Consider the following 115,343-nt stretch of genomic DNA (forward strand, 5'->3'; position numbering starts at 1 on the left):
TCTTTAAATGGCTTTGCCCCTTTATCAAAGGCCTCTTGATAGCTGATTTGCTCATCTAAATATGGCTTTATCCCCTGTTCATAACTCTGCTTAGCCACTGGTTCCATAATAAAAAATGTAAGTATCAAAGCTATAGATATAAGCACACTTGTAGGTGGCATCTGCTGAGTACCCATAGCTTGACGCAAAAATGAAAATACAATAACCAATCGCAAAAAACTAGTCATTATAAATATCAAAGATGGCGCCAAGGCTAATATAGTTAAGACTACTAAAACATTTAAGCTAGTTACTAGTTGTTGTGGTGTATCTGGTGCGCTCAAATTAAGATTCATAGTAGGCACAGTAACCGTATCAGCACCAAAAGCAGAAGCAAAAATCAAAAATATCAAAGCCAAATATCTCAAAAAATCCCCTTTAAATAAGGATAATTCTACATTAAATTTAATTAAAGGCTAATAAAATATATTAAATTATCATTATAAATCATAGCTAACATATTGGTTTTAAGAGCCTAAAATGACTCTTAAAATAAAATAGTTTAATACTATCCTTGATAATTAGCCAACCTAAAAACCACTGACTTTTTATTGTATTTATACTTTACATACTTAACTTCGTATAAGCAATATTTATTTGACTAAAGCAACTTTTAAAACTTCAGTAATATCTTCAACGCCAATTATCTCCATATTATCTCTTACTTGTTGTGGGATATCTTTTAAGTCTCGGTCATAATTTTTAAGCGGTATTATTGCTTTTTTTACCCCAGCTTTATATGCAGCAATTAGTTTCTCTTTTAAGCCGCCAATTGGTAATACCTTGCCACTTAGTGTAATCTCACCAGTCATTGCTACATCGCTATAGATTGGCGTATCGCTTAAAATTGAAGCAATTACAGTAGTCATTGTTATTCCAGCACTTGGTCCATCCTTTGGCGTAGCACCCTCTGGAACATGAATATGCAAATCATAACTATCATAAACTGCCATATCTATGCCATCTTTATCTTTTTGAATTAAATTTTTTGAAATACAAATTTCACCCTTATCTATAAGGCTTTTTACAAGGCTAAAAGCTATTGTAGCAGACTCTTTCATTACATCGCCAAGCTGACCTGTAATTTGCATAGCGCCCTTGCCTTTTATCTTTAATGCTTCAATTTTTAACACATCTCCGCCAACTGCTGTCCAGGCTAATCCATTTGCGATACCAATCTCATTTTTGCCACTTATAACTGTGATTTCAAAAACCTTTTTATCTAGATAATTTTCTAAATTTTTAGTAGTTATAGATATCTTTTTTGTCTGTTCGCTCAATATTTCAAGCGCGGATTTACGCAAAATATCAGCTATTCTATGGCGTAAATTTCTTACCCCGCTCTCTCTAGTATAATCGCTAATTAGTAGATTTAAAGCATCCTTTTTAATTACTACCTCGCTACTTTTTAATCCATGTTTTTTAAGCTCATTAGGCCATAAATATCGCTTTGCTATCTCAAATTTTTCTTGTGGCGTATAGCTATTTAGCCAGATAAATTCCATTCTATCACGAAGTGGAGCCGGTATAGCACTAGCATCATTTGCTGTTGCTATAAATATTACCTTACTTAAATCTATATGAAAATTTAGATAATAATCTCTAAATTTACTATTTTGTTCAGGATCTAATATCTCAAGTAATACAGCAGTTGGATCACCCTTATATGAGCGTGCTACCTTGTCAATCTCATCTAATACCACCACTGGATTCATACTTTTGGCTTCGATTAAACCCTGAACAATTCGCCCAGGCATTGCCCCTATATATGTTCTGCGATGACCTCTTAACTCATTAACATCTTCAAGCCCACCAAGTGCAATTCGCACTAATTCCCTTTTTAAAGCATTTGAGATTGAGTTTGCTAAGCTTGTCTTACCAATTCCAGGAGGTCCTACAAAACATAAAATTGCTCCTTTATTATCTTCAAGTCCCCTACTATGCAAAAGCTCCTTAAGTCCAAAATACTCCACAATTCTACTTTTTGGCTTTTCAAGTCCAAAATGGTCGCTATCTAACTCTTTTTGAACATCTTTTACCGTGAGTTTTTTGGTACTAAATTTACCAAATGGCATATCAAGCGCCCAGTCTAAATAGCTACTAGTCATACTAGATTCTGCACTATCAGTATGCATTTTGCTTAGTTTTGAGATATTTTTTTCTATCTCTTTATAAGCATCATCACTCATAAATTTACGCCCAGCCTCAAGCTTATTTCTATACTGTGTTATTTGAGCCTCTTTATCTAAATCCATTCCTAGCTCACGCTGAATTTCTTTTAATTGCTCTTTTAAGAAATACTCTTTATTTGCCCTATCTAGCTTGGAGCTTACCTTGCTTTTTATCTCTTTTTGAAGTTTATTTGTTTCAATTTGCGCATTTAAATATTCTATGATATCTAGTATTTTTTGTTCTAAATTTAGCTGGGTAAAAAACCCATATGCTATATCCTTTTTAAGATGCAATGCACTACAAACCAAATCACAAACCCTACTAGCTTCATTGCTATCATCAATAGCACGAAGTAGATCAGGTGGAAAGAAGTGATTTAGCAAGCTTAAGCTTTTTACGCTCTCTTTTAACACATTTAGACCTGCTTCGATTTTACTTGATTCAAACTCTTCTAATCCAACGCTTTGGACTTGAGCAATTAGCGGATCGCTACTTATAGGTTGTGTAATCTTGCCACGGCTTAATCCTTGAAATAAAATTTTCACTCTGCCATCAGGCATCGCCACACGACGCATTACATTGCCAATTACTCCATATTCATAAATAGATTCAAAATCTCTCTCTCCAGAATGTGCGAGCTTAGAACACACTACCATAACCGCACTACTATCATTAATTGCCATATCTAACGCTTTTATATTTTTTTCATCACTTAAAAATATTGGCGTAATCATAAATGGGTATAAAAATAGCTCATCTTCAACTATAATAGGTAAATTTGCCAAACTCATACTCTCTCCTACTCAAATGGCGTCATATACCAAGGCAATTTGGCTTTAGTTGAATTAATATCATTTAGTGGTGAAATATCAATTCTATCTTGATAAATTGCTGCTGAATCATCTTTATCTAATCTATTGTATAGTTCATAAATATCAATATTTAAATAGTATTCAGCCAGTCTAAATTTAATCAACATAGTCTCTAATAGTGGCTTATATTGAGTATTTGGATAGTTTGTTAAGAATTCATTAATCTGCGAAATACTATCTTGAATCAACTTTTGATTGCGATTTGGTTTGCTAAATGAATCAAAATTTGCTTTTATCTTTAGATATTGGATATATTCTATGCTATCTTTTGTACCATATTTTTTGATATATTCATCTAGGTAGAAGTTAGCCATCTTATACTCTCCTTCATCTACATGAGCATTTGCCATAATTACTAAAACTTGCTCTAAATATGGGCTTGCTACATGCTCACTAGCAAATGATATATAGTGCTTATCTGCTGATTCTAGGTCTGCATCTTTGATATCATTTAAAATTTGGTTATACCATTGATCTGGAGTGAGATTATATAGTTCGTTATCTTTTTTTGCACCACAACCTGCTAACAAAGCCAAAGACAAAGCTAAAATAGCAGATTTGAATTTTATATTCATTAATTTTCCTTCATCTGATTAAAATTTGGTGATTATAGCAATATTTTGGTAAATTTATGCGTTATAAGAAAAAATTTTATAAATTACGCTCAAACCCTATGAATTTGGAACAAAAAATGCTACAATACGACAAACCCAATTTTTAAGGAGAGTAAAGTGAAATTTTCTGTTAAAAACCCTATCCCTGGATTTGAAAACATCAAAGAGGTTGAGATAACTAAAATTGATGATTTCTTTGTTAAAATGCAAGATGTAGATAGCAAAACATCTTTTACTATGATTAATCCATATGCGCTTCGCCCTGATTATGAGTTTGATATCCCAACTCCATACAAAAATCTACTTCAAATAGATGATAACTCTAAATTAGAGCTTTATGCTATTGTCGCTATCAGCAGTCCTATCGAAGAATCTACTGTGAATTTCTTAGCACCAGTACTTTGCAACACAACTGCTGCTACGCTAGCACAAATTGTCTTAGACAATCGCTACTATCCAAATTTCGGTCAAGCAGAAAAAATCAGCGCTTATGTCCAAAAACAATAAATCCTTGTAGTGGCTCACACGAGCCACGATATCTATGCGTTACGCCTTTTCATCTTTGGAGCTTATTTTATCAATTATTATTGTAGCTATTGCACTATCGTCGCTTCCATCAATTTTGCAAATTTCAGTTAAAAGTACAAATGATGCTATATTATCTGAGGCGGTTACAGCTAGCTATACTAAACTATCAAATATTATTGCCCATCCATGGAATGATGCTATTAGCCCTAGTTTAGCTCAGCCGATTTATTATAGTAGTGAGTTACCATTAAATTCTCTTACTAGTAGAGTAATATCTAAAATTACGCCAAATAAAATCAACACTGCCAAAAATAGCATTAATGGCTTTAATGGTGATAGTGGGCTATTAAAACCTGGAGTAGATTCAAAAAATTTATTAAATTTAGAGTATGCTATTAGTGTTGGATTTATAAATGATTTTAAATTTACTACAAATACTACAAAAAATCCAGCTGATGCTATTGCTATAAAGCTTACAACCAAAGCAAATACTAAGCCTATTATATTTTATAGTTATAGCTATAATATTGGCGAACCGCTAATAAGAAGCTTAATAATCCCATCGCCATGAAATTTAGCTTTATTAAATTTAACCATAAAATATCTAATTACGCCAAGTCAAATACTATTACATTTAAAAGCGCATTTAGCCTACTTGAGATGAGCTTTGTTATTGTTATTGGCGGGATTTTAGCTGGAATTATGATACAAATCTATAGCTCTTTACATACTAATTATCTACAAATATCAGCCACAAATCGACTAGAATCTACTGCTACAAATACTATGCTAATCATAAATAATTATCTTCAACAAAGCATAAAAGAGTCCATTTCCACTAGAAATGGCTCTCAAATTCGGCCACTCTATAAAAGTGCGAGCGCTAGCGAATTTATCTGGTTTAGCAAAAGCTTTGAGACGCTACAAAATAGCTCTAGCTATCATCAATGGAGTGGATTTATTGATATCTTAAATATACAAACAACAAATGACACAATCACTCTGCACTCGCCACTAAGCAAATTTGATACAAGTAAAAATGATAAAGTGTTAAACAATTTAAAACTTAATGATATTAGAATCATATTTAAAGGAAGTGATGAAATATACTCAAATACGCATAAAATCATAAGTGCCAAAGATGAACTAATAACCATCAAACGACCAAATCGCCCTATTTTTATCAGTGAAATTTACTATCTAACTCACGCTCTAATCTCGTTAAATTTGCAAAATAACACATTATATTTAAATGAATTTAAACTAAATAATTTAAATAAAACTATTCGTTCCAACCCAATTGCTCGCAATGTAAGTTCATTTAATATCAAACAAAGTGGCGCAAATATTATCTTTCAACTTTGCTTAAAAGAATCAAACGGTATAGAGCTTTGCAAAAGTAGTAGCCTATGAAAAAACAAGCAATAAATCGTTTAAAAAGTGGTTTTAGCTTGATTTTAGCAGTAGCGTTTATCATTGCTATAAGTGCCTTAGCGCTAAATACCATCACGCTTAGTTCTACTGCCACTATTAGTATTAATCATCTCTACCTTCACTCTCAAGCTAAACTAATAGCCATTTCAGCTACCCAAAACGCCATTGCTCAAATTCAGCGAAATGATTTTAACCAAAATTGTCCAAGTAAATTTAGTCTATTTTATCCAAATAGTAGTGATTATATTTTAAAATCTGAAGTTGTAATTATGCGCTATATAGGCGGTAAAATACCTCCAGCATGTAATGATAAAATTTGGAAAGAAATTAATGCTACCACTCCAAATATAGACGTAGCTATAATGCATACCATAGTCCAAACCAATCCAAATCTAGCTATAACTCCTATAAAAATAAGCAAAATAACCACCCAAAAGCCCTAAATAAGGATATTTATGCTAAAATAACACAAATTTTTAAAGGAGAATGCTATGAATACAAGTATAGTAGGCAGACAGTTTGAATTAACTGAATCTATCAAAAGTTATTGTGATAGCGCATTTGAGGCACTTAGCAAGTATAATCTAGATATAATCTCAGCTAAAGCCATAATCTCAGCTGATGAAAGAAATGGCAAAAAAGGCTTTGATGTGGAGTTTGCTATTAACTTGGCTAAAAAAGATACAATAGTAATCCGTCAAAAAGATAAAGATTTATACGCTGCAATCGATTTAGCACTTGATAGAGCTAGCAAAGTACTTCGCAGACATCATGACAAACTAGTAACTCACAAAAATAGCGATGAACTAAAAGAGTCTAGAATCATAGTAGATGAAGTATCAATCGAAGGTGCTGATGAGATTGTACCAACTGAACTTGAATTATACAAACCAATGGAAGTTGAAGAAGCTTTAACTAAATTAAAAGATAGCGGTGCGCAATTTTATGTATTTAATGATATGGATGCTAAAATGCGTGTTTTATACAAAAGAAATGATGGCAAATTTGGCCTATATTAATTATATAAAACTTTCTAAAAAAGGGAGGTAGTCCATCTACCCCCCCCCCTTTTTTTTTTTATTTTAATTTAATTTTATAGAGGTATATAATGGAATATTGCAGCAGATGCCTGCAGACAAATACTCGCCCGGGGGTAGTTTTTAAAAATGGGGTTTGCGGTGCGTGTTTATGGGAAGAAGAGTCTAAAATAATCAACTGGAGTGCTAGAGAGAATGAGCTAAAATCAATTGCTGAGAATGCTAAGACTAAATCCAAAGGGGCATATGATTGCGTTATTGGTGTTAGTGGCGGCAAGGATTCTACATTTCAAGCATTTTATGCTAGAGATATTTTAGGGCTTAGAGTTTTACTAGTTAATTGCGAGCCGATGGATATCACGCCAATTGGAAGAGCAAATTTTGAAAATTTAAAGCGTCATGGTTTTGAGACAATATCTATAAATCCAAATAGAAATTTAGCAAAAAAGCTGATAAAAAAAGCATTTTGGGAGTATCTAAATCCCGTAAAACCTCTTGAATACACGCTTTATGCCTCAGCATATATAATTGCTGATATGTTTAATATCCCTATGATATTACAAGGTGAGAATGCTGCTCTTACCCTAGGTGCTAAAAATAATCTACAAGATAGTAGTGGAAACGCTCTAAATATCGTAAATTCAAATACACTTAAAGACAATCCAATAGAAATCTATATGGATGAAGAGACTGAACTAAAAGATCTATTTTTATACAAAGTTCCAGTAGATGAACTCACCAAAAAGGGCGTAACTGCTGTATGGCTAAATTATTATACAAACAAATGGAGTATGCAACATAATGCAAAATTTGCTATTGAGCGAGGTCTTAGCATATATCCTAAAGATGTCAATCCATATGACCTAGGTACATATCGCAGATGTTTTCAATTAGATACATATATGACCATTGTTAATCAATATTTTAAATATATTAAATTTGGCTTTGGACAGTGCAGCGATCATGTAGCATATGATTTAAGAAGCAAAAACATCACTAAAGATGAAGGTAAATATCTACTTCGTGAGCTTGATGGCAAATATGGTGAATTTTATATGCAAAAGATGGCCTCTTATCTAGACTTAACACCAAGCCAAGTGTTAGAGTATTGCCAAAAATTTAGAGGCGATATGTTTGAGCAATGCGAAAATGGTTGGAAGCTTAAAAACCCAATTTGGGAGCTAGAACCAATCCAAAACAAACATAATATCAAAGATATAATGAATAGACTTGGATTTTAATATAGTTTTATATTAGCTTTATTGTGGCTGTATTGCTTTATCTTTTTATTAATTTTTGATTGGCTTAGATAATTTATTTATAATTGAATCTAATTTATAATCACGATGAACTAGTTTTTTAATGGCGTAGAAATCTACGCCTAAGAATCCAAGCATCAAAATTTTTACATAAAATACAGCGCAGATTTAAATTCTATGTAGATATGATTATATTTTACTCAGAATATATTTTAATATTTGTCAATAAATTATTGAGCATCTCATAATCTAAGCCAAAAATAATTCTTATCTATATTACTTATACTTTAAATTATTAAACAGGAATTATGCTCATAGGGTTAGCCTCCCTATGGTAAATTTGTCTCCATAAAAAGGTAGGATATATATTAAAAATTATATTTACTATAATTATATTACTTTTATATAATTCTTATCAAAGCTTATTAGCTTTTTACAATAAAAGCATAAGCGCAATCCCTCTAAGCTACATAATTATTTACTTTTGATAATATGCTACTATTTTTTCTACAACTTTAGCTATTTTTTCTAGTGAGTCAATCTCTAAGTGTTCATTTATACTATGTGGAGAGTAGATATTTGGCCCTATTGATGCAGCTTCTAATCCATTTTGCTTAGCGACAAATACGCCGCACTCAAGCCCGGCATGAACAGCTTGAAATTTAACCTTAGGATTATTTTCTTGCATAAATTTCAAAACAACATTAGCAAATTCACCAATTTTTGGTGTCCAAGCCCCACTTCTCTCAAAAAAGCTTACCTTAAACCCTGCTAATTTTGCTAAGCTTGCAGTCTCAAATTTAAGCCTCTCTAGCCCATCTTCACTCATCGAACGAGCAAAAAACTCCAACTCTATAACGCCATCATTACTCTTAATCCTTGATAAGTTTATACTATCACGCACTATTTTTAGATTCTCATCATAGCTTCGTACTCCTTGAGAAAAGCTATTAATTAATGCTAAAATATTATCTCCAAATTCTAATACCTCCTCTCCAACGCCAAGCTCACGCACCACTACCCTATCATCACTATGTATTATCTCATCACAAATTACTATCCCTTTAGCATTTACAGGAATTGAGTTGCTACGCTCACCGCCATTAATATCTACAATTTTGCCATTATTTTTAGCAATAAATTCAGCTAATATTTTAATTGAATTTGGAATATCCTTAATAATCTCTAGTCCGCTATGACCGCCTGGTAAATTTAAGACACTTAGTTCATAAAGTCTATTATTAGCCGGCACTTTACTAGCTTTAATCTTAGCATGTATTAGCTCACCAGCAGCACAACCTATAAATACACCATCTTCATGTTCGCTATCAAGATTTAAAAGCCTACCACTTATAATGCGCCCATTAAAGCCATTTGCACCAATCAAGCCAACCTCTTCATTAGCACTAAATAACACTTCAAGATTTTCAAATTTCTCCATCATATCCATCATAATTGCTACGCCAATTCCATTATCAGCGCCCAAGCTAGAATTTTTAGCTCGTAAAATTTTGCCATCATCTATTAACTCAATATTTGGCGCATCTCCTACACAAACCATATCATAGTGTGACTGCAAGCAAATTTTTGGCTTACCTTTAATAGCATAGATATTATCAAATTCATCAATCCTAACGCTAAATCCACTCTTTTTAGCAAAATCAACTAGATAATCTCTAAGCTGCAAAGCATCAAAACTACAATGTGGAATAGTGCAAATTTCTTTAAATTTATCCAAGATTTCCATATTTTACTCCAAATTTTTATAAAATTATATCAAAATTAAACAAAATAATGGTAACATTATCACTATGAAAAATTTGATTATATTTGTGATTTTGGCACTATTTTTACAAGGGTGCCTTTGGATAAATAAACGAGGAATTTCAGACAAATACTACAACAGTTGTAAGGAGTATTACGATGCAGCTGGTATATATCACAAAAAGTGTGATGAGAATTTAGTAGATTGGAAAGAGATATATGAATAATAAATCTTACGATGAGCTTTTAAAGCAAATTTTGCAGCTGCCTAGTGATAATTGTGAACTTACATTAGATGAAAGTGTGCGGATTAATATCCCAAATTTTACTAAAGAGATTAAAGAAATTGCAGTTGCGCTTAAGCCGTGGCGAAAAGGACCATTTAATCTAAATGAGCTTTTTATAGATAGCGAATGGAGAAGCTTTGTTAAGTTTAATATTTTAAAACCATATCTAAATTTAAAAGGTAAAAGTGTCGCAGATGTGGGGTGTAATAACGGCTATTATATGTTTAAAATGCTCGAATTTAATCCAAAAAGTATAACCGGGTTTGACCCTAGTGAGCTAGCATTTTTGCAATTTAGTTTTATTAATCACTTTATTAAAAGCGATATTGAGTTTAAAATTGCTGGTGTAGAGAGCTTGCCTGAATGCGGAAGTAAATTTGATACAATATTTTGCCTTGGAGTTTTATATCACAGAAGCGACCCAATAAAGTGCCTAAAAGAGCTAAAATCAGCAATGAATCCAGGCGGTGAGGTATTTATAGATACAATGTACATCGAGCGTGATGATGAAATGGTGCTAAGCCCTAATGGTAGCTACTCTAAAATTCCAAATATTAGCTTTATTCCAAGTGTTAAAGCTCTTAAAAACTGGTGTCAAAGGGCTAAATTTAAAAGTTTTGAAATTTTAGCTACTAAGGAAACTGACTTGTTTGAACAGCGCAAAACAGAGTGGATAGATGGGCAAAGTCTTAGTGACTTTTTAGACCCAAATGATGACTCTAAGACAATAGAAGGTTATCCAGCACCAAAAAGAATTTATATAAGATTAACTTAAGGGTATATTATGAATGAGTATGATGAGAGTTTGCAAGATATTGGATTAATTGATAGTGCTGAGATTTTTCAAGGGCTTTTAAATATACCAGCTACTATAAACTCCACTTTATGCGGCGGAATAGTAGATATGAAACCAAACTATGCTAAAACTACGCTAATGACTAGCAATGAAATGGTTTTTGATGATGAAAAGCTAGTTCATGGTGGATTTATATTTGGTGCGGCTGAGTGGGCTGCGCATGTAGCTATAAATACGCTCCACTCTGTAACTATAGGCGCAAAAGTAAATCTATACGCACCAGCCAAAGTTGGCGATATGGTAGAATTTGAGGCGCACGCCTACTACGAAGAGTCTAAAAAGCGTGAGGTTAAGGTCATAGGCACAATCAAAGAGATTAAAATCTTTGAAGGCACTTATCAGATAGTTGTACTAGAAGAGCATATATTTAGACTTCAGCAACGTAAAATGACAAGCGATGAATCGCAACAATAAGGCTAGTATTAACAAATCTTGATTTGTTAATAAATTTAATCCATCTTATATAGGCGCAAAAGGCTAAATTGCCTGCGCCCATCTAATTAGCGAATTTCTCTCAGCATCTAAGCTTGTTGGTTCACCATGTCCTGGGTAAATTTTATAATTTTTTAACTCTACAGCACGTTTTAGACTCTGCCTCATTAATTTACCATCACTAAAAGGAAAATCATACCGACCAATTGAATTTTTAAATATAAAATCTCCGCTAAACATCACATCACCAGCCGTTATTACACTACATCCTGGAGTATGCCCTGGGAAATGGCAAAAGGCAAATTTAACTCCACTAAAATCAAACTCTTCTCCATCGCTTACTAAAATATCAGGGTTAAATTTAGCCTGCAAAAGTCCAAATGGGTCATTTTGACACAAAAATGCATCATCTTTAGGTATATAAATATCCACACCAAATTTTGCTTTAATAGCATCACAATCATAAACATGGTCAAAATGTCCATGCGTACAAAATACCGCTAATGGATTTTTGCACACACGCTCAATCCACTCTAGCGCACCATCGCCTGGATCGATTATAATCTCTCCATCACTTAAAACTACTACATAACAATTGGTTCCATAAATCCCAAAAGCTCTTGAAATAATCTGCATTTTTACTACCTTTTTTAAGTTTTTTTTCTAATATTCTAAGATAGATTTTACCATAATCTAGATATAATTTTGTATTATTTTTAATGGATGATATTAGTGGAAAATTTTAAATTATTAGAAAATAACCTTCTAAATTTTCTTGATTCTTACCTAAAAAGCTCTGGTGCTAAGGGTTTTGTCCTTGGACTAAGTGGCGGCTTAGACTCTGCGGTTGTGGCTACACTTTGTACCAAAGTCGCTCCTACAAAAGCACTCATAATGCCAACTTCTAGCTCAAATAAAGCAAATTTAAACGATGCTTTAGAGCTATCTAGTAAGCTAAATTTGGATTACCAAATTATTGATATTAGTGATATTTTGGCTAGTTTTTTACCTTTTAGCAATACAAATGATAAGCTAAGAGTTGGAAATATTGCTGCTAGAATCCGCATGATTTTACTCTACGATCACTCTAGTTTGCTTAATGCACTTGTTGCTGGTACAACAAATAAAAGCGAGAAAATGCTAGGATATGGTACGATTTATGGCGATATGGCGTGCGCACTAAATCCACTAGCAAATATCTATAAAAGCGATCTCTTTGAATTTGCGAGCTACCTTGGTGTTAATCACAAAATCATAGCCAAAGCTCCAAGTGCCGATCTATGGCAAAATCAAAGCGATGAAAATGATATCGGATATAGCTATAAAGAGATTGATAAACTGCTAAAAGCTATAGAAAATGGCGAAGATTTATCTAAATTTGATAGCGACTTTAAAAATAAAATAACTGCTAGAATCACCAAAAATAGCTTCAAGCAAAAACTACCAGCAACACCAAATATATAAAATTAGGAGATTTGATGAGAGATATACCTTTTTTTCGCCCCTTAATCACTGATAGAGAGCATGAACTTATCAAAGAGACCTTAGAAAAAAATGCAAACTATATGGTTGAGAATTTAGAAAATAATATAAAAGATTTCTTCGGTGCCAAACACGCTATCACCACAAATAACGGCACCGCCGCTATACACCTAAGCTTATGTGCTATGGATTTAAAGCGTGGAGATAAGATTATCTGCTCTGTTAATGCCTTTCCTAGTATAGCTCAAGTCATTAGGCATTTTGACGCTGAGCCGATTTTTGTCGATATAAATGAAGATGATTTTAATATAGACCCAAATGAGCTAGAAAAAATCCTAAAAACTCAAAAACACAAAAAATTAAAAGCCGCATTTATAACCCATGTAGCTGGTCAGAGTGCTGATATGGACGCTATATACGCCCTTGCTAATGAGTATGATATAAAGATTATTGATGATGCTAGTAGAGCAATGGGCGCTACATATAAAGGCAAATTAATAGGCAATATGAGATCATATATGTCTTGTTTTCAGATCAATCCCCAAGTCCAACACGCAGTAGCAACAACTGGTATTATAATTACAAATGATGATGAGATGGCTAGTCGTGCTAGACTAATTCGCAACCATGCTATAATCAACGATAGCTTCGATAAAGATGGAAATTTAGGCTATATGTATGATGTAATTGATATTGGGCAAAAATATGATCTAAATTCACTCTGTGCCGCATATGGAATTGCTCAGTTTGAAAAACTTGGAATGTTTATCGCACGCCGCAAGGCAATTGCAGCAATATATAATGAAGAGTTAAAAAATTGCCCACATATCACTACGCCACTAGCTAAGCGAGATCACATATATAACCAATATATTATTAAAATCGATAAAAATCGTGATAGTTTTGCTAGAGAACTAAAGGAGATGGGAATTAGCACTAGCTTGCACTACCGCCCAATGCACCTACTAAGCTACTATAAAAACAAATACCACCTACGGGTAAATGACTTTCCTAAAGCGCTTAAAACCTATCAACAAATTTTATCACTACCAATATATGCCGCACTTAGTGATGAAGAAGCGCTTTATATCTGCAATGCAGTCAAATCAGTAGCACAAAGTCGTGTTTAAACGCAAATTTCACGCTTGGCTAGAGAGATATTTTTACCAGCCAAGCGTTTTTGATATTATTGTTAGCGCCCTACTTTTACCGCTATCAGCAATTTATTATTGTATAGTTTGGATTAAATTCAAACTATCTAAGGTGCAAAAATTTCCAATCCCAATAATTAGTATTGGTAATCTAGTCCTAGGCGGAAGCGGAAAAACTCCATTAACTAAAGCAATTTTTAATGAGTTTAATCACGAATTTAAAACCTTTATAATCCTAAGAGGCTATAAAAGAGAGTCAAAAGGTATGCAAATTGTAGCACTAAATGGTGATATAAAATGTGATGTAGCAACTAGTGGCGATGAGGCAATGGAATATGCTACAAATTTAAAAAATGCCAATATAATAGTCTCAAACGATCGCAAAATAGCTATAAATAAAGCTATAAATCTAGGCGCTAAGCTTGTGATTTTAGATGATGGATTTGGAAAGGCTAATATTTTTAAATTTAATATTTTACTACGTCCAGCCAAAACCCCGCGACTAAATTTCACCATCCCAAGCGGAGTTTATCGCTATCCAAGTAGCTTTTATGGTCTAGCTGATTTCATCCCAAGCAGTAGCGATATAATCAAAAAAACGACTATCATAAATCCGCAGCCAAAAATGGTTTTAATGACTGCTATTGCTAACCCTTCAAGATTGGAGTTCATATTTGATAAATGTATAGGGCATGAATTTTTTGCTGATCATCATAAATTTAATAAATTTGAGTGTGAAAGCATACTTAAAAACTATAATGCTAACTCCCTTTTAGTAACACAAAAAGACTATGTAAAAATCAAAGATTTTGGATTAAGTGTTTCAATTTTAGACTTAAAAACAACGATTTCTCCAAATTTTGCAAATAAAATCAAATTATTTATCAAAAGCTACCAAAATTCAGATAAAATATATCAAACAAATCAAGAAGGAAAGATATGTTAAAAAGCAGTAGAACGGCTGAAGTCATCCTTAGTGCTTTGCCATATATCCAAAAATTTAGAGATAAAATTTTTGTTATCAAATATGGCGGAGCAGCTCAAATAGATGAGAAGTTAAAAAATAACTTCGCTAGGGATATTGTACTTTTACAGATTGTTGGTATTAAGGTTGTTTTGGTTCATGGTGGTGGCAAAACTATTAACTCATTTTTAGATCGGCTTGATATTAAGAGCGAATTTATTGATGGGCTTAGGGTTACAGATGCAAACACTATGGAAGTTGTAGAGATGGCACTTAGCGGCCTAGTAAATAAAGAGATTACTAGTATGCTAAATAAACATGGCGCAAGAGCCATAGGCGTTAGCGGCAAAGACGATAATATGCTAAGAGCCAAGGTAATGGATAATGGCAAATACGGCTTTGTAGGTGACATCACTAGTGTAGATGATAGGCTTATTAACTCTCTTTTAGATGATGGGTTGATACCAGTTATTGCGCCAATTGCTATTGGTGAAAATTACGAATCATACAATATCAACGCTGATTTGTGTGCTAGTGCGATAGCTAGTAAATTAAAAGCTAGTAAGGTTATATTTTTAAGCGATATTAGAGGCGTGTTAGATAAAGAATCAAATTTAATCGGCAAACTAGATAAAGATAGCATTGAAACACTTAAAAAAGATGGTACAATCAGCGGTGGAATGATTCCAAAAGTTGATGCTTGCTTAGAGTGTATTCAAAATGGCGTAGGTGCAGCCCACATAATAGATGGCAAAATTCCACACTCATTATTATTAGAAATTTTCACAGATGAAGGTATAGGGAGTATAATCAAATGAAACTTTTAAGCATAATTTTAAATCAATTCGAAGTAACAAATTTAGCCAAGGAGCTAGCAAATCATAAATGTGTAAGCCAAATTCACAATCTAAACCCAATAAATGCAAAATCGTGGGCAAATAAAGAACTAGCTGCTAATCAAGCAATGCTAGTTGTTGTCGGTAAATTTAAAAAAATCAAGGCTATTTTAGGTGAATTAGACCCAAAAATATGCGAATATCTCTCCATTGAAAAGTTAAGCGAGATAAATTCAAAACACCTAGAAACCCTCCAAACACTAACTGCCCCAATGCTAGTAGGCACTAGACTTCAAAACGCCGATGAATTAAACGAATCAGTAAATTTAGATACTGCATTGTTAAATCCAGCAGCCAAATATGGCGGATTATATGCACCAATAAATTTACCACTAATTAGTAAAAAAGAGTTTAAAAAATTAGCTAGATTAAATTATGAAGATTTTGCGCTGGAGATTATTAAAAAATTTAACTTTAATATTAGTTTGAATAAATTCAAAAAAGCACTTAGTAGATATGAGAAGTTTGATAAAAGCGCTGTTGAGATTAAAAGAGTTCATAAAGATCTATATATTAACGAGCTTTGGCATGGGCCAACTAGAGCCTTTAAAGATATGGCACTTCAGCCTTTTGGAGAGCTTTTAAGTTCTATTTCTCATGGTCAAAAACAGCTAATAATGTGTGCTACTAGCGGCGATACTGGCCCATCTACACTAAGCTCATTTGAAAATGCCAAAGATATAAAAGTTGTCTGCCTATATCCAAAGAATGGTACCAGCGAGGTTCAAAGACTTCAAATGGTAAATCAAAAAGCACCAAATTTAAAAGTAATCGGAATTGAGGGCAACTTTGATGATGCTCAGCAAGCACTTAAAGAATTATTAAATGATAATGAATTTAAAGCAGTTTTAGCTGAATTGGGCTACAATCTTAGTGCTGCAAATTCGGTCAATTTTGGCAGAATTTTATTTCAAATTATCTACCATATCTATGTCTGCATAAGTATAAACAATAATAAAGAACCAATTGATATAATTGTTCCAAGTGGTAATTTTGGCAATGCACTTGGCGCTTACTATGCTAAAAAAATGGGTGCAAATATTGGCAGAATAAAAATTGCTTCAAATCAAAATAATATCTTAACTCAACTTTTTACTACTGGTATTTATGATTTAAATAATAAAGAGTTAATTTCAACAATCAGCCCAGCAATGGATATTTTAGTTAGTTCAAATGTTGAGAGATTGTTATTTGATAAATTTGGTGCAGTTAGAACCAAAGAGCTGATGGATAGCCTAGCAACAAATAAAAAATACGAACTAACAAACGATGAGTTAAATGCACTAAAAGCTGACTTTGATGCGGCATTTTGCACTGATGATGAGTGTATAGAAAATATCTCTAAAATGGCAAAATCAGGTATATTAATTGACCCGCATACTGCGACTTGTCTAAATTTAGTTAATGATGAAAATATAACCGTGATAACTTCAACTGCTCAATGGGTTAAATTTACTCCAAGTATGATCAAAGCGCTAAAAAATAGAACCAGCACTGATGAACTTGCTGATATGCAATTACTAGCTAGCAAATATCATGTAAAGCTTCCAAAAAGTATAATCAAACTATTTAAAGAAGAGGCTATTCATACTGATATAGTCAAAAAAAATCAGATAAAATCAAATATTATAGAGTGGATAAAACAATGATAGTAATACCTGCACGACTAGCCTCTACTAGATTTGTCAATAAGATCCTTGCTGATATCGGCGGGGTTCCTATGTTTGTAAAAACCGCCCAATTAGCTAGTAAATGCGATGATGTTGTTGTCGCTTGTGATAATGAAGATATCCTGCAAATTGCACAAAAATTTGGAATAAAAGCGATAATGACTAGTAAAGCTCATGATAGTGGCACTGATAGAATTAATGAAGCGGTCAAAAAGCTTGGACTAAAAGATGATGAGATTGTAATAAATTTACAAGCAGATGAGCCATTCTTTGAGGAGAAAAATCTAAGCAAATTTAAAGATTTTACCTCTCAAAGAATAAATGATGGTGCATTTATGACGAGTTGCTTAAAATTTGCTAGCTCAGAAGAGGCTCAAAATCCAAATTTAGTCAAGGTAATCACAGATATAAATGATTATGCTATATACTTTTCACGCTCATTAATTCCATATCCAAGAAGTCGCTGTGATCTGTATAAAGCGCATATCGGAATCTATGGTTATAGCGTTAGCACATTAGCACAGTTTTGCGCACTTACAACTAAAGACCTAGAAAACATAGAAAAGCTCGAACAGCTTCGTGCTATCTCAAGTGCTAAAAAAATTGCAATGCTAGAGATAAATAGCCAAAGCATCGGCATAGATACTATTGATGATTTACGAGTCGCTGCTAATAAATTTGGATTTAAATCTACCCTGCTATGAGTGTCATTGCCAAAGAGCTAAGATCATATCCTAAGATCTATCATAAGCTACTATTATTATACATTATCATCTTAGCCGTATATGGCTCAATGTTTGCATACTCAGGAATATTTTTTTTATTTATAAATTTTGCCATATGCTTCTTTGTATCAATGGCGCTTTATATAGATTTTAACGAACCTAAATTTGAAAAAATTATAAAATTATGGATACAGCTTAGTGCTACGTATATCATGGTATCATCTATTTTGGTTTTAGGGTGGGGTTATGGATTTGAGCTATTTTTACTTGAACTTATAGCTATTAACTACGCCTCGCCTCTTAAGAATTTAATCTTAAAAATTACGCTTCCACTATTACAGCTTACGCTATTTATTATTTTATATTTTACCTTTAGCGGACTTGATGTAAACTATGGCTCTGAGACTATTAAACATATTAGTTTTATCTTTTGTTTTTGTATGATTGCGGTGAAATTTTTTGTATTACAAGATAACACTAACACCATCTCGACTCTTGATATAATTGCTACACAAAAGCAAAATATCAGCTATAAAAACATTGCTGAGATTGACTATCTAACTGGTCTTTATAATAGAGCACCAATGAATGAAATTATCTCTAAGCATTTTAAAATGCTCTCAAATCATCAAATTCGTTCTTTAGCTATCATTTTATGTGATATAGACAACTTTAAAAATGTAAATGATACTTATGGACATATCTTTGGAGATATTGTTTTATCAAAAGTTGCTGAGATTTTAAATATTAAAATATCTAAATTTGGTAAAATTTGCCGCTGGGGTGGTGAGGAGTTTTTAGCTATTATTCCAGCACAAAACTTCAAAAAGTGTATCCAAATCGCAGAATCAGCCAGAATCGCTATCCATAGCGCTAACCCTGATAAAGTTCCTATCAGCGCAACATTTGGACTACTATATATAGAAGACCCAATAGAGATAAACCAAGCAATTAGCATAGCTGATAACCTACTCTATCGTGGTAAAAATCAAGGCAAAAACCAAGTTGTATCGGAAAAATATGAACCTAATCAAAGATAACCTAACCTTTAATTTTAAATTTATAATAACTCTATTTTTAGTTGTAACACTTATATATTCTATAGTATTTTATCTAATTGGTATGAGTGAACTATCAGTTATATCATTTCTTGGAATTTTTATCTATTTTATCTCACTTAAGGCTATAGATGATAATAATTATGATAGAGCATTTTTCTTAGCACATCTTCATATAGTAATCTCATCGATGCTTGCTACTATTATACTTGGATGGGATTATGGATTTTACCTTATTATTATTGCAATTGCTTCGACTACATATCTAAATATTTTTAGAAAACGTATCATAAACTATCTATTAGCTGGATTTGATTTTATTGGTTTTATAGTTGTCTATATGATCTCAAATGTATATTTTCCAAAAGAGCCAGGCGACTTTTCACAAATATTTTATCTTAGTAATCTTACTTTTTTATTGTTTTTGTTTATGATAATTTTTAAAATTTACAATACTGTAAATCAGATAAATATCAAAGAACTTCACAAGCACAAAAATGAATTACGAACTGCTTCACAAACAGATCATCTAACTGGTCTAATTAATAAACGAGCCTTACACTCTATTTTAACTAAAAAAAATAATAAAACAATTACAATTGCTATGTGTGATATTGATAATTTTAAAAGTATAAATGATAAATTTGGTCATAACATCGGCGATGAGGTTCTAAAAACTTTAGCTCAAATATTCACAGATAACGCTAATAGATCTGATATCGTGTGTCGCTGGGGTGGCGAGGAATTTGTCATTGTAGCTACAAATACTAGTAGAGCAAACTTTATTACTCAAATTCAAAATATCAGATTTATCATAAATAAAGCACCAGTTAAAGTCTCTACCGATCGCTCAATTCACTTTACTGTGACATTTGGGATTTCTGATAGTGGAACTGACCCAGACAAGCTCACTGACCAAGCTGATAAACGCCTATATAAAGGCAAACGTAGCGTCAAAAACTGTATAATTACAAAATAACCATACATTTTAATTCTATTTTACAATCGTATGTAAGTTATAAAACATTGTAGCCAATTTATAAATGTATAAATTTAAAACTTTTATTATTTGATTGATAACTATTTTTTATTAATTTTTAAGAAAATTTAGTATAAATTTGAACTTATCTTTATAAAATTATCTATATTTATAGTAATTTTACATTCTAGATAAGTTCAAAAATATTATTCCAAAGCTAAGCTTTATAAGGTTATTTTTTCATACTACCTGTTTTGTTGAATCTATCATGCCAACTTAGAGCTTCGCTTAATATATGTGGTGTGTGGCCTGGTTTTGGCTGAGCGCACGCTCTATCGAAGTAGTCTTGTAGCATATCTCTATAATCTGGATGAGCGATAGCTATCATTTTTTGCGCTCTTTCTCTTGGGCTACAACCTCTTAAATCAGCATATCCATACTCGGTTACTACCACCATAGTATCATGTTCAGTGTGATCAATATGGCTCACAAAAGGCACAATAGCTGATATCGCCCCACCCTTTGCTACTGAAGGGGTTAAAAACAAAGATAGATAGCCATTTCTAGCAAAATCCCCGCTACCGCCGATTCCATTCATCATCTGCGTACCCATAACATTAGTTGAGTTTATATTGCCATAGATATCGGCTTCTAACATACCATTCATAGCTACAACCCCAAGGCGTCTTACTAATTCTGGGCTATTTGATATCTCTTGTGGGCGAAGAATTATATGCTCTTTATAGAAATCAACATTTTTTCTAAATTCCTCCACAGCAGTTGGACTAAGTGAGAGAGCTGAAGCTGAAGCTAGATCAACGGTGCCATCTTTAACAAGGTCTAGCATACCATCTTGGATAACTTCTGAGTAGCACTCAAGTCCTTTATATCCAGCCTTGCTAAGAGCGGCTAAAACAGCGTTAGCTACATTACCGATACCACTTTGAAGTGGTAGTAATTTACCCTTTGGTAATCTACCAGCGGCCTCTTCGGCAGCGAAAAATTTAGCCACATTATCACCAATGGCTATTGAAACCTCATCAAGTGGAGTAAATCTATTTAGCCTATCTTCAGTAGAGCTTAATACCACACCTACAACCTTATCAAAATCCACGCTCATATATGGAGTTCCTATGCGATCTCTAGCAGTTTTAAGTGGAATTGGTTCACGAAATGGCGGTTTGGCTTGGACATATATATCATGAAATCCCTCTAGCTCTTTTGGTTGATGGATATTTAACTCCAAAATCACCTTTTTAGCAGCATTTAACCAAGCTTGGTTATTGCCTACTGAGGTGGTAGGGATTAATTTGCCATCTTCTGTGATACCTGAAATTTCAATCACAGCAAAATCCATATCACCAAAATACCCACACTCTACTTGCCACGCAAGAGATGAGAGATGGACATCTAAATATCTAGTTTCACCAGCATTAATACGGCCTCTCATATTTGGGTCTGTATTAAATGGAGTTCTAAACTCAACACAATTAGCCTTAGCCAAAATACCATCTAAATCCACATCAGTACTAGCACCAGAATATATACTAATCTTATATTCTTGACCAGCTTCATGTAATTTTTGAGCTCTATTGGCAATTGCAATTGGGATATATAAAGGGCTTCCAGCGCCGACAAATCCACTAAATCCGATTTGAGCCTTATGCGGAATGAGAGCCGCTGCTTCATCTGCTTTGATAACCTTAGATAGATATCTAGCGTCTTTGATACGACTAGTGTCATTTATAGTATTGTCAATCATTTTTATCCTTTAATTAAAATTTAGCTTGATTATAAGCAAAATTTCTATAATTTCTCTTATAATATTAATAGTAGAAATTTATTTTAAGAAAAATTTAAAATTTAAATTATAGGCTTCACCATACCAGCTTCAGCTAAAAAACAGCTTGGCTGATACTCGACTTTTCTTATCTTGTCATATTTGGCATAGCTTAGCACCAATTCATCCTTTGCCCTTGTGACAGCGACATAAAATAGCCTTCTTTCTTCTTCTATATCACTCATTAATCTTGAATTTGGAAATCTACCTTGAGCTAGATCCACTACAAAAACAAGGCTAAACTCAAGCCCCTTACTAGCATGGATTGTGAGCAAATTCACCCCTTCACCCTCGCTCATTTCGCTTTTGCCAAGGGTTAAAAAGTTGTAAAAATTATCAATATTATTGTGTCTTTTACTAATTTCTAAAAGCACCTTAGCCTTAGATATTATCCGCTCTATTACGCTGCTTTTAAGCTCGTTATCTATATTGCCATTTTTTAGGGTTGCTCTTTTGGTTGCTAAGATATCAACTATAATATTATAAATTTGAGATTTTATCACCTTATCTATAATTTGATATGGTGAGCTATTTTTATCTAAATTCAGTATCAAATTCCTAAGCTCATACAAAAATATCGCACCATTTTGATTTAAATTTGAGTAGTTTAAAACAGGAGATTTCATAAACTCATCATCAAATCCAAGCTCACAAAATCTATTTGATGGCATAAATTCACTAAAATCATCAAATAAGCCAAGCTGATGATTATGCCTTTTGGGGGCTAATTTAGCACTATTTTTATCTGGATTTATAAGACCTTTTATGATGCTACCATCTCCAGATGAGATTAAAATTTCAAAAATCTCCTTAGCGTGAGCGTTGCCAACTCCTTTAGCATACTCTAAAATATGTATAAATGACATAATATCTTTAGGATTTACCAAAATCGATATCAAATCTATAAGTGCCTTAATCTCACGAGACTCAAAAAAGCTCACTCCACCTTTTCTTTTACAGCTTATACCATACTCTTTTAAGGCTATCTCTAGTCCATCAGCACTTGAGTTATTACGAAAGATTATAGCGATATCATTTTTATTATATCTGCTATTTGAGATTAACTCTGCTACTGCGTTATACTGGATAAAAAGCTCATCATAAACAAGCAAAATAGGCGATTTAAACTCCCCCTCACGGCTTACTTCAAGCGATTTTGGATATAATCTAGGATTATTAGCTATGACTTTATTTGCCAAGGCTAGGATTTTAGCACTTGAGCGGTAATTTGTATTTAATGAAAATATATTAGCATCCAAATATCTATCTTTAAAGCTACCAATTATCCCTATATTTGCCCCATTAAAGGCATAAATACTCTGGTCAAAATCCCCTACGCAAAATAGACTTTTGGTATTAAAAGCATCTATGAGTGAGCCTTGAAGTGAATTTGTATCTTGATACTCATCAACCAAAATTTCATCAAAATAAATTCTAGCACCCTTTTTAAGCTCATTTCTCATCTTGATTAATAGATCATTGAAATCAGCATAGTTAAAATTGCTCTTAGTCTCTTCAAACTCACGCAAAATATCATCATAAATTTCAGCAAATTCCACCTGATCTGGATAATTAACACTAAACCAATCTACAAAGCTCTCACCACCTACACAGCTATTACAAAATAAAGAGTATATATCATACAAATACGCCCCGCTATATCCCTTAATATCGCTAATTCTATGAAATTGCCTTCTATCCGTGATACTCTTTAATAGTGTTTTTAACTCGCTAGGTTGCTTTAAAATCACCCCTTTATCAAGGGATTTTAGAAGTGAATTTGATACAGAGTGAAATGTCCCGGCTGTGATTTGAGATACTATATCACTATCAAAGTAACGCCCCAATCTCTCTATCATCTCACTAGCGGCTTTATTGGTAAATGTTAATAACAAAATTTTATTAGCCTTTATCCCTGAGTTTAGAAGATGAGCTATCCTAGCTACAATTGTGCTTGTTTTACCTGTTCCAGCACTTGCTATGATGAGATTATACCCCATAGACGCTGTGGCTGCTCTATACTGCTCTTTATTTAGCTTTGAAAGTGGCATTATTTAGCCTTATTAGAGCGATCAATTGCTTTTGTATGCGCTTCATAAGTAGAGCTAAATATATGAGCGCCTGTGCTTTTATCCCTTACAAAATATAGATAGTTTGTCTTTTTAGGAAAAATTGCTGCTTTTATCGCATCAAAACTAACATTACAAACAGCATTTGGTGGTAGCCCTGCGTATTTATATGTGTTATACCTAGTGTTGTCTTTAGCTATTCTTTGTGGGGTAATTTTCTCGTGAGAATATAGATCATAATTTAGCGTTCCATCCATTTGTAACTTCATACCGATTTTTAATCTATTGTATATAACAGAAGCTACTAAAGCCATCTCGTCTTTGTTAGCAGCCTCTTTTTGCACTATAGAAGCTACAGTGATAAACTCATACCATCGTCTCTCATCCCATTCGCCAAAAATCTTTCTACTTAGGCTCTCATGCTGTTTTTTAGATGTGTTAATTAGATAATAAACTAAATGCGCCTCCCCAATTCCAACTGGAACTTTATATGTCTCAGGGATTAAAAACCCCTCTTTTATAGGTGCATTTTCTAAGTAGCTTTTCATTAATTCATTATAATTTAGCCCTAAATTTTTAGAAATTTCATAGAAAAAATATGCTGTAGTTTCACCAGGAATGAGTGTAATATCTCTCATTGCAGCTTTAGCAGTTGTAAGCTTGTACAAAAAATCAAATTTGCTAAGGCTAGTCTGCCCAATTTCAATCCATCCAGATTGTGGAAATCCCATCAAAACTAAAATATATTTATCAAATTCATCAACCTTAAAATTTAGCTTAGCTAAATAAGATATAATTTCGCCTACACTTCCCTTTGGTAAATATACCGCCTTGCTGGTATTCATCGTTTGAGATAGTGAAGCAAAAATCGATAGGAAAAATATGAGTACAATTTCACAAATGATAAACAAAAACCGCTTTTTAGCTCTGTTTTTAATGCTATTTATTTCCATTTTTGTTGCCCTTTTTATATGGTTAAAAATTGGTATACAGATAGAAAGTTTAAATTTTAGCCAATTTAAAATTTCGCAATTATATATAAAATTAGATAACAAAATTACACTAAGAGTAAAAAATATCGATATTTTACCATTGACTAATGAAAAAAATAATACTAAACCATCCTTAGAACTTTTACATTATCTAAGCTGGATTGATATGCTTTTTGAGACAATTGAACTTACAAATATTACAAATGGTGAGTATAAATCATACTTTATCTATGCTGATAATAAATTTAATCTAAATAATAAAGATTTATATATAAATGCAAATTTTGCTAGACAAAATCACAATCTAAATGTTGCCGTAAATGAGATTAAATTAAAAGATTTTAACACTACAATTAATGGATATTTAGAGCTAAATTTCTATAATGATAGACATAAATTTAGTGGAAAATTTAACTCCTATGAGCTTAGCGGAAATCTAGGACTAAACATAGAAAATGATATTTTAACCTATGAACTTAGCGATGTGAGTGCTAGTACTATTGAGCAGTTTATGAACGCTTTAGCTAATATTACTGGGCTTGATAATGAGATTAAAAACTGGATTTATGGGTATATAAAAGCTAAAGATTATAGGGTTGAGATTTTACGTGGTAAATTTGATTTAAACTCCAATGATCCGCTAATCTCAAAGCTCTATGGTAAAGCTACAGCAGTATCGCCAGTAGTAAAATTTCACCCAAATCTCCCAGCAGCCACTGCTAGTAGCGTAGATGTGATATTTGAGAATTCTGGACTTAAATTTGATATAAAAGATCCAAAATATCAAGGTTCTAGCGCTATAATAAATTTAAGCATAAATGAGTTAATTAATAAACCAAATTTAATACTAGATATTTATACTAAAACATTATATAGTAATGATATAAATAATATACTAAAAGCCTACAATATAAATATCCCAATCACGCAAAATAGTGGCAATATGAACGCAAAGCTTCGCTTAATCATAGACCTAAGCAATATAATTGTACAAGCCAATGGGGAGTTTATACTTGATGGCGATATTGATATCTCTGGGGCAAAATTTAATACCAATCATGCTAAAATAATTTTAAAAAATGATAAACTCACCATAGAAAATAGCCATGTAAAAAATAGTATTTTTGATGCAAATTTTAGTGCTTTTATTGATGCAAATACACAACAAGCATGGTTTGATACTAAATTTAACTCTATTGCTATTCCAAATCTACTTGATATTAAAAATCTAGATGATAATATCACACTCGAATTTAGCACAGCCCCAAAAATCAACTCCAAAACTTTAGGATATGAACTAAATATTACCAATCCAATTACGCTAAATATACCTAGCATAGAACCGCTTAAGCCCTACTCTACGCTTATAAATGATTTAAATATCACTAAAGCTGCAATTAACATCACAACTAATAATTTTATAGATATCAATGCAAGAGTTAATGATGCTAAATTTAATATTCCAATGCTAGCTAAAAAGGATGGAAATTACACCGATGATAACTTTACCATTAATGTTAGCAATATTATTAATGTAAAAAGCGATAGTGGCATAGTAGAGGCTAGCATAATTAATGATGAGGTAAATATATTTTTAAATTCAGCCAAAATTACTATAAATTCTAATGCTGCCAAAGGTGATTTTGATAAAAATCTAAACTTTATAGCCAATGATACTATATTAAATATAGCCGATGTTAATAAAAGTGTATCGTTTGATCATTTTAGCGGAAATAAAACTAGCGATACTATTAAATTTGATGGGGAATTTGATGGAGGATATATATCTATTACCGAAGGTGAAGGTATATTAAAGATAAAAGGAAATGGTATATCAGCTACAGCTGTCAATGATATTTTAGATTTAAATACATTTAGCGAAGGGGTTTTTGGATTAAAAGTTATGGGAAAAAATAGCAAAAATTTCAAAGCTGACCTAGAATTAAAAGATACATATCTAAAAGATTATAAAATTTACAATCAACTTCTAGCATTTTTAGACTCTATTCCGAGCTTGCTTATTTTTAAGGTACCTGATTTTAATAATAAAGGCTTTAGTGTTAAAGATGGAATTATAAGGATTGGACGAATCGATGATAATCTAACAATTCATGCTATTGATATCGAAGGTGCAACCGCTGATATAATTGGCAATGGAACGATAAATCTAGCCACAAATCTCATTGATATAACTTTGGAATTAAAATTATTAAAAGATGCTAGCTCAATCATTGATAAAATTCCATTAGTCAACCACATACTATTAGGCAAAGATAAAAGCATATCTACAATTATAAAAATTAGCGGAACAATTGATGAGCCAATTATTAAAACACAAGTAGTGACTGATGTATTAAAAACACCATTTAATATAATTAAAAATACTCTAACATTACCATTTGTGATTTTTGAGTAATTTAGGTTAAATTTAGTTAGTTATAATATCAAGACAAAGGAGAAAATATGCAAAAACATCAATTTCAAACACAAGTAAGCGATCTTTTAAATTTAATGATCCACTCACTCTACTCTAATAAAGAGATATTCTTAAGAGAGTTAATCTCAAACGCAAGCGACGCACTAGATAAGCTAAATTATCTATGCTTAACTAATGATGATTATAAATCGCTTCAATACACCCCTAGAATTGATATCAAACTAGATAAAGAGGCCAAAACATTAATAATCACAGATAATGGAATCGGCATGGATGAAGATGATCTAATCAACAATCTAGGCACCATCGCAAGAAGCGGAACCAAAGGCTTTATAGAATCCATGAGCGGAGATGCGAAGAAAGATAGCTCATTAATAGGTCAATTCGGGGTTGGATTTTACTCAGCATTTATGGTGGCAAACAAAATAGAAGTTATCAGTCGCAAAGCCCTAAGTAGCGATGCATATAAATGGAGTAGCGATACAAATGGATATGAAATTTCAAAATCCACACTAGATAGCCACGGCACACAGATTACTCTATACCTTAATGATGATGAGTTCACAGATAGTTTTAGAATAGAAAATATCATCACCAAATACTCAAATCACATTCCATATCCTATCTATATGGATAGAGATGAGTGGGTAGCTCCACAAGATGAGAACAAAGAGGGTCATTATGAGAGCAAAAACTCTCAAATCAACAAAGCAAGTGCTTTGTGGAGAATGAGTAAATCTACTTTAAAAGATAGCGATTACAATGACTTTTATAAGCAAATAAGCCACGATAGTAGCGATCCACTACTACATATCCATACAAAAGCAGAGGGCAAAATAGAGTATTCTACCCTATTTTATATCCCATCAACTCAACCATTTGATCTATTTAGAGTAGATTATCAAAGTGGTGTAAAACTCTATGTTAAGCGTGTATTTATCACTGATGATGCTAAAGAGCTTCTACCACCATATCTTAGATTTGTGCGTGGGGTTATGGATGTAGAAGATATCCCATTAAATGTAAGCCGTGAAATCTTACAAGAGAATAAAATTCTAACCGCAGTCAAAGACCAAAGCGTCAAAAAAATCCTAAGCGAATTAGAAAAACTACTAAATAATGATAAAGAAAAATACTCCAAGCTCTACTCTCTTTTTGGTAATGTTATCAAAGAGGGCCTATATGGATTTAATGCTAATAAAGATAATATCTTAAATTTATGCCTATTTAAATCCACTCTAAATGACAAGCCAATCACGCTAAAAGAGTATAAAGCCGCAATGAAAGAAGATCAAAAATCGATATATTATATCAGCGGCCAAAATGAGAGTATGCTACGAAACTCACCACTTTTAGAAGGGTTTAAATCCAAAGGAATAAATGTCCTAATCTGTGATGAAGAGATAGATACAATAGTCTTGCCTATGGTAAATGAGTATGACTCCATACCATTTAAGAGTATAAATAGCTCTGATATAGATAGTGAGATAACTAGCAGTGAAATTTCAACTAGTGATGAGACAAACGCCCTAATAAGCAAAATAAAAGAGATCTTAAAAGATGAAGTCAAAGATGTCAAAATATCAAATCGCCTAAGCGACTCCGTAGCGTGCCTAATCTATGACAAAAATGACCCAGACTACGCTATGCAAACTCTATTAAAACAAATGGGTCAAGAAGCACCAAAAATCAAGCCAATCTTAGAGATCAATCCAAATCACGAAATCATCGCCAAATTAGCTAATAACGAATTGATGATAAACGATGTTGCTATACTAATCCTAAATATGGCTAAAATCAGCGAAGGTATGAGCATAGAAAATCCAAGCGAATTTAGCTCTAAACTTGCTAAAATTATATCCAAAGCTCTATAAATTTACTCTGCCCTACTCTGGGCAGAGATACTCTATCAAACTGAAATTTATAAATAAAATTAATTATAATGTTACGATTATACACACCCAAACGATTTTTTAAACAATTTTTATAATTTATCTTAAATTTAATAATAATTTACGCTAAAATGAAATTTCAAAAAATTTTTATCGATAGGAGTCTATATGCAATGGACACAGGTATATGATCCACTTGGCAATATATGGCTAAGTGCGTTGGTGGCGTTTTTGCCAATTTTATGTTTTTTGGTTTCGCTTTTAGTTTTTAAGCTAAAAGGCTATATGGCTGCTTTTTTAACAGTTATTTTGGCTTCTGTTTTGGCGTTATTTGTATATGATATGCCTTTTTCTCTAATCGGTGCTAGCTTCGTTCAAGGCTTCGCTCAAGGTATGTGGCCGATCGCTTGGATTATCATCGCTGCGATATTCTTATACAAACTTTCAGTCAAATCAGGCTCATTTGAAGTTATCAAACAAAGCGTTATTAGCATCACTCCAGACCACAGAATTCAAGTTATCTTAATTGGATTTTGTTTTGGCTCATTCTTAGAAGGTGCTATCGGTTTTGGTGGCCCTGTGGCTATCACTGCTGCGCTTTTAGTTGGTCTTGGACTTAAGCCTTTATATGCTGCTGGATTGTGTCTGATAGCTAATACTGCTCCTGTTGCCTTTGGTGCTGTGGGTATTCCTATTATTGCGATGGCGAATTTAGTTGGTGTAGAACAATATGAAGTCTCAGCGATGGTTGGTAGAATGCTAGTTCCACTTAGCCTTACTGTTCCATTTTTCATTGTATTTTTAATGGATGGATTTAAAGGTGTTAAAGAGACATTTCCAGCAATTTTAGTAGCTGCAATTAGCTTTACTGCTACACAATTTATCAGCTCAAACTACCTTGGTGCCGAGCTTCCTGATATTGTTTCTGCTGTTGTATCTCTTATTTGTACTACTGCATTTTTGAAAATTTGGAAACCATCTAATATATTTAGACTTGATGACCAAACAGACTTTACAAGCAAAACCGAACTTAGTAACGGCCAAATATTCAAAGCTTGGCTACCATTTATCCTATTAATCGCTTGTATAATTCTATGGACTCAACCATGGTTTAAAGCACTATTTGCTAAAGGTGGAATATTTGATTATACAGTTGTAACTCTAGCTGCTAACAATGTAGGCACAAGCATAGTTGATGCTACTGGTAAGGCTATTGGGTTAAATTTAAATATCAGCTTTGTAGGCCTTCAAGCTGGTACTGCTATATTACTAGCTGCTTTCTTATCAATTTGGTTTTTAAAAATCAAAGCCAACGACGCCGCAGATTGCTTCTGGGATACACTAAAAGAGATGGCGATTCCTTGTATTACAATCGGTCTTGTTGTATCATTTGCCTTTATCGCTAAAAACGCTGCTATGAGTACAACTCTAGGTCTTGCCTTTGCTCAAACTGGCGATGCTTTTGCCTTCTTTAGCCCTGTGATTGGCTGGATAGGCGTATTCTTAACAGGTTCAGATACAAGCTCAAATCTTCTATTTGGCCCACTTCAACAAGTTAGCGCTAGAGAGCTTGGTGTTGGTGAAGCACTATTTTTGGCAGCTAACTCAGTTGGTGGTGTCGTAGGTAAGATGATAAGCCCACAAAGTATCGCTATAGCGTGCGCTGCTGTTGGTTTAGTAGGTCGTGAGAGTGAGCTATTTAAATTCACACTTAAATACTCAGTTGCTTTCATTATCTTAATTGGTATTTGGACTTTAATCATCGCATTCTTTATGCAAGGAATTATCCCAGATATCGTACTTAAGGGTTAACATCTATGAGAAAAGTATATTTTTTCGCTACTTGCCTTGGTAGTGCTGCTATGCAAGATAGCGTTTTAAATGCTATTAAACTTCTACGCCGCCAGGGCGTGGAGGTGATTTTCAAAAAAAATCAAACCTGTTGCTCTCAACCATCTTTTAATAGCGGATATTTTGATGAGAGTAGAGCCGTAGCTATGCATAATATAAATTTATTTGATGAAGATATCCCAATTATCGTCCCTAGCGGCTCTTGCGCTGGTATGATGGGGCATGATTATTTAGAGCTTTTTGAAGGAAGTAGCGAATTTGACAAGGTTCAAAAATTCGCCGCTAGAGTATATGATCTAAGTCAATACTTAGATGAAATTCTAAAAGTAGATTACCAAGATAAAGGCGACAAAATCAAAGTCGCTTGGCACTCTAATTGCCACGCTTTAAGAGTAGCTAAAAGCGTAGAATCTAGCAAAAATTTAATCCGCAAACTATCAAATGTAGAGTTAATCGAGCTTGAACATGAAGAGGAGTGCTGTGGATTTGGCGGGACATTTTCAATCAAAGAGAGCGATATCTCAAACGCAATGGCACTAGCCAAAATAGAAGATATCAAAAATACAGGTGCTAGCTACTTGATAAGTGGCGATGGTGGTTGCTTATTAAACATTTCAGGCACAATGAAACGAAATGGCGTAGATATCAAATGTCTTCATCTATATGATTTTTTGATTAAACGCTTAGAAGGAGTATCCCTATGAGTAAAAAAATGCCACACGAACAAATCGTAAAAATCAAGCTTGGCGATACTCAATTAAGACAAAATCTCACAGTCGCTATGCACACCTTACAAAAAAACCGCCTAAATGTGATAAATGCGAAATTTAATAATTGGCAAGGATTAAGAGATAAGGCTAAAAAAGCTAAAAATAATGCCCTAATGTCTCTTAGTGATAGACTAATCGAATTCGAAAAAAACGCCACAAAAAATGGCATTAAAGTCCATTGGGCTAGCTCAGCTACTGATGCTTGTGAGATAATATATGAATTAATGCGCCAAAACAATATCAAAAAGATATTAAAAGGCAAATCTATGGCTAGTGAAGAGATAGGCCTTAATCACTATCTAGCTAATAAGGGATTAAATGCTGTTGAGACTGACCTTGGTGAGCTAATAATACAATTAAATGATGAAGCACCAGTCCATATAGTCGTCCCAGCAATCCATAAAAATCGCAATGAAATAGGCAAAATTTTTCAAGAAAAATTAGGCTCAAATTTAGAAAGCGAACCAGAAAAACTAAATCAAATAGCTAGAAAACATTTAAGAGATCAGTTTGAAGGCTTAGAGATGGGGCTTAGTGGTGTGAATTTCGCTATGTCTAAAGAGGGTGCATTTTGGTTAATTGAAAATGAAGGAAATGGTAGAATGTGTACTACCGCTCCTAAAATTCATGTTGCACTTTGTGGGATTGAGAAGGTTATGGAGAGCTTTGAAGATGCTGCTACTATGGTTCATCTACTCACACCATCAGCCACGGGACAATTCATCCCTACATATAACAACATAATCACAGCTCCAAGAAATGATGAATTCGATGGGCCAAAAGAGGTTCATTTGATACTATTTGATCATCACAGAAGTGATATGCTAGCTCATCATGACTACTATGAGGCTCTTAGATGTATTAGATGTGGGGCGTGTATGAATTTCTGCCCTGTATATGACAAAATCGGCGGCCATAGCTATCAAACTATCTATCCAGGGCCTATTGGCGAGGTTATTAGCCCAAATATCTTTGGTATGGAAGCAACCGGTGATATACTTACATTTTGTTCGCTTTGTGGTAGATGTAGTGAGGTTTGCCCTGTTAGAATCCCACTAGCTGATCTAATTAGAAAGCTAAGAGCAAATAAAGTTGGCCAAGGCAAAAATCCACCACTTAGCACGCAAAATAGCCATAAAAATAGAGCCGAAGCATTTGCGATGAAGCAGTTTGCTAAGGTCGCTACAAATGGTGCTTTATGGAGATTTAGCCTTAGTAAAACTCATCTATTTAACTCAGTTTTACATAAGTTCCAAAACTCAATCCCGGTTATAAAAAGCTGGAGCAAATATAAAGAGCTGCCACAGATTAAAAAAGATCTATATAAAGAGCTTGAAAATATGGAAGGAGTTCGCTATGAATAGAATAGATGAAATTTCAGCTAAATCAAAAAATTTAATTCTTTCTCGCTTAAAAGATAGCCATAAAATCACAGGCCATGAATCCACTCCTAGCATAGATCCAGTAGAGCATATCCAAACTACTGATAATGCTCTTGCTGAAATGAAGCAAAAAATGAGCGATAACAAATATATCGTCCATGAGTGTGAGCCATCAGCTCTAGAAGATACGATAAATGAGATTGTAGCTAGCTATGGATACAAAAAAATGATCTATGGAAGTGGGTTGAATTTAAATTTAGATAAGATTAAAGCTGATCAAAAAATCTGTTTCGATAAGCCTATAGAAGAGCTAAGAAGCGATGTATTTCATAGTGAGTTCTCTATAGTTCATGCCGAATATGGCGTCAGCTCTCATGGTGTAGCATTGCTAAAATCTAGCCAAGCTCAACCTAGAATGCTAAGCCTAGCGCCAAATCTTTGTATAGTTTTACTTAAAAAAGATAGAGTCAAAAACTCACTAGTAAGCGCTCTAAACGCCCTAAAAGTCGATCAAAACGGCAAATTACCAAGTAATATTTTATTTATCGCTGGGCCATCTAGGACAGCTGATATAGAGCTTATAACCGTTTTTGGCGTTCATGGCTCACAAAAAGCACATTTAATTTTATATTAAAATCGCATGGAGAGACTCTCCATGCCAATTATCTATCCTTAAAATCTCTTAAAATAACTCTAAATTTAGTTTGATTATCGCCACTTTCGCACTCGATACTAAGACCAAGCTCATCACAATATCGCTTAACCAAGCTAAGCCCAATCCCAAAGCCGCCATTTTGCGTATCAAAACGGCTGAATTTATCATAGATTTTGTCTATATTCTCCTTAGAGATAGTAGCTCCAAAATTGATTATCTCAAAGCTATTTTGGTCTAAATTGATAATAATTTTGGAATTTTTGTTACTATATTTTATCGCATTTGATATGAGATTATCTAATATTTTACCAACTTTTTGTATATCGCTAGATAGCTCAAAAGAGTTAGAATTAATCTCAAATTTAAGCCCCTTTGAATTAGCTGAAAGCTCAAATAGCTTAATGCGACTCTCAAGCAGAGTTTGGATATTAAATTTACTAATAACATTTGGATTATTCTTTAAATTCAAAGCCAAATCATTATAAATTCCACTTAGAGTTTTGGCTGCTATTTTGATGTTTTCTAAATATTTTGGCGGATTTTTATCAAACATTTCACTACTCATAAGTATCACGCTCAAAGGAGTATTAATCTCATGCGTAGTATCTGTGATAAAGTTATTAAGCGCTCTAATCTGAGCCAAAAGTGGCAAATACGCAAGCTTAACCAAAACAAAAGCAATAAGCCCAACCAAAACAAAAACCGCCCCAGCTATAAGCCACACACGCCAAAAAAGCTGATTTATATCCTTAATAGTATCTTCGCTTTTTAACTCTACAAATAGCTCTATTGCTCGTCTTTTTGAGTGGATATTCTCTCTCATATACAAAGCATCTAAACCTTCATAAAATTTGCCTTTAAATTTAGGTGTATCAAAGCTTTTATAGATATATTTACCTGTTTTGATATTATAAAAATTAATTGGATAAAAGGATTTTAATTTCATTATATTATCTATATTATTATTTAAGCGAAGTATATACTCAAGCTCTTTAGCAAAGGCCTCTAAGCGGATCTTATCTCGTTTGATTATATCAAATTTAGCCTCTTTATAATACATAGTGGCAAATCCGATTAAAAATATCATACTAGAAAGAGTATATAGCAAAAATATTGGCAAAATATACTTTTTGCTATACATATTCATAGCCTATTTTTGGATGTGAAATTATCTTTTCTTCGCCGATTATTTTACGCAAATTTCTGATATATACTCTTAGACTTAGCTCACTTGGCACCTGACCATAATCCCATAAATTCATATATATCTCATCTCTGCTTAAAATTTTGCCACGATTTTTTAAAAACAAAACCAACAAATCAGCCTCTTTTTTAGCAATTTGAACTATTTTATTATCTTTAATTAACTTTTTTTGGATTATATCAAATTTTATATTTGGAGAGATCTCTACATAGTTATCACTACTTGAGTGGCTAAATTTGCGTTTTAGGATATTATCTACTCTTAGATGTAATTCAGCTAACTCAAAAGGCTTTTTGATATAGTCATCACAACCACTCTTAAAGCCCTTAGCTAGATCATTTATATCATTTAATGAAGTGATATAAATACAAGGAGTATTGATCCCAGAGCTTCTAAGCTCATTAAGTAGATCAAAGCCATTACCTCCTATAATCTTGACATCAAAGATAAAAATATCAAATTTACCCTCATACGCTAAACTCAAGCCATCTTCATAGCTATCACTACTTACAACTTCAAAGCCCTGCTCCATAAGATAATCACTAACCATCTCACAAAGCATAGGCTCATCTTCTATTAGAAGTATTTTGCTGCTCATCTCATTGGACAATCTGGATTTATACCATTTGGGCAATTAGGTGCAAATTTACCTGGGCGATCAGAGCGATTATTTGCTTTTGAACCTCTTATATGCGGACCACAAATTCCATTATAAAACTGCTCATCTTTGCCTAGTTTGGCCATATTTTGACGCATTTGATATCTAAATTCTTTATAGAACTCCTCTTTTTGTTTAGAATCCATATTTTGAGTTGCTTTAGCTATTTTATCATGAATTTGCTCGCAACCTTTTTGAATTTTATAGTACTCCTTACTAGCTTGCTTTTTAAACTCAAACATCTCTTTGCTTAAACTAGTCGCACTATCAGCACCAAATGCCACACTACTACTTACCATAGCCGCTAAAGCTATACTTAAAATCTTTTTCATTTTAAATCCTTTCTATATAAAATATAGTGAAATTATATATAACTCTTGTTTAAAAAATGTGAATTTAAAAAATTGAGTTGAATTTTTCTATAAATATCAATGGATCAACTTGAGTATTTCGCACTATAATCCCAAAGTGCAAATGTGGCCCACTCACCCTACCACTCGCACCACTTAAGCCAATTTTCTCACCTTTAGTAACCTTTTGACCGACTTTGACATCTATCCTATCTAAATGATAATATTGTGTATAAATACCACCACCATGATCAATTACAACACTATTTCCAGCATAATATCTATCTTTGGCGATTCTTACTATCCCATCATTAGCACTCACCACCTTTTGCCCTATCGCCGCCCTATAATCAACGCCACCATGATAACTTTTAATACTACCATTAAATACCCTAGCATTTCCATATTCACTAGTGATAAAGCTACTCATAGGTGATATAAATTCGCTATTAACTAGCAAATTTGGGCTAGAAGTCTTATATATCTCAATTGCCTCTTTTCTCTCTTTTTCTATGCGATTCATCACACTTTTTGGTGGATTAGCCTTTGATGGGGCTACTGTGATACTCTCTTTTTTATAGTTTTTTTGCTTAACTTTTAATATTGTTAAATTACTTTGGTTATTTAGGCTATTTGTGATATTGATATCATTTTTAGCATAGTATCCAATAGGGATAATGGCTATCTTTACCCCATCTTGCGTAGGATGATCTAGCCAAGCTGTGGTTTTATCATTGATTTTTAGCTCACCAGCGTAATTAGAATCAATGCTAAAAATCTCCACACTACCATTAAAGGTATCCTCAGCCCAGCTAAAAACAGCAAATATTAAAAGAGCTAAAACTACTCGCATAATCAAACAGAGTATAGAGATAAGAATCTTTTTCTACTAATTGGCGAATATCCATTTAGCTGCTCATAAGCCTCTTCGGTATCGCCATCTGTTAATTCTTTGATCTTTTCAATAAGCTCATAAAGTTCCTCATCATCTAAATTCTCAAACTCTCCACACTCTTCTAAAACCTCTTGTATAATAGCTTCTAGCTCTAATTCATCAAAACTCACTATATCTCCTTAAAAAATTTTCGCAATGATACCTAAAATTCCTTAATTTAACTTTGAAATTTATATTTAAATAATGCACTTTATGATAAAATTTAGGATAAATTTTTTGGAGTTTGTATGAGAATTTTACATCTACTTTTGCCATGCTTATTATCGCTTGGTAGCTATGCACAAAAAAATAGTGAGCCTACTGGACTAAATATACCTCTATCTACATATAGTATAGATGTTGATTTTATGGGAGTTGATGAGCATAATCAAAAAGATATTATGCTTGGATATAATGATATCTTACACGATGTCAAAATAGACTCAAATAGCGATAATTTAAAGCTTATAATAAGCGGTAAAGAGTCTATAAATAGAGTTAAATTTGATGAAATTTCAAACAAAATAGCCAGTTATTTGAAAAATTATAGAGGCGGAAATAAGATAGCAATCGAGTATCACCTAGACTCCAAACTGCTCTTTGCTGGTATCTTTTAACCCTTCTTAATCCAATTTTCCAATCCAAGAGTGCCTTTAAAGCACTCTAATGATTATATAGTTATCTCTTTTATATCAGCGACTTTTAAAAATGCTTGATAAATTTGCCCAATTATGGATATGCGATTAGATTTGATCTTTGGATCATCGCTATTTATCATTACATTATCAAAATAGCTATCAATATAAGGTTTTAGATCAAATAACGATAGTAAATATCCCTTTGTATCATTGATATCTAATTTTAATGAGTTAAATTTATTATACAATGCTCTTTCGCTCTCATGCTCCATTAAGCCCTCATCTACACTCTCAATCTTGCTATCTTTAATTATATTTGCTAGGCGCTTAAATGTGGAGAAATTATCTTTAAATTCGCTATCTTTGCTTATCTCATCTAAGGCAATTATAGCTAGATTTAGCCTTTTAATATCCCTTACACCACTATCTAGACACGCTTTTATCACAGATGGATTGGCATTATACATAGTGTATAATCTATCAGTTATAAATAGCTCCAAACTACCCAAATCAAATTTAGCATAATTTTGAGCTATTAGAGATAGAATTTTTTTGATATCAAACTCTATATTTAAATTCAAAACAATCCGTATAACCCCAGCTGCAGCTCGCCTTAGAGCGTATGGGTCTTTATTGCCTGTTGGGATTTTATTTATACTAAATAATCCCATTAGCGTATCAAGCTTAGATGATAGTGCCACCACGCTAGAAAAGTAGCTTTTCGGACACTCGCTACCCTCTTTATTAGGCAGGTATTGCTCTTTGATCGCTTCAATTACAAAGTGATTTTCTTTTCTATGCTTAGCGTAATAACTCCCCATAATCCCTTGTAAATCTGTAAATTCATATACCATTGAGGTAGCAAGATCAGCCTTGCTAAGCATAACAGCTCTATCAAGCTCATCTATAAACTCACCACCAAATTCATCTTTTAGCTCTTTTTCATAGATTTTAGCTAGCTCCCTAGCAATTTGGCGCTCCCTAATCTCTTTATCATACATTGAGCCAAGACCGGCTAAATAGGTGATATTTTTTAATTTCGCTGAGCTAAACTCACTAGCTAGATCACTCTCCCAAAAGAACTTCGCATCACTTAGCCTAGCTCTTAGCACCTTTTCATTACCTTTGATTATCAAATTCGAATCACTACTAATAGCATTGCTAACTACCACAAAATGATTACTTAATTTGCCATTTTGATCTCTTAGTGGGAAGTATCGTTGATTTTCTTTCATTGAAGTTACTATAACCTCACTAGGCACTTCTAAAAACTCTTTTTCAAAGCCACCAATAAGCGCAGTAGGCATCTCTGTAATAGCCACAACTTCATCTAATAAATCCTCATCTAACTCGATTTTCAAACCGCTATTTTGCTCAATTTGCTTAAATTCATTTAGAATTTTTTCTCGCCTTTTATCAGCACTAAGGATAATCCCATTACGCTCTAAAGCACTATAATACTCATCTATAGTAGCGAATTTTACCATCTCATAGCCGTAATTTCTATGCGGATAAAAGGCCATTTGCGACTTCACACCATAAATCTCCATATCCACCAACTCATCATCCAAAACCGCTACAATAGATCTAATCGGACGGATAAACTCATACTTGCCATCTCCCCATCTCATAGATTTACCAAAATTTAAAGATGATATAAACTTATTTATAACCTTATCAAGCAGATTTTTACTCAAATCCCCCTTAATCACGCTCTTATGATACAAAACCTCTTTACCATTGATATTTTCAAATTTCAGCTCATCTAAGCTTATGCCACACTTTTTGGCAAATCCTATCGCCGCTGCGGACCAATTATGATCGCTGCTTAATGCTACATGCTTTGGTGCGCCGATACTCTCAACCACCTTATCACCAGCGAATTCATCCATATCACCATGCAATACAACTCTTCTAGGGGTATAATCAAGCTTAAAATCACACTTAATATTATACTCATCTAACGCAGATTTAAATTTTGGCTCAATATTATTAAGCTCTTTTAAAAAAGGTATCGCAGGAAGCTCTTCTACTCCAATCTCAATTAACATTTTCATTGCTATCTCCATCTATATCTATTTTTTGCTTTTTATCCTTAGCGGCTTTTCTAGCAGCTGTTATCTCATCTCTAATTCTATTTTTCTCCATCATTTGACGATTAAACCCAACGACAAGGACAAAAATAATAAACACAACAACAACCCAACCCATAAAAGTCAAAAATTCACTCAATTATCAACTCCTTTTGCCCCTTATAACTCCACACAATAGCCTTTTTAATAGAGATTTTACCATCTTTTATCGCCCTATTTGGTGAGTAAATTTTAAATTTAGTATTAGAAATATTAGCAAATCCACCCTTAATATCTAAGACAATATCCCCAATCACATCGCCGCTTGTAGCCATATCTATATCATTTATATCCATCATATACCTGCTCTCATCACCCTTAAAATCGCTATCTAAGCTTACATATGAGATACTACTAATTTGCATATTACCCTTATAATTTTCAATCTTATTTGCCACCGCATCAACTCTCATACCAATACCAAGAGATGGATTTTTCTCATAGATATAAATTCCACGCCGACTCTCATCAGCTAATATATATCCATTTTTATCCTTATATATCACCACGCCTGATATCTTGGCTCTTTGATTAGATGATTTAAGCTCATTAATTGATAAAGTTGGCAACTCTTTAGAGCTATTTTTCGTAGTTATCGTAGCATATATAGGGTAGTGATCAGAATAACTATCATCCATAAAATTTGCTTTGAAAATACCAAAACTTCCATCTTTATAACTCAAATTCCCACTCATCAAATCACTACTTAATATTATATGATCAATTGCGCTTTTGCCATTTTTATAGCTACTTCTTTGACTAGCCGAGACAAACTCCCATAAATTCGTCCATCCATCAATATCATTAAGCAAAAATTTATATCCATAATTGCTATTTAAATCGCCTAAAATCACCCCATTTTGACTATTTTTAATAGCTTTTTTCATTGTATCAGCGGCGGCGATTCTGCTTTTAAGTGGATTTTTAGCCGCTGGGAAGTGAGCTACAAAAAACTCAATATCATAACCATCAAATTCCACCCTACTCATCAAAATCGGCCTAGTTTTGACATTTGGCACAAGATAAACTCTACTATCACTAATCTTATATCTACTAAGCAGCCCAAGTCCAACTGGCGCACCCTTTGTAGTAGCAAATTTATAATATCTATATCCGCTCAAATCAGCTAGCGCCTTCATCACATTTTGATTTTCAATCTCATTTAATGCCACCACATCGGCATCTAAATGCTTTAAAACTCTAGCGATTTTTTGTAGTTTTTGCTGATATTTTGCCTCGTTCCATCTATTTGATTTAAACTCACTATATTCACTACCACTAATCCTATCATCAAAGAGATTTTCGACATTATATGTAGCGATCTTTAATTCTGATGAAAAAAGCAACCCAAAAAACAAAATAATAGAGATTAAAATTCGCATACCATATCCCTAAAATCAAATTTATCTATATTTTGGCGGATAGCTTCATAGGTGATAATCCCAACACTAGTGGCTAAATTCAAGCTCCTACCTTGACTAGTCATAGGTATAGTGATACAATTATCTCTATTTAATCGCATTAAATCAAGTGGCAATCCACAATCCTCACCACCAAAAAACAGATAATCCCCCGGCTTAAACTCAGCTTCAAAATATAGCTTATTACACTTAGTAGTCGCAAAGAAAAATCTATCTTTAAATTCCAAATTTGCTTCTAAAAAACTATCCAAACTCTCCCAAATCACAGGATTTAAGCTCGCCCAATAATCCAACCCCGCACGCCTTAAATGCTTATCATCAATCTCAAATCCCAAAGGCTTAACTAAGTGTAATTTAGCTCCACAATTAACACACATTCTACCGATACTTCCGGTATTTGTGTGAATTTTAGGATTTACAAGCACGATATTAAACATTAAAATATCACCGTTTTATTATCATAAACAAAAACTCTCTCATCAAAAACTAGCTCCAAAGCATTGCTAAGCACCACTTTTTCGACATCTCTACCAGCTTTTTGCATATCTTTCCAATTCATCTCGTGATTTACCCTTATTACATCTTGAGTGATGATTGGCCCTTCATCCAAATCATCAGTAACAAAATGCGCTGTGGCTCCGATAATCTTCACACCACGCTCATAAGCTTGTTTATACGGATTTGCACCTATAAAAGCTGGCAAAAATGAGTGATGAATATTGATAATCTTTTTTGGATATCGCTTGACAAAATCAGGGCTTAAAATTCTCATATATTTTGCCAAAACCATATAATCAAATTTATATTTTTCTAACTCTTTTAAGACCAATTTTTCATGCTCAACCCTATCTAGTCCATCAGTACTAATACAGGTAAATGGGATGTCAAATTTATCACTCAATGGACGCAAGGTATCGTGATTGGCTATGATAGCTAAGATATTTGCGTTTAGATCCTTGCTACTATGTTTAATAAGCAGATCACCTAAGCAGTGATTCTCTTTTGTTGCTAGGATTACTATATCTTTTTTCTTTATGGATTCAAAAAATATTACACTATCACTTGGCAAATAGGCACTTAGAGTATTTTGAAACTCAATTGTATTTACCTGTCCTACAACCACCGCACGCATATAAAATCTACTATTTTCATGATCTACAAACTCACTAGTGCTAACATAGTTTAATCCATGCTTAAATACAATCTCGCTAACTCTTAATATAAGCCCTTTTTCATCATTACAATCAATCTTTAAAATATAATCCACTCTATCTCCAAAAATTTTAGAAAAATTCTGCCAATTATACAATTTTGTTGCTAAAAATTAGCCAAATTCACTACTTTGATTATATTAAAAAATTTAATTATTTTTCACAATTTTAGCTAAGAAAAATGCATCCATATCACAATCTGGCAAAATCCTAAGCCCAAATTCGCTCACAATCTCGCTTTTTAAACCAAAGCTAATAGGCTGGATATTAATATCAAATTTAGATCTCAAGGCATTTTGAATCACCTCTTCATTCTCGCACTCAAAGAATGTACAAGTGCTATAAACCACGCACCCGCCTGGCTTTAAAGCACTTAACGCTGAGTTTAAAAGCTGTTTTTGTAGCTTTGAGAGAGATTTTATCTCTTTGGCTGATTTTTCTACAAATCCATCACCAAAATGAGAGTAGCTAGAGCATGGCGCATCAAGCAAAATCTTATCAAATCTACCCACACAGCTCCTTGAAATGCTCCTTGCGTCTTTATTGTAGGTTCTCACCCACTCACAACCATATTTATTTAAATTTGCTTTTAAGGTATAAAATCTCTTGCTATCGCTCTCCATCACCGCCAAATCCGCCCCATATCCCATCATATTTGCTAGCGCAATGCTCTTTCCGCCTGGGCTAGCACACATATCTAAAACGATATCATTTTTAGCTGGATTTAGAGCTAAAACTGCTAGATAGCTACTTGGATTTTGGATATATATCGCTCCTTTGTTAAATAACTCAGAGTGAGTCAAAATCTCTTTAAATTCAGCCTTGCATAGATAAAAATTTGGCAAAATCTCCCTAAATTCAACCCCTAAATCATCCAAATTTGAGATAATATAATCCTTATCAAATTTCAGCAAATTTAGATAAAACCCAACGCTTTTAGGCTCAAAAAAGCTATCCCAAACCCTTTGAAAATCAGCCTTATTTAAACTAGATTTTAGATAATCTTTAAAATTCATCTTTTTAAAAATCTCTCCAAAATTATCATCGCCGCTACGCTATCGAATTTGCCATCTCGCCTATCTCCTACTAGCTCGCTAGCTTCAACGCTACTATAAGATTCATCTTGATAATATATCTCTCCATCGAAATTTAAAAGAGATATAAAGTGAGTAATCCTACGCTCCATCTCATCTTGGCAGCTGCCACCCTTTGGCAAGCCTACAACCAAGATTTTGGCTCCATTATCCCTTAGCATATTATCAAGATCTCTTGCGGCTTGATTGCGATTTTTACGCAAGATTGGTATGGTTGGGATAGCGATTTTGCCATCTGGGCTTATAGCTACGCCAATTCTTTTAAGCCCTATATCAACCCCAACTATCATAAAATTCTCACATAAATTCCATCAATAGCGATTTTGCCATCTAGCTCATAATCATAGATAATATCTCCAAATTTAGAATAACACTCATCAAAATTTGAATTTTGTTTGATAAATTCAATGATCTCATCGCTATTTTGATCATAATTTTTCAGCCCAAATTTCATAGCAAATTTATCAAAATCAGTAATAATCTGCGCTTTGCCACTTGCTAATAACTCATTAGTCCCACTACTCTCACCAAGTCTTTGAGGCAATACATAGAGCGGAATTCCAAATTTAATAGCCGCCTTAGCACTACTCATAGAGCCACTTTTAATATCAGCTTGAGCTACTACAACTGCGTCGCTTAGGGCTACCGTGATTAAATTTCGCTCCAAAAATTGCCACCCCTTTGCTACGATACCTGGCTCATATGAGCTTAATGCTAATGAGTTTTGATAGATATCTTTTATCATTTTGGCATTTTGTAATGGATAAATTTGATCTAATCCATTGCCAAAAACCGCAATTGTATGCGGATACGCACCAGTGTGAGCATGGATATCTACGCCAATTGCCGCACCGCTAACTACACAAACTCCATATTTTTTTAGCGTTGAAGCGAGATTTAGGGTCATATTTTTGGTATAAGATGAGCATTTTCTTGAGCCGACAATTGCTACTTTTGGACGATCTAAAAGAGTTAAATCTCCCTTATAATACAATTTATCTGGAGAATTTTTAAAGTTTTTATTAAGGCGTAATTCAGTTATAAAGTTCATATAAATCCTTTACGAATACCAACTCAACCTCGTTTTTTAACTCATTTTTCATTACTTCTAAGGCTTTAAATGTTTGCGAATATGGATGACCAATAGCAATAGCTTGACCACTAATTTTAGCGATTTTTATAGCTCGGCGAATCTGATTGATAATTGCTTTCTCATCTTTACTATTATCGATAAAAACATCACGTTTTAAATATTTATTTCCAAATTCTTTACTTAAAATTCCAGCCTTAGATTCCTTAGTAGTATAGCTATCTATAAATATCATTTTATATGTTTTAAGTGAATTAAAAAGTATTTTCATAGAGCTATAATCGCTAGTAAATTTACTACCAGTATGATTATTTATATAAATTGCATTTGGAAAATCACTACGAATTTTGGCAATTTGCTTATTAATTTTTTCGATACTATCGCCAACTTTTAGAGTATTTTTTTCTTCGTATGGATAGTTTATCGCCTCAAGTGGTAGGTGAATCATATAAAATTTAAACTCACGTGATACACTGATGGTTTGAGGATAGTTTTGGCTTATTGGAAATATTGATGGAGTAATATTTAATCCAAGAGATTTTATCTTTTTAGCATGATAAAATGTAGAGATATCATCAATTATTATAGCCAATTTTGGTTTATTAGATTTTGGTTTATTAGTTGGCTTTGGTTTTATTTTCGTATTTTCACTAGAATTTATGACTAATTTTTGACTTGGATTTGCTTTTAAATTTAGAGTAGAATTTAGATCTTTACTATTATTTATTGTTGAATTAGTATCATTGTTAATTACTTCATCAACTCTTTTAATCTCAACAAACTCACCATCAAATTCATCGCCATCTAACCTAGTAAAATTTGGAGTTGGCAACATTTGTATTTTAACTTCATCAGTGATATTTAGCTCTAAATTTCTAGGTACATCAAATATGGTAAAATCCTGTCTTCTACTCTCAAAATATCTATCTATATTCTCTATTATACGTGTTTGATTATGAGCTTTAGAAGGATTTTTATAGTTACTAGCAATTGTATAAATAGCCATAGCAACTACTAAAATGCAGAGCAAAATACCAACATATAAAAGCGCCCTACTTCTTTGGGCGCTATTTTTTTTATCTTGTTCCAATTAGTTTTTATCTTTATTTACTAATTTACCTTTATTAATCCAAGGCATCATAGCTCTTAATTTTTCGCCAGTTTTATTTAGTAAGCTCTCATCGCTTAATTTGCGTTCAGCATTCATCTTAGTATAACCAGCTTTTCTTTCTAAGATAAAGTTTTTAGCAAATGTACCATCTTGGATCTCTTTTAAGATCTCTTTCATAGCTGCTTTTGATCTCTCATCTACTACTCGTCTGCCACTTACATAATCCCCAAATTCAGCAGTATTAGAGATAGAATATCTCATATCAGCCATACCACCTTGGTAGATTAGATCTACGATTAATTTCATCTCGTGTAAGCACTCAAAATATGCCATTTCAGGCTCATATCCAGCCTCTACTAAGGTCTCAAATCCAGCATTTATAAGCGCACAAAGCCCCCCACACAATACAGCTTGCTCGCCAAATAGATCAGTTTCAGTCTCAGCTTTAAAAGTAGTTTCTATAATACCAGTTCTACCACCACCAATAGCGCTAGCATAACTTAATGCTATATCTTTAGCCTTGCCTGATGCGTCTTGCGCTACAGCTATTAGATCTGGGATACCGCCGCCATTTACAAATTCATTTCTTACAGTGTGGCCTGGGGCTTTTGGTGCTATCATGATACAATCAACTCCCTTTGGTGGGACGATTTGACCATAATGGATATTAAATCCATGGCCAAAAGCGATTGCGCTACCACTTTTTAAATTTGGCTCAATTTCAGCTTTAAATATATCAGCTTGTAATTCATCAGGAGTCAGTATCATCACAACATCAGCTGCTTTTGTCGCTTCACTTACGCTCATAACCTTAAAGCCCTTAGCCTCGGCTTTTGCCCAACTTTTGCCATTTAGATTTAATCCTATGATAACCTCTACGCCACTATCTCTTAAATTTTCAGCATGGGCGTGACCTTGAGAACCAAAGCCTATCATTGCAACTTTTTTAGATCTAATTAGGCTTAAATCACAATCTTTATCGTAATAAACTGTTATTGCCATAATCTTCTTCCTTTTAGTAAAAAATAAAGGGCAATTATACATTATTAAAATTTAAATTTGACAAAATTTCAAAAAAATTATCAAAAATTTAACTTCAATGTAGTAAAATTACTCAAATCAATCAAAAACACGAGAAATATAATGAACGATGCAATCTATAAGAGTATAAAATCTCTACCACCACTTGATGAGACAATTATGAAAATTCAGCAAATTTGTAGCAGCGAAGATAGTGATATTGCTGAGTTAATTAGCGTAATCCACCAAGATCCAATGTTAACAGCAAATATTTTACGCTCAGCAAATAGTCCATTATATGGGTTTAGCAGGGAAATTGCTGATATAAATAGAGCTGTAGCACTATTTGGAATGGCAACTATTAGAGGTTTTGCTCTAGCTGGCACAATTAGTAAAAGCTTTAAGATAAATCTAGAACCATATGGAATATCTAGTGCTAAATTTATGGATTTGGCAATATTGCAAAACGCTTTAGCATTTCACTGGTGTAGCAAGATAAATCGTGAACTTTTAAACATTATTTCACCAGCTAGTTTTATGATGGATATAGGCAAGATTATAATTGCTAAAGAGTTAATTGATTCTAAAAAATCTACCAAATTTAAAGATAAATTACAAAACATCTCCACAACAAACGAACTATCTAAACTTGAGATAGATATGGTAGGTATCTCAAGTCAGATGGTTACAGCTCAAATCTTTAAAAACTGGAATCTAGAACCTGAGATTGCAGAAGTTATAAAATACTCTTTAAACCCAATTGATGCCCCAGAAAATCTTAAAAAGCACTGCTATATCTTAAGCGTGATAAGTAATAGCATAAATGTATTTGGCACACTCTTACCAGACCAGATAAATAGTACTATTGAGCTTTTAAAACTCTATAATTTAGATGCTCAACTATTTTTCAGTGCTATTGAAAAAGTACAACATTGAAAGCATTTTTAAACTCTTTAACTACTGGATTAGAGAGTAAATATATCAAGTCAAGCGAACTTGAAATTTTAAGATTATTAGAACAGATAAAAGCCGTTACAAAATATAAAAATCGATATTATCTCAATGACGGCTTTGTCTGTGGGAAACTAGATATATCTAGTAATGGGACTGGATTTTTATATTCATACGATAGCAAATTTAAGCAAGATTTAATGATAGAAAATCGTGATTTAGGCGGAGCTCACTTTGGCGATATCGTTCTTGCTAAACTAACTAAATTTAAAAAACCACGCCAAAAAGCAGCCGTGGTGGCTGTATTGCTTATGGCAAATGAAACAAGTGTAGTATATACCAAAAAAATTGGCCCCATTATAATGGGCGTAACTATCCAAAACTCCATCACAATAGCCCTAAAAGCTAGTCAAAAATCCCTAAAAGAGCTTCCATTAGGCACTGTTTTAAAGATCAATAATTTAGATAATGATATTGTAGAAGTCTTAGGCGTATTAAGCGATGCTAATGTAGATCAAAAAATCTCAATGGCACTATATAATAAGCGTGAAATTTTCCCAAAAATAGCCATAAATGAAGCCATTAGCTTTGGCAATGAAGTGGATAAAAGTATGTATCCTAATAGAGTTGATCTAACTCATTTGCCATTTTGCACCATTGATCCTGTTGATGCTAAGGATTTTGATGATGCGATATATTTTGATAAGCATAAAAATGAAATTTACATAGCTATCGCCGATGTCAGCGAATATGTAAGCCCATATAGCGGTATTGATAAAGAGGCTAGACTTAGGGGTTTTTCTATATATTTTCCACACATTGCTGTGCCGATGCTACCTCGTGAACTTAGCGAAAATATCTGCTCTTTAAAGCCAAATTGTGATAGACTCGCTTATCTTTTTAAAATTACTTTAAACTCAAATTTAGAAGCCATTAAAGAGGATTTAATAAGCTGTGTGATCCACTCTAAAAGAAGATTTAATTATGATGAAGTTGATAGCTTGCTTAGAGGCGAGTTTGATTGTCAAGGCGAGATAAAAGAGTGGCTAATACCGCTTTTTGATCTCACACAAAGATTAAAAGAAAAACGGCTTAAAAATGGCTTTGATTTTCATACATTAGAGCTTAGAATGAGCCTTGATGAAAATAATGAGATTAAATCAACTAAATTTGAAGGCTCAACTCCATCACACTCTTTGATAGAAGAGTGTATGCTCCTAGCCAACAAAGCCGCAGCAAAAAGATTAAGCAAAGGGATATTTCGCAATCACGAACCAGCAGATATAAAAAAAATCAACACACTCTTAGATGATCTTGCCGCCCTTGGCATAGAAGCCGAAAATCACGGCGATTTAATCTTCATGATAACACAAATTCAAGCCAAAGCAAGTGAGCTAAATATCAGAGAAGATGTCGATAAACTCATCATAAAAGCACAAAAAAGAGCCGAGTATTCTAGTAGCTCTAGGGGGCATTTTGGGCTTGGGTTTGAGTTTTATACGCATTTTACTAGCCCTATTCGCAGATACTCAGATCTCTTGCTTCATAGAATTTTAAAAGCTCAAAATGACCCTAAAATCAGCAACTACCTAATGCTTGGCATAGATGAGCTTTGCGCTAATTTAAATATCTTAGAAAGAGAAGCCGATAAGGTAGCTTGGGATTTTATGGATCGCAAATTTGCTCGTTGGGCAGCTAAAAATATAGGCCAAACATTTAAATGCTTTATAGAAGAGAGCACCAATCAATCAATAGCTAGATTAGATGATGAGTTAAAAGGCGCTAGAATATTTTTAAGCGATTTTTGTGAAATTCTAACCCCAGTTATGGTCCAAATCACAGATGTCGATATCCCAACAGCTAAGATAATTGGCAAAATAGTAGAGATTTTAGATGTATAAAAGAGATTTTATAACGCTTTTAAATTCTGCTAATATCCCAAATTTTTTCTTGCTTTATGGGGCTGAGAGTTATCAAGTTGAGTTTTACGCTAAAGAAATTTTAAATAAATTTAATAAAGATAATATGCTTAGCTTATACTATGATGATTATGATTTTAATCTTGCTATTTCGCATCTTAGCGAGCCTTCGCTATTTGCAAATTCAAATTTATTACATATCAAAAATGACAAAAAAATCCCCGCCAAAGATACAAAAGAGCTAATAACCCAATGCCAAAATAATCCAAATAATATATTTATCTTTGAACTACACGAAGGCGATGAAAAATCCATAAGCGATTTAAAAAAGCATTTTGGATCAAATTTTGTTAGATTTTTCCCACCTAGCACTGCTTCAGAAGTCAATCAAATCCTATCTAATCACGCCAAAATCTTAGGCCTAAATATAGATAGTCAATCTCTTTTATACATTTATAACTTACAAAATGAGAATCTATATCTTAGCGCTAGTGAGCTAAATAAACTCGCTAATATAGCAAATAAATTTAATCTCGAAGAGATAAAAGAGCGAGTTTATGCCTTAAACGGCATTGGATTTGATGCGCTTTTTGATAAAATCATTAGCAAAAAGAGTATTAATAGCGATTATTTTGAGTTTATAAATGATAGCTCATTTAATGAAATTTCGCTTTTAAATATGCTATTTAGGGCGTTTCATAGACTTTATCTGATACATAGTTATATAAAAACTAATGGCAAATTTGATCCTAAAATTGTCTTAGGATACACGCCTCCACCACAAATTTTAAATAAACTTGAATCCCAAGCAATATCTATAAAAATTGATCAATACACTAAAATATTTAAATTTTTAAATGAGATTGAATTTGATCTAAAGTGCAAAAACAACATAGACAAAGAGTGCTACCTACTCTCAGCCCTTTTAAATTTACAAGAAATTTTAAGTCAAAACAGCAAATTTTAAGCATATTTTTAGTAGAATGCCAACCGCATTTTGTGCGAATTTCCTTGCTCTTTTGTAGAAAAAGAGCGAAATCCATAAGGAGAATATATGAGACATTATGAGCTTTTATTCATCTTAAAACCAACACTTACAGAGGATGAAGTTAAAGTTAAGGCTGATTTCATTAAAGAGATCATTACAAAAAATGGTGGCGAAATTGCTAGTGTAGTTGAAATGGGAACACGCAAATTAGCTTATAAAATTGATAAATATGAGCGTGGAACATACTTCGTAATCTACTTCAAAGCACCAACTCAACTAATCGCTGAATTAGTAAGAAATTTAAGAATAACCGAAGAAGTTATTAGATTCTTACCTGTAAAATATGAAAACAAAAAAGAGATCGCAGCTTGGGACAAACTAAGCAAAGGTCAAAAATTAACCCAACCTAAAAAAGAGTCAAAAACAGAAGAAAAAGTAGCTCCACAAGAGTAATTTATAAAGGCTAGATTATGTTTAATAAAGTAGTTTTGGTAGGAAATTTAACTAGAGATATCGAGCTTAGATATATCCAAAGTGGCACCGCCGTAGGTAGTGCTGGTATGGCTGTTAATCGCAAATTTAGCGTTAATGGCGAAAAGAGAGATGAAACTTGCTTTATTGACATAACCTTTTTTGGTCGCCAAGCCGAAATAGCAAATCAATATCTAAATAAAGGTAGCAAAGTCTTAATAGAAGGAAGGCTAAAATTTGATACTTGGCAAGACCAAAATGGCCAAAATCGCTCTAAGCACTCAGTAGTAGTAGAAAATATGGAGATGCTAGGCGGACAACAAAATCAAGGTGGATTTAATAGAGATAGTGAGCCAAACTACAATAGCGGATATCCTAATAACAGATCAAACTCATACCAAAGAGAAGATAATGGTGGATATGGGAGAGAATTTAACCAAAATAACAGATATCAACAAAATAGCAATTACAATCAAAAACAGCAAGTAGAAGAGCCTTATCAAGAAAAAGTCCCAGAGATAGATCTCGATGCTGATATAAAATATGATAGCAAACCAAGCAAATCAAATTTTAATGATAGTAGCGAAGATGAAATTCCATTTTAAAGGATAAACAATGGCAGAAAAAAGAAAATATAGTAAAAAATATTGCAAATTCACAGAGGCAAAAATTGATTTTATAGATTATAAAGATACGGCACTTTTAAAACAATGCCTATCTGAAAGATTCAAAATTATGCCAAGACGCTTAACAGGTACAAGCAAAAAACATCAAGAAATGGTAGAAAAAGCGATAAAAAGAGCTAGACATGTTGCTCTTATACCATACATTGTAGATAGAAAAAATGTAGTTACAAACCCATTTGAAGGTCTATAATTTAATGCCCCGTTATGGGGTATTAAATTTACTCACACTCTTTTACTATAATCTTTTTTTATCTTAATAACTTCAAATATAAATTTAACATATCCACCTTTATACCAATTTTTATTAGCTCCTATTAAAGCTTTACCTAAATTATAGCTTAAATGATTTTTTAATCTTAAGGCATCTTCATAATCACTATATGATTTAAGCTCTGACACTTTTAAATTTGGATTATGTTTTATATTTTCTTTATATTTTTTTTGTTCCTTTTTATATTTTAATAATACATCTATCAATCTAAATGGTAATTTAAAAATACCTATTGTACTTTTAAAACTCTCTACCATAGTATAGCCTAGTCTATATTCAAGTCCATTTAATATTTGTAATTTTGCACTACCATAGGTAAGCTTCGAGCTTGGCTTTTTTACTATATTAGATGGCTCAGATATATTGCAATTTAAAAATTGCTCTTTAATTTAATATTATTAAATCTTTTTTTATACTGTGTTAAAGAGATATCATAAGGATAATTTTCAAAATAAGCAAATCTATTTTTACTCTTATTATTATAGATTACATCATATAAAAATTCCAATTTATCTTTTGCATTAATTAGGCTATTTAGCATATTTTCAATAGCTTTTGGTGAGATAAACTTATCTTTATCATAAATATATTTAAAATTTTAATTTGATATATTTAAATTTTTTAGTGTCTCTTCTTTACTCCATTTTTGTTCAAATATATCATCTCTTAGCCAAAATATATCATTTTTATCTGTTTTGCTGGATTTCATGCATTTATAGTATTTGAATAGCACTGCTTAACAACCATACTTTTAGCACCAAACATGATCGCCAATATAAATACTTTTTGAAAAATTTAATCTATTATTGCTATTAATATCCATTATAGGATGATAATCACAAGTACCAGCCCATATACTCCATGAAAACATACAATCCCTACCGATAATAATATTTGTAGCTTCATAAATACGCAGACTAACTCCGCCAAAACTACTATCATCGTCTATATAACAACAGCAATCCTTTGTAAGAGAGATTGAGCCATTTACCCTAACACAATTGCCAATAAAAACCAAATTATTATCTGAGTGAAAAGTTATATTAATATTTTTTGCTTCTTCCAGCAAAAAATACAATATTATTTTTACCTTTAAAATCACATTTGAAATTTAACTGTTTTGATAGATCGCCATATATAATATTGCCATTTTCACCAATATTTTCTAGCATAATTTCTTCAAATTTTATATCAATATAAAAATTGACAATATATTAAATAACTATAAAATCGCAAATTCAAATAAGCAATTTTATAGTTATAAATTTAGCCATAAAATTTTATGAAAACCAGCTTTTAATCTTATCCCAAATTCCCTTATCAGTAGCCATTTCGCCACTTTTGATACTAAAACTATTTTGAAGTTTTTTCAAAAGCTCTATTTGCTCATCGTTTAGCTTTTTAGGTGCTTGGATTGAAATTTGAACGATTAAATCGCCTAATTGCTTGGTTCTAGCGTTTCTAACTCCTTCTTTAGCGATAATAAATTGCTGTTTATCCTTGGCTCCTACTGGTAAATCCAAAGTCGTCTCTCCTCTGAGCGTCGGTATCTTGATACTATCACCTAAAATAGCTTGGGTGAAAAATACTGGAATCTCCACATATACATCATCTCCATTTCTATGGAAATGCTCATCATCTTTAACAGCTATACGGACATATAGATCTCCGGTTAAATTTTCATACCTATTTCCCTTTTGGCTAACCCTAATTCTAGTACCATTATCCACCCCTTCAGGGATATTGATTTTAATACTATCGCTTATTTCATTATAGCCACTAGCGTTACACTCAGGGCATCTGTCTTTGATAGTTTGGCCTGTACCTGAGCACTCTGGACAAGTTTGGACAAATTGCATAAAGCCTTGTTGAATTCCTATCTTACCATTTCCGCCGCATTTGCTACAAGTCTGTTTTTTGCCATCTTTTGAGCCTGTTGCGTTACAGCTTTTACATGGAATTTTATACTTATATTTTATCTCTTTTTCACAACCAAAAACCGCCTCATTAAACTCTAGCCCAATACCAACTTCTATATCTAAAGCATATTTATACTGACTTTGAGATCTACTTTTAGTACCAAATCCGCCACCAAAAAATGAGCTAAATATATCACCCAAATCATCAAAATCAAATCCACCGCCAAAGCCACCACCGGCCATGCCTTTTAGCCCATCTTTGCCATATCTATCATATATTTCTCTTTTTTCAGCGTTGCTTAAAATCTCATAAGCTTCATTAATCTGTTTAAATTTCTCCTCAGTCTCTTTATCGCCTTGATTTCTATCTGGATGGTATCTTAATGCTTGTTTTCTATATGCTTTTTTAATCGTATCGCTATCAGCATCCCTTGAAATCTCTAATATCTCATAATAATCAAATTCCAAAATATCTTCCTTGCTTATAATTTTAACTGGCGATTTTATCTAAAAGTTACTAAATTTATCCATAAAAGTAAATTTTATTATTAATTTTTGGTATAATAGTGCCAAATTTTAATACCAGGAGCCAAATATGATAAATGTATTAATGATAGAAGATGATCCGGAATTTGCTCAAATTTTATCTGAATATTTAATAAAATTTAATATCAAAGTTACAAATTACGAAGATCCATATTTGGGTCTTAGTGCCGGTATCAAAAATTATGATCTTTTGATATTGGATTTGACGCTGCCAGGTATGGATGGGTTAGAGGTTTGTAAAGAGATTAGAGAAAAGTATGATATCCCTATCATCATTAGTTCAGCTAGAAGCGATGTAAATGATAGAGTTGTTGGACTTCAAATTGGCGCTGATGACTACTTGCCAAAGCCATATGACCCAAAAGAGATGCACGCTAGAATTACAAGCTTAATCCGCCGTTATAAAAAGAGCAATGAAACCCAAGAAGAGGTCACAGATACGCTATTTAAAGTAGATGATAAAAGGCATGAGATATCATATAATGGAGCGCCACTTACACTAACACCAGCCGAATATGAAATTTTAGAATACCTAATCAAACAACATAGCTTTTCAGTATCAAGAGAGCAGTTAGTATATCATTGCAAAAGCCTAAAAGATAAAGATTCTAAAAGCTTAGATGTTATAATCGGTCGCTTAAGAACCAAAATCGGTGATAATTCCAAATCGCCTAAACATATATTTTCAGTTCGTGGTATAGGGTATAAATTAGTCGGATGAGATACTCTCTAACTACCAAAATCACGATAATTTTCGCTATTGGATTTATCGTGATTTGCACTCTATTTTTTATGTTTTTTAAACTACAAAATGAGAGATTGCTAGAAAAAATTAGCGAAAATCACTATAATTCTATTAGTTGGCTACTATCACTATACCAAAAATCCAATATGCCAGAAGATTGGGAGCGATACTTTAAAAATTTTGATCTAGCTTATGTTAAAAATGCAAATTTGCAAAAGGCAATTTTTGACCACGGCACACTAGTTAGTAGAAGCGATACATTAATTGGCATAGTTGATACCATTAGCTATAAAAATAATCTTTATCTACGCATTAAAAATCAAAGCGTAACTATAATTTTAGAATCTACTTTACATAGTGGAAATGATAGCATATTAGCAAGTTTCATAATTGTTATGGCGCTATTTATCTCGCTTTATGTATCGATTTTTAGAAGTCTTGTACCATTAAAAAAACTACGTAGTGATATACGTAAATTTGCAGCTGGTAATATGGATGGAGTTTGCGTAGTCAATTTTTCTAAAGGTAACGATGAGATAAGCGAGGTTGCATATGAATTTAATAACGCAGCATGCAAAATTAAAGATCTCATTATGTCTAGACAATTATTTTTACGCACCATTATGCATGAGTTAAAAACACCAATTGGCAAAGGTAGAATCGTTAGTGAAATGATCGAAGACGACACTCAAAAAGAGCGCTTAATAGCAATTTTTGAGAGACTCAATATCCTAATAAATGAATTTGCTAAAATAGAACAACTTTTAAGTAAAAGCTATAGCTTAGATTATGCTAAATATCATTTTAGCCTCATATTAGATCAAGCTAAAGATATGATGCTCTTAGATGATTTTAATAGTAATGTTAAAGTTAATTTAAACTCCGATCCGCTTTTAAAAGTAGATTTTCAACTATTCTCTCTTGCTATTAAAAACTTAATAGACAATGCATTAAAATATTCTGATGATAAAAAAGTGCTTATAACATGCGATAATAAGACTATTTCTATAAAAAATCATGGTAAGCCATTAGATCGTTCTATTGAACATTATAAACAAGCCTTTATAAGAGATAATAGCTCAAAAGCTAGTGGAATGGGACTTGGACTATATATCATAGAGCACATATGTTCTATGCATAAATTTAGCTTAGATTATAATTATGCTGATGGATATCATGAATTTTTGATTAAATTTGGAAAATTAGATAATGAAAAAGCTTGAGCAGTTTGATAGACTTGTAGAAGCCTTTGGTAAAATTCCTGGTGTAGGTAAAAAATCAGCGATAAAATACGCTTATTATGTAGCATTACAAGATCCATTTTTTGGGCTAAATTTAGCCCATACAATAGAAAATTCCATTCAGAATCTAAAACATTGTATAATCTGTAGCGGTATTAGCCAAAATGAAATTTGTGATATCTGCAGCGATATCAATCGAAATAGTTCCATAATATGCGTAGTTGAGAGTCCTAAAGATATTCTAACTATAGAAGATTCAAATTCATTTGACGGATTATATTTTGTCTTTAATGATATAAATAGTGTAGGAAATTTAAAAGATATGATTAGTAAATTTAACTCAAAAGAGTTAATTTTTGCTTTTAGCCCAAGTATAAATAGTGATGGTATTATGCTTTATATCGAAGATCAATTAAAGGAATTAGGAATTAGCTTTACAAAAATCGCTCAAGGTATCCCAACTGGAGTAAGTCTAGAAAATGTCGATATGCTCTCATTAACTAAAGCAATAAAAGATAGAAAAGAGCTTTAAAGCTCAAACACTCCACGCATTAACTGCGTAATATTATCTTGATTAAATTTATTATCAAAAAATATATTAAATGCCAAAACCGCTTGATAAAGTAACATATCCCTACCATCTTTGTTTTGTACATTCAACTCATTAGCAAGGCGTAAAAATTGAGTATTTTTATTATAAATAACATCAAAGGCAAATTTTGAATTAGAAAAAATATCATTTAGCAAATGTTTATCACATGGCAATTCATCACCACAAAGCCCTGCTGAAGTGGTATTTACTACCAAATCGTAACTACTTGGAGTAAAATTTGTATGAGTATGGAATTTATAGTTATTAAACTGTTCGCTTTTATCGCTTCGGTTTAAAATCTCAACGTCCACTCCGCTAAGATCTAAAATATATGCAAGTGCTTTAGCAGTTCCACCAGCACCTAATATTAGCGCCTTATTAATTTTGCCAAATTCAGCAATTGCCATCATAAATCCAGGTGCATCGGTATTATAACCTTTAATCTTATCACCTATGCGAACTAATGTATTAATCGAGCCAATCTCCTTTGCGATACTATCAAGCTCATCGCAAAGGTTGATTACTGACTCTTTAAATGGAACGGTGATATTTGCCCCTTGAAGGTTATATTTTTTAAATTTATCAATTATATCACCACCTTGCTCTAGTAAAATCCTACCATATATTCCATTTATACCCAATCCGCAAAGCGCACTATTATGAAGCCTTGGCGAAATAGAATGCGATACAGGATTACCAAAAAGAGCAAAATATTTCATTATTATTTAACCCTATAGACAAAGGCGCCACTTGAGACATCTTGGCGTATTTTTTGAATATTTGATTCAATGTTAGAATCAAATGGACCAATTAGAATTTTTACTACTTTGTTACCATTTACAACAACTTCATGAGTTGTGTATTTATAGCCATTAGCTGTAATTCTTTTAATCAAAGCACTATTTCTATCGAGTTTAGATACAGATGCAACTTGAATATATGTTCCCTTAGCTAGGCCGCTTGTAGTAGCTGGCTCTTTTTTAGGTTCTACCTTTTTAGCTGGTTCAGATTTTTTAACAGGTTCTTTTTTAGGTTCTGATTTTTTAACAGGTTCTACCTTTTTAGCTGGCTCTTTTTCTACCTTTTTAACTGGTTCAGATTTTTTAACTGGTTCTTTTTTATTATCTTTAACAGCTGGAGCAGTTGCACCAAATGGCTCTTCAACTTTTGGAGGTAGCACTGGCACAATCATACTAGGTGTAGTATCCATAGCAGCTTGAGCATTTTTATACTCATTTACTATATTTTCAAAACTCTCTTTAGAATTTGAATTATCACTAACAATTGGCACTTGTTCAAAAAGGTCATTTGAGCCACTATTATCTGATGTATTAGCAGGCAACTCAGCAGGTAGTAACAGACTATCAGATATATCGTTACCCTTTTTAGTCTCATTTGAATTTAAAAACTTCACAACAATCAATACTACAACAAAAATGATAACTAGCAACGCCACACCAATTAAAATTTTGCGTATACCACCAGACTTTTCCTCTTCGTTTTTATCTAGCAAGATATCTTGTAAATTATTATTTTCTTCCATAATTTATCCTTTACATATGTTTTGACCAGCTAGCACCACGTTCTTTTTGATAGATCTCATATGGCAAGGCTAGAATATTATACTCTAATGGCATATCCATAGTAGGAAACATTCTCCACTCTTGAGGTAACTTTTGTGATAGCATCACTGATAGTTTATTAGCTATTTGACACCCTTCCATAAAGGTTGTGTGACCTTTATGGACGTATAGATGTAAATGACCAGGGGTTTTGGTCTCATAAGCTGTGAAATTTATAAACCCCTCTTCTCTTAGTAGTAGCTGAGCCCTATGCCAAAAGCGTTCAGGCATTCTGCCATTATAGTCAAAAACAATATTTTCAACTTTATTTAACCTATTGATCAAAGAGTGTGCTACAATTATTTTACGCTCAGCATGTTCCCTTTGTATTGCTAGGCTAAGCGGTTCATCTACTCTTTCAAATTTATCAAAAAAATACCTACCCTTATGCTCAATCTTTTTTACAGTTAGATCACGCTTGATATAGTAGTGATCTGTAATCATCTTAATAAGCGATAAATCCATACGCTGCATTAGAATGTCGCTTTATTATAGATGATAAATTGATGAGCTAAATCTTTTAATTCGGCTGCGATTTTACGTTGTTTATCAAGATTATTTATATCATCTAATACATCAGCAATGCGATTTGCAATTAACTCAAATTCAGTCTCTTTCATACCTCTAGCAGTAAGCGCTGGGCTACCTACTCTAATACCGCTTGTTATAAATGGACTTCTAATTTCGCCTGGGACTGTATTTTTATTTACCGTAATTCCTGCATTACCTAAAGCTATATCTGCATCTTTACCGCTAAAATCTTTATTTAAGAAACTAACAAGTACAAGGTGATTATCAGTACCGCCACTTACTAGATCATATCCACGGCTAATTAAAATTTCACCAAGTTTTTTGGCATTTGCTTTGACTTGTTTAGCATATACCTTCCACTCATCGCTTAAATTATGCTTAAAGCCTACAGCCTTACCAGCTATAACATGCATTAATGGCCCACCTTGAATTCCTGGGAATATAGAGCTATTGATCTTTTTAGAAAATTCCTCATCGTTTGTCATGATGATACCGCCTCTTGGGCCTCTTAGAGTTTTATGTGTTGTGGAGCTTACTACATGGCAATGTGGAAATGGATGAGCATGCTCGCCAGCTACAACTAACCCCGCTATGTGCGCCACATCAGCAAATAAATACGCACCTACGCTATCAGCGATCTCTCTAAACCGCTTAAAGTCTATCTCTCTAGTATAGGCACTCGCACCACAAACTATCATCCTTGGTTTAACAATATTTGCAATATCGGCTACCTTATCATAGTTGATTCTACCATCTAGCTCAACACCATAAAAGAAACTCTCATAATACTTACCAGAGCTTGAAACCTTAGCACCGTGAGTTAAGTGACCACCATGGCTTAAATCCATACCTAAAATCTTATCTCCTGGTTTTAAGAAAGCACCATATACACCCTGATTAGCTTGTGAGCCACTATTTGGTTGAACATTAGCAAATTCGCAACCAAAGAGTTTTTTGCATCTATCAATTGCAATCTGCTCAATTTCATCTACAAATTCACAACCGCCATAATATCTCTTACCAGGATACCCTTCGGCATATTTATTAGTCAAAATAGAGCCCATAACTTCCATAACTTCAGGATATGTGAAATTCTCACTAGCAATCATCTCCAAATGATCACACTGACGCTCAAGCTCTTTATTTAAAAGAGCGTAAATCTCTTTATCATAACTTTCTAAATTCATATTTACTCCTTAATTTTTTGGTTTCATCGCTGGAAATAATATAACATCGCGAATTGATTTTTTATTTAATAGTAGCATTACCAACCTATCAACACCAAGACCCCAACCAACAGTTGGTGCCATACCATATCCAAGAGCCCTACAATAATCCTCATCCATCTCATGGGCTTCATCATTGCCAGCATCTTTGCTCTGTATTTGAGCCTTAAATCTCTCATATTGATCAACTGGATCATTAAGCTCATTAAATGCATTTGCTAATTCTCGACCAGCGATAAATAGCTCAAATCTCTCTGCGATTTCAGGATTTTCATCACTTCTTCTTGAAAGTGGTGAAATTGAAATAGGAAAATCTGTTATAAATGTAGGATTAATTAGCTTACTTTCAACATAATTATCAAAAAGTTCAGCTTGTAAATGACCAAGATCTAACTTATCATTTGCTTCAAATTTATCCTCTTTTAATTTAGCCAATATCTTCTCTTTGTCGCTTATAATTTCTCTATCTAACCCACCAATTTCTACAAGTGCATCAAGATATTTGATCCTTTTAAATGGCTTAGAAAAATCGATATTTTGACCATCAAATTCGATTATTTTATCCAAATTTAATTTATCAAGTAGTGTCGCAAATAACTCTTCAGTAAGATCCATAACCTCAAAATAATCATGCCAAGCCCAATAAAACTCAATACTAGTAAATTCAGGATTGTGAGTTAAATCCATCCCTTCATTTCTAAAGCAACGATTCATTTCAAATACTGCTTCCATACCACCTACGATAAGCCTTTTGAGATAAAGCTCTGGGGCGATTTTAAGATATCTATCTACGCCTAATGCGTTATGATGGGTGATAAATGGCTTGGCATTAGCCCCGCCTGCTATCGGATGCATCATAGGCGTCTCAACTTCTAAAAATCCACGCTCTTCAAAAAACCTTCTAATGGTACTAATAATAATTGAACGCTTAAGAAAATCACTCCTTACATCCCTATCCATAATCATATCTAGATATCTCTGTCTATATCTAGTCTCAATATCAGTAAGTCCGTGAAATTTCTCAGGTAGTGGTGATATGGCCTTAGTAGCAAGAGTGATATGGCTTGCATGTAGGCTAAATTCGCCAGTTTGAGTGATAAAAGCATAGCCTTTAACAAGGATTATATCACCAACTTCAAGATTTTTTTTGAATTTAGTATAATCCTCCTCGCCTATACTAGCTAATGAGTAATAAATTTGGATATTATCGCTCTCATCTTCTATATTGGCAAATGTTGATTTCCCAGCTACTCTTTTTAGTTTTATTCTACCAGATATAACTACCTCTTCTTGGGCCTTTCTCTCACCTTCAGGAAGTTCTTTTATATATCCAAATTTGCTCTTAAACTCAGAAATATTCATCTCTCTTTTTAAGAAATGCGGATAAGGGCTAACTCCCATTTGTCGTAGCTCATCAGCCTTAGCTAGACGAGTTAATTCTAATTCAGTGTCAAAAATCAATTAAATTCCTTTTATCTTTTGTTTATTGCATTCACCACAAACACCATATAGTTGCATAATATGGCCAGTAAGCTTAAAGCCATGCTCTTTAGCAATTGCTAGCTGGCGCTTTTCTATAATCTGGTCTTCAAACTCAACTATCACACCACACTGCCTACAGATCATATGATCGTGATGAGGCTTATTGGCTAGTTCAAATTTCTTACCCTGCACACCAAAACTAATTGATGTTACCATACCTGATTCTTCAAGTAAATTTAGACTTCTATAAACTGTAGCAATACCGACATTTAGCCCTGGATGGCGTTCTTTGATATACAAATATAACTGCTCTGGGGTAAAATGCTCACTATTATTATATAATGTTTGTAAAAGTACTTCACGCTGTTTGGTATATTTTAAACCATTATCTCGTAATACCCTCTTAAATCTCTCTAGCAACGCATCATACTCAATATTTTCTATCATTGCTCCACCTTAGTTAAATTTTCTTCTACTCCCTCAGCACTATCTAAAAGCTCAGGAACGACAATCTGACCACTCTCTACACTCTCTTTAACTTTACTAACATCCATTGCCATAATAAATTGACCAGCACTTAATAATATTGGATAAACCTTACTGCCTTCAAAAAATGGAGATATTTTTTGATTTAATACTGAAATTTTTGATACAATCGCAGCTAAAATAGCAAGAACTAAAAATATCTTTGCTGCTCCAACAAAAAACCCCAATAATCTATCCACAAATCCCAATCCGCTCATTTTTAACATCTTTGATAGTAGATTACCAAGCATCAAACATACAAACCAAAATACTAATAAAGCAAGCAAAAATCCAAAGAAAAATTCTGCCGAATCACTGAGTTGATATATATAAAGACTTATTAAATCTCCAACTAAATTTGCATTTCTACTAGCGATAATCACACCACCAATAATACCTATAAGGCCAAAAACTTCCTTAATAAGGCCATTTATAATACCCTTAATTCCTAAAATAATCACTACAGCGATAATAATAATATCAAACCAAGTAATAAAATCCATCAATTTTTCTCCATTAATTTAAATTTGTCGCATTAAATTGCATCGCAATATCTTTTGTTATTATATTTTCATTTAGTGCTTTTTGTATCTCGCTTGCCATAATTCTCATACCACTTTGTGAGCTACCAAGTTGCATTTGAGAGAGGATTTGATGAATTTTCCCCTCTCTTATTAAATTTGAAATTGCGATATTGTTTAGCATAATCTCAAAAAGCGCAACCCTACCTCCGCCAATTTTTGGAAGTAAATTTTGAGAAATTACAGCTATTAATGACGAGGCTAAAGAGCTTTTAATATATGCTTGATCACTTGTAGCAAAACTATCTATTATTCTATTTATAGAGCTTACAGCTGAGTTTGTATGTAGTGTTGCAAAGACCAAATGCCCTGTTTGAGCCGCTTCAATAGTCATTGCCATAGTCTCTTTATCCCTCATTTCACCAACTAAAATAACATCTGGGTCCTCTCTAAGAGCATATTTTAACGCTCGTGAAAATGAGCTTGTATCGCTTCCAACATTTCTATGCGAAAATAGTGAGTTTTTACTAGTATGAATAAATTCTACTGGATCTTCAATAGTAATAATGTGTTTATTTTGACTATAATTTATCTCATTTAAAATTGCTGCTAGCGTAGTACTTTTGCCACTTCCTGTAGCTCCAGTTATTAGAATTAGCCCCTTTTGTTTCTTAGCTAAATCAAATAATATATCGGGTGCACAAATATCATCAAGTGTTGGTATCTCTAGCGGTATAGTACGAAATGCAGCCGAAAGCTCACCATTCATAGTATAATAATAATTTACTCTAAATCTACTATTGCCAAGATCAATAGAAAAATCAAGCTCTTTAAATTTTTTTAATTCAGCTTTTTGCTCTTCATCTATAAGTGGTAGGCAAATTTCTTCTATATCATTTGGTGTTAGAACTACATTTCCTGTAGAAACTAGCTCTCCATCAATTCTAATCTTTGGCATACTTCTAGCTACTAAGTGTAAATCACTAGCTTTCTTATCTATTACCAAATCAAGCAAAGATCTTATAGCCATATTCTACTCGATAATTTTTGGAACTTCAAAATTTTTGCCCTGTTTTTGTGGAGCATTTTGTAAAATTATATCTATTACATCACTCTTGCGTGGTTCATCATCTCTAAGTGGAGTTCCACCGCTTACAGTACTTACTGTAGCTTCTATGCCATCTAAATTTAACTCATTTAAAACATCAACAAAATCGACAATCTTGCTAAGTTGACCCTTAAACTCTTCACGCTTATCATCCGGAATCTTTAGTGCGCTTAATTTCTCTAATTTTTCAAGCATTTTATCATCAATTTGCACAGTTTCACCCCAAATTTAAAATTTTTGAGCGATTATATCATAAGTTTTCTTAGATAGAAATTATCAATATTAGGAACTTTTTAATAATTACCTTTTTATTTGTTAGATTTAAGATAATTTATGATAAAATTAGCAAATTTTTTATTTTTAAAGGATATTACTTTGGCAGTTAAAGAGAATATTGACTATATTAAAAATGAGATTAGCTCTCAAGAACAACTATTAGAAAGCGCTATAAAAAGTGAGAGATTTTTTAAACGCAATAAAAAGAGCATTATCACTGCAGGAATTGTTATAGTTATTGCGCTTGTTGGTTATAGCATATCAAATGCTTTACAAGAAGCTAGTAAAGCAGAAGTTAATAAAGCCTATAATACCTTAATAAATCACCCAGACGATAGTAATGCAAAAGAAATTTTAATATCTAAAAACCCATCTTTATATGCTCTTTTTGCAATTAAAACAGCTGATTTAAACTCAACTACAATTATAGATGAGGCGATCAATTTAGAGATCGATCCGCTTTTAAAAGAAATTTTAGTAAATTTAAAAGGCCAAGAATCGGCTAAAATTTTATCAAATTATAATGCTTTAATCGATGGTTATGAACTATTAAAAGATGGCAAAACCGATGCTGCAAAGGCTGAATTTGCAAAAATTCCTCTTAATTCACCACTTCAACAAATTGCTAAAAATTTAGAGCATTATCAAGGAAAATAGTATGAATTACAAAGCTTATATTCTATTATCTTTAACACTTTTTATACTTGTTGGTTGTTATACTAAAAGAGAGTATTATAAACCTGAGAGTGTATCTAGTAATATAGAATTTACTGGCTCATTAAGCTCAGCCATTCAACAAACTAGCAAATATGGTGCTGTATTAAAAAATGGTAGTGTGCTGCTAAAAAGTGGAAAGATTATAGAGCTAAATTTGCTTAAAGATGATAACTTTTTAGGAGAGTATCAAGATAAGCTTTTAGTTGCTAATATTGATGGCTCATTTAAAGTATTAGTTGACAGTGATGAGTATTACACAAATAAATTTAACACTCGCATAGTCTCAGCCTCTATAAATGATAATCATCTAGCTGCTCTAAGTGCTGATAACACTATATACCTTATTGATATGATTAGTGATACAATTCTTTTGGAGTATAATATCGGTATAGCCTATGCAATTGATGCAAAGATGGCAAATCCAATATTTCTAAACTCAATTATAGTATATCCAACACTTGATGGTAAGATTATGATTGTTGATAGAGCTAATGGAAGAATTTTACGTGATGCAGTTGTTAGTAGTGAGCCGTTTTTTAATAATATTATATTTCTTGATTTGCTAGGCGATAAAATGTTTGCAGCGAGTGCTACAAAATTTATGGCAATTGACCCTAATGGTGTTAAATATTATGATGGCCAAATAAAAGATGTTTTAATTTACTCTGGTAAAATTTATATTTTCTTAAAAGATGGAGTGGTAGAGATTTTGGATTTGGAGCTAAATAAAATTGGCAGTCAAAACTTTAAATTTGCCATATTTGCAGGTGCAATTCCACAAGATGATAAGCTATATATCTTTGAAAAAACCGGATATATGTTTATAACAGATCTAAATTTACAAAATACTCAAGTAATTGAGCTAGACTCAGAAATTAGCAAAAAAAGCTTCACAGGTGCGGACGCTTTCTACTATGATAATGAGATATTAAAATTAAAATAATGGATAATAGAATTTGTAATATTTTTAACCAGCGTAAAATTTTACTTAAAAATTTACGCACTCTTGATATTAAAGAATTTAGTAAAAAGCGTAATTATCAGCTATTTTTAGGAATAGATAAAAGCGGATTTTATAATCTTATCTTTTTTAGGGATTCAAAAAGTAGATTTGTGAGTAAAGAACTTGAGGAGCTAAGAGAAATTAGCGAACTTGTTAAGAGGAAATTTGATACAAACATAGTTAAATTTGGACTTTTTTACAGCTCGCCGATCTGTTCAAAGGTTCTAAAATCAAATTCAGATTGGAAATTTTATGATTTTATGTGATATTGGAAATACAAATGCCTCATTTTTTGATGGTAGAAGAGTTTGGAATTTAACCATTGATGAATTTATGGCTTATGAGCCAACAGAAAAAATTTACTACATTAATGTAAATGATAAAGCTGAACAAAAACTTTTAAACCATTTATTTATCGATATTTCATCATATATTAAGTTAAATAGCACATATATTGGTTTAGGCATTGATAGGGCTGCTGTATGCTATGCTATAAATAATGGCCTAATTGTAGATGCTGGAAGCGCTATAACTCTTGATTTAATGGCAAATGGTTGTCATATTGGTGGTTTTATAATTCCTGGGATATCTACAACACTTAAAAGTTTGCAAAATATCTCACCACGACTAAATTTGCCACTAAATACAAATATAGATCTAGATTGCCTACCACAACGCACACAAGATGCTATCAGCTATGGAATAATCAAACCAATTGTAAGTTTAATTAGCGATTTTTCAAGCCAAAAAACGATATATTTTACTGGCGGAGATGGGGAGTTTTTGTCTAAGTTTTTCTCTCAAGCTATCTATGATAGAATGCTAATATTTCGTGGTATGCAAAGAGCGATAAATGAAAATAAGGAGATTTTATGCTAAGTGTAGCATTACCAAAGGGTAGAATTGCTGAGCAGACTTTAGAAATTTTTAGCAAAATTTTTGGAAGTGAGTTTAAATTTGAAGATAGAAAACTCATTATGACAAAGGGTGAATTTAAATTTCTAATGGTGCGAAATCAAGATATCCCAACTTATATCACCGAAGGTGCTGCAGATATCGGTGTAGTCGGACTTGATGTATTAGAAGAGCATAGATGCGATGTGCTTAGATTGCTTGATCTTGGACTTGGGCGATGCAAGGTTTGCATTGGTATTAAAGAAAACCAAAGACTAGACTATAGCAAACCAGAGCTAAAAATTGCTACAAAAATGCCAAATATTACCAAAAATTATTTTGACCAAAAAGGGATTGCAGTTAAGATTATTAAACTTTATGGTTCTATTGAGCTAGCTCCACTTGTTGGACTTAGCGATGCTATTGTGGATATTGTTGAAACTGGCACTACAATGAGACAAAATGGCCTAAAAGTAGCCGAAGAAATAATGACTAGTAGCGCTCATTTGATTGCTAATAAAAATAGTTTTATAACTAAACGTGATGAAATTTTATCACTTTATCATCAGATAAATAGTATAATCCAAAACTAAATTTAAGGCAAAATATGAGTCCATATATTTTTATTCCACTATCTACGCTGATTTTTTTGGGAATAAATTTATATACTTATAAACGTCTTAAACAAAACTTGATATTGGTCAAATTTAAATGGAGTTTACGAGTAGTTTTTGGGTTAATATTTTTATTTGAAGTAGCCTATTTTATATCTATTAAAAGCTCTCCACTACCATCGCTAATCTATCAAATTTCTATCATCTGTATTGGCGTGAGCTTTATGCTTTTTTGTACCATTTTACCATTTCATATTGCACTACTTTTTATTAGTAAACTTAGTAAAAATTCTCAAAAAATTGCCAAATTTATAATAGATATCTGTGTAATTTTTGGCTTTTTTATGTATATTATAGTAGGTGCTTATAATGCTAATTTTAACACTATTATTACTACCAAAGAAATAAAGATTAAAAATCTTAAAACTCCGCTAAATTTAGCCATAATTACTGATGTGCATATCGGACAATTTTATCAAAAAGATTTTATGGCCAGCCTTGTTGATAGGATAAATTTACTCCGTCCAGATGCTTTACTAATCGTAGGCGATTTGGTTGATTTAAAAAGCGATGAGTTAAAAGACTTTCTTGAACCACTCAAAGGTGTTCAGAGCAAATTTGGTACTTTTATGGTTGTTGGAAATCACGAATATTATCATGGCCTTAGTGGGTTATTGAATAAATTTAAAGAGCTTGGAATTAAGGTTTTAGAAAATGAAAATCTTAATATTGGTGGAGTAAATTTAGCTGGTGTTTATGATATTACAGGCTTTAAAATGGGTGAGTTTGTTCCTGATTTTGTCAATGTATTTAATGGCATTAATCCAAATTTACCTACAATTTTGCTTACTCATCAGCCTCGTTCACTCAAATATTTAAAACGTGATGTAGATCTAGTTATTTGCGGACATACGCATGGTGGGCAGATTTTTCCATTTTCGTTCCTAGTATGGCTAAATCAAAAATATGTCTATGGGTTATATAATATCAATAATAATATGCAATTATATGTTAGCAGTGGTGCTGGGCTTTGGGGGCCACCTTTTAGAGTTGGATCAAATAGTGAAATAGTATATTTAAAGCTTTTAGGAGATTAATATGGATTATAATAAATTTTCAAACTACTTTGGCCTGATAGCGCACTATAAATTCCCAAAATTACTTCAAAATGCTATAAATAATTGGTATGTTAAAAAATTTCAAATAGATATGAGTGAGTTTAATCCCATTAGTAGCTATGATAGCTTAAACGCCCTATTTACAAGAGAGTTAAACTCTCCAAGAGCACTTGGTGATGGATTTGTTTCACCAAGTGATGGATTGTGCTTGGAGTGCCAAAAAGGTGATAATCTAAAAGCTTATAGCATCAAATCCAAAAGCTATAGCATAGATGAGTTACTAGGCAAATCTCTTGAAAAAGGCGAGTTAGATGGTGAGTTTGACTATCTAAATATCTATCTATCGCCACGAGATTACCATCACTATCACGCACCTTGCGATATGGAAATTATAAGTCTAAACTACACACCTGGAACGCTTTTTAGCGTAGCTAGAAGCGCCCTTTTAAAGCATGATAATCTATACGCTAGAAATGAAAGAGTGGTATTAAAAGCAAGATTAGCTAATGATAAATTAATCTGGATGGTATTTGTAGGCGCTTTAAATGTAGGAAAGATGAAATTTGATTTTGAACCAAGAGTTAGCACCAATTCAAATTTATCTCCCGCTTTTTATAATTACAATAATTTAAGCTTAAAAAAAGGCGAACATATAGGCAATTTTGAGCTAGGCTCAACCATTGTTATAATCAGTCAAAATGGTGCTATAAACTACCAAATAAAAAGAGATATGACTCTAAAACAAGCCCAAAGCATAGCCCAAATAATAGGCTAAATCAACTACTAGCTTTTAGCTTAGCTGCTAGGGCTTGTAAATTTTTTATCCTATTTTCATGACTTGGGTGAGTGCTTAAAAACTCCAATCCACCATCACCTGAATGCTCTTGCATCTTCGTCCATAACGACGCTGCACCATCTGGGTTAAATCCCGCCATATACGCAAGCTCTAGCCCTATTTCATCGCTCTCATTTTCGTGCGAACGGCTAAAAGGCAGAGATATCCCCACATTAGCAGCCAAATTCGCAACTCCTAAAATAGTATTATCCACCCCAAAAACCGAAGCTACATTGATTAATCCACTCTTTATCATCTCTTGGCTTTGTTGCTCTCTTACATGCTCTCTTAAGGCGTGAGCAATCTCGTGAGCTAGGATAAATGCTATCTCATCATCATTTAAATTCAACTTCTCTATAATCCCTGTATATACAGCTATCTTGCCACCAGCCATACACCACGCATTGATAGTATCACTCGTAATTACATTTATCTCCCAATTCCACTTTGTGCTATCTTGTCTAAAATATGAAGTTTTAGCAATTAATCTATTTGAGATATTTTTAACCCTATTTGTAAGTTTTGGGTCTTTATTTAGAGTATTTGACGCTTTTGCTTTTTGTATCACCTCGCCATAAGCTTTAGCAGATGCTTCATTTATCTCATCGCTAGATATCAGCATTAGCTGCGTTCTATCAACTTCTGAGCGGCCTACATTTGTGGTATTTTGCATACAACCAACAAAAAATATAAGAGCAAATATCAATATAAATTTTTTCATATTTTTCCTTAAAATTTATTTTGGTGATTCTATCCAATTTTATCTAGCAAAATCCTAAATTTGCTAGAATTTAAGATTTATTTGGCTATAATCACGCATTTTATAGAAATTCAAAAGGTTAAAAATGAGCAAATGGAATAAAGATAGTTGGAGAGATTATAATATTTTACAACAACCGGTGTATCCCGATACTAGCAAGCTTAGAGAGTGTGAAGATAAGCTTAGCAAACTACCACCACTTGTATTTGCAGGTGAGGTTAGAAATCTCAAAGATGAGCTAGCTAAGGTCACTCAAGGCCATGGCTTTTTACTTCAAGGTGGAGATTGCGCTGAGAGCTTTGCTAACTTTAATGCAGTAAATATCCGTGATATGTTTAAGATTATATTACAAATGGCAATTGTCCTTACCTTCGCTGGTGGCTGTCCTGTAGTCAAGGTCGGTCGTGTAGCGGGTCAATTTGCCAAACCTAGAAGTAGCGATTATGAAGAGATAAATGGGGTTAAGCTCCCTAGCTATAGAGGCGATATCATAAATGGATTTGAATTTAATGAATCAGCTAGAGTCCCAGATCCTAAAAGAATGATAGATGCCTACTATCAAAGTGCATCTACGCTAAATCTTCTAAGGGCATTTTCACGAGGTGGATTGGCTAATTTGCATGAAGTTCATAGATGGAATTTAGGATTTGTAAAGCGAAGTGAATTAGATGAAAAATTCGAAAAACTAGCTTCCGAGCTTACAAATGCTCTTAAATTTATGGAGGCTTGTGGGGTTACAACCTCTAATACTCCAACACTAAGCGAAACCAAATTATACACTTCTCACGAAGCACTTTTACTCCCATATGAAGAGGCTCTTACAAGGGTTGATAGTTTAAGCGGAGATTGGTATGACTGCTCTGCTCACATGCTTTGGATAGGTGAGAGAACTAGAGGAGTTGATGATGCTCATGTCCATTTCTTAAGCGGAGTTAAAAATCCAATCGGATGCAAAATCGGCCCAAATGCCACAGCCGATGATGTGATAAAATTAGCCAACAAACTAAACCCAAATAACGAAAATGGCCGCCTAAATATCATCATCAGAATGGGAGCTGATAAGATAGAGAGTCGCTTGCCAAATATCTTAAAAGATATTAAATCCGAAGGTCTAAATATCTTATGGAGTATTGATCCTATGCATGGCAACACGGTAAAAGCGTCAAATGGATATAAGACTCGTGAATTTGATAATGTTTTAAGAGAGGTTAAGAGCTTCTTTGATATCCATCACGCTTGTGGCACCATACCTGGGGGCGTCCATTTAGAGATGACAGGCCAAGATGTTACAGAGTGTACTGGTGGTGCATTTAAGGTGACTCAAGAGGCCCTTGCTAGTCGTTATGAGACTCAATGCGACCCAAGACTAAATGCCGATCAAGCCTTAGAGCTTGCCTTCTTAATCGCAGATGAAGTGAAAAAATCTCGCTCATAAGCTATGGCCTTTGCCATAGCTTTTATTGATATAATTTAAATTCCAAATAACTATATAAGCATATTTTTGGTATAATCCATCACTATTTTTTACACAAGGTGATATATATGGATTATCTACAAATCAAAAGATCAACAAATTTAAAAGGCAAAATCACAATTAGTGGCGCCAAAAATGCCGCTTTGCCGATAATCGCTATGACAATTTTAGCAAAAAATAGAGTAACAATCCAAAATACACCTCAAGTTGCTGATATAAAAACATTGATAAAACTACTACAAAATTTAGGCGCTAAGGCTGAATTTAAAAACTCAACCCTACAAATAGATACCGCAGATATAAACTCCACAAAAGCGACATACGATATTGTCCGCACTATGCGTGCTTCAATTTTAGTCCTAGGGCCACTACTTGCTAGATTTGGCCATTGCGAAGTCTCGCTTCCTGGAGGGTGCGCTATTGGGGCTAGGCCAATTGACTTACATCTAAGTGCTTTAGAGAAAATGGGCGCTAAAATTGAGATAAAAGATGGCTATGTGATAGCCGATGCCAAAGATGGATTAAATGGAGCTAATATCGTTTTTGATAAGATCACAGTTACAGGCACTGAAAACATCATAATGGCTGCGGCCTTAGCAAATGGAGTTACTAAGATATTTAACGCAGCCAAAGAGCCCGAAGTCGTCCAACTATGTGAAATTTTAAACCAAAATGGCGTCAAAATAGAGGGCATCGCAACAAGCGAGCTAACGATACACGGAACAAATAAAAATCTTATAAATTTAGATGAAATCACAGTAATACCTGATAGAATAGAAGCTGGAACTTATATGTGCGCTGTGGCGATTACTGGCGGGGATGTTACAATAGAAAATATAAATCCCGATCACCTAGTAGCGATCACTTCCAAGCTTTGTGATATGGGAGTTGAGTGTAAGCTTAGCCAAAATTCAATAAGAGTAATTAGCGATGGCAATTTAAAACCATGTAATATCATCACAACCGAATTCCCCGGCTTCCCTACCGATATGCAAGCGCAGTTTATGGCTCTAGCATCTATCGCTGATGGCGTATCTAGCATTGATGAGAGACTTTTTGAAAATCGTTTTATGCATGCTAGTGAGTTATCTCGCATGGGCGCTGATATAAAACTAAATGGCCATATCGCCACCATAACCGGAGGCAGTTTAAATGGCGCTGATGTGATGGCGACTGACTTAAGAGCTAGCTCAGCACTAATAATTGCAGCTCTAAGAGCCGAAGGAATAACTAGAATTCATCGTATCTATCACCTTGATCGTGGTTATGAGAATTTAGAATCCAAACTTACAGCTATTGGTGCTAATATAAAAAGACTTAGCGAGTAAGATATGAGAGTCGATGAAGTATTTGATTTAATTAGTAGTATTAATGTGCTAAATGGAAGCGAGATTGTGCCACTTTATATGGCAACTAATAGAGTTGTAGCTAGAGATATTATAGCTACTAGAACTCTTCCAGCATTTGACAACTCAGCACTTGATGGCTACGCCTTTGCCTATGCTGATATTAAAAATCCTCTAAAAATCAAAGGGACGATTCTAGCAGGCGATAAAAATATCTATCAAATCGGTTCAAATGAGTGCTATAAGATTATGACTGGAGCTATATTTCCTAATGGTGCTGATACTGTTGTAATGATAGAGAATGAAAAATTAGATAAAAATGGTAATTTAATAGTTCCACTAGATACTCCACCAAATAACGCTAGAAAAATCACTGGAGAAGAGATTAAATCTGGTGAGCTTTTACTAAGTAAAAACTCACCACTAACTCCAGCAAATATAATGCTTTTAGCTGCTCAAGGTATTAGCTATGTAAATGTTATTAAAAAGCCAAAAATTGCTATCTTTAGTAGTGGGAATGAGATTTATGAGCCGTGGGATAGCTGCGATACTCTTTCTGTATATAACGCAAATGGTTTTGGGATAATGGCTGCACTTAGCCAAAATGGCTTTGAAAGTGAATACAAAGGTGTTTTAAAAGATCAAATTTCAACTATTAAAGAGGCTCTTGAGAGTTGCATTAACTATGATATTATTATCACAAGTGGCGGAGCAAGCAAGGGTGAAGCTGATTATATGAGTGAGGTTTTAGATTTACTTGGTTTTAAAATACTTTTTAATTCAATTGATGCGCGCCCTGCAAAACCTACTAAATGCTATAAAAAAGGTGATAAGTTTATCTTTGTCCTGCCAGGTAATCCGATGTCATGCCTACTAGCTACATATATCACTGTTTTACCGCTAACTAAAAAACTAGCCGGATTTAGTGAATTTTTGCCTCAGATGCAAATTGCTAAATTCAAAGGCAACTTAAAACTCAAAGCCAGTAGAGCAAATATTGTAATAGGAACAGTAAAAAATGGCGAATTTAGGGCTACAAATAATAATATTTATAGCCCTTCAATGATAAAACCTATCTCTTTATCAAATTTTATATATATTTCTAATATCGGTGAAAGCGGCATTGAGGATAATAAAGAGATAAAAATTTTTAAAATATCTTGACAAGTGAGTAAAAATATGGTATCATTCCACTTCAATTCAACAAAATGCGGGAATAGCTCAGGGGTAGAGCACAACCTTGCCAAGGTTGGGGTCGCGAGTTCGAATCTCGTTTCCCGCTCCATTTTTTTACTTCTTATTTTTTATATTCCTCTTTTTAGTAGCTCTTTAATTGATGAACTTCATAAGGCTATTTATGATGAATTTCCATCAGCTAAGATAAATTCTATTAATATAGATAATCACAATGAACTACCAGTAAATTTTAATGAGTTAAAATTAAAAAATATTATCTTGCTTGGCTTACGTGATGATAGTGGAACATTTAGAGCAGTCTATACTACACCAAATTCTACCAGTAAAAGTATATTTTATAAATTCAAAATCGATTTTAAGCTCCCAGTATTAGTTGCTACTAAAGACATTGGGCGAGATCATATACTAAATTTAAGTGATTATAAACAAAAATTTGTAAGTCTAAAGGATTATGATAAGCAAGCTATCATAAATCCATCAAATCACCAACTTATAACTAAAAGCAAAATCAAGCGTGGCAAAATTCTAACTAATCGCCAATTTAAGACCCTAAGCGATGTCAAAAAAGGTGATAAGATTACTGCTATTATAGAAGATGGATCTTTAAAAGTAGAAATATTAGTAACTGCGCTCAATGACGGCAATATCGGACAAATAATCAGTGTTAAAAACCAAAATAATCAAACCCTAAAAGCCCAAGTAGTAGGCAAAAACCAAGTCATCATAAAATAGAGGTAAAAATGAAATCATGCATATATCCAGGAACCTTTGATCCTATCACTAATGGTCATCTAGATGTTATTAGACGAGCTTGTAATGTCTTTGATAGAGTTATTGTAGCAGTAGCACTAAATGAGTCTAAAAAGCCGTATTTTAACTACGATCAACGAATCGAACTTGCCCGCTTAGCGACTAAGGAGCTATCTAGTGTTGAAGTTACAGGATTTAATAATCTCTTAATCGATTTTGCTAAATCACAAAATATTAATACTGTTGTGCGAGGTCTAAGAGCTGTGAGTGATTTTGAATATGAATTACAAATTGGTTATGCAAATGCTTCGTTGTGGAGCGAATTTGAGACGATTTATTTTATGCCAAGTCTTAAAAATGCCTTTATTTCTAGTTCTATTGTCCGCTCAGTTTTACGCCACGATGGTGATATTAGTTCACTTGTCCCATCTAAAGTATATAAAAAAATAAAGGAAGAATATGCTAATTAATTTTGAAGGTGTCGATGGAGCTGGTAAATCTACTCAAATAAATCTGCTAAAAGAGATTTACAAAGATGCTATAATAACTAAAGAGCCAGGTGGCACAGAGCTTGGATTGATGATTAGAAATTATTTAATGAGTAGTGCAAGTAAAATATCACAAAGAGCAGAAATTTTTCTATTTTTAGCAGATCGTGCCGAGCATTATGAAAAAGTTTTAAAACCTAATTATGGAAATTTGATTTTAAGCGATAGAAGCTTTGTATCTGGTCTTGCATATGCTATGGCAAATGATGATAATCTAGATATAAAAACCTTAATTGAACTAAATAAATTTGCGCTTTGTTCAGATTTTGGAGATAAATTTGTATTTTTAAAAGCAAATGAGAATTTAATCCGTCAAAGGCTTTTTAGTAGAGGTCAAAATGATGATATTGAAAGTCGCGGAATTGAGTATTTAATGAGAGTTCAAGGATTTATGAGTATAATATTCGCCGATTTAAAATTTGAAGTCTTAGAGATCGATGCCTCACTAAGCCCAGAAATTATACATAATAAAATAAGGAAATTTATATGATTAATGCTCTTCGTGGTATGAAAGACCTACTTGAAAACGATGGAAAACTATATAAATTTATAATTGATACCTGTGAAGCTGTGGTTAAAAACTATGGCTATGAGTTTTGCGAAACACCAAAATTAGAAGAGACCGCACTATTTAAGCGAAGTGTTGGCCAAAGTAGCGATATAGTTGGTAAAGAGATGTATCAATTTATAGATAAAGGCGGCAATGATGTCTGTCTTCGCCCTGAAGGAACTGCTGGAGTCGTAAGAGCATTTATAGAGAATAAATTTGATAGAGCTGGTGGGGTTAAAAGATATTTTTATCACGGTAGTATGTTTAGATATGAGCGTCCTCAGCGTGGACGTCTAAGAGAATTTCATCAATTTGGCGTAGAGTGTTTTGGGGAATCAAGTGTATATGAGGATGCATCTGTAATTTTAATGTTAAATGAGATTTTAAATAGGCTTAAAATTAAAACCACACTAAAAATCAACTCACTAGGCGATAGTCAATGTATGCCAGCATATAAAGAAAAATTAGTTAAATTTGTTGAAAATAATAAAGAAAATTTATGTGATGATTGCTTAAGAAGACTTGATACTAACCCTATTAGGATACTTGATTGCAAAAGCCAGAGTTGTCAAAATATCTTAAAAGATGCTCCGCTTATTACTCAAAATTTAAATCAAATTTGTAACGATGATTTTAATAAACTTCAAGAGATTTTAAAAGCAAATGGAGTTGAATTTCAAATCGATCCAAAACTCGTACGTGGGCTTGATTACTACTGCAAAACTGCCTTTGAGTTTATCAGTGATGATATTGGCTCTCAAAGTGCCGTAGCAGGTGGCGGTAGATATGATAAACTCTGTGAATATCTAGATGGCAAACCTACTCCAGCAGTTGGCTGGGCTATGGGTATTGAGAGAATTATGGAGATTTTAAAGCAAAAAGAGTCGCAAAATACCCGTCAAGGTATCTATATCTGTGCTTTAAATCCAAATTTAATTGATGAAATTTACAAAATCGCTCAAACTCTAAGAAAAAGATATATAACCGAAATTTCATATGAAGCCAAAAGCCCAAATAAGCATCTAAATATAGCTGATAAAAAGGGATTTGAGATATTTTTATGTCTTGGCGATGATGAGTTTAGCCAAGGTCAAATTTGGTACAAAAATCTACAAACAAAAGATGAAAAACGAATATCTATAGCAAATTTGGAGGGTGAAATATGACACACGACTATGGACTAAGCCTGTGGGGAGATTCAAATTTTATCACTGATAGTGGCAAAGTCTGCTTAAATAGCGACTTAAAACCAGCACTTATTGATATCGTAAAAGATATTAGAAACGATGGTTATCGTGGACCACTTTTACTAAGATTTCCACACCTTATTAAAAAACAAATTGTACAGGTATACTCTAGTTTTGAAAGAGCAAAAAAGGAATTTGGCTATAGTGGCAACTTTAATGCTGTATATCCATTAAAGGTAAATCAATATCCAGGATTTGTAGAAAATCTAGTTAAAATTGGAGAAAGCTATGGATATGGATTAGAGGCTGGCTCAAAGGCTGAGTTACTACTAGCTATGGCCTATAATAACTATGGCGCACCAATTACCGTAAATGGATTTAAAGATAACGAGCTAATTGATATTGGTTTTATCGCTGCTGAGATGGGACATAATATCACTCTTACAATAGAGGGATTAAATGAGCTAAAATCGATAATCTCTACTGCCAAAGAGAGATTTAAACCAAAGCCAAATATCGGCCTTAGAATCAGACTTCATAGTAGTGGTACAGGCGTATGGGCTAAAAGTGGCGGGATAAACTCTAAGTTTGGACTTACATCTACAGAGCTAATTGAAGCAGTAAATTTACTAAAAGAAAATAACCTAATTGAGCAATTTACTATGATTCATTTTCATATTGGAAGTCAAATAAATGAAATTCATCCGCTCAAAAAAGCCCTTATAGAAGCTGGAAATATATACGCCGAACTTCGTAAAATGGGAGCAAAATCTCTAAAAGCTATAAATTTAGGCGGCGGTTTGGCTATTGAGTATTCACAATTTAAAGATAATCCAAGCAGGAATTACACACTTAAAGAGTATGCAAATGATGTTGTGTTTTTACTAAAAAGCATTGCTAATCAAAAAAATGAGATTGAACCTGATATATTTATAGAAAGCGGTAGATATATAGCTGCATCTCATGCTGTATTAGTAGCTCCTGTACTTGAGCTATTTAGTCAAGAATATACAGAAGAAAAACTAATATTAAAAGAGAACAATCCTCCACTAATTAGTGAATTATATGATCTATATAGAAGTATAAAGCCAAGCAATGCCATAGAGTATCTCCACGATGCAATCGATCATATGGAGAGTGTTTTGACACTATTTGATTTAGGCTATGTAGATTTACAAGATAGATCAAATAGCGAAATTTTAGTCCATTTAATTATGAAAAAAGCGATCTCACTTTTAGGAAATAAACAAAATTATGCAGAGCTTTTAAAAATTCAAGAAGAGGTGCAAGAGAGATATTTGGTTAATTTTTCAATGTTTCAAAGCTTGCCTGATTTTTGGGGACTTGGACAAAACTTCCCTGTAATGCCGCTTGATAGGCTTGATGAGCGCCCTACTCTGTCTGCTTCTATATGGGATATAACTTGCGATAGCGATGGCGAAATAAGCTTTGATGCGACCAAAAATCCGCTATTCTTGCATGATGTTGATTTAGAAAAAGAGGATTATTTTTTAGGGTTTTTCCTTGTTGGTGCATATCAAGAGGTTCTTGGAATGAAACACAATCTCTTTACCCACCCTACTGAAGCTACAATAATCATCAATGAAGAGGGCAATTATGAGATAAAAAATATTTTAGAATCACAATCCGTTATGGATATATTAGAGGATTTAGACTATGATATACATGCTATTAGAGATACTTTAAATGAACGAATAGAAAATTCAACACTAGTAGATGAAAAACAAAAAAAGCATATTCTAGGCGAACTATATCTATTCTTAAACGATAATGGATATCTAAAAACCATAGGCTAATGATGGGTATTTTTCAAATTATTAAAGAGGATTTATCTCAGCCTAAAGTACAAGATCCAGCATATCGTAGCTGCATAGATCTTATCTTTAATTATCCTGGAGTATGGGCAGTAGCCAATCATAGAATTATCCATATTTTATGGAATAAAAAGTGGCATAAATTAGCCAGAATACTTGCTGGAATTAGTAATTTTTTAACCAGAGTTGATCTACACCCAGCAGCAGTTATTGGAAGAAGAGTATTTATTGATCATGCTACTGGAATAGTAATTGGTGAGACAACTATAGTTGGCGATGATTGCTTGATTTATCAAGGAGTTACCTTAGGTGGGGTAAGTTTAGATAAAGGCAAACGCCATCCTACATTAGAAAATGGCGTAGTTGTCGGTGCTGGAGCTAAAATTTTAGGCAATATCACCATAGGAACTGGCTCAAAAATTGGTGCAAATTCAGTTGTAGTAAAAGACGTACCACCACACTCTACGGCTGTAGGAATTCCGGCTAAATGCATTAGCAGTGATAATCGTCCATTTGAACACAATAAGCTACCAGATATCACAAAAGAATTGCTAATCTATCTAATAGATCGCATAGAAAATCTTGGATGTCAAGGAAGTGATAAAATAGTATTAGACAAAAAATATCAAGAGTATATTAAATCAATAAAGGAGTAAAAATGTTATTATCTAAAAGAATTTCAGTTCTAAGCGAGAGTCTTACAATCGCAATTAGCTCAAAAGCCAAAGAGATGAAAGCTGCTGGGCTTGATGTTATTAGCTTTAGTGCCGGAGAGCCTGATTTTGATACACCAGAAGTTATCAAAAATGCGGTAAAATCAGCATTAGACAATGGTTGTGGTAAATACACGCCTGTCCCTGGTACACCTGAGGTCTTAGAAGCTATTGCTACAAAGCTAAAAAGAGATAATAATCTAAACTACAAACCAAATCAAATTATTACAAATGTAGGTGCCAAACACTCTTTATTTAATCTATTTTCATGCATTATCAATCATGGAGATGAAGTTATAATTCCATCTCCATACTGGGTAAGCTATCCTGAAATAGTAAAATATTGTGGTGGTACTCCAGTGATAGTTGAAACAAGTGAAGATAATAAATTTAAATTAACAGCCAATCAAATCAAATCAGCAATCACTCCAAAAACAAGAGCTATAGTGCTAAATAGTCCAAGCAATCCATGCGGTGGCGTATATAGCAAAGCCGAACTTGAAGAGATTGGCAAAGTATTAGAAGGTAGCGATATCTTGGTAATTAGCGATGAAATTTATGAAAAACTTACATATAATGGTGAGTTTATAGCAGCTGCAGCAATTAGCGATGATATGTTTAAAAGAACAATAACAATAAATGGTTTAAGCAAATGCGGAGCGATGCCAGGGTGGAGATTTGGGTATATGGCAAGCAGTATCGATGAGCTAAATAAAGCTGTTAGAAAACTTCAAAGCCAAAGCACTAGCAATATCTCAAGCATAGTTCAAGCTGGAGCTATCCCAGCGCTACTAGGAGAAGCTGATGCTAATATAGAGTATATGAAAAGTAAATTTATAGAGCGTAGAGATTATGCTGTAAAAGCTATAAATGATATAGAAAATTTAAGTGTAGTATGTCCAGATGGAGCATTTTATCTATTTATAAACTGTAAAAATGTAGAGCCTGACTCAATGAAATTTTGCCAAGAGCTATTAGAAAAAGCCCTAGTAGCTACTGTGCCTGGCGTAGGATTTGGTATGGATGGATATTTTAGAGTTAGTTTTGCATGCGATTTAGATAGTTTAAAGCGTGGTATTGAGCGTATAGCTGAGTTTGTCAAAAATTATAAAAAATAACAATAAGAGTGCTAGAAAGGCACTCTTATTTAGACTAAATTCATAATATTTAGCTATAATTCTAAGCTTACAAACTATAAAAAGTATCAAAATGGGAAAAGAACTAGCAAGAAACAAAAAAGCACTTCATGATTATACAATTATAGAAAGCTTTGAAGCCGGCATAGTCTTACAAGGTAGCGAAGTCAAGGCACTTCGTGCTGGTAGAGCAAATTTAAAAGATAGCTTTGTAAGAATCATCAAAGGTGAGCTCTTTTTGTTAAACGCACACATAAGCCATCTACAAACTGCTCACTCACACTTTCGTCCTGATGAGAGATCGCCTAGAAAGCTCCTTATGCACCGCAAACAGATAGATAAACTCCTTGGCAAAGTTAGCACCGATGGGCTAACAATCGTAGTTTTGAGCCTATATCTAAACCACAAAAATATAGTAAAAGCAAATATCGCCCTAGCCAAAGGCAAAAATTTACACGATAAAAGAGAAGCTCTCAAAGAAAAACAAGCAAATTTAGAAGCTAGAGCCGCTCTAAAAAGATATTTATAAAGGATAAAATATGAAAAATATTAAATTTATAGCCCTATTTTTAATAGCACTTTTCGCACTTAATGGATGTAATCAAGATAAGACAACTCAAACTCAAATAGAACAATCAAACTATTATAAAACAGGCGATGAGATAGAATTAACCAGTATAATCGGCACTAAAGCTACGATAATTCGCACTGAAAATGGCTTTAAACTCAAAGATAGTGATAAAATTCTAATGCTTGATATATTTGGAACTTACTGCGCCCCATGCCAAAAAGAGGCTCCACATTTGATGGATTTTCAGCTTAAAAACGCAGATAAATTTATGATAATTGGCTTAATTCACTTTGAAGATGTAAGTGATGAGTATATTTTAGAGAATTTTAGTAAAAAGTACAATGCCTACTACTTTATATCAAATTCAAAAGAAAATAGCAAGATTATAGATCAAGCTCTAAATGATATAAGCTATAATAGAGCCCTTTCAATTCCATTTAAAGTAGTATTAAAAGATGGTAAATACCAAAATCTAAGCGATAATCTAGGCGGTACAACAACGCAAAATAAATTCTACCTAGGTGAAGTAAGCACCAACACAATTAGCCAAGATATAGATAAGATCTTAAATGCAAACTAAAAGATCATTAACTTCAAAAACAAAATTAAAAGAGTTTAAACCAACTCTTTTTAAGGTGATTTTATTAAACGATGATGTAACTACAATGGATTTTGTAGTGATGGTGCTTTGTGAAATTTTCAATAAAGAGCTAAAGCAAGCTATAGAATTGATGATGAAAATTCATAAAAATGGTAGCGCTGTTTGCGGAATTTACACAAAAGAGATCGCCCAAACCAAGCAAAACCAAACCCTAAGCCTAGCTAAGGCAAATGGATTTCCATTAAAATGCGTTATAAAAGAGGATTAATGATAGAACAAAATCTAGCAATGTCAATAAAACAAGCTAATGACTTAGCTTTAAGCGAATCGCATGAGTATATTAGTACTGAACATATTTTATATACTCTAACATTTGATAAGGAATTTATAAAAATTCTAGAAAATATCGGTATTAATGATGTTATAGCTTTAAGAAATGATCTAATAAATATACTCAAAGAGTCTCCAAAATCTAGCGAAAAAAAGCCACCAATTCTTACTCATAAGCTTAGTGAATTATTCTCTAGCATTACTGCTGAGGAAAATTTTGGAATTGAGGAGTTTTTAGATGAAGTTTTGAGCGATAAAAACTCACAAGCCTATCAACTACTTGAATTTCACGGATTAAATTTAGATGATAATGAACTACTATCTGTAGCTACAAATTTAAATGAATTAGTCAAAAATCATCAAATAGACCCTGTGATAAATAGAGATAAAGAGATTGACAAAGCTCTTCAAATTCTATGCCGCCATAAGAAAAATAATCCGATTTTTGTAGGTGAAGCTGGAGTTGGTAAAACCGCAATAGTCCAAGGAATAGCCCAAAGAATAGTAGATGGAAAGGTTCCTGATAGATTAAAAGATAGCGTGATTTTTAGCTTAGATATCTTTGCTATTTTAGCTGGAGCGAAGTATAGGGGTGAGTTTGAAGAGAGATTAAAAGAGATTATAAGTCGCTTAAAAGATAATAAAAATCATATAATTTTCATAGATGAAATTCACACTATATTAAACACAGGTAGCAATGACAATGGCCAAGATGCGGCAAATATCTTAAAACCACACTTAGCAAATGGTGATATAAGGTGTATTGGCGCAACTACTTATAGTGAGTTTAGAAATTTCAATAAAGATAGAGCCTTGCTTCGTAGATTTAATAAAATAGATGTCGCCGAACCAAGCAAAGAAGAGACCTTAGAGATATTAAAAGGCTTAAGGCCAACCTATGAGAAATTTCATAATGTCAAATATAGCGATGAAATTTTAAGCCAAAGTATAGAGATGGCTAAGAGATATCTAACTGACAAATTCCTGCCTGATAGCGCTATAGATATCATTGATGAGGCTGGCGCATCGGCAAATATCGAGAATAAAAAAAGCGTAACAAAAACCAAAATCAATGAAATTGTCTCTAAAATAGCCAATATCTCAAATATCCAAACAAGCTCTGATAACACTCAAATTTTAAAAAATCTATCCACTATATTAAACCAAAAAATATTTGGCCAAGACCTAGCTATAAAGAGCTTAAATGACGCTTTAATCACATCATACGCAGGATTAAATGAGCCAAATAGGCCAATTGGTGTATTTTTATTTACTGGAAGTAGCGGTGTGGGTAAAACTGAGTTAGCAAAAGAGTTAGCAAATGCTTTAAATATCCATTTTGAGAGATTTGATATGAGCGAATATATGGAGAAACACGCCGTAGCTAAGCTCATTGGCGCACCTCCTGGATATATAGGGTTTGAAAATGGCGGAATGCTTACAAATATGGTTAAAAAGCATCCTTATAGCGTGATTTTGTTTGATGAGATTGAGAAGGCTCATCCAGAGCTATTAAATATATTTTTACAGATTTTTGATAGCGCAACTCTAAGTGACGCAAGTGGAAATAAGAGTGATTTTAAAAATACAATTATCATAATGAGCTCAAATTTAGGCACCAAAGAAGCACCGATTATGGGCTTTAATAAAGATGATAGCGATAAAACAGATAGAGCTGTGAAGGGATTTTTTGCTGCGGAGTTTAGAAATAGAATCGATAAGATTATAAATTTCAACACTCTAAGCCACGAAGTCTTAGAAAAAATAGTCCAAAAAGAGATAAAAGAGCTAGAGCTATCAGCAAAAAAAATCTCTATATCTATTAGCAAAAATGCGATTAATGAGATTATTAAACTTGGATATAGTAGCGAATTTGGCGCTAGAAATCTTAAACGAACTATTAAAGATAAAATTAATCTTAAGCTATCCAAAGAGCTGCTTTTTGGTGCTTTAAAAAATGGTGGCACTGCCAATATTGATTTTAATGGCAGTGAGTTTGAGTTTAAATTTATCCAAGCAAAATAGCTAATGAACTCTATTTTTCCAAATCCATTAACTGCTCCAAAAGACGCTCCACTAGCATATGGTGGTGACCTAAGTAGTGAAATTTTACTTGATGCGTATATGCATGGTATTTTTCCATGGCCGTGTGATGGGGTGATATTTTGGCATAGCCCTGACCCAAGGGCAATATTTTATCCACAAAATATTAAAATTCAAAAGAGTTTAAGGCCATTTTTAAGGGATTATAGAGTTAAATTTGATTATAATTTTGCAGATTTTATCAATTTTTGCAAAACTCATAGAGAACAAAATGAGCCAACTTGGATAGATCAAAATGTTGTAGATAGCTATATTAAGATGCACGAATTAGGCTACGCTCACAGCGTGGAGGTCTATTATAATGATGAGCTTATTGGCGGGCTTTATGGGCTGATTTTTGGTAAGATTTTTTGTGGTGAAAGTATGATTAGTAAAGGCAAAAATGCCTCCAAAGTCGCTCTAATCACACTAGCTAAGGCATTAGCAAAATATGATTTTATCATAGATGCACAAGTAATGAATCCTCATCTTAAATTTATGGGAGCTCAGGATTTAGCTAGGGATGAATTTTTGACTCTGCTTAAGATAAAATCAAATCAATCAAGCGGATTTGAAAATTTTAAAGATTTAGAGTTAAATTTGGAATAAATATTGCTTATGTATTGCAATAAATTTAAAAAGGATATATGATGTACGCAGGTTTTAGTACTAGCAAATCAAAACAATTAGTAGATTCGGCTCTTGGTAGTAGGGTTGCTAGAAACCAATTAATAGCTAGCAATATTGCAAATATCGATACTCCTTTTTATAAAGCTAAAGATATCGATTTTGAAACCGCTTTAATAGAAAAAAAAAGAGAGGTATATAAACTAGGTGCTAGTGAGCCAAAATTAGAACTCGCTAGAACAAATGATAAACATTTTGCCGCAATCGATTTTCCATCAGTTAAGATTCCAACTATATATCTAAGAGATGGTCATATGGCTAGAAATGACGCTAATACTGTCGATCTAGATATCGAAACTAGCGAAATGAGTAAAAATGTTTTAATGATTCAAGCACTAGATTCAGCTAGCAAAAAACATGGCGATATCTTTAAAAGCGTAATAGATGCAAGTGGAAAAATATAAAGGATAAATAATGGCATACTTAAGTGATTTTGATATTAGTGGATATGGACTTAGTGCGCAACGCTTTAGAATGAATGTAATTAGCTCAAATATAGCTAATGCAAATACTACTAGAACAGCCGAAGGCGGCCCATACCGCCGTAAAGAGGTTGTATTTAAGGCAATTGAATTTGATAAAGAGCTAAATAAACAACTAAATGCTAAAAATGACTTTTTAGAAAATGAGAATCCTTTAGATGATCCAGATGCGCCAAGATTTCCAAAACCTGCGATCTCAACTGTGGTAGTCGATAAAATCGTACGTGATGATAAAGATTTTAAAATGAAATTTGATCCAACTCACCCAGATGCAAATGAAAAAGGTTATGTAATGCTACCAAACATAAATCCAGTCATTGAGATGGCGGATTTAATAGAAGCAACAAGAGCATACCAAGCAAATGTATCAGCATTTCAAAGTGCCAAAGCGATAGCGACAAGTGCTATTGATATGATGAAAGGATAATTGAATGAACATTAATAATATATCAAATTTAAATCCATTAGAGCAAAAAAGTAGTAAAAATGATAATTTACTAGACCAAAGTTTCTCTGATATTTTAACCAAAACTCTAGGCGAACTAAATGACGTCCAACAAAAAGCTGATAAAGCAGTAGCTGATCTAGCAACTGGAGAAGTAAAAGATCTACACCAAGCAGCGATTGCAATCGGCAAAGCAGAAACTAGCATGAAACTAATGCTAGAAGTAAGAAATAAAGCTATAAGCGCATATAAAGAGATAGCAAGAACACAGCTATAATGAGCCAAAATAGTAGCCAAAGCAAAGTATATGTAGTATTTTTGCTAATTGTTCTTGGTATCTTTATATTCTTAACAGTTATATTTTACCGATCTAGTATCGAGCGTCGCCTTCCAAAACTCCAAAGTAGCGACTATACCAGTGCTATGCGTGGCTCTATATTAAGCCAAGATGGTTTTAGCCTAGCAAGCAGTCAAAAACTCTTTAAAGCGATGGTAGATACTAGAAATATTGATCCAAATAAAAAAGAGTTATTTATCAAACTATATACTTTATATAGTGGTGATGACCCTAAAAAAATTAGAAAAATCCTAGCAAAAAAAGGTTTAGTAACTCTATCATATGAGATTGATGCCAAGGGTGCTGCATATCTAAAAGAGTTAGCTAGAAAGCTATATAGAAATAAAGTATTTATCGCATATCAAGATCCAAAAACCGGTATAGTCTCTACTCAAGGAATGAGCATTATAGAAAGCGGTGAAAGACGAATATATATGGCAAGTGACGCTTTAACGCCAGCTATTGGCTACATTAAAAAGATTGAAATAGATGGTATTACAAAAGTTGAAGGAGTAAAAGGAATTGAAAAAGTATATGATAACTTGTTATCCTCTACTCAAGATGAGCTAACAAAAGGACCAAGAGATCTAGCAAATACAATAATTTTAAGTAAAGACGCTGAGCTATCTCGCCGTATTGATGGCTATAATGTCGTGCTAAATATTCCATTAAAACTACAAAAAATATTAGAAAAAATGGCTGTAGCAAAGATGAATGAACTAATTGCTAAAGAAGTTATAATAGGCGTTATGGAGGCTAAAAGTGGAGCTATAATTTCACTAGTTTCTACCTCTAGATACAATCCATCAAGTATCACTAAAAAAGATTACCAATCACTAAATTCAACAGCAAGCGAATACGCTTATGAGATGGGTTCAGTTATGAAACCATTTATCTTTGCCCTACTTTTAAAAGCTGGCAAAATCGATCCGCTTGAGATAATAAATGTCTATGGTGGTAAATATAAACTAGGTAAACGAACAATCACTGACAGTCATAAAAATGATACCCTAAGCGCCCAAGATGTAATCGTAGAATCTTCCAATGTTGGTATGATTCAAATTGTAGATAGATTAAGCGAATTTGAACTTTATAATGGTCTTTTAGAATTTGGATTTTCTCAAAAGAGCGGAATAGATCTAAGCTATGAACAAGTTGGCAATATACCGTCAATCTCTAAACTAAAAAATAAGGTATATAAATCCACGCTAAGCTATGGTTATGGCGTCCAAGCTACATTTATACAGCTTCTAAGCGCCTATAATGCAATCACAAATGATGGTGTTATGGTTACACCACGCATAGCTAGTCATCTAGAAAAAGATTCTAAAACCTATAAATACAAAGAACAAGAGTTTACCCAAATTCTCTCAAAAGCTCAAGCTCAAAAGATGAAAGATATCCTAATCAAAGTTGTAGAAAGTCCTAATGGAACTGCTAAAAGAACACAAATCCCAGGCCTAATAATTGGCGGCAAAACTGGTACTGCACATATCGCTACAAGTGGTGGTTATAGCGATAAGCGCTATAATGCAAATTTCTTTGGCTTTGTCCGTGATGCCAAAGGCAAGGAATATACAATTGGCGTTTTAGTACGTGAACCAATGAAGCCATATCCATACTACTATGCTTCATGGAGCGCATTGCCAATATTTCGCTCAACTATCGAGCTAATGGTAGAAAATGGCTACCTAACTCCAGCTAAACTAGACCCAAAAGCCATTAAAGCCATTAATGCTAAAGAGGGTAAGAATATAAATGTAATATTAGACTAAATTTAACGCAAATAAAATCTTTTTAAGTCTCTTTTGCATATAATTTAAGTTTTATTTTTTAGGTAGGATTATGAATTTAATAGACAAGTTAGAAAACAATCAAAGATTGGAATTTGATGATGCTATCAAGCTTTATGATTTAGATCTATTTACTCTAGGCAAATATGCCAATAAAATCAGAGAAGCTAAAAATGGTAAAAAGGTATATTTTAATATAAATCGCCATATAAATCCGACTAATTTATGTGCTGATGTGTGTAAATTTTGTGCCTTTTCATCTCATAGACAAAGTGCTGATAAGAGTTATACAATGAGCTATGAGCAGATTATTGAAGCAGTAGATAAAAGCGTATTAAACGGAGCCAAAGAGATACATATAGTCTCTGCTCACAATCCAAATGTATCATGGCAATGGTATCTAGAGATATTTAAAATGATAAAAAATAAATATCCAAATTTACACATAAAAGCACTTACTGCAGCAGAGGTTGATTACCTACATAGAAAACATGGCTTAAGCTATGAAGAAGTGATAGAAAAGATGATTGAGTATGGTGTAGATAGTATGCCTGGCGGTGGGGCCGAGATATTTGATGAAGGCATTAGAGCTGAGATCTGCAAAGGCAAAGTAAGCAGTGATAACTGGCTTAAAATTCACTCTCTTTGGCATCAAAAAGGTCACCAAAGCAACGCTACAATGCTATTTGGTCATATAGAGAACAAAGAGCATAGAATCGATCATATCCTTAGAATTCGCTCGCTACAAGATCGCTCCCTAGCTCTAAATAACGGCGGTGGATTTAATGCTTTTATCCCATTAGTTTATCAAAGAGATAATAACTATCTTAAAAATATCCCATTTTTAGGCTCAGTTGAGATACTAAAAACTATGGCTATTAGTAGAATTTTACTTGATAATATCAATCATATTAAAGCTTATTGGGCTACTTCTACTTTAAATTTAGCTCTTGTAGCACAAGAATTTGGTGCTGATGATCTAGATGGAACGATAGAAAAAGAGAGTATTCAAAGCAGTGCTGGAGCAGCAAGTAAAAATGGTAAAAGTCAAAAAGAATTTATAGAGCTAATTCAAACAAGTGGATTTATACCAGTTCAAAGAGATAGCCTATATAATGAACTTATAATATACAATTAGAAAGAAATATGGATATATTTAAGCTCAAACAAAACAATACAACTGTAAAAACCGAGCTAAATGCAGCTCTTACTACATTTTTGGCTATACTTTACATAGTTCCAATTAATGCGCTTATCTTAAGCGATGCTGGTATGCCAAAGGAAGCTTTATTGGTAGCGACAGCCCTTATCACGATTCTAGCAACTATTTTTAATGGCTTATGGGCTAACACACCAGTAGCACTAAGCACGGGAATGGGATTAAATGTTTACTTTACATATAGCATGGTAATTGGTATGCAAATTCCATGGCAAACTGCACTTGGAGCGATATTTATAAGCTCAGCTATATTTACAATTTTAAGCTTTACAAATTTTCGCCTTTGGATTATCAAAAATATCCCACTAGATCTTAGGTGTGCCATTAGTGCTGGTATTGGTGCATTTATATGTTTTATTGGTCTATCTAAAATGGGTTTAATAGTTGCTAGTCCAGCTACTAAAGTTGCTATTGGCAATATTAGCGATCCTAAAGTTTTAGTTGGTGTTATAGGAATTATATTTATGATACTATTTTGGACTTTAAAACTGCGTGGCGGATTTGTTTTGGCAATTGCTGTAACATCAATTGGAGCGTGGATATTTGGAATTTATGAAACACCAAAAGAGATAATCTCGATACCTGTTAGCATCGCTCCTATTTTTGGTGAGCTTGATATATTTTCAGCACTTCAAATTTCCCTTCTTCCGGCTGTTTTAACTCTATTTGTTACTCATCTATTTGATAGCATAGGCACTCTTACTGGAGTTGGAAATAGAGCCAATCTATTTACACACGCTGATGGCGAAAAAAAATTAGCCAAAAATTTAGAAAGCGACGCAATAGCTGGCATGGGTGGAGCCATTATAGGTACAAGTACAATTATAACATGTGTAGAGAGTGCAAGCGGTGTAGAAGCTGGTGGCAGAACAGGACTTACGGCTGTATTTATAGGAATGTTTTTTATATTTACCCTATTTTTCTTACCACTATTTGGCTCTATTCCAGCTAATGCTATCTATCCAGTACTTGTAATGGTAGGTATTTTAATGTTTAGTGAACTTGGCAAAATCAACTACAAAGATCCAGCTATTTGCGTTTCAACATTTTTAACTGTGATATTAATGCCGCTTACATACTCTATTACAATAGGATTGAGCGTAGGATTTATATCATATTTTATTATTAAATTAGCACTAAGAAAATGGGAAGATCTGAATTTAGGCGTAAGTACACTAGCTATTATTAGTCTATTTGCCTTTATTGCTAGTTCAGCACCTAATCTATTTAAATCAATAATTGGAGGCTAAAAATATGACATATTATGATTTTAGCTCATTTGAACATGATGCCAAAATTTTAGCTAAAAGAGCTAGAGATGAATTTAATCCAGATGTTATTTTAGGTATTGCTAGAGGTGGATTAACTCTAGCTCATTTTTTAGCAAATGCGCTCAATATTAGAGATTGTTTTAGTCTAAACTCTATACATTATGAAAATACTACAAAGCTAGATACTGTCAAAATCTACAATATCCCAGATCTAAGCAAATTCAAAAGAGTATTAATTACAGATGATATTATCGATAGTGGCGAATCTATAGTAGCTATCAAAAAAGAGATCAGTAGATTATATCCAAATTTAGAAATTGCTGTAGCTACTATATTTTATAAGCCAAAAGCTTTGATGTTACCTAATTTTACTATCAAAGAAGCTGATGATTGGATTGAGTTTTTTTGGGATTTAAGTTTAGAATAGATGATTATGCGAGCTGAGATTTTAATATACTATTTTTGCACAGGACTTACACTATGTATTCTTTATGCAACCCAGCCAATTGGTCCTATATTTGAAAGTGAACTTGGTATATCTAAAACTCAAGCTGCTCTATTTACTACTGCGATAATGACTCCACTAGCATTTGCTGGAATATTTTATGGCTATCTACTTGAAAAAATTGCTATTAAAAATATCTTAGTCGTAGCGTTTTTACTTCTTGGTATTAGCGAGATTATTTTTAGCTTTGCTAATTCATACTTTTTATTATTAAATATTAGAGGATTTCAAGGGTTGCTAATCCCTGCTGTGCTAACTGGAATAATGAGCTATATAAGCCAAATTTCATCAAAAGATAATGTAGCAAGTGCTATTGGTATATATATTGGAGTTACTATTATTGGTGGATTTATGGGGCGAGCATTAAGTGGATTTTTTACAGATATATTTGGCTGGAGACCATTTTTCTTTATTATTGGCTGCGTTGCTATTTTTGCTTCAATTTTACTACTTAAATTTAGCAAAAATATCAAAGCTAGCTACCTAAAACCACACTTAATAGATGTAATCCATACTCTAAAGCTTCGTCATAATCTTTATATATTTTTAATGATTTTTGGAATATTTTTTACATTTCAAGCGATGCTTAACTTTATCCCATTTGAACTAGCTAGAATTGATGAAAACTATAATTCATCAAAGGCTGGAATGCTATATATTGGCTATTTAATTGGTGTTTTAGTTGCGTTTAATACTAAAAAAATTACAGCTCTATTTCACAGTCCAATAACTGCTATAATAGCTGGAATCATAACCCTTATCATTGCTATTCAAATTTTTAGGATCGAGAGTTTTGGACTTATTTTTGTAGCAATGGTAGTCTTTTGCCTTGGAAATTTTATAACCCACTCTATTGCTAGTGGATTTATAAATAAGATGGCTACAACACATAAAGGAATCTCAAATGGTCTTTATGTAAGCTTTTACTATTTTGGCGGAGCGCTTGGTAGCTTTATCCCTGGACTTATTTATATGCCTTTTGGCTGGAATGCCTTTTTATGGCTTCTTAGCGTTATTAGCTTTATTTCATTAATTTTTATTTTGGTGATTCGTGATATCAAGGCTTAATCTATTTTGGCTTTTTATAGCCCTAGCTTTAAACTCGGCTCTTTTAATCTTTAGCATGAGCGGATTAAGCATTAGCTATTATGAAGCACAAATTTATTATAGCAACTCAAATTTAGGTTTTATATTACGCTATATTAGCTCTATTTTTGGCGATAATGAGATAGTAATCCGTGGTCTATTTTTAACACTTCATATTGCAAACTCACTACTAATCTACATCATTTCTCTAAGAATCCTAAAACGCCAAAGCGACTGCGTGATAGCTGCAATTTTATATATGTTTTTACCTGGCGTACTAGTTAGTGCATTAATAATCAATCAAGCTAGTATTGCGATATTTATTACGCTTATTGTAGTATTTTTACAGCAACGACAAATGTATATCTTAATGAGCTTAATACTGGCTTTGAGTCTATTTTTTAGCAAACCATTCATCGCACTTTATCTGGCTATTATGCTATTTGGACTTTTTAGCAGAGATAAAAAATTTGCCATAATTGGCGCATTTTTTTGCATAGCGTGGTACTATTTAAATGGTTTAGAATCTAGCGGAAAACCACGTGGGTATTTCCTAGACTCAATAGCGGTATTTGCTGCAGTATTTTCACCATTGCTTTTTATATACTTTATATATACGATTTATAGGATTTGTATTAAAGAAATTAAGAGTTTTTTATGGTTTATTAGCCTAACTGCCCTTGGTGTATGCTTGCTTCTTTCTATGCGTCAACGTGTAGAATTAGAATTATTTTTACCATTTTGTGTGATTTTAGTACCAGCAATGGTAAGAACATTTTTTAGTTCATATAGATCACGCTTACCACGTTTTAGAGTACTTTATAAGTTGATTTGTATTATTGTTTTAGTTACATTAGCACTAAATAGTTTAGCTATTATTTTTCATCAATATTTATATATTTTTCTAGATAATCCCAAACATCACTTTGCCTATAAATATGACATTGCAAAAGAGCTAGCAAAAGCTCTAAAAGATCGCCAAATTACTGCTATTTCAACCAACCCAAATCTAGCTCTAAGGCTAAAATTTTATGGAATTCCAATGGGCGGTAACTATTATTTAGATACTACTTATAAAAAATCATGCGAACAAATAAAAATATATAAATTTAATAAATCCATAGCTAAATTTTATCTATGCAAAAAATAAAAGCTTTTAGCCTATTTGAATTAGTAATTGTAATGGTTGTGATTGGTGTTTTACTCTCAATCACAACCATAAATTTCAAAAATGATGACCTAGCACGAGCAGCAAATCAAGTTGCTAGCCATATAAGATATACGCAGTTTTTAGCACTCACAGATGATAAATTTAACCCAGAAGATAAAAACTGGACTAAATCTAGATGGCAAATTTACTTCACTAAAACAGTTGCTGGTAAAAAAGTATTATATTATTCAATCTTTAGCGATAGTGGAGGATATAGCGGAAGTCCAGATGGAAAAGAAATTGCTAAAAATCCGCTAAATCCAGCTAAGGTTTTATCAGTCTCACACGCTGGAATCTCTACCATTAATCCAACTGATGAGCTAGATTTGATGGAAAAATTTAACCTAAATGATGTAGAGCTTTTAGGTGGTTGTTCTCAAAGTGGCTCAACTAGAATTAGCTTTGATAATCTTGGACGACCATTTAAAGGTAATCCAAAAAGTGCCGATAACTCCACGCATAATCTAATTACCTCTACATGCCAAATTCGCCTCACTCACCAAAATGGCAACTGTATATATATAAATCTTGAGCCAATCACTGGATTAATTAGCATTGATAAGCCGCAAATCCAGTGTAAAAGCAATTAAAATAAATTTATATAAAACTTGGCGCATCATTACTAAATAAAATCAAATCTCCACTTATTGTATGTTGCGCTAAAAATTCACTCATCTTAGATTTGTCAAATAGACGCACCACTTCAGGCCTAGTTAAATCTAAAACCAGCTCAGACTCATTTAACGCACTTGTTATTACTACAATATCAAAGACTTCGTTTATTACCTTTGAAAGCTTGCGATTTACTCCGCTTCCACCCTCAACAATTCCTGGTGTTAACAAGATTTTACGCCCCTTAAATTCACTCACCAATCTATAGCTTGCTATCATTCCTTGCAAATTTCCATTAAAACTATCATCGATTATAATCTTGCCACCAGCATCAATTCTTTGAAGCCTATGTTCTACACTCTTTATGTTATCTAAGCTTAAATTTTTAACCCCAACAGCACTAGCGGCCAATAATGCAGCTCCAAGGTTATAACTATTAAATTCGCCAAGTACTTTAGCACTAAAATGGCTCTTTTGATTATTTAATGTCATATCAAACTCAACCCCATCAAGACTACTTTTGACCCCGCTAATTAGTTCATCGTAAATTACTGCTTTGCCTTGTAAATTTGTAGAACTATGAGCTATACAAGTAGCTAGACGGTTTGAATTTAATGCTTCAAGCTTAGCAGTTCTTACTTCATCAAGCGAGCCAAAATACTCTAAATGTGCCCCACCAATCTGCCCAATCACCACAATATGAGGATTTATAAATTTAACAATCTCATCAATATCACCGCGCAACCTAGCCCCAGCCTCAACAATATAAATCTGGCAATCACTTGGTAAATTTTCATTAATATCACGAATAATTCCAAGCAATGTATTTACACTCCGTGGAGTTTTATGAGTTTTTAACTCCTTGCTAGCTATATCATAGATAAAATTTTTAATACTTGTTTTGCCAAAACTTGCCGTTACTAAAATAATTTTTAAATCACTCATTGAATTTAGCTTTGTCTTAGCGATTTTTTTGTATCTAATAGCTATAATTTTTTCACTCAAACCGCTTAAAATCAATGAAAAAATAATACTAAAAATTGTATGATAAATAGCATTTTGGCTATATGGGCAAAGAGTAAATAATACAAAACCAGCAATCAAAAAAGCAAAATACCGCTTCACTCTAGCAGTCATTACAACCCTCTTATCCAATCGATACGCCCACAAAGCTAAAAGAGATATATAAATTACTGCTAAGCAAATTTGATAGACATAATGCCAGCAAAACGCCATTATAAATAGCGGTAAAACGATAAAATATATATGCCACATCGGTTTAGTATAGTGAAAAATCACTCGCTTAATTTTATAACTAAACCACTGCAAAGCGCTAATTAAATAGTATCCAAGTGCCATAGTAAAACCAAATTTAGCAATAGTTGAGATTACTAATTCTATAATCATTATCGATCCTTTTTAGTAGTTTCAGTTATGATTTTAGCAATGTATTTACTATGCTGCAAGAAAAAGAAATGATCACCATCAAGTGAATAAAATTGACTATTTTTTATTAATTTAGCTATATTCTCTCCGCTACTAAGCGGCGTAGCATCATCGCTAATCCCCCAAAAAATAAGTGCGTTACTGTTTAAACTAGCAAAAATATCGCTAAAATCTTCATCTACGACATTTTTAAGCGTCTCGTACATTATTTTACTCATTCCACTTATATCCTTTGTAGCAAAAATTCGCCAAAATCTTCCCAATCCAATACTCTTTAAAATCTTAAAAATAGCAATTTTTGCTCTCACGCTAAAGCGTTTTTGTTTAATTATTCCAGCACTACTAAGCAAAATCAAATATCTTGGATTTAACAGTGCTGCTATCTTTCCACCAAAGCTATGACCCATAACTATCTCAAACTCAATTCCTAAACTACGAATAAATTTGCTCACGATATTAGCATAATCATTAGTACAAAGCGGTGCTTCTAAAGTACTACTAAGCCCAAATCCAGGCAGATCTAAATATACACAGTTAAATTGATTCAAATATTTACTAAATGCTCTTTTCATCAGCTCTTTATTTGCTCCCCAGCCATGCAAAATCAGTATATTTTTAACTCCATTTTGCCCTATTATTTCATAGCTTAGAGAATATTTTAATCCATTATATTCTATCTCTTTTATCGCCATTTTAGCTCTCTTTTTTTCTATTATAAATTGCTTCTAGCAGCGTTACGGCCTCGCTTAGACGCTCATACTCTTCCATATTTATCATCACCGCTTCAAAGCGGTTATTTTTGACGATGAAGGCACGCTTTTTTTTAGCCTGTGAGATATCGTTTAAAATCGAGCTAAAATTTCGCACCATCTGTGTGGCAGTATAAATTTCATCTTTGCTAAACTTTGCCATCGATGCCCCTTTATGTAGAATTATACATAAAATTATACATAAATTTAACTTTAGTAGTGATGAATTAAGCAGTTAGAGCCTTAAATCAAGGCTCTAAAATTAGGCTAATTTGCCCTTATTACTAGTAATCGAGTGAATATATTTATAATCAATTGGGATTTTTTTCTCTACTTTTATATTGCTTGCAAGTCTAGCTAAAGATGCGCTAAAGTCGCTAAATAAATAGTTAGCCAAACTACCCGGATTTGGGTTAATCTCATTTAAATAAACCTCATCGCCAATAACAAAAAAATCACATCTAATAAGCGCTCCATCAAATCCACCGCCAACATAAATCTTACTAAAGGCTTCTTTAATCTTATCTTTTAGCTCTTTACTAATATCAGCCTCATTTGAGCTTGAGCTTGCAAAGCTCATATATTTTTGCTCAAAATCTAGCATTTTGCCTTTTTTAGGCTCTTCGATAATAGATAGCTCGAGATTTTGCCCTACTCTAAATCCGGCTAAATTAAACTCCCTAACTCCATCTATAAACGGCTCAACTAAAATCTCACCATCAAATTCAAATCCAACATCTAATGCATAATCAAGCTCTTTTTCATTGCTTACAACACTTACACCAATACTACTGCCAAGATGGGAAGGTTTTAGAATGTATGGTAATGGTAAATTTGGCTTTTGTTCCCTACTAATCACCTCATATTCTAGCGTTTTAACTCCGCATTTTAGTGCTAATAATTTAGTCAAAACCTTTGAGTAGCTCATTACGCTTGCTTCAAGTCGTGGGCCAATAAATTTAAGTGAATAAAACTCAAACATTCCAGCTATTTTACCATCTTCGCCATCGCAACCATGAATTAAATTTATATAACAATCTACGCTAATTTCTTTAACTCCAAATATTCCATGAGTTACAAATCCACCATGCCTTAGATAGAGTTTTTTACATTTTTTATATTTTTGAGAGCTAAAAAAATTTGCTCTCATATCGCTTGGATTGATTAGATAAAACTCTCTATTAGCATCAACAAATATAAATTGTAAATCTGCTTTTAGCGCTTTTTTGATTGCTACAGCAGAAACAATGCTAATCTCATGCTCCCAGCTTGCCCCACCAAAAACTATACCATAATTCATCACTATCCTTTAAGCCAATATTTTAAGCGCCTCTTTAATTAAAGAGGCCGTATCATTGCTAGTGCATTTAGCTAGTGCAGCACTTATTTTATCACGCTTAAAGCCTAAACTCTCTAGCGCCATAAAGGCCTCGCTACTACTACTGCTAGCACTACTTATCTCGACTAATTTTGCATCACTCAACTGGGCTATTAATGTTCTAGCAGTTTTTGGTCCAATCCCTGGAACTCGCTTTAGTACAGCATCATCCCCATTTATAACAGCAGCGCTAAATTCATCAGGATTAAGAGATGAACAAACCGCCATCGCAGTAGAAGCACCAATACCATTAACTTTTAAAAGCAGTTCAAATATTCTTTGTTCACTCTCTTTTAAAAATCCATATAATAAATTTGCATCTTCTCTAATAATCTGCGTAATATATAACTCTATATTTTCTCCCTTTTGCAAAGCTGCACTAGTAAATAAAGATATATTTACTCCATACGTGATTCCAGCGCACTTTATCCAAAGCTGAGTTGGTTCTTTTTTTGTAATTAACCCTTCGATTGCCTTTATCATATCTCATTTGACCTTTTTATCTCATATCCATTCACGCCAGCTTTGAGAGTCATTACTCTAATAATCTCATTCTCTTTAGTGCTGTATTTTATATCAATTGGCGGTTCAATAAGTTTAAATTTAATCTCATTTAACTCAGTCCAACGATCCCTATTTATAATTTTAGCATTAAAGATTATACTCTCCATACTTACTAATTCATCTTTTAGTGTTGCTAATTCTGATTGCTTAGAATTTATGCTTTTTAAAATTTGATTATACTCAGCTACCAATCCTTGAAAATCTTTTAATTTTTTCAAAAATGCAGCTGGTGGAGTAGTGCCTTCTTGTCTCATTTGCATAAGACGCTCTTTTATCATATTGATAGAATGTTTATTACTATCGATTATATTTCTTTTAAATTCAAGCTCTTTTGGAAGTGCTTTTAATTCATCTTCTAAAACTTTCATTCTTGCGCTATGAGCGGTTATATCCCCATTTGCATTTAGTACATTCTTAACATCAACAATAAATTTATTATTATCACCTTTTAACTCTTCAAGACTAATCAATGCTGAAGCTTTTAGCGTTGAGTTTGAGTGCAAAGTCTGTATATATATCTCATCGGCTTCTATATCTCCACCTAAAACACGATTTAGATGAACTACCTTGGCTCGCACTTTGCCACCTTCTAATCTATCTATGCGAGCCTCGTCACACTCTAAAAATCCCATATGTAACGAGATATTTGCATTTTGCGCATATATCTTTGATTGGGCGTGAGTATTGCCCTCAATTACTACGGTTTTAGCCTTTATAACTGCATCAGGGCCTACATTTCCACTAGCTCTTACTTCGGTAGTCTCAACTTTCATTCCAGCACCAATAGCATCTTTTAAGTAATTGCTCTCCTTGACATTTATCTTTACATCAGATGCTAAATCGGTAGTAATCGAACCGGTTGATTTTAAATTTATCGCATTTACATCTAATTCTTCTTTAATATCAAATTTATTATTCTCTTCACTTACATAACCGCTTTTTAAAGCGATATATTTGATACAATCTACAACCTCATCTACTTTAATATTTGGTCCAACGGTTATTTGAACCTCTTGGGTAGTTTTTGGATCATCAACTGGAATTACTTGGCCTTTTAGATTTTTACCATGTTTACCACGTATTGGTTTTAGGTATTCCATTATTAAATCACCTTCTAAAACACTATGTAAAAATCCCCTATCTATATCTCTTCTGCCTTTGGTCTTATCATCACCAGTATCTTCTTTGCCATTATTTTTATAGTATTTAATTAGCTTATCATCTGTAGATGGTTCTGGTTCTACTCCAGTAGCAATTACTATAGTTTCAGATTTATCTATTATCTCTTTGATTCTTAAGATTGAGGCTAATTTGGATATTTTTTTTCTAAAACCATGATCTCTAATACCGATTAAAAATCCAGCCTTTAGCATCTTTTTATATATTGCATTTACTAGTTCTTTTTCAAATGTTGGTGTATACTTTGCTAATGTATCTTCTTTTATCGTGACAGCAACCTTGGTACCAGTTCGATTGGCTCCTAGACTAATTTTAGGTAGGTGAGCCCTACTCTCTTTTCTAATATCATAAAATTTAACCTTATAAGATTGAATGATAAATAACTTCTCATCGACAAAAAATGCATCATCATCAAATATACTCATATCAGTAGCTAAAGCCATATCGCTTTGTGGGTTATTTTTATAGCTGGTATAAATCTCTAAAATATCAAAATCTAAATATTCTGGCGGTACTCCCATACTTCTAGAAACGGCATTAAAATCATCAAAAGGGTTCTTGCTATCTTCTACCATCTATAAAACCTTGTGAATTACTTTTTTAAATTTAGCAATTATAGCTAAAAAAGATAAAACGGCTTTTAAGCCTAAATATATTATACTTTTAAAATCTAATTTTTGGAGTGTGATTTGAAACAAAAGCTAATTTTAATCGGTGCATCCACTGGTGGTCCAGGTCATCTAAAAAAGCTTCTAACTGGTATTACTTTGCCATCATATGCCTCCATTATTATCGCTCAACATATGAGTAAAAATTTTGTTGGCTCTTTTGCTAATAGGCTTAGCCAAGAGCTAAACTCAGAAGTTGAGTTGCTAAATAATAAAGTAACACTAAAAAACAAAATCTATATCTGTGAGCAAAATAGCATTATTTTAAATTCTCAAATCCCAACTGCAAATATTGATCAAAGCGGAATTACTACTACATATAATCCAAATGTAAATATGTTATTTAAATCGGCTGTACCAATTTGCAAAGTAATTGATGTAATGGGAATACTGCTAACTGGCATTGGCGATGATGGTGCTAGTGGATTAAATGAACTATATAAAGCTGGTGCAAAATGTATAGCAGAAAATGAGCAATCAGCTATAGTTTATGGAATGCCTAGGCGTGCTAAAGATATAAATCCAAATTTAGAAATTGCCAATTTAGATATGATTAGAACAAATTTGCAAAGGTTTATCATATGAGCGACTTTGAATGCAGTATTAATGATCTTTTAGAATTTATCGAGCTAACTAAAAAATATAGCGGCAATGATTTAATAAGCAAAAAAGAGATTGTAAAAAATAAAATAGCTCATTTTGCCAAACATAAAAAGATAGATAGTATGCATACCTTGTGTGGCAAATTTCAGCATGATAAGATCTTTAGACAAGAACTTTTAAATTTAATAACCATAAATGAGACATATTTTATGCGTGAGCTAAACCAGCTAAACTCAGCTATGCAATATGCCAATACTCTAAGCATAAGTGGTAATACAGTTAAAATTTTATGCGCTCCATGTAGTAGCGGAGAAGAGGTGTATTCGCTTGGAATTTTAGCTAAAACCATTGGAATTGATAAATACCGCCTAAAAATCACTGGAATTGATATAAACTCTAATATGATTCAAAAATGCAAAGAGGGAATTTATAACGAACGATCAGTCAAAAATATTAGGCAATCTCAAAAAGAAATATATTTTAAAAAAGTCAATTTTGATTATAAAATTAAGCAAGAACTAATGCCAATGATTGAATTTAAAACTATAAATATATTTAATGATTCACTCTTTGCACTTGGGCAGTTTGATATTATTTTATCTAGAAATATGATGATATATTTTGATGAGAATTACCGACTTTTAACTATTGAGCGATTTGCCAAAATTTTAAAGCCACATGGGCGAATTTACTTTGGTAGTGCTGATTTGGTACCATACTGCGATCTATATAACAAAATAATAGATCTATCAGGTACATACTATGAAAAGGTATAACGCCTATATAGAATAAAATAATACAAAGCACCAAATAAAAATATAACTGCCATTAAAAAGGTAATCATCGCTAAACTGATACCACTTTCATAAAGTATCCCAATCATGAAGGATATGGTAGCAGATGCCAAATAATATACCATATCCTTATAGGCTATTACTCTACCATAAAATCTCTTATCGCAGCTATTTTGTAACATTGTAAAAGTATATGACCATAGTGTAGATGTACAAAATCCAGCCGCTACCAGTCCAATTAACCCTAAATAATAATCAAACTGCAACACAGCCCACAACCCAATACCTAAAAATTCCCCAATAAATAACCATATCAGTGTTTTATTATCTATAAATTTGCTCAAAATCATAGGCCCAACTACTAAAGAAATCGCCCTAGTCATATTCATAAAACCAATTATAAGAGAAATACTCATAATCTCCTTATATTGATACTTTGCCATTAATGCTACTAGATTATCATACGCAGTTACCCCAACAAATGAATGCAAAAATATTATATGCATTAAAACTGGATTTGCTCTTATATACCCTAGCCCATCTTTCATCATATTAAAAATATTTTGACTAGTTGTTTTAATAACTACTGGTGCTTTAAGCCTACTAATAAGCCCTAACCCCACAATATAAAGTCCAAAATCAAACAAAAATGACGCCTTTATCCCAAAATAGTGGATAAAAATCCCAGCTAACCCCATTCCAGCAGTATATGAGACTGCCCAAATGATAGAATGAATCTCATTAGCTAATTTTAAATTTTTTTTAGTCATCAAATTTGGTAGTAGACTCATCTCAGTTTGAAAATAGACAACCCCAACACCCATCCGCACAAAAATGATAATAAAAAGCAGCCAAAGCAACGAAATATCATCTATAAAAATCAGCATAAAAACAGTAATAATCTCTATAAAAAGCATAAACATCATTAATTTTTTAGGGCTAAATTTATCCACAATAACACCATTTATTGGTGCTAGTAATACATTTGGGATAAATGCCATTGCAGCAGCTAAAGTAATAGCCCACACAGGTGCATCAAGCTCAATAAGCAAAGCAAAAATCCCTGTATGAGAAAACCACATACCAAAATAACATATAAACTGCACTGAACTTAATATTCTTAAATTTGGCTTATATCGAAGTAAAATATAATATTTTTTCAATTATCAACCTTGTTTTTATTATTTAACCACTTTAATTTAAAGCGCAATAATACATATTTACAAATAAAAAAATAATAAAATACAGTAAATAGCATTAATGAGACAGCAAGAGAAGTTTTGATTTTCTTTAATTACGCTCTCTTTACAATTTTAATAAGCTTGAATTTTGCCAGTTTTTGATACAATACGCTACAAAAATTTTAAGGAAATTAAGTGAGTAGATTAAGTGTTGATGAGGCTCTAGACCTTATCAAAAATGGAGATTTAAGAGAGCTTGGAGAGTTAGCCAGTGCTAAAAAATTACAGCTACACCCTGAAAAAATTACAACATTCATTGTCGATAGAAATATTAACTACACCAATACCTGCTGGGTTGATTGTAAATTTTGTGCCTTTTATAAACATGTTAATGAAGAGGATGCTTATCTACTAAGCTTTGATGAAATCGATCGCAAAATAGATGAATTAATTGCAATTGGTGGGACTCAAATTTTATTTCAAGGTGGCGTCCATCCAAAATTAAAAATACAATGGTATGAAGAGCTAGTCTCTCACATTGCTACAAAATATCCAAATATTGATATCCACGGTTTCTCAGCTGTAGAGATAGATTATATCGCAAGAGTCTCTAAAATTTCGATTCCAGAGGTTCTTTTAAGATTAAAAAATGCTGGATTATACAGTATTCCAGGAGCTGGAGCTGAAATTTTAAGCGATAGAGTTCGTGATATCATTTCACCTAAAAAATGCTCTAGCAGCACCTGGCTAGAGGTGCATAAAGAGGCTCATAAAATTGGTCTAAAAAGTACAGCAACAATGATGTTTGGTACAGTTGAGAGCGATGAAGAGATTGTAGAACATTTAGATAAAATCCGTACTCTTCAAGATGAGACTGGTGGCTTTAGAGCGTTTATTTTATGGAGTTTTCAATCAGCTAATACTAAGCTCATTGCCGAGCATCCCCACATCAAAAAGCAATCACCAAATAGGTATCTACGCCTACTAGCCGTATCACGACTATTTTTAGATAACTTTAAAAATATACAAAGTAGCTGGGTTACACAAGGCTCATATATAGGACAATTAGCCCTTAAATTTGGAGCAAATGATCTTGGTAGTACAATGATGGAAGAAAATGTTGTAAAAGCAGCAGGTGCTAGCTATAGAATGAGTCAAGCCCAAATGATAGAGCTTATCAAAGATATTGGCGAATTTCCAGCTAAACGAAATACAAATTATGATATTTTGGAGAGATTTTAATCTCTTCTTTGTTAAATTTACCAATAAATTTAAAAATTTTAAAATATTGCAACACTATAAATAAAGCTTTTATCGCTACATTTTACAATCTCTACAAAAGCTCCCAAACTCTCATCGCTAGCCATATCAAGCGCATAAAATCCTAAATTTAAAAGCTTTACCCTAGCCTCTTTTAATGTCCAAATTTTATAAAATTCAATCAGTTGATTTTTAGAGTTAGCAACCCTTAATCTTTGTTCTTTACTAAAACAAAAATCTATATGGGCGCTAAAATTTCTATCTTTTATCAACTCTAAATCTACCCCTACCCTAGCAGTACTAATAGCCAAAATAGCACAATTATCGCTATGGCTTAATGAGGTATAAAGTGGTATATTTTTAATATTTTTATAGTTTTTTTTAAAATAAATTTTTAAAGACCTAGAGATTTTAAATTTGCTATTTTGAGCCAAATTTGGACTATTTCTAAGCTTTATTTTATCGCTTAGACTCAAATCATCATAACTATAATTATCAAATTTATCACTAAAAAGTAGTAAAATTTCCCCATCTTTTAATTCAAAATTATCCAAATTTAGCAAATCAAATCGCTCAAATTTATCTAAAATAAATTTAAGATACCAAATTTTCATTACTTAATCTTGCTATTATAAGTAGCATACAAAAGAGTAAAATATGCTAACAAAAACATACACAAAGCCGTACTAACTCCAAAACTAAACACTGCATAAGTATTACTAAAACCAAGCATTCCAAAAGATATAATACTAGTTAAACTAGCCAAAATAATACCAAAATATCTCTCACGCAAAGCCAAATTTAAATTACTAGCAAACAGCACATAATCCACCCCAATAGTACTAGCTAAAATAAATCCAAAAATGGTAAAAATATTAAAACTAACCCCAACTAAAAGCATTATAGCAACACCTACAAATGTCCCAAACAATATAATCCCAACCATCACGCACGCCCTAGCAAAGCTAAAAAAGAATAAAAATATCCCAAAAGCGCATACATAAGCTAGAAGTTTTAAATATATTGCATACTCTTTTGCTAAAGTATTATCTCATCAAATATTAAAAATCCACCACTAAGCCCACATAAAAAGCTAAAAATAATGACAATAATGAGCAATTCATCTCCATCATGTAGCAGCACAAAGGGACTAATGGGGCATACGCTTGGTGCTGCTGGTGCATTAGAAGCTTTAATCTGTGCTAATATTATAAATCAAAGCCTACAAAACAATCAAAGCCAGCTACCACCACACTATTATGATGGAATATATGATAAAGAGTTGCCCAAAATTAATCTAACTAAGCTAAATACAAATTCAAAAATCAAAAACTGCCTATCAATCTCATTTGCCTTTAACATTTATCTCTTTTAGTGGTGAAAGCAAGCAGTGCGTAAATCTGCTTAAAACATTAAAAGATGATTTTATATATCCTACTACTTATGCCTTAGGCTTGTTTTTAGATAAAAATGCTGGACGAATTTGCTCACTTGAGTTTAATCAAAATCAACCAAAAAATTTGCAAATTTACACAAGTGCATTTAGCCTATTAAAAGCGTTAAATAATAATTTATGCTCTAATTGGAATATAGATTCTACTCTTAGATGGAGCTGGACTTTAAATGATAGTAATTAGAATTTTATTTGGATTATATTTTTTATTTTAAACGCACTTATATCATTTATTTTGATATTTTTAGATGATAAAATATATTGGACTTTATATTGTGGTGTAGTTAGCTATATTTTAATTGGAATATTATTTGGTGCTGAGATTTTGTATAGAAATTTTATTTTACAGGTAGAGTAATGAGAGAGATTTTTAACCCAAATTCAACTTTTATATCTCAAAATAAGATAAAAAGCTTTGATGAATTTTTAGAAGATGTATCTAAATTTGCAACATATAATAAATTCGATGAGATTGATATATTTATATATGATGGATACCTATTTTTAGTAGCATTTTTTGGCTCTATTTTATCTGGTGGCAAGCCATATCTTTTGCCATATTATTATTCTAATAATTCTAGACCATTTATTGATGATGAGGTAGTTAGTAATATTTTAACTAGAAACATCGAGTCAAAAAGTTCTAAAATCAAACTAAATTTAAATTCAACCTTTTATATTCAAACCTCAGGTAGTAGCGGAGAGCGTAAAAATATAGAAAAATCAATTGATCAAATGGTCAAAGAGGGTGAGTTTTTACGCTCATTTTTTAATATCAGCAATACTCATACATTTCTCTCAAGTGTATCTCATCAGCATCTTTTTGGCCTTACTTTTAAGGTTTTTACAGCTTTAATTAGCGGCTGTAAAGTCTATACACAAAACTTAACATATCCAGAGATTTTAGCTCAAAATATTGACCTTTGTAGTGCTGATGATGAATTAATTTTAATTAGTTCTCCAGTACTTTTAGAATCGCTATCTAAGCAAAAAAATATGAGCCAATTTAATAAAATTAAAATGATATTTACAGCTGGGTCAAAACTCAATCTAGATATATTAAAAAGCCTACAAAGCAAATTAAGCGCTACTATAACTGAAATTTATGGCAGCAGTGAAACTGGTATAATAGCCTATGGTGATGGTGAAAATTTTAAAGCTTTTCCTAGTGTTGATATAAAATGCGATGATAAAAACCGTCTAATCATTCGCTCACCATGGCAAGATTTAGATAATGGATTTATATCTAATGATTGCGCAGAATTTAACAAAGATAGCTTTAAAATTATTGGTAGATATGATAGAATAATCAAACTTCACGACCGCAGAGTAAGCCTAGATGCTATAGAAAATCTCATCAAACAAAGCCCGATTATAAATACTGTAGTCGTAGCACAAGATGATAGATACAAGCGTTTAGCAGCTATTTTAGTTTTAAGTGATGAGGGAAAAAAGCTATATTAAAATAAATTATTTTTTAAGCATCAATATAAGAGTAAAGATCTTTTATGCAAATTTATAGTTCTATTTTAAAACAAAGTTATTAAAATTTTAATAAATTAAATTTTATTTTAATATTTATATACTAACCACTTCTGACTTACAACTTCAAATACAATCTCTAAACAAAAATAGTCTAATCGACTATTTTTAACATTATTTTCTACATCTATAGTTATAATTTAGCAATAATTAAATAATTACATATACTTTAAAACAATAAAAACATATCAATATTAGATAAAATTTTTAATTACTAAAAATAGACTAAATTAACTTTTATTTCTTTGCCTATGTATTATATAATTAACTAAATAATTCCTACTATCTCTTTTATATATTCAAGTCTATGTTTCCAAGTAAAATTATTAGCTATATATTCTGCAGCAGATTTTAATTTATCTTGAGTATGTTTATCAAGGCCAAATTTGTTAATCTTGTATAATAAATCTTGCAATTCATATTCATCTTTAAATGAATAACAATAATCTTTAAAATATTTTTGAATAGCCGGAGTATCATTAGTGATGGCTATTCTCCCACATGCTAATATCTCAATTAGCCGTCTTGAAAACATAGTTGGCGAATTTTCAATAGTATTGACATTGAGAGATATCAAGTAATCTCTATATATATCGGCAGTTTCTTTATAGCTCACCGATGGAAAAATATTAACATTATCTATATTGGGATACCTGTAAATATTAGATTTTCTCTCAGAATTTCTATCATAAACATCTAATCCAAATATTTGTGATGTTAATTTAAACATCATGTCTTGCCATCGTCTTCTATTGTCATGGATATGAGTAGAATAACTACCTACAAAATTAGCCCTATTATTTGTAATATTAAAATCTGTAAAATAATGAAATTTAGGCTGAATAGCAAACATAAGCGTATTAACCGGAGTTGAGCTGCCAACAATAGCCTTGTATCTATCAATACAATTCTCATCAACAGTAAATATATAATCAAATAATTTAGCACTATTGATAAATCTATCGAAATGTACGCCATCTTCTTTATTCCAAAAAATAGTTGGAATTTTTAAGTCCTTAGCATATTCTACTAACTTTTTTAATTGATTATTATTGCGTTCCAAAAATCCTAATTTCTTAATTAAATTTATAATTTTTTTTAATTGTTTATTATTGCATTTAGGGTAATCCGGATATGAAGCTATTTTGTATTTCCATAGATTATCATACCCAAGCCAAGCAGATTCTACAAATAAAATATCTGGCTTCCACTGCTTAAATATATTTTTATAGTTACACATTAAGACATTAACCACACTAATACCATCTTCGGCAAATAGAGAGTCCATAGTGAGTTTATCTGAAATTAAAGCTATTTTCATGTAAAATCCAATTTATAAATAATAATGCCATCATCTTATATTATAATAACCTATTATTATAAATAATTTATAACTCACAATAAATTATAATATCTATATTTATTTAATTTTTTTTAATTGCTCTATTGTTGATTGATAAAACTCATCGCAGTAATGGTATGGCGCCCCCCCCCCATTTATGATTTTCATCGCAATAAAAGAGATTATTATCGTAGGTTATAAATTGGCTTTTTGGTATATATTCTCTTATCTTTTCATACATTTTAGATAGAAAAGCATTTGATTGCTCGAGATAATCTTGTGATATTAAATTTAAATTATTACTCCAAAAAACTTCATTTATATATATTTTGTCTAGTTTGTTTAAGGCTTTTAAGATACTTATCAGTCTTGAAAAACCCCTAAACCATAAATTAAATTTCTTTTCATGGTATCTATTAAGTAGCTTAACATTATTTTTTTGTGCGTTTTTATACTCTGCAGAGTAGGTTAGCATAGAGCCATCTTCATTTAAAACTAGATGAAATCTCTCTTCAATCAAATCCACAAGCAAAATATCAAATTCATTATTTTTAATATAATGATAAAAGCTCTTATCCATATCTTGTAAAACCATCTGTTTTTGAAATTTCGATTCTATAGAATTTATAACTTCTAAATCCACACATGGTTTTGAAATTAAAGAGGCAAAACTGCTTCTAGCAAAGTGCCCTACTAACTCAAATGAGTTATCTTTATCATATTCCAAAGCATCACGACTCACACAAGAGCCAAATATAAGCAATTTGCTTTTACCCACTTATTAACCTCAATTCTTTTAATATAGTTTGTTTAAATCCGCTTTGAGTTTTAACTCTATTGTTCCCTGCTTTTGATAGTTTTAAGAAGGCGTCTGGATTATGATATAGATACTCTATAGCATCTGCTAAGGCTTTAGGATTTTCTGGTTCTACTACAATAGCACAGCTATTATCTACAAACTCAGGTATAGCAGCTACATTAGTTGTGATAGCTACTAATCCACTACTCATAGCCTCATCTCTACTCACACCTTGAGAGTCCATTCTTGTAGGAGTTAGAAATATTCCATAATTATCATGATATGACTTTATCTCTTCTTGAGTTAAAAATCTTTTTTCTATCTTTACATTATTAAATTTTTTCAAAGGCTCTGTAGTCTCATCAAATAGATCCCCATCCCCCACAAAACAAAACTCCAAATCATTAAAAAATGGCTTTTTAGATAGTAATTCAACAGCTTTTACTGAGATATCATTCGCGTAAGTACGCGAATGATATGGTCTTATAGTTAAATTTTTTTACGCAAATTAGCTGATTTTTCTTTATACAAAAATATATTCTCATCTATATAATTGTGTATGATAGAGTATCTATCTGTTTGTAAATTTAAACCCAAATCCCCTAAGCTCTCATCTTTAAAATGCTCGCTAACAAACACAAAATGTAGATTTTTATTTGGTTTATTGATTATTTTATGCCACAACTTTACTCTATTAGCACTCAGTCTTTTTTGTCTATCTATCTCATTAGGATTAAGTCTTTCAAACTCATAGGCTCTTCTTTGCCATACTTGTATCTCAGCACCATGAATCCATACTATAACTTTTATTTTATCTATGAATTTTTCAAGTACTTTCCACATATTAGAGTCAATCATATGGACTAAAACCTTATCATAATAACCCATATTTAAGGTGTTCTCTAAAAGAGTAGAATCTCCACTAGCTACATCTATACCTTGAAACTCTCTAAATGGTTCATTAAATTGATTGTTTATTCTAAATATATCTACTAAAAAATTCGAATCTTTATAAGACCTTACTCTGCTATGTAAAAATCCATATTTATATAGTTCATCATAGCTTGGGTATTGTTTTGATAGGATTAGGGTTTTTGATTTTGGTAGTAAGGTGTATGGATTTAAAACCAAGTTATCTAAGATCAATTTTTCTATTTGAGCTTTTCCACCTCCAACTAGTTTTAATCCAAATTTAACATATTCACACTCGTTAGGAATAGTTATAGTATGTTTTTCATTAGCTTTAGTAATAGTGTGAGATATCTTATCGCCATTTATATCTTGAAATTCAAATACAGTGTATAAGTTTTCTAAAGTAAATGTTGAGATAAGATAAATTGTGCTATTTGTAACTAAATTTAGCTCTTCTTTGGTAAAGGCTTTATCAAAGTATATATATTTATGCTTTTTTGTAGATAGGTTGCTTTCTATTATTAATTTATTATTTGATAGATTAATATTTAGATTTGAAGATGAGTTATGCTTTAATAATTCATATAATCTATCAGATGGTATGTTAAATAGATTATCATCATTATAGATTTGGATTCTAGGCGGTATTTTATCAACTATAATAGATATGTTTTCATCAAAGCATATCCCACTATCAGCTATTAGAATATCTTGGATATAGGTTTGTATATCGTTAGTAGATGCTTTAATTCCATTTTTGCAATAATTAAACTCATCTATAGATAGCATATTTTCAAATTTTATGGTGTTAGTTGTGATGATATTTTCTAATTCATCATTGCTTAAATTACCAACTTTAAATAACGCAGATGTAGTATATAGATTGCTAGTATAGTTATATCTATATTGTTCGTTATTTAATTTTATTTGATTGTTAAATTCATAATGACAGAATTTCCCAATAGCATCAAATTTGCTATATTTAGTAGCAAGAATAATATCATTTATATAGTTTTTCCCATAGTAATCATTTGGGTCAAATAGACCAATAAATGAGTTGTGATCGTTTATAGCTTTTAATGCCTCTTTTATATTTTTAAATATATGAATATTTTGTTGTTGATTTTTTATATTATTTGGACTAATGATAAATAGCGTTTTATTTGGGTAGGTTTGGCTATTAAACATATCTAAAATTCTATTATATTCATCGTTTGTATTTACAATGGATAATATAATTGTATTTATAGTTTGGTTATTTGCGTTGTGATTAAAAACTTTAGATAATATAAATGAAAGCCTATCATAATATGTATGTTCTTGCATTACTTTTCTAAGGCCAAGCAATCTAAATTTTTGATAGTAGAGCTCATCATCACATATAGGCTTAAGTCTGCTAACTATCTGCCCCTTATCATCTGATGATATAACTAAATCACCAAAAAAATTTCTAACACCCCTAGAGAAATTACTAACAACAATAGTATTTGATGCCAAAAGCTCAAATACTCGTCTAGCAAACATAGTTTGAGATTGTTTAATAGTATTCATATTTATGCCAAATTTATAACCTTTATAGGCTTTATCAATCTCGGTTGGAGATAATTTACCTAAAATCATAGGCTTAAATTGAGATGGAAATGTATAGTGCGGATGCGGATTGTCAAAATTTCTATCATAAATTTCTATATCTTTAAAATCTTTAACAGAGTTTATTAGCGTGTTAAAATCTATCTGTCGTTGCGGATATCGTAGATAATATGAACCGGCAAAATTAAAAGCATCTTTTCTTTTATATTTTTCAATAGGATTATGAATATCTGGTTGAGCAGCAAATGGCAAGAGATAGACATTGTTGTGTTTGAGATGGTATTTGTATATTCCAATACAATCAATATCGGTAGTAAAAACATAATCTACTATTTTTGCTACATTTAAAAATGTATTAAAATGTACTGGGTCTTCTTTATTCCAAAAGATGGTTTTTATTTTATTATCATTACAACATTGGATAAGCTCTATAAGCTCTTTTGAGCAGTTGCTTATTTTAGTCGCCCAAGAATCATCTTTGCCTTTCCAAGCAGATTCTATAAACACCATATCTGGATTAAAATTCGATATCTCATTTTTCCAGTTATTTAATGTCAGTTGTAATAAATCGCACTCATATTTGAATGAATTATAGGTGAATTCATCCATAATGGCAGCTATTTTAATCTTTTTTATATCATCTATGTGATCTATATTTTTTTTGGTTTTAAGATCTATTTTATTTTGTGTAATGTAATTTATATTTTTACTTGTAGATTTTATGTATGATTTATATTTTCTATATTCATTATAGATATTAAATGGGAGCTTTATAAAGCCTTGAAATGATTTAGTAGATTGGATAAGGGCATGCCCTAGCCTAAATGATAACATATTTTTGATTCTATAAATTTCATCATCTTTTTTGGATATAGTTTCTAATAGCTTTTTATTTCTAGCTTCCATGCCTTCGAAATTTGTTTTTAACTTTTCAATGCTATTATTGAGAGTTTTATTTTTGGTTAATACGCTATTTTTATCTTGTAATTCTTTTTGATATCTAGACTTCATGCCAATGAAATTTGTTTTCATTTTGTCAAAGTCATTTTCTAAAGTTTCGATTTTGTCTTCTAATTTAGATTTTTCATACTTAATCTTTAATAATTCTTGATTTTTCTCATCTTGAATACTTAAAAAATATTCTTTTTCTTTTTCTAGGGTTTCGATTTTGTCTTCTAATAATTTTATGCTTTTAGTAGATAAATCTATCACTTTATTAATATCATTTTGATGTCTTTTACTGTAATTTAATGATTGTTTGATTCTATAAGACTCAAATATCTGATGATTTAAACTATTAGTTAAAATATCTTTTTCACAAATAGTTTCTTTAGGTAAAAATAGATGAGTAGGCGTAGCATTAAAAGTATCCCAATATACATAATTTAAATCATTTAATATATAAGATATATTTTTAAAAGAATCCATATTGATTACTTCGACATAGAGCAATGGTCTATCTTTGGCGATTAGGTTTTTAGCGCCATTTAGAACATTACACTCCATCCCCTCAACATCTATTTTTATTACTGCTACTTTTCCATGGAAATCTACATTATCTAAAGGAATAGTAGGTATATCGCCGTCATTTGAAATTTCTAATGATTGACCGCCGAGATTTGCTTCATCAAATGTTACAAATTTAGCCTTAGAAACTGAGTCCGAAACTGCAATATTATAACATTTTATAATATTTTCAAATTTGTTAAGTTTAATGCTATTTATCATTATGTCAAATAATATAGAATTTGCTTCAAATGAATAAACAAAAAGATTATTTGCAACAAAAAATAGAGTATGATTGCCAATATTTGAACCAATATCTAGTATTATATCATTAGATTTACATCTACTTATAATATCTTTAAGCATTATCAATTCATATGGTTTAAGCTCTTCATAAATCTTTTTTTGTATGTAGTCGGTATCTTTATTTGGTAAATACATCATGTATTGGATACCCCCCCCCATATCAATATTCACAACATCTCTATTATCTATATTCATACTATTTTCCTTACAAATTCACAAAATCTACAATTTTGTTTGATTTAAGTCCTATAAATTCATTATGTTTTACAAGGGCTACTATAACATCACAATCTTTTAATGCTATATCTAATGAAGTTAGATGAATGTTATCTTTGTTTAATTGTTTTGGTAGAGATTTTATATTTGGCTCAACTGCGTAAATTTGAGAATTTGGAATTTGTGATAACTCCTCTGTTATCAAAACAGCTGGGCTCTCTCTTAAATCATCAATATTTGGTTTAAATGCAAGACCAAGGCAGGCTATTTTTGGATTTTTTATATCTTTTATTTTTTCTTTTATTTTAGATATTACATATTTAGGTTTAGAATCATTTACCAATCTAGCCGTCTTTATAAGTTTAGAGTATTCAGGCACACTGCTACATATAAACCAAGGATCTACTGCTATACAATGGCCTCCTACTCCACATCCAGGTGTCAAAATATTTACTCTAGGGTGTTTATTAGCAAGTTTTATAAGCTCCCATACATCAATATTAAGCTTATCGCAAATTAGTGATAACTCATTAGCAAAAGCTATATTTACATCTCTAAAACTGTTTTCAACTAACTTGCTCATCTCTGCTGTTTTAGCATCTGTTTGTAATACTTCACCCTTGACAAAGCTCTTATAAAATAGAGCTGTTTTTTCTGTAGCTTCTTTGGTTATACCGCCTACTATTCTATCGTTATAAACTAGCTCTTTCATTATATGTCCTGGCAAAACTCTCTCTGGACAATGAGCTATAAAAACTTTATCTATATTGATTTTATTATCTTTTAATATATTAGCTATCATATCTGTTGTCCCAACAGGTGATGTTGATTCTAATATTATTATGTTTCCATCTTTTATATAAGGAAGTATGGATTGTGTGGCGGCTGTTACATAGTCTAAATTTGGAGTAGGAATATCATCATTATTGTGATGAAATGGAGTTGGAACTGCTATTATAAATACATCTGCCTCACAAGGCTTGGTATCAGCTTTTAATTTGCCAGATTTTACAGCATCATATACAAATTTATCCAACTGGGGCTCTACTATATGTATTTTACCTTCATTTATAGTATTAACTGCGTTTTGATTGATATCAACACCATGAACTACATAACCATTATTTGCTAAAAGTGCAGCAGTAGGTAGTCCTATATAGCCTAAGCCTATTACGCAAATATTTTTTACTTTTTCCATATTAATCTCCTTATTTTATATATTATTAGGTTTATAAGTTTTGCTGCAAATAGGCAGCTATTTTTTCAGATGCTGTTCCATCACCATAAGGATTTATAGCGTTTGACATTGTTTTGTATATATTTAAAAATATTTTAATAATATAATTGCTATAATTTT

Annotated in this window: 121 protein-coding genes, 1 tRNA gene and 1 pseudogene (1 of these 123 running past the window's edge); 72 read left to right on the top strand and 51 right to left on the bottom strand. The window is 32.6% G+C overall.

The window, feature by feature from the left end:
- The 3 genes from fliP to CIGN_RS04305 all read right to left on the bottom strand — a co-directional run.
- Window positions 1-398: the 5' portion of a flagellar type III secretion system pore protein FliP gene (fliP, locus tag CIGN_RS04295; protein ID WP_236844796.1), read on the bottom strand. It extends 328 nt beyond the left edge of the window; 398 of the gene's 726 nt are visible here — the first part of the coding sequence; the start codon lies at window positions 396-398; the stop codon falls past the left edge of the window.
- Between the two features lie 234 nt (window positions 399-632).
- Window positions 633-3,002: an endopeptidase La gene (lon, locus tag CIGN_RS04300; protein WP_086252478.1), complete on the bottom strand. Its 2,370-nt coding sequence runs from the start codon at window positions 3,000-3,002 to the stop codon at window positions 633-635.
- Window positions 3,003-3,010: 8 nt separating this feature from the next.
- The gene (locus CIGN_RS04305) at window positions 3,011-3,658 is read right to left on the bottom strand and encodes an outer membrane protein assembly factor BamD (protein ID WP_086227070.1); all 648 of its coding nucleotides are present in this window, start codon (window positions 3,656-3,658) and stop codon (window positions 3,011-3,013) included.
- Window positions 3,659-3,814: 156 nt separating this feature from the next.
- Between CIGN_RS04305 and fliW the strand changes: the two genes are divergently transcribed.
- From fliW to CIGN_RS04335, 6 genes are all read left to right on the top strand, one after another.
- Window positions 3,815-4,204 (top strand): flagellar assembly protein FliW, encoded by a 390-nt coding sequence (gene fliW, locus CIGN_RS04310; RefSeq protein WP_086229044.1) that lies wholly within the window; start codon window positions 3,815-3,817, stop codon window positions 4,202-4,204.
- A 34-nt stretch (window positions 4,205-4,238) separates the two neighbouring features.
- Complete coding sequence (locus CIGN_RS04315) at window positions 4,239-4,796, top strand: hypothetical protein (protein ID WP_086245578.1); 558 nt, start codon at window positions 4,239-4,241, stop codon at window positions 4,794-4,796.
- Window positions 4,793-5,638: a type II secretion system protein gene (locus tag CIGN_RS04320; protein WP_086233221.1), complete on the top strand. Its 846-nt coding sequence runs from the start codon at window positions 4,793-4,795 to the stop codon at window positions 5,636-5,638. The genes CIGN_RS04315 and CIGN_RS04320 overlap by 4 nt, the downstream gene beginning before the upstream one ends.
- Window positions 5,635-6,102 carry a type IV pilus modification PilV family protein gene (locus CIGN_RS04325; RefSeq protein ID WP_086302370.1) on the top strand — a complete coding sequence of 156 codons (468 nt, stop codon included), beginning with the start codon at window positions 5,635-5,637 and terminating at the stop codon, window positions 6,100-6,102. The genes CIGN_RS04320 and CIGN_RS04325 overlap by 4 nt, the downstream gene beginning before the upstream one ends.
- Window positions 6,103-6,150: 48 nt before the next feature.
- Window positions 6,151-6,678: a ribosome hibernation-promoting factor, HPF/YfiA family gene (gene hpf / locus CIGN_RS04330; RefSeq protein WP_086302372.1), complete on the top strand. Its 528-nt coding sequence runs from the start codon at window positions 6,151-6,153 to the stop codon at window positions 6,676-6,678.
- Window positions 6,679-6,767: 89 nt separating this feature from the next.
- Window positions 6,768-7,937 (top strand): N-acetyl sugar amidotransferase, encoded by a 1,170-nt coding sequence (locus tag CIGN_RS04335; RefSeq protein WP_086235306.1) that lies wholly within the window; start codon window positions 6,768-6,770, stop codon window positions 7,935-7,937.
- A gap of 496 nt (window positions 7,938-8,433) precedes the next feature.
- On the opposite strand, the gene CIGN_RS04340 is transcribed toward CIGN_RS04335, so the two are convergent.
- Entirely contained in the window at window positions 8,434-9,702 is a 1,269-nt protein-coding gene (locus CIGN_RS04340) for a M20/M25/M40 family metallo-hydrolase (protein WP_086302374.1), read from the bottom strand.
- A gap of 64 nt (window positions 9,703-9,766) precedes the next feature.
- Here CIGN_RS04340 and CIGN_RS04345 point away from each other — a divergent pair, with 64 nt between their 5' ends.
- Genes CIGN_RS04345 through CIGN_RS04355 form a run of 3 tightly spaced genes read left to right on the top strand, consistent with a single transcriptional unit; the run spans window position 9,767 to window position 11,276 of the window.
- Window positions 9,767-9,946, top strand: a complete 180-nt coding sequence (locus tag CIGN_RS04345; protein WP_086224448.1) for a hypothetical protein — start codon at window positions 9,767-9,769, stop codon at window positions 9,944-9,946.
- Window positions 9,939-10,781 carry a tRNA 5-methoxyuridine(34)/uridine 5-oxyacetic acid(34) synthase CmoB gene (gene cmoB, locus CIGN_RS04350; RefSeq protein ID WP_086302376.1) on the top strand — a complete coding sequence of 281 codons (843 nt, stop codon included), beginning with the start codon at window positions 9,939-9,941 and terminating at the stop codon, window positions 10,779-10,781. The genes CIGN_RS04345 and cmoB overlap by 8 nt, the downstream gene beginning before the upstream one ends.
- 9 nt (window positions 10,782-10,790) lie before the next feature.
- Window positions 10,791-11,276 carry a PaaI family thioesterase gene (locus tag CIGN_RS04355; RefSeq protein ID WP_086227078.1) on the top strand — a complete coding sequence of 162 codons (486 nt, stop codon included), beginning with the start codon at window positions 10,791-10,793 and terminating at the stop codon, window positions 11,274-11,276.
- A gap of 63 nt (window positions 11,277-11,339) precedes the next feature.
- Here the strand turns inward: CIGN_RS04355 and CIGN_RS04360 are convergent, their stop codons facing one another.
- On the bottom strand, window positions 11,340-11,930 hold the full coding sequence (locus CIGN_RS04360) for an MBL fold metallo-hydrolase (RefSeq protein WP_086224442.1): 591 nt from the start codon (window positions 11,928-11,930) through the stop codon (window positions 11,340-11,342).
- An 87-nt stretch (window positions 11,931-12,017) separates the two neighbouring features.
- On the opposite strand from CIGN_RS04360, the gene CIGN_RS04365 reads away from it, so the two are divergent.
- From CIGN_RS04365 to CIGN_RS04400, 8 genes are all read left to right on the top strand, one after another.
- Window positions 12,018-12,758: an NAD+ synthase gene (locus CIGN_RS04365; protein WP_181892525.1), complete on the top strand. Its 741-nt coding sequence runs from the start codon at window positions 12,018-12,020 to the stop codon at window positions 12,756-12,758.
- 14 nt (window positions 12,759-12,772) lie between these two features.
- Entirely contained in the window at window positions 12,773-13,906 is a 1,134-nt protein-coding gene (locus tag CIGN_RS04370) for a DegT/DnrJ/EryC1/StrS family aminotransferase (protein ID WP_086302380.1), read from the top strand.
- Window positions 13,899-14,873, top strand: a complete 975-nt coding sequence (locus tag CIGN_RS04375) for a tetraacyldisaccharide 4'-kinase (protein WP_086302382.1) — start codon at window positions 13,899-13,901, stop codon at window positions 14,871-14,873. Before CIGN_RS04370 ends, CIGN_RS04375 begins: the two co-directional genes overlap by 8 nt.
- Window positions 14,867-15,709 (top strand): acetylglutamate kinase, encoded by an 843-nt coding sequence (argB, locus tag CIGN_RS04380; RefSeq protein WP_086234451.1) that lies wholly within the window; start codon window positions 14,867-14,869, stop codon window positions 15,707-15,709. The genes CIGN_RS04375 and argB overlap by 7 nt, the downstream gene beginning before the upstream one ends.
- Window positions 15,710-15,999: 290 nt before the next feature.
- Window positions 16,000-17,436 (top strand): threonine synthase, encoded by a 1,437-nt coding sequence (gene thrC / locus CIGN_RS04385; protein ID WP_236844797.1) that lies wholly within the window; start codon window positions 16,000-16,002, stop codon window positions 17,434-17,436.
- Entirely contained in the window at window positions 17,433-18,161 is a 729-nt protein-coding gene (kdsB, locus tag CIGN_RS04390) for a 3-deoxy-manno-octulosonate cytidylyltransferase (protein ID WP_086302386.1), read from the top strand. Before thrC ends, kdsB begins: the two co-directional genes overlap by 4 nt.
- Window positions 18,162-18,313: 152 nt before the next feature.
- Window positions 18,314-19,222 carry a GGDEF domain-containing protein gene (locus tag CIGN_RS04395; protein ID WP_179186947.1) on the top strand — a complete coding sequence of 303 codons (909 nt, stop codon included), beginning with the start codon at window positions 18,314-18,316 and terminating at the stop codon, window positions 19,220-19,222.
- Complete coding sequence (locus tag CIGN_RS04400; protein WP_086302388.1) at window positions 19,203-20,219, top strand: GGDEF domain-containing protein; 1,017 nt, start codon at window positions 19,203-19,205, stop codon at window positions 20,217-20,219. The genes CIGN_RS04395 and CIGN_RS04400 overlap by 20 nt, the downstream gene beginning before the upstream one ends.
- Window positions 20,220-20,451: 232 nt before the next feature.
- On the opposite strand, the gene scpC is transcribed toward CIGN_RS04400, so the two are convergent.
- The 3 genes from scpC to mltG all read right to left on the bottom strand — a co-directional run bounded on the left by scpC (window position 20,452) and on the right by mltG (window position 25,123).
- On the bottom strand, window positions 20,452-21,981 hold the full coding sequence (scpC, locus tag CIGN_RS04405) for a succinyl-CoA:acetate CoA-transferase ScpC (RefSeq protein ID WP_180379999.1): 1,530 nt from the start codon (window positions 21,979-21,981) through the stop codon (window positions 20,452-20,454).
- Between the two features lie 101 nt (window positions 21,982-22,082).
- Entirely contained in the window at window positions 22,083-24,110 is a 2,028-nt protein-coding gene (locus CIGN_RS04410) for an ATP-dependent helicase (RefSeq protein WP_086302390.1), read from the bottom strand.
- The gene (mltG, locus tag CIGN_RS04415; RefSeq protein WP_434780855.1) at window positions 24,110-25,123 is read right to left on the bottom strand and encodes an endolytic transglycosylase MltG; all 1,014 of its coding nucleotides are present in this window, start codon (window positions 25,121-25,123) and stop codon (window positions 24,110-24,112) included. Before mltG ends, CIGN_RS04410 begins: the two co-directional genes overlap by 1 nt.
- On the opposite strand from mltG, the gene CIGN_RS04420 reads away from it, so the two are divergent.
- From CIGN_RS04420 to CIGN_RS04445, 6 genes are all read left to right on the top strand, one after another.
- Entirely contained in the window at window positions 25,011-27,536 is a 2,526-nt protein-coding gene (locus tag CIGN_RS04420) for a YhdP family protein (RefSeq protein WP_086302392.1), read from the top strand. The two genes, mltG and CIGN_RS04420, sit on opposite strands and share 113 nt — an antisense overlap.
- A gap of 47 nt (window positions 27,537-27,583) precedes the next feature.
- Window positions 27,584-29,431, top strand: coding sequence for a molecular chaperone HtpG (htpG, locus tag CIGN_RS04425; RefSeq protein WP_086302394.1), 1,848 nt, complete (start codon window positions 27,584-27,586; stop codon window positions 29,429-29,431).
- Between the two features lie 186 nt (window positions 29,432-29,617).
- Window positions 29,618-31,261 (top strand): lactate permease LctP family transporter, encoded by a 1,644-nt coding sequence (locus CIGN_RS04430; RefSeq protein ID WP_434780849.1) that lies wholly within the window; start codon window positions 29,618-29,620, stop codon window positions 31,259-31,261.
- Between the two features lie 5 nt (window positions 31,262-31,266).
- Window positions 31,267-32,004, top strand: coding sequence for a (Fe-S)-binding protein (locus tag CIGN_RS04435; protein ID WP_086224419.1), 738 nt, complete (start codon window positions 31,267-31,269; stop codon window positions 32,002-32,004).
- On the top strand, window positions 32,001-33,434 hold the full coding sequence (locus CIGN_RS04440) for a LutB/LldF family L-lactate oxidation iron-sulfur protein (protein ID WP_086300546.1): 1,434 nt from the start codon (window positions 32,001-32,003) through the stop codon (window positions 33,432-33,434). Before CIGN_RS04435 ends, CIGN_RS04440 begins: the two co-directional genes overlap by 4 nt.
- Complete coding sequence (locus CIGN_RS04445) at window positions 33,427-34,086, top strand: LutC/YkgG family protein (protein WP_086233235.1); 660 nt, start codon at window positions 33,427-33,429, stop codon at window positions 34,084-34,086. Before CIGN_RS04440 ends, CIGN_RS04445 begins: the two co-directional genes overlap by 8 nt.
- A gap of 28 nt (window positions 34,087-34,114) precedes the next feature.
- Here CIGN_RS04445 and CIGN_RS04450 read toward each other — a convergent pair whose 3' ends face one another.
- From CIGN_RS04450 to CIGN_RS04470, 5 genes are all read right to left on the bottom strand, one after another.
- Window positions 34,115-35,248, bottom strand: a complete 1,134-nt coding sequence (locus tag CIGN_RS04450; RefSeq protein WP_086302396.1) for a sensor histidine kinase — start codon at window positions 35,246-35,248, stop codon at window positions 34,115-34,117.
- Window positions 35,241-35,909, bottom strand: coding sequence for a response regulator transcription factor (locus CIGN_RS04455; protein WP_086302398.1), 669 nt, complete (start codon window positions 35,907-35,909; stop codon window positions 35,241-35,243). Before CIGN_RS04455 ends, CIGN_RS04450 begins: the two co-directional genes overlap by 8 nt.
- A complete protein-coding gene (locus tag CIGN_RS04460; protein WP_086238807.1) occupies window positions 35,906-36,301 on the bottom strand; it encodes a hypothetical protein in 396 nt (131 codons plus the stop codon). Before CIGN_RS04460 ends, CIGN_RS04455 begins: the two co-directional genes overlap by 4 nt.
- Window positions 36,302-36,365: 64 nt before the next feature.
- Window positions 36,366-37,172, bottom strand: a complete 807-nt coding sequence (gene pgp3 / locus CIGN_RS04465) for a peptidoglycan metallopeptidase Pgp3 (protein WP_086302400.1) — start codon at window positions 37,170-37,172, stop codon at window positions 36,366-36,368.
- Between the two features lie 2 nt (window positions 37,173-37,174).
- Window positions 37,175-37,384: a hypothetical protein gene (locus CIGN_RS04470; RefSeq protein ID WP_086224406.1), complete on the bottom strand. Its 210-nt coding sequence runs from the start codon at window positions 37,382-37,384 to the stop codon at window positions 37,175-37,177.
- 117 nt (window positions 37,385-37,501) lie between these two features.
- On the opposite strand from CIGN_RS04470, the gene CIGN_RS04475 reads away from it, so the two are divergent.
- Window positions 37,502-37,870, top strand: a complete 369-nt coding sequence (locus CIGN_RS04475; protein WP_086302402.1) for a hypothetical protein — start codon at window positions 37,502-37,504, stop codon at window positions 37,868-37,870.
- A gap of 53 nt (window positions 37,871-37,923) precedes the next feature.
- Here CIGN_RS04475 and glyS read toward each other — a convergent pair whose 3' ends face one another.
- From glyS to ilvC, 10 genes and pseudogenes are all read right to left on the bottom strand, one after another.
- Window positions 37,924-39,948 carry a glycine--tRNA ligase subunit beta gene (gene glyS, locus CIGN_RS04480; protein WP_086302404.1) on the bottom strand — a complete coding sequence of 675 codons (2,025 nt, stop codon included), beginning with the start codon at window positions 39,946-39,948 and terminating at the stop codon, window positions 37,924-37,926.
- A gap of 64 nt (window positions 39,949-40,012) precedes the next feature.
- Window positions 40,013-40,102 (bottom strand): annotated as a pseudogene (locus CIGN_RS08510) (hypothetical protein); the annotation flags it as partial.
- Window positions 40,103-40,115: 13 nt separating this feature from the next.
- Window positions 40,116-41,405: an endonuclease/exonuclease/phosphatase family protein gene (locus CIGN_RS04490; RefSeq protein WP_086302406.1), complete on the bottom strand. Its 1,290-nt coding sequence runs from the start codon at window positions 41,403-41,405 to the stop codon at window positions 40,116-40,118.
- The gene (locus CIGN_RS04495) at window positions 41,393-41,881 is read right to left on the bottom strand and encodes a tRNA (cytidine(34)-2'-O)-methyltransferase (protein ID WP_086224397.1); all 489 of its coding nucleotides are present in this window, start codon (window positions 41,879-41,881) and stop codon (window positions 41,393-41,395) included. Before CIGN_RS04495 ends, CIGN_RS04490 begins: the two co-directional genes overlap by 13 nt.
- Entirely contained in the window at window positions 41,881-42,711 is an 831-nt protein-coding gene (gene purU / locus CIGN_RS04500; RefSeq protein ID WP_086302408.1) for a formyltetrahydrofolate deformylase, read from the bottom strand. Before purU ends, CIGN_RS04495 begins: the two co-directional genes overlap by 1 nt.
- Before the next feature lie 93 nt (window positions 42,712-42,804).
- A complete protein-coding gene (locus CIGN_RS04505) occupies window positions 42,805-43,671 on the bottom strand; it encodes an RsmB/NOP family class I SAM-dependent RNA methyltransferase (protein ID WP_086302410.1) in 867 nt (288 codons plus the stop codon).
- A complete protein-coding gene (ruvX, locus tag CIGN_RS04510; RefSeq protein ID WP_086302412.1) occupies window positions 43,668-44,039 on the bottom strand; it encodes a Holliday junction resolvase RuvX in 372 nt (123 codons plus the stop codon). Before ruvX ends, CIGN_RS04505 begins: the two co-directional genes overlap by 4 nt.
- On the bottom strand, window positions 44,036-44,800 hold the full coding sequence (locus CIGN_RS04515) for a DNA-processing protein DprA (protein WP_086302416.1): 765 nt from the start codon (window positions 44,798-44,800) through the stop codon (window positions 44,036-44,038). The genes ruvX and CIGN_RS04515 overlap by 4 nt, the downstream gene beginning before the upstream one ends.
- A complete protein-coding gene (locus tag CIGN_RS04520; RefSeq protein WP_086302479.1) occupies window positions 44,784-45,929 on the bottom strand; it encodes a divergent polysaccharide deacetylase family protein in 1,146 nt (381 codons plus the stop codon). Before CIGN_RS04520 ends, CIGN_RS04515 begins: the two co-directional genes overlap by 17 nt.
- Window positions 45,930-46,952, bottom strand: a complete 1,023-nt coding sequence (gene ilvC / locus CIGN_RS04525) for a ketol-acid reductoisomerase (RefSeq protein WP_086302482.1) — start codon at window positions 46,950-46,952, stop codon at window positions 45,930-45,932.
- 141 nt (window positions 46,953-47,093) lie between these two features.
- Between ilvC and CIGN_RS04530 the strand changes: the two genes are divergently transcribed.
- From CIGN_RS04530 to rpsR, 6 genes are all read left to right on the top strand, one after another.
- Complete coding sequence (locus CIGN_RS04530) at window positions 47,094-47,906, top strand: HDOD domain-containing protein (RefSeq protein WP_086228109.1); 813 nt, start codon at window positions 47,094-47,096, stop codon at window positions 47,904-47,906.
- Window positions 47,903-49,822, top strand: a complete 1,920-nt coding sequence (locus tag CIGN_RS04535) for an RNB domain-containing ribonuclease (protein ID WP_086302483.1) — start codon at window positions 47,903-47,905, stop codon at window positions 49,820-49,822. Before CIGN_RS04530 ends, CIGN_RS04535 begins: the two co-directional genes overlap by 4 nt.
- Window positions 49,815-50,807, top strand: coding sequence for a DNA polymerase III subunit delta (gene holA, locus CIGN_RS04540; protein ID WP_096027296.1), 993 nt, complete (start codon window positions 49,815-49,817; stop codon window positions 50,805-50,807). Before CIGN_RS04535 ends, holA begins: the two co-directional genes overlap by 8 nt.
- Window positions 50,808-50,894: 87 nt before the next feature.
- Window positions 50,895-51,281 (top strand): 30S ribosomal protein S6, encoded by a 387-nt coding sequence (gene rpsF, locus CIGN_RS04545; protein ID WP_086290985.1) that lies wholly within the window; start codon window positions 50,895-50,897, stop codon window positions 51,279-51,281.
- Window positions 51,282-51,298: 17 nt separating this feature from the next.
- The gene (locus tag CIGN_RS04550; protein ID WP_086227112.1) at window positions 51,299-51,904 is read left to right on the top strand and encodes a single-stranded DNA-binding protein; all 606 of its coding nucleotides are present in this window, start codon (window positions 51,299-51,301) and stop codon (window positions 51,902-51,904) included.
- Between the two features lie 10 nt (window positions 51,905-51,914).
- The gene (gene rpsR, locus CIGN_RS04555; protein WP_086224380.1) at window positions 51,915-52,175 is read left to right on the top strand and encodes a 30S ribosomal protein S18; all 261 of its coding nucleotides are present in this window, start codon (window positions 51,915-51,917) and stop codon (window positions 52,173-52,175) included.
- A 32-nt stretch (window positions 52,176-52,207) separates the two neighbouring features.
- Here rpsR and CIGN_RS04560 read toward each other — a convergent pair whose 3' ends face one another.
- From CIGN_RS04560 to dnaJ, 4 genes are all read right to left on the bottom strand, one after another.
- Complete coding sequence (locus tag CIGN_RS04560) at window positions 52,208-52,645, bottom strand: DUF8374 domain-containing protein (RefSeq protein WP_491844267.1); 438 nt, start codon at window positions 52,643-52,645, stop codon at window positions 52,208-52,210.
- Between the two features lie 362 nt (window positions 52,646-53,007).
- Entirely contained in the window at window positions 53,008-53,274 is a 267-nt protein-coding gene (locus CIGN_RS04565) for an LbetaH domain-containing protein (RefSeq protein ID WP_141081433.1), read from the bottom strand.
- Window positions 53,275-53,299: 25 nt separating this feature from the next.
- Complete coding sequence (locus CIGN_RS08410) at window positions 53,300-53,428, bottom strand: hypothetical protein (RefSeq protein ID WP_257789247.1); 129 nt, start codon at window positions 53,426-53,428, stop codon at window positions 53,300-53,302.
- A gap of 108 nt (window positions 53,429-53,536) precedes the next feature.
- A complete protein-coding gene (gene dnaJ / locus CIGN_RS04570; protein WP_086302485.1) occupies window positions 53,537-54,643 on the bottom strand; it encodes a molecular chaperone DnaJ in 1,107 nt (368 codons plus the stop codon).
- 127 nt (window positions 54,644-54,770) lie between these two features.
- On the opposite strand from dnaJ, the gene CIGN_RS04575 reads away from it, so the two are divergent.
- Genes CIGN_RS04575 through recR form a run of 3 tightly spaced genes read left to right on the top strand, consistent with a single transcriptional unit; the run spans window position 54,771 to window position 57,239 of the window.
- Window positions 54,771-55,442: a response regulator transcription factor gene (locus CIGN_RS04575; protein WP_086224376.1), complete on the top strand. Its 672-nt coding sequence runs from the start codon at window positions 54,771-54,773 to the stop codon at window positions 55,440-55,442.
- Window positions 55,439-56,689, top strand: a complete 1,251-nt coding sequence (locus CIGN_RS04580) for an ArsS family sensor histidine kinase (protein ID WP_086238822.1) — start codon at window positions 55,439-55,441, stop codon at window positions 56,687-56,689. The genes CIGN_RS04575 and CIGN_RS04580 overlap by 4 nt, the downstream gene beginning before the upstream one ends.
- The gene (gene recR / locus CIGN_RS04585) at window positions 56,673-57,239 is read left to right on the top strand and encodes a recombination mediator RecR (protein WP_236844798.1); all 567 of its coding nucleotides are present in this window, start codon (window positions 56,673-56,675) and stop codon (window positions 57,237-57,239) included. The genes CIGN_RS04580 and recR overlap by 17 nt, the downstream gene beginning before the upstream one ends.
- Here the strand turns inward: recR and CIGN_RS04590 are convergent.
- The 9 genes from CIGN_RS04590 to gatC are packed head-to-tail and all read right to left on the bottom strand — an operon-like array spanning window position 57,236 to window position 64,527.
- Window positions 57,236-58,018, bottom strand: a complete 783-nt coding sequence (locus tag CIGN_RS04590) for a shikimate dehydrogenase (protein WP_086302489.1) — start codon at window positions 58,016-58,018, stop codon at window positions 57,236-57,238. The genes recR and CIGN_RS04590 overlap by 4 nt on opposite strands.
- 2 nt (window positions 58,019-58,020) lie before the next feature.
- The gene (locus CIGN_RS04595) at window positions 58,021-58,842 is read right to left on the bottom strand and encodes an SPOR domain-containing protein (protein WP_086302491.1); all 822 of its coding nucleotides are present in this window, start codon (window positions 58,840-58,842) and stop codon (window positions 58,021-58,023) included.
- A 10-nt stretch (window positions 58,843-58,852) separates the two neighbouring features.
- Window positions 58,853-59,395 (bottom strand): DUF1882 domain-containing protein, encoded by a 543-nt coding sequence (locus CIGN_RS04600; protein ID WP_086302493.1) that lies wholly within the window; start codon window positions 59,393-59,395, stop codon window positions 58,853-58,855.
- On the bottom strand, window positions 59,395-60,639 hold the full coding sequence (locus CIGN_RS04605) for a serine hydroxymethyltransferase (RefSeq protein ID WP_086302495.1): 1,245 nt from the start codon (window positions 60,637-60,639) through the stop codon (window positions 59,395-59,397). The genes CIGN_RS04600 and CIGN_RS04605 overlap by 1 nt, the downstream gene beginning before the upstream one ends.
- Before the next feature lie 9 nt (window positions 60,640-60,648).
- Window positions 60,649-62,136, bottom strand: a complete 1,488-nt coding sequence (lysS, locus tag CIGN_RS04610) for a lysine--tRNA ligase (protein WP_236844799.1) — start codon at window positions 62,134-62,136, stop codon at window positions 60,649-60,651.
- A gap of 3 nt (window positions 62,137-62,139) precedes the next feature.
- On the bottom strand, window positions 62,140-62,607 hold the full coding sequence (locus CIGN_RS04615; RefSeq protein ID WP_086302497.1) for a Fur family transcriptional regulator: 468 nt from the start codon (window positions 62,605-62,607) through the stop codon (window positions 62,140-62,142).
- Window positions 62,604-63,188 (bottom strand): CvpA family protein, encoded by a 585-nt coding sequence (locus tag CIGN_RS04620; RefSeq protein WP_086224364.1) that lies wholly within the window; start codon window positions 63,186-63,188, stop codon window positions 62,604-62,606. Before CIGN_RS04620 ends, CIGN_RS04615 begins: the two co-directional genes overlap by 4 nt.
- 13 nt (window positions 63,189-63,201) lie before the next feature.
- A complete protein-coding gene (locus tag CIGN_RS04625; RefSeq protein ID WP_181892527.1) occupies window positions 63,202-64,236 on the bottom strand; it encodes a type IV pilus twitching motility protein PilT in 1,035 nt (344 codons plus the stop codon).
- Between the two features lie 3 nt (window positions 64,237-64,239).
- Entirely contained in the window at window positions 64,240-64,527 is a 288-nt protein-coding gene (gatC, locus tag CIGN_RS08200; RefSeq protein WP_086243757.1) for an Asp-tRNA(Asn)/Glu-tRNA(Gln) amidotransferase subunit GatC, read from the bottom strand.
- A 162-nt stretch (window positions 64,528-64,689) separates the two neighbouring features.
- Between gatC and CIGN_RS04630 the strand changes: the two genes are divergently transcribed.
- The 7 genes from CIGN_RS04630 to CIGN_RS04660 are packed head-to-tail and all read left to right on the top strand — an operon-like array spanning window position 64,690 to window position 69,711.
- The gene (locus CIGN_RS04630) at window positions 64,690-65,247 is read left to right on the top strand and encodes a YfgM family protein (protein WP_086235428.1); all 558 of its coding nucleotides are present in this window, start codon (window positions 64,690-64,692) and stop codon (window positions 65,245-65,247) included.
- Window position 65,248: 1 nt separating this feature from the next.
- Entirely contained in the window at window positions 65,249-66,250 is a 1,002-nt protein-coding gene (locus tag CIGN_RS04635; protein ID WP_086302499.1) for an L-seryl-tRNA selenium transferase, read from the top strand.
- Window positions 66,250-66,576 carry a hypothetical protein gene (locus tag CIGN_RS04640; protein WP_086224357.1) on the top strand — a complete coding sequence of 109 codons (327 nt, stop codon included), beginning with the start codon at window positions 66,250-66,252 and terminating at the stop codon, window positions 66,574-66,576. Before CIGN_RS04635 ends, CIGN_RS04640 begins: the two co-directional genes overlap by 1 nt.
- Complete coding sequence (locus tag CIGN_RS04645; RefSeq protein WP_086229088.1) at window positions 66,563-67,189, top strand: type III pantothenate kinase; 627 nt, start codon at window positions 66,563-66,565, stop codon at window positions 67,187-67,189. The genes CIGN_RS04640 and CIGN_RS04645 overlap by 14 nt, the downstream gene beginning before the upstream one ends.
- Window positions 67,183-67,797 carry an ATP phosphoribosyltransferase gene (hisG, locus tag CIGN_RS04650; protein WP_086227921.1) on the top strand — a complete coding sequence of 205 codons (615 nt, stop codon included), beginning with the start codon at window positions 67,183-67,185 and terminating at the stop codon, window positions 67,795-67,797. The genes CIGN_RS04645 and hisG overlap by 7 nt, the downstream gene beginning before the upstream one ends.
- A gap of 14 nt (window positions 67,798-67,811) precedes the next feature.
- Entirely contained in the window at window positions 67,812-68,915 is a 1,104-nt protein-coding gene (locus CIGN_RS04655) for a metallophosphoesterase (protein ID WP_086238827.1), read from the top strand.
- Between the two features lies 1 nt (window position 68,916).
- Window positions 68,917-69,711, top strand: coding sequence for a phosphatidylserine decarboxylase (locus CIGN_RS04660; protein ID WP_086229090.1), 795 nt, complete (start codon window positions 68,917-68,919; stop codon window positions 69,709-69,711).
- Window position 69,712: 1 nt separating this feature from the next.
- Here the strand turns inward: CIGN_RS04660 and CIGN_RS04665 are convergent, their stop codons facing one another.
- On the bottom strand, window positions 69,713-70,492 hold the full coding sequence (locus CIGN_RS04665; protein WP_086229091.1) for a M48 family metallopeptidase: 780 nt from the start codon (window positions 70,490-70,492) through the stop codon (window positions 69,713-69,715).
- Between the two features lie 124 nt (window positions 70,493-70,616).
- Between CIGN_RS04665 and CIGN_RS04670 the strand changes: the two genes are divergently transcribed.
- From CIGN_RS04670 to CIGN_RS04795, 26 genes are all read left to right on the top strand, one after another.
- A complete protein-coding gene (locus CIGN_RS04670; protein WP_086232011.1) occupies window positions 70,617-71,966 on the top strand; it encodes a class II 3-deoxy-7-phosphoheptulonate synthase in 1,350 nt (449 codons plus the stop codon).
- Window positions 71,967-72,073: 107 nt separating this feature from the next.
- Window positions 72,074-73,333, top strand: a complete 1,260-nt coding sequence (gene murA / locus CIGN_RS04675; RefSeq protein WP_086302500.1) for a UDP-N-acetylglucosamine 1-carboxyvinyltransferase — start codon at window positions 72,074-72,076, stop codon at window positions 73,331-73,333.
- A gap of 3 nt (window positions 73,334-73,336) precedes the next feature.
- Complete coding sequence (locus CIGN_RS04680) at window positions 73,337-74,515, top strand: molybdopterin molybdotransferase MoeA (protein ID WP_086302502.1); 1,179 nt, start codon at window positions 73,337-73,339, stop codon at window positions 74,513-74,515.
- Window positions 74,516-74,561: 46 nt separating this feature from the next.
- A tRNA-Gly gene (locus CIGN_RS04685) sits at window positions 74,562-74,636 on the top strand.
- Window positions 74,637-74,806: 170 nt separating this feature from the next.
- The gene (gene flgA, locus CIGN_RS04690; protein ID WP_179187357.1) at window positions 74,807-75,280 is read left to right on the top strand and encodes a flagellar basal body P-ring formation chaperone FlgA; all 474 of its coding nucleotides are present in this window, start codon (window positions 74,807-74,809) and stop codon (window positions 75,278-75,280) included.
- Between the two features lie 8 nt (window positions 75,281-75,288).
- Complete coding sequence (coaD, locus tag CIGN_RS04695; RefSeq protein ID WP_086224338.1) at window positions 75,289-75,768, top strand: pantetheine-phosphate adenylyltransferase; 480 nt, start codon at window positions 75,289-75,291, stop codon at window positions 75,766-75,768.
- Window positions 75,758-76,336 carry a dTMP kinase gene (gene tmk, locus CIGN_RS04700; RefSeq protein WP_086253366.1) on the top strand — a complete coding sequence of 193 codons (579 nt, stop codon included), beginning with the start codon at window positions 75,758-75,760 and terminating at the stop codon, window positions 76,334-76,336. The genes coaD and tmk overlap by 11 nt, the downstream gene beginning before the upstream one ends.
- Window positions 76,333-77,562, top strand: coding sequence for a histidine--tRNA ligase (gene hisS / locus CIGN_RS04705; protein ID WP_086232007.1), 1,230 nt, complete (start codon window positions 76,333-76,335; stop codon window positions 77,560-77,562). Before tmk ends, hisS begins: the two co-directional genes overlap by 4 nt.
- On the top strand, window positions 77,559-79,400 hold the full coding sequence (speA, locus tag CIGN_RS04710) for a biosynthetic arginine decarboxylase (RefSeq protein WP_086229096.1): 1,842 nt from the start codon (window positions 77,559-77,561) through the stop codon (window positions 79,398-79,400). The genes hisS and speA overlap by 4 nt, the downstream gene beginning before the upstream one ends.
- A 2-nt stretch (window positions 79,401-79,402) precedes the next feature.
- Window positions 79,403-80,074, top strand: a complete 672-nt coding sequence (gene cysE, locus CIGN_RS04715) for a serine O-acetyltransferase (protein ID WP_086227134.1) — start codon at window positions 79,403-79,405, stop codon at window positions 80,072-80,074.
- Between the two features lie 2 nt (window positions 80,075-80,076).
- Complete coding sequence (locus CIGN_RS04720; protein WP_086302507.1) at window positions 80,077-81,249, top strand: pyridoxal phosphate-dependent aminotransferase; 1,173 nt, start codon at window positions 80,077-80,079, stop codon at window positions 81,247-81,249.
- Window positions 81,250-81,340: 91 nt separating this feature from the next.
- Window positions 81,341-81,796, top strand: a complete 456-nt coding sequence (gene smpB, locus CIGN_RS04725) for an SsrA-binding protein SmpB (RefSeq protein WP_086224325.1) — start codon at window positions 81,341-81,343, stop codon at window positions 81,794-81,796.
- Window positions 81,797-81,806: 10 nt separating this feature from the next.
- Window positions 81,807-82,418 (top strand): thioredoxin domain-containing protein, encoded by a 612-nt coding sequence (locus CIGN_RS04730; protein WP_086302509.1) that lies wholly within the window; start codon window positions 81,807-81,809, stop codon window positions 82,416-82,418.
- Entirely contained in the window at window positions 82,408-82,707 is a 300-nt protein-coding gene (locus tag CIGN_RS04735; protein WP_086233274.1) for an ATP-dependent Clp protease adaptor ClpS, read from the top strand. Before CIGN_RS04730 ends, CIGN_RS04735 begins: the two co-directional genes overlap by 11 nt.
- The gene (locus CIGN_RS04740) at window positions 82,707-84,794 is read left to right on the top strand and encodes an AAA family ATPase (RefSeq protein ID WP_086302511.1); all 2,088 of its coding nucleotides are present in this window, start codon (window positions 82,707-82,709) and stop codon (window positions 84,792-84,794) included. The genes CIGN_RS04735 and CIGN_RS04740 overlap by 1 nt, the downstream gene beginning before the upstream one ends.
- A 3-nt stretch (window positions 84,795-84,797) precedes the next feature.
- Window positions 84,798-85,460 (top strand): leucyl/phenylalanyl-tRNA--protein transferase, encoded by a 663-nt coding sequence (gene aat / locus CIGN_RS04745; RefSeq protein ID WP_086302513.1) that lies wholly within the window; start codon window positions 84,798-84,800, stop codon window positions 85,458-85,460.
- A 41-nt stretch (window positions 85,461-85,501) separates the two neighbouring features.
- Window positions 85,502-85,942 (top strand): flagellar basal body rod protein FlgB, encoded by a 441-nt coding sequence (gene flgB, locus CIGN_RS04750; protein WP_086224315.1) that lies wholly within the window; start codon window positions 85,502-85,504, stop codon window positions 85,940-85,942.
- 10 nt (window positions 85,943-85,952) lie between these two features.
- On the top strand, window positions 85,953-86,447 hold the full coding sequence (gene flgC, locus CIGN_RS04755; protein ID WP_086227907.1) for a flagellar basal body rod protein FlgC: 495 nt from the start codon (window positions 85,953-85,955) through the stop codon (window positions 86,445-86,447).
- Between the two features lie 4 nt (window positions 86,448-86,451).
- Window positions 86,452-86,742 carry a flagellar hook-basal body complex protein FliE gene (gene fliE / locus CIGN_RS04760; protein WP_086224311.1) on the top strand — a complete coding sequence of 97 codons (291 nt, stop codon included), beginning with the start codon at window positions 86,452-86,454 and terminating at the stop codon, window positions 86,740-86,742.
- The gene (locus CIGN_RS04765; protein ID WP_086227141.1) at window positions 86,742-88,577 is read left to right on the top strand and encodes a peptidoglycan D,D-transpeptidase FtsI family protein; all 1,836 of its coding nucleotides are present in this window, start codon (window positions 86,742-86,744) and stop codon (window positions 88,575-88,577) included. The genes fliE and CIGN_RS04765 overlap by 1 nt, the downstream gene beginning before the upstream one ends.
- 67 nt (window positions 88,578-88,644) lie before the next feature.
- Window positions 88,645-89,733 carry an aminofutalosine synthase MqnE gene (gene mqnE, locus CIGN_RS04770; protein ID WP_236844800.1) on the top strand — a complete coding sequence of 363 codons (1,089 nt, stop codon included), beginning with the start codon at window positions 88,645-88,647 and terminating at the stop codon, window positions 89,731-89,733.
- An 8-nt stretch (window positions 89,734-89,741) separates the two neighbouring features.
- Window positions 89,742-91,064, top strand: coding sequence for an NCS2 family permease (locus CIGN_RS04775; RefSeq protein WP_086295882.1), 1,323 nt, complete (start codon window positions 89,742-89,744; stop codon window positions 91,062-91,064).
- A gap of 4 nt (window positions 91,065-91,068) precedes the next feature.
- Window positions 91,069-91,512 carry a phosphoribosyltransferase gene (locus tag CIGN_RS04780; RefSeq protein WP_086302517.1) on the top strand — a complete coding sequence of 148 codons (444 nt, stop codon included), beginning with the start codon at window positions 91,069-91,071 and terminating at the stop codon, window positions 91,510-91,512.
- Window positions 91,513-92,658, top strand: a complete 1,146-nt coding sequence (locus CIGN_RS04785) for an MFS transporter (RefSeq protein ID WP_236844739.1) — start codon at window positions 91,513-91,515, stop codon at window positions 92,656-92,658.
- Entirely contained in the window at window positions 92,642-93,826 is a 1,185-nt protein-coding gene (locus CIGN_RS04790; RefSeq protein ID WP_180380189.1) for a glycosyltransferase family protein, read from the top strand. The genes CIGN_RS04785 and CIGN_RS04790 overlap by 17 nt, the downstream gene beginning before the upstream one ends.
- Entirely contained in the window at window positions 93,814-94,476 is a 663-nt protein-coding gene (locus CIGN_RS04795; protein ID WP_086242816.1) for a pilus assembly FimT family protein, read from the top strand. The genes CIGN_RS04790 and CIGN_RS04795 overlap by 13 nt, the downstream gene beginning before the upstream one ends.
- A gap of 7 nt (window positions 94,477-94,483) precedes the next feature.
- On the opposite strand, the gene CIGN_RS04800 is transcribed toward CIGN_RS04795, so the two are convergent.
- From CIGN_RS04800 to CIGN_RS04825, 6 genes are all read right to left on the bottom strand, one after another.
- Window positions 94,484-95,905 (bottom strand): Mur ligase family protein, encoded by a 1,422-nt coding sequence (locus CIGN_RS04800; protein ID WP_086302519.1) that lies wholly within the window; start codon window positions 95,903-95,905, stop codon window positions 94,484-94,486.
- A complete protein-coding gene (gene estV / locus CIGN_RS04805) occupies window positions 95,905-96,636 on the bottom strand; it encodes an EstV family lipase (RefSeq protein ID WP_086224297.1) in 732 nt (243 codons plus the stop codon). The genes CIGN_RS04800 and estV overlap by 1 nt, the downstream gene beginning before the upstream one ends.
- A 1-nt stretch (window position 96,637) precedes the next feature.
- Window positions 96,638-96,856 (bottom strand): prevent-host-death protein, encoded by a 219-nt coding sequence (locus CIGN_RS04810; RefSeq protein WP_086224296.1) that lies wholly within the window; start codon window positions 96,854-96,856, stop codon window positions 96,638-96,640.
- 99 nt (window positions 96,857-96,955) lie between these two features.
- The gene (locus CIGN_RS04815) at window positions 96,956-97,993 is read right to left on the bottom strand and encodes a D-alanine--D-alanine ligase (RefSeq protein WP_086302521.1); all 1,038 of its coding nucleotides are present in this window, start codon (window positions 97,991-97,993) and stop codon (window positions 96,956-96,958) included.
- Between the two features lie 9 nt (window positions 97,994-98,002).
- Complete coding sequence (ruvA, locus tag CIGN_RS04820) at window positions 98,003-98,554, bottom strand: Holliday junction branch migration protein RuvA (RefSeq protein ID WP_086238846.1); 552 nt, start codon at window positions 98,552-98,554, stop codon at window positions 98,003-98,005.
- Window positions 98,551-100,389, bottom strand: coding sequence for a flagellar assembly protein A (locus tag CIGN_RS04825; protein ID WP_086302523.1), 1,839 nt, complete (start codon window positions 100,387-100,389; stop codon window positions 98,551-98,553). Before CIGN_RS04825 ends, ruvA begins: the two co-directional genes overlap by 4 nt.
- A gap of 114 nt (window positions 100,390-100,503) precedes the next feature.
- On the opposite strand from CIGN_RS04825, the gene CIGN_RS04830 reads away from it, so the two are divergent.
- The gene (locus CIGN_RS04830; protein WP_086227150.1) at window positions 100,504-101,067 is read left to right on the top strand and encodes a CheB methylesterase domain-containing protein; all 564 of its coding nucleotides are present in this window, start codon (window positions 100,504-100,506) and stop codon (window positions 101,065-101,067) included.
- The gene (locus CIGN_RS04835) at window positions 101,064-101,861 is read left to right on the top strand and encodes a CheR family methyltransferase (protein ID WP_086302525.1); all 798 of its coding nucleotides are present in this window, start codon (window positions 101,064-101,066) and stop codon (window positions 101,859-101,861) included. Before CIGN_RS04830 ends, CIGN_RS04835 begins: the two co-directional genes overlap by 4 nt.
- On the opposite strand, the gene CIGN_RS04840 is transcribed toward CIGN_RS04835, so the two are convergent.
- Complete coding sequence (locus tag CIGN_RS04840; RefSeq protein WP_086297406.1) at window positions 101,846-103,042, bottom strand: MFS transporter; 1,197 nt, start codon at window positions 103,040-103,042, stop codon at window positions 101,846-101,848. The genes CIGN_RS04835 and CIGN_RS04840 overlap by 16 nt on opposite strands.
- A gap of 213 nt (window positions 103,043-103,255) precedes the next feature.
- Between CIGN_RS04840 and CIGN_RS04845 the strand changes: the two genes are divergently transcribed.
- Window positions 103,256-104,302, top strand: coding sequence for a dehypoxanthine futalosine cyclase (locus tag CIGN_RS04845; protein WP_086229111.1), 1,047 nt, complete (start codon window positions 103,256-103,258; stop codon window positions 104,300-104,302).
- 38 nt (window positions 104,303-104,340) lie between these two features.
- Here the strand turns inward: CIGN_RS04845 and CIGN_RS04850 are convergent, their stop codons facing one another.
- Both CIGN_RS04850 and CIGN_RS04855 read right to left on the bottom strand, forming a co-directional pair.
- The gene (locus CIGN_RS04850) at window positions 104,341-104,934 is read right to left on the bottom strand and encodes a 4'-phosphopantetheinyl transferase family protein (protein ID WP_086302527.1); all 594 of its coding nucleotides are present in this window, start codon (window positions 104,932-104,934) and stop codon (window positions 104,341-104,343) included.
- Window positions 104,934-105,266 carry a hypothetical protein gene (locus CIGN_RS04855; RefSeq protein ID WP_086302529.1) on the bottom strand — a complete coding sequence of 111 codons (333 nt, stop codon included), beginning with the start codon at window positions 105,264-105,266 and terminating at the stop codon, window positions 104,934-104,936. The genes CIGN_RS04850 and CIGN_RS04855 overlap by 1 nt, the downstream gene beginning before the upstream one ends.
- 165 nt (window positions 105,267-105,431) lie before the next feature.
- On the opposite strand from CIGN_RS04855, the gene CIGN_RS04860 reads away from it, so the two are divergent.
- The 3 genes from CIGN_RS04860 (at window position 105,432) to CIGN_RS04870 (ending at window position 107,237) form a co-directional block, all read left to right on the top strand.
- A complete protein-coding gene (locus tag CIGN_RS04860) occupies window positions 105,432-105,695 on the top strand; it encodes a hypothetical protein (RefSeq protein ID WP_202819619.1) in 264 nt (87 codons plus the stop codon).
- Window positions 105,670-105,957 carry a hypothetical protein gene (locus CIGN_RS04865; protein ID WP_086231985.1) on the top strand — a complete coding sequence of 96 codons (288 nt, stop codon included), beginning with the start codon at window positions 105,670-105,672 and terminating at the stop codon, window positions 105,955-105,957. The genes CIGN_RS04860 and CIGN_RS04865 overlap by 26 nt, the downstream gene beginning before the upstream one ends.
- Before the next feature lie 173 nt (window positions 105,958-106,130).
- Window positions 106,131-107,237, top strand: coding sequence for an AMP-binding protein (locus tag CIGN_RS04870; protein ID WP_086302533.1), 1,107 nt, complete (start codon window positions 106,131-106,133; stop codon window positions 107,235-107,237).
- 346 nt (window positions 107,238-107,583) lie between these two features.
- On the opposite strand, the gene CIGN_RS04875 is transcribed toward CIGN_RS04870, so the two are convergent.
- The 5 genes from CIGN_RS04875 to wecC form a co-directional block, all read right to left on the bottom strand.
- Window positions 107,584-108,603 (bottom strand): CgeB family protein, encoded by a 1,020-nt coding sequence (locus CIGN_RS04875; protein WP_236844740.1) that lies wholly within the window; start codon window positions 108,601-108,603, stop codon window positions 107,584-107,586.
- A gap of 175 nt (window positions 108,604-108,778) precedes the next feature.
- A complete protein-coding gene (locus tag CIGN_RS04880; protein ID WP_086302537.1) occupies window positions 108,779-109,435 on the bottom strand; it encodes a DUF6270 domain-containing protein in 657 nt (218 codons plus the stop codon).
- Window positions 109,428-109,943, bottom strand: coding sequence for a glycosyltransferase family 4 protein (locus CIGN_RS04885; protein ID WP_086302539.1), 516 nt, complete (start codon window positions 109,941-109,943; stop codon window positions 109,428-109,430). Before CIGN_RS04885 ends, CIGN_RS04880 begins: the two co-directional genes overlap by 8 nt.
- A 2-nt stretch (window positions 109,944-109,945) precedes the next feature.
- Complete coding sequence (locus CIGN_RS04890; RefSeq protein ID WP_086302541.1) at window positions 109,946-113,965, bottom strand: FkbM family methyltransferase; 4,020 nt, start codon at window positions 113,963-113,965, stop codon at window positions 109,946-109,948.
- A 10-nt stretch (window positions 113,966-113,975) separates the two neighbouring features.
- Window positions 113,976-115,184 (bottom strand): UDP-N-acetyl-D-mannosamine dehydrogenase, encoded by a 1,209-nt coding sequence (gene wecC, locus CIGN_RS04895; RefSeq protein ID WP_086302543.1) that lies wholly within the window; start codon window positions 115,182-115,184, stop codon window positions 113,976-113,978.
- Between the last annotated feature and the right edge of the window lie 159 nt (window positions 115,185-115,343).

The organism is Campylobacter devanensis (assembly GCF_002139915.1).
GTDB classification, from domain to species: Bacteria; Campylobacterota; Campylobacteria; order Campylobacterales; family Campylobacteraceae; genus Campylobacter; species Campylobacter devanensis.

Excerpts from the sequence above, each read along its gene's own strand:
- lon (WP_086252478.1), bottom strand. The coding sequence starts at position 3,002 with ATGAGTTTGGCAAATTTACCTATTATAGTTGAAGATGAGCTATTTTTA.
- CIGN_RS04305 (WP_086227070.1), bottom strand. The coding sequence starts at position 3,658 with ATGAATATAAAATTCAAATCTGCTATTTTAGCTTTGTCTTTGGCTTTG.
- CIGN_RS04315 (WP_086245578.1), top strand. The coding sequence starts at position 4,239 with ATGCGTTACGCCTTTTCATCTTTGGAGCTTATTTTATCAATTATTATT.
- CIGN_RS04320 (WP_086233221.1), top strand. The coding sequence starts at position 4,793 with ATGAAATTTAGCTTTATTAAATTTAACCATAAAATATCTAATTACGCC.
- CIGN_RS04325 (WP_086302370.1), top strand. The coding sequence starts at position 5,635 with ATGAAAAAACAAGCAATAAATCGTTTAAAAAGTGGTTTTAGCTTGATT.
- hpf (WP_086302372.1), top strand. The coding sequence starts at position 6,151 with ATGAATACAAGTATAGTAGGCAGACAGTTTGAATTAACTGAATCTATC.
- CIGN_RS04335 (WP_086235306.1), top strand. The coding sequence starts at position 6,768 with ATGGAATATTGCAGCAGATGCCTGCAGACAAATACTCGCCCGGGGGTA.
- CIGN_RS04340 (WP_086302374.1), bottom strand. The coding sequence starts at position 9,702 with ATGGAAATCTTGGATAAATTTAAAGAAATTTGCACTATTCCACATTGT.
- CIGN_RS04345 (WP_086224448.1), top strand. The coding sequence starts at position 9,767 with ATGAAAAATTTGATTATATTTGTGATTTTGGCACTATTTTTACAAGGG.
- cmoB (WP_086302376.1), top strand. The coding sequence starts at position 9,939 with ATGAATAATAAATCTTACGATGAGCTTTTAAAGCAAATTTTGCAGCTG.
- CIGN_RS04355 (WP_086227078.1), top strand. The coding sequence starts at position 10,791 with ATGAATGAGTATGATGAGAGTTTGCAAGATATTGGATTAATTGATAGT.
- CIGN_RS04360 (WP_086224442.1), bottom strand. The coding sequence starts at position 11,930 with ATGCAGATTATTTCAAGAGCTTTTGGGATTTATGGAACCAATTGTTAT.
- CIGN_RS04365 (WP_181892525.1), top strand. The coding sequence starts at position 12,018 with ATGATATTAGTGGAAAATTTTAAATTATTAGAAAATAACCTTCTAAAT.
- CIGN_RS04370 (WP_086302380.1), top strand. The coding sequence starts at position 12,773 with ATGAGAGATATACCTTTTTTTCGCCCCTTAATCACTGATAGAGAGCAT.
- argB (WP_086234451.1), top strand. The coding sequence starts at position 14,867 with ATGTTAAAAAGCAGTAGAACGGCTGAAGTCATCCTTAGTGCTTTGCCA.
- thrC (WP_236844797.1), top strand. The coding sequence starts at position 16,000 with ATGCTAGTAGGCACTAGACTTCAAAACGCCGATGAATTAAACGAATCA.
- kdsB (WP_086302386.1), top strand. The coding sequence starts at position 17,433 with ATGATAGTAATACCTGCACGACTAGCCTCTACTAGATTTGTCAATAAG.
- CIGN_RS04395 (WP_179186947.1), top strand. The coding sequence starts at position 18,314 with ATGGCGCTTTATATAGATTTTAACGAACCTAAATTTGAAAAAATTATA.
- CIGN_RS04400 (WP_086302388.1), top strand. The coding sequence starts at position 19,203 with ATGAACCTAATCAAAGATAACCTAACCTTTAATTTTAAATTTATAATA.
- scpC (WP_180379999.1), bottom strand. The coding sequence starts at position 21,981 with ATGATTGACAATACTATAAATGACACTAGTCGTATCAAAGACGCTAGA.
- CIGN_RS04410 (WP_086302390.1), bottom strand. The coding sequence starts at position 24,110 with ATGCCACTTTCAAAGCTAAATAAAGAGCAGTATAGAGCAGCCACAGCG.
- CIGN_RS04420 (WP_086302392.1), top strand. The coding sequence starts at position 25,011 with ATGAGTACAATTTCACAAATGATAAACAAAAACCGCTTTTTAGCTCTG.
- htpG (WP_086302394.1), top strand. The coding sequence starts at position 27,584 with ATGCAAAAACATCAATTTCAAACACAAGTAAGCGATCTTTTAAATTTA.
- CIGN_RS04430 (WP_434780849.1), top strand. The coding sequence starts at position 29,618 with ATGCAATGGACACAGGTATATGATCCACTTGGCAATATATGGCTAAGT.
- CIGN_RS04435 (WP_086224419.1), top strand. The coding sequence starts at position 31,267 with ATGAGAAAAGTATATTTTTTCGCTACTTGCCTTGGTAGTGCTGCTATG.
- CIGN_RS04440 (WP_086300546.1), top strand. The coding sequence starts at position 32,001 with ATGAGTAAAAAAATGCCACACGAACAAATCGTAAAAATCAAGCTTGGC.
- CIGN_RS04445 (WP_086233235.1), top strand. The coding sequence starts at position 33,427 with ATGAATAGAATAGATGAAATTTCAGCTAAATCAAAAAATTTAATTCTT.
- CIGN_RS04450 (WP_086302396.1), bottom strand. The coding sequence starts at position 35,248 with ATGTATAGCAAAAAGTATATTTTGCCAATATTTTTGCTATATACTCTT.
- CIGN_RS04455 (WP_086302398.1), bottom strand. The coding sequence starts at position 35,909 with ATGAGCAGCAAAATACTTCTAATAGAAGATGAGCCTATGCTTTGTGAG.
- CIGN_RS04460 (WP_086238807.1), bottom strand. The coding sequence starts at position 36,301 with ATGAAAAAGATTTTAAGTATAGCTTTAGCGGCTATGGTAAGTAGTAGT.
- pgp3 (WP_086302400.1), bottom strand. The coding sequence starts at position 37,172 with ATGCGAGTAGTTTTAGCTCTTTTAATATTTGCTGTTTTTAGCTGGGCT.
- CIGN_RS04475 (WP_086302402.1), top strand. The coding sequence starts at position 37,502 with ATGAGAATTTTACATCTACTTTTGCCATGCTTATTATCGCTTGGTAGC.
- glyS (WP_086302404.1), bottom strand. The coding sequence starts at position 39,948 with ATGAAAATGTTAATTGAGATTGGAGTAGAAGAGCTTCCTGCGATACCT.
- CIGN_RS04490 (WP_086302406.1), bottom strand. The coding sequence starts at position 41,405 with ATGCGAATTTTAATCTCTATTATTTTGTTTTTTGGGTTGCTTTTTTCA.
- CIGN_RS04495 (WP_086224397.1), bottom strand. The coding sequence starts at position 41,881 with ATGTTTAATATCGTGCTTGTAAATCCTAAAATTCACACAAATACCGGA.
- CIGN_RS04505 (WP_086302410.1), bottom strand. The coding sequence starts at position 43,671 with ATGAATTTTAAAGATTATCTAAAATCTAGTTTAAATAAGGCTGATTTT.
- ruvX (WP_086302412.1), bottom strand. The coding sequence starts at position 44,039 with ATGATAGTTGGGGTTGATATAGGGCTTAAAAGAATTGGCGTAGCTATA.
- CIGN_RS04515 (WP_086302416.1), bottom strand. The coding sequence starts at position 44,800 with ATGAACTTTATAACTGAATTACGCCTTAATAAAAACTTTAAAAATTCT.
- ilvC (WP_086302482.1), bottom strand. The coding sequence starts at position 46,952 with ATGGCAATAACAGTTTATTACGATAAAGATTGTGATTTAAGCCTAATT.
- CIGN_RS04530 (WP_086228109.1), top strand. The coding sequence starts at position 47,094 with ATGAACGATGCAATCTATAAGAGTATAAAATCTCTACCACCACTTGAT.
- holA (WP_096027296.1), top strand. The coding sequence starts at position 49,815 with ATGTATAAAAGAGATTTTATAACGCTTTTAAATTCTGCTAATATCCCA.
- rpsF (WP_086290985.1), top strand. The coding sequence starts at position 50,895 with ATGAGACATTATGAGCTTTTATTCATCTTAAAACCAACACTTACAGAG.
- CIGN_RS04550 (WP_086227112.1), top strand. The coding sequence starts at position 51,299 with ATGTTTAATAAAGTAGTTTTGGTAGGAAATTTAACTAGAGATATCGAG.
- rpsR (WP_086224380.1), top strand. The coding sequence starts at position 51,915 with ATGGCAGAAAAAAGAAAATATAGTAAAAAATATTGCAAATTCACAGAG.
- CIGN_RS08410 (WP_257789247.1), bottom strand. The coding sequence starts at position 53,428 with ATGCTAGAAAATATTGGTGAAAATGGCAATATTATATATGGCGATCTA.
- CIGN_RS04575 (WP_086224376.1), top strand. The coding sequence starts at position 54,771 with ATGATAAATGTATTAATGATAGAAGATGATCCGGAATTTGCTCAAATT.
- CIGN_RS04580 (WP_086238822.1), top strand. The coding sequence starts at position 55,439 with ATGAGATACTCTCTAACTACCAAAATCACGATAATTTTCGCTATTGGA.
- CIGN_RS04590 (WP_086302489.1), bottom strand. The coding sequence starts at position 58,018 with ATGAAATATTTTGCTCTTTTTGGTAATCCTGTATCGCATTCTATTTCG.
- CIGN_RS04595 (WP_086302491.1), bottom strand. The coding sequence starts at position 58,842 with ATGGAAGAAAATAATAATTTACAAGATATCTTGCTAGATAAAAACGAA.
- CIGN_RS04600 (WP_086302493.1), bottom strand. The coding sequence starts at position 59,395 with ATGCAGCGTATGGATTTATCGCTTATTAAGATGATTACAGATCACTAC.
- CIGN_RS04605 (WP_086302495.1), bottom strand. The coding sequence starts at position 60,639 with ATGAATTTAGAAAGTTATGATAAAGAGATTTACGCTCTTTTAAATAAA.
- CIGN_RS04615 (WP_086302497.1), bottom strand. The coding sequence starts at position 62,607 with ATGATAGAAAATATTGAGTATGATGCGTTGCTAGAGAGATTTAAGAGG.
- CIGN_RS04620 (WP_086224364.1), bottom strand. The coding sequence starts at position 63,188 with ATGGATTTTATTACTTGGTTTGATATTATTATTATCGCTGTAGTGATT.
- CIGN_RS04625 (WP_181892527.1), bottom strand. The coding sequence starts at position 64,236 with ATGGCTATAAGATCTTTGCTTGATTTGGTAATAGATAAGAAAGCTAGT.
- CIGN_RS04635 (WP_086302499.1), top strand. The coding sequence starts at position 65,249 with ATGAATTACAAAGCTTATATTCTATTATCTTTAACACTTTTTATACTT.
- CIGN_RS04640 (WP_086224357.1), top strand. The coding sequence starts at position 66,250 with ATGGATAATAGAATTTGTAATATTTTTAACCAGCGTAAAATTTTACTT.
- CIGN_RS04645 (WP_086229088.1), top strand. The coding sequence starts at position 66,563 with ATGATTTTATGTGATATTGGAAATACAAATGCCTCATTTTTTGATGGT.
- hisG (WP_086227921.1), top strand. The coding sequence starts at position 67,183 with ATGCTAAGTGTAGCATTACCAAAGGGTAGAATTGCTGAGCAGACTTTA.
- CIGN_RS04655 (WP_086238827.1), top strand. The coding sequence starts at position 67,812 with ATGAGTCCATATATTTTTATTCCACTATCTACGCTGATTTTTTTGGGA.
- CIGN_RS04660 (WP_086229090.1), top strand. The coding sequence starts at position 68,917 with ATGGATTATAATAAATTTTCAAACTACTTTGGCCTGATAGCGCACTAT.
- CIGN_RS04665 (WP_086229091.1), bottom strand. The coding sequence starts at position 70,492 with ATGAAAAAATTTATATTGATATTTGCTCTTATATTTTTTGTTGGTTGT.
- CIGN_RS04670 (WP_086232011.1), top strand. The coding sequence starts at position 70,617 with ATGAGCAAATGGAATAAAGATAGTTGGAGAGATTATAATATTTTACAA.
- murA (WP_086302500.1), top strand. The coding sequence starts at position 72,074 with ATGGATTATCTACAAATCAAAAGATCAACAAATTTAAAAGGCAAAATC.
- CIGN_RS04680 (WP_086302502.1), top strand. The coding sequence starts at position 73,337 with ATGAGAGTCGATGAAGTATTTGATTTAATTAGTAGTATTAATGTGCTA.
- coaD (WP_086224338.1), top strand. The coding sequence starts at position 75,289 with ATGAAATCATGCATATATCCAGGAACCTTTGATCCTATCACTAATGGT.
- tmk (WP_086253366.1), top strand. The coding sequence starts at position 75,758 with ATGCTAATTAATTTTGAAGGTGTCGATGGAGCTGGTAAATCTACTCAA.
- hisS (WP_086232007.1), top strand. The coding sequence starts at position 76,333 with ATGATTAATGCTCTTCGTGGTATGAAAGACCTACTTGAAAACGATGGA.
- speA (WP_086229096.1), top strand. The coding sequence starts at position 77,559 with ATGACACACGACTATGGACTAAGCCTGTGGGGAGATTCAAATTTTATC.
- cysE (WP_086227134.1), top strand. The coding sequence starts at position 79,403 with ATGGGTATTTTTCAAATTATTAAAGAGGATTTATCTCAGCCTAAAGTA.
- CIGN_RS04720 (WP_086302507.1), top strand. The coding sequence starts at position 80,077 with ATGTTATTATCTAAAAGAATTTCAGTTCTAAGCGAGAGTCTTACAATC.
- smpB (WP_086224325.1), top strand. The coding sequence starts at position 81,341 with ATGGGAAAAGAACTAGCAAGAAACAAAAAAGCACTTCATGATTATACA.
- CIGN_RS04730 (WP_086302509.1), top strand. The coding sequence starts at position 81,807 with ATGAAAAATATTAAATTTATAGCCCTATTTTTAATAGCACTTTTCGCA.
- CIGN_RS04735 (WP_086233274.1), top strand. The coding sequence starts at position 82,408 with ATGCAAACTAAAAGATCATTAACTTCAAAAACAAAATTAAAAGAGTTT.
- CIGN_RS04740 (WP_086302511.1), top strand. The coding sequence starts at position 82,707 with ATGATAGAACAAAATCTAGCAATGTCAATAAAACAAGCTAATGACTTA.
- aat (WP_086302513.1), top strand. The coding sequence starts at position 84,798 with ATGAACTCTATTTTTCCAAATCCATTAACTGCTCCAAAAGACGCTCCA.
- flgB (WP_086224315.1), top strand. The coding sequence starts at position 85,502 with ATGTACGCAGGTTTTAGTACTAGCAAATCAAAACAATTAGTAGATTCG.
- flgC (WP_086227907.1), top strand. The coding sequence starts at position 85,953 with ATGGCATACTTAAGTGATTTTGATATTAGTGGATATGGACTTAGTGCG.
- fliE (WP_086224311.1), top strand. The coding sequence starts at position 86,452 with ATGAACATTAATAATATATCAAATTTAAATCCATTAGAGCAAAAAAGT.
- CIGN_RS04765 (WP_086227141.1), top strand. The coding sequence starts at position 86,742 with ATGAGCCAAAATAGTAGCCAAAGCAAAGTATATGTAGTATTTTTGCTA.
- CIGN_RS04775 (WP_086295882.1), top strand. The coding sequence starts at position 89,742 with ATGGATATATTTAAGCTCAAACAAAACAATACAACTGTAAAAACCGAG.
- CIGN_RS04780 (WP_086302517.1), top strand. The coding sequence starts at position 91,069 with ATGACATATTATGATTTTAGCTCATTTGAACATGATGCCAAAATTTTA.
- CIGN_RS04785 (WP_236844739.1), top strand. The coding sequence starts at position 91,513 with ATGATTATGCGAGCTGAGATTTTAATATACTATTTTTGCACAGGACTT.
- CIGN_RS04795 (WP_086242816.1), top strand. The coding sequence starts at position 93,814 with ATGCAAAAAATAAAAGCTTTTAGCCTATTTGAATTAGTAATTGTAATG.
- CIGN_RS04800 (WP_086302519.1), bottom strand. The coding sequence starts at position 95,905 with ATGATTATAGAATTAGTAATCTCAACTATTGCTAAATTTGGTTTTACT.
- estV (WP_086224297.1), bottom strand. The coding sequence starts at position 96,636 with ATGGCGATAAAAGAGATAGAATATAATGGATTAAAATATTCTCTAAGC.
- CIGN_RS04810 (WP_086224296.1), bottom strand. The coding sequence starts at position 96,856 with ATGGCAAAGTTTAGCAAAGATGAAATTTATACTGCCACACAGATGGTG.
- CIGN_RS04815 (WP_086302521.1), bottom strand. The coding sequence starts at position 97,993 with ATGAATTATGGTATAGTTTTTGGTGGGGCAAGCTGGGAGCATGAGATT.
- ruvA (WP_086238846.1), bottom strand. The coding sequence starts at position 98,554 with ATGATAAAGGCAATCGAAGGGTTAATTACAAAAAAAGAACCAACTCAG.
- CIGN_RS04825 (WP_086302523.1), bottom strand. The coding sequence starts at position 100,389 with ATGGTAGAAGATAGCAAGAACCCTTTTGATGATTTTAATGCCGTTTCT.
- CIGN_RS04835 (WP_086302525.1), top strand. The coding sequence starts at position 101,064 with ATGAGCGACTTTGAATGCAGTATTAATGATCTTTTAGAATTTATCGAG.
- CIGN_RS04850 (WP_086302527.1), bottom strand. The coding sequence starts at position 104,934 with ATGAAAATTTGGTATCTTAAATTTATTTTAGATAAATTTGAGCGATTT.
- CIGN_RS04855 (WP_086302529.1), bottom strand. The coding sequence starts at position 105,266 with ATGGTTGGGATTATATTGTTTGGGACATTTGTAGGTGTTGCTATAATG.
- CIGN_RS04860 (WP_202819619.1), top strand. The coding sequence starts at position 105,432 with ATGAGCAATTCATCTCCATCATGTAGCAGCACAAAGGGACTAATGGGG.
- CIGN_RS04870 (WP_086302533.1), top strand. The coding sequence starts at position 106,131 with ATGAGAGAGATTTTTAACCCAAATTCAACTTTTATATCTCAAAATAAG.
- CIGN_RS04875 (WP_236844740.1), bottom strand. The coding sequence starts at position 108,603 with ATGGACTCTCTATTTGCCGAAGATGGTATTAGTGTGGTTAATGTCTTA.
- CIGN_RS04890 (WP_086302541.1), bottom strand. The coding sequence starts at position 113,965 with ATGAATATAGATAATAGAGATGTTGTGAATATTGATATGGGGGGGGGT.
- wecC (WP_086302543.1), bottom strand. The coding sequence starts at position 115,184 with ATGGAAAAAGTAAAAAATATTTGCGTAATAGGCTTAGGCTATATAGGA.